The sequence below is a fragment of the Stenotrophomonas sp. X genome, from assembly GCF_055721025.1.
Map to the genome: position 1 here is coordinate 2,062,318 of NZ_CM146756.1, position 108,782 is coordinate 2,171,099.

General features: G+C 65.6%; 117 protein-coding genes (2 of these 117 only partly in view). 46 read left to right on the forward strand and 71 right to left on the reverse strand.

The features are described 5' to 3' along the window. The 5 genes from ACZ75I_RS09465 to ACZ75I_RS09485 all read right to left on the reverse strand — a co-directional run. Positions 1–892: the 5' portion of a methyl-accepting chemotaxis protein gene (locus tag ACZ75I_RS09465; protein ID WP_014647075.1), read on the reverse strand. 299 nt of this gene lie to the left of the window's left edge; only the first 892 of its 1,191 coding nucleotides appear in the window; the start codon lies at positions 890–892; its stop codon lies beyond the left edge, outside the window. Between the two features lie 162 nt (positions 893–1,054). Further along, positions 1,055–1,669, reverse strand: a complete 615-nt coding sequence (hflD, locus tag ACZ75I_RS09470; protein ID WP_005416473.1) for a high frequency lysogenization protein HflD — start codon at positions 1,667–1,669, stop codon at positions 1,055–1,057. A gap of 12 nt (positions 1,670–1,681) precedes the next feature. Beyond that, the gene (mnmA, locus tag ACZ75I_RS09475) at positions 1,682–2,809 is read right to left on the reverse strand and encodes a tRNA 2-thiouridine(34) synthase MnmA (RefSeq protein WP_180875055.1); all 1,128 of its coding nucleotides are present in this window, start codon (positions 2,807–2,809) and stop codon (positions 1,682–1,684) included. After that, a complete protein-coding gene (locus tag ACZ75I_RS09480; RefSeq protein WP_061478690.1) occupies positions 2,806–3,267 on the reverse strand; it encodes an NUDIX hydrolase in 462 nt (153 codons plus the stop codon). Before ACZ75I_RS09480 ends, mnmA begins: the two co-directional genes overlap by 4 nt. Before the next feature lies 1 nt (position 3,268). Beyond that, a complete protein-coding gene (locus ACZ75I_RS09485; protein ID WP_005416476.1) occupies positions 3,269–3,742 on the reverse strand; it encodes a hypothetical protein in 474 nt (157 codons plus the stop codon). Positions 3,743–3,854: 112 nt separating this feature from the next. Between ACZ75I_RS09485 and clpS the strand changes: the two genes are divergently transcribed. Next, positions 3,855–4,181 carry an ATP-dependent Clp protease adapter ClpS gene (gene clpS, locus ACZ75I_RS09490; RefSeq protein ID WP_005416477.1) on the forward strand — a complete coding sequence of 109 codons (327 nt, stop codon included), beginning with the start codon at positions 3,855–3,857 and terminating at the stop codon, positions 4,179–4,181. Between the two features lie 175 nt (positions 4,182–4,356). Here the strand turns inward: clpS and ACZ75I_RS09495 are convergent, their stop codons facing one another. Further along, the gene (locus ACZ75I_RS09495; protein WP_472959012.1) at positions 4,357–5,169 is read right to left on the reverse strand and encodes an APH(6) family putative aminoglycoside O-phosphotransferase; all 813 of its coding nucleotides are present in this window, start codon (positions 5,167–5,169) and stop codon (positions 4,357–4,359) included. A gap of 138 nt (positions 5,170–5,307) precedes the next feature. Here ACZ75I_RS09495 and clpA point away from each other — a divergent pair, with 138 nt between their 5' ends. The 3 genes from clpA (at position 5,308) to ACZ75I_RS09510 (ending at position 8,343) form a co-directional block, all read left to right on the forward strand. Continuing rightward, positions 5,308–7,593: an ATP-dependent Clp protease ATP-binding subunit ClpA gene (gene clpA, locus ACZ75I_RS09500; protein WP_180867982.1), complete on the forward strand. Its 2,286-nt coding sequence runs from the start codon at positions 5,308–5,310 to the stop codon at positions 7,591–7,593. A 175-nt stretch (positions 7,594–7,768) separates the two neighbouring features. Next, on the forward strand, positions 7,769–8,047 hold the full coding sequence (locus ACZ75I_RS09505; RefSeq protein ID WP_049412363.1) for a type II toxin-antitoxin system RelE/ParE family toxin: 279 nt from the start codon (positions 7,769–7,771) through the stop codon (positions 8,045–8,047). Between the two features lie 8 nt (positions 8,048–8,055). Further along, the gene (locus tag ACZ75I_RS09510; RefSeq protein ID WP_049412360.1) at positions 8,056–8,343 is read left to right on the forward strand and encodes a HigA family addiction module antitoxin; all 288 of its coding nucleotides are present in this window, start codon (positions 8,056–8,058) and stop codon (positions 8,341–8,343) included. A 48-nt stretch (positions 8,344–8,391) separates the two neighbouring features. Here the strand turns inward: ACZ75I_RS09510 and ACZ75I_RS09515 are convergent, their stop codons facing one another. From ACZ75I_RS09515 to aat, 3 genes are all read right to left on the reverse strand, one after another. Next, entirely contained in the window at positions 8,392–8,778 is a 387-nt protein-coding gene (locus ACZ75I_RS09515; protein ID WP_180867981.1) for a hypothetical protein, read from the reverse strand. Between the two features lie 202 nt (positions 8,779–8,980). Then, positions 8,981–9,199, reverse strand: coding sequence for a translation initiation factor IF-1 (infA, locus tag ACZ75I_RS09520; RefSeq protein WP_005409596.1), 219 nt, complete (start codon positions 9,197–9,199; stop codon positions 8,981–8,983). A gap of 86 nt (positions 9,200–9,285) precedes the next feature. Beyond that, positions 9,286–10,026, reverse strand: a complete 741-nt coding sequence (aat, locus tag ACZ75I_RS09525) for a leucyl/phenylalanyl-tRNA--protein transferase (RefSeq protein WP_049412355.1) — start codon at positions 10,024–10,026, stop codon at positions 9,286–9,288. A 198-nt stretch (positions 10,027–10,224) separates the two neighbouring features. Between aat and ACZ75I_RS09530 the strand changes: the two genes are divergently transcribed. After that, positions 10,225–11,484, forward strand: a complete 1,260-nt coding sequence (locus ACZ75I_RS09530; protein WP_472959013.1) for a hypothetical protein — start codon at positions 10,225–10,227, stop codon at positions 11,482–11,484. A 21-nt stretch (positions 11,485–11,505) separates the two neighbouring features. Here ACZ75I_RS09530 and ACZ75I_RS09535 read toward each other — a convergent pair whose 3' ends face one another. Then, positions 11,506–12,630 (reverse strand): GNAT family N-acetyltransferase, encoded by a 1,125-nt coding sequence (locus tag ACZ75I_RS09535; protein WP_180867979.1) that lies wholly within the window; start codon positions 12,628–12,630, stop codon positions 11,506–11,508. A gap of 191 nt (positions 12,631–12,821) precedes the next feature. Here ACZ75I_RS09535 and ACZ75I_RS09540 point away from each other — a divergent pair, with 191 nt between their 5' ends. After that, the gene (locus tag ACZ75I_RS09540; RefSeq protein ID WP_154350746.1) at positions 12,822–14,330 is read left to right on the forward strand and encodes an N-acetylmuramoyl-L-alanine amidase family protein; all 1,509 of its coding nucleotides are present in this window, start codon (positions 12,822–12,824) and stop codon (positions 14,328–14,330) included. 100 nt (positions 14,331–14,430) lie between these two features. Here ACZ75I_RS09540 and trxB read toward each other — a convergent pair whose 3' ends face one another. Beyond that, positions 14,431–15,402 carry a thioredoxin-disulfide reductase gene (gene trxB, locus ACZ75I_RS09545; protein WP_005416486.1) on the reverse strand — a complete coding sequence of 324 codons (972 nt, stop codon included), beginning with the start codon at positions 15,400–15,402 and terminating at the stop codon, positions 14,431–14,433. A 233-nt stretch (positions 15,403–15,635) separates the two neighbouring features. Here trxB and ACZ75I_RS09550 point away from each other — a divergent pair, with 233 nt between their 5' ends. From ACZ75I_RS09550 to lolA, 3 genes are all read left to right on the forward strand, one after another. Continuing rightward, entirely contained in the window at positions 15,636–17,996 is a 2,361-nt protein-coding gene (locus ACZ75I_RS09550) for a DNA translocase FtsK (RefSeq protein ID WP_472959014.1), read from the forward strand. A 39-nt stretch (positions 17,997–18,035) separates the two neighbouring features. Then, positions 18,036–19,979, forward strand: a complete 1,944-nt coding sequence (locus ACZ75I_RS09555; RefSeq protein ID WP_472959015.1) for a DUF3857 domain-containing protein — start codon at positions 18,036–18,038, stop codon at positions 19,977–19,979. A 111-nt stretch (positions 19,980–20,090) separates the two neighbouring features. After that, positions 20,091–20,729, forward strand: a complete 639-nt coding sequence (lolA, locus tag ACZ75I_RS09560; RefSeq protein WP_472959016.1) for an outer membrane lipoprotein periplasmic chaperone LolA — start codon at positions 20,091–20,093, stop codon at positions 20,727–20,729. 34 nt (positions 20,730–20,763) lie between these two features. On the opposite strand, the gene ACZ75I_RS09565 is transcribed toward lolA, so the two are convergent. Then, complete coding sequence (locus tag ACZ75I_RS09565; protein ID WP_472959017.1) at positions 20,764–21,924, reverse strand: hypothetical protein; 1,161 nt, start codon at positions 21,922–21,924, stop codon at positions 20,764–20,766. 320 nt (positions 21,925–22,244) lie between these two features. Between ACZ75I_RS09565 and ACZ75I_RS09570 the strand changes: the two genes are divergently transcribed. Together ACZ75I_RS09570 and ACZ75I_RS09575 are read left to right on the forward strand one after the other, a co-directional pair. Further along, positions 22,245–23,522 (forward strand): replication-associated recombination protein A, encoded by a 1,278-nt coding sequence (locus ACZ75I_RS09570; RefSeq protein WP_258009385.1) that lies wholly within the window; start codon positions 22,245–22,247, stop codon positions 23,520–23,522. A gap of 188 nt (positions 23,523–23,710) precedes the next feature. Further along, positions 23,711–24,082, forward strand: a complete 372-nt coding sequence (locus tag ACZ75I_RS09575; RefSeq protein ID WP_026346975.1) for a DUF805 domain-containing protein — start codon at positions 23,711–23,713, stop codon at positions 24,080–24,082. Between the two features lie 73 nt (positions 24,083–24,155). On the opposite strand, the gene ACZ75I_RS09580 is transcribed toward ACZ75I_RS09575, so the two are convergent. Next, a complete protein-coding gene (locus ACZ75I_RS09580) occupies positions 24,156–24,530 on the reverse strand; it encodes a hypothetical protein (RefSeq protein WP_472959052.1) in 375 nt (124 codons plus the stop codon). 321 nt (positions 24,531–24,851) lie between these two features. Between ACZ75I_RS09580 and ACZ75I_RS09585 the strand changes: the two genes are divergently transcribed. The 9 genes from ACZ75I_RS09585 (at position 24,852) to ACZ75I_RS09625 (ending at position 34,932) form a co-directional block, all read left to right on the forward strand. Further along, positions 24,852–25,880, forward strand: coding sequence for an alpha/beta hydrolase (locus ACZ75I_RS09585; RefSeq protein WP_346476170.1), 1,029 nt, complete (start codon positions 24,852–24,854; stop codon positions 25,878–25,880). Between the two features lie 122 nt (positions 25,881–26,002). Beyond that, the gene (locus ACZ75I_RS09590; protein WP_134970209.1) at positions 26,003–27,379 is read left to right on the forward strand and encodes a YncE family protein; all 1,377 of its coding nucleotides are present in this window, start codon (positions 26,003–26,005) and stop codon (positions 27,377–27,379) included. 51 nt (positions 27,380–27,430) lie between these two features. Continuing rightward, a complete protein-coding gene (locus ACZ75I_RS09595) occupies positions 27,431–28,477 on the forward strand; it encodes a heme/hemin ABC transporter substrate-binding protein (protein WP_180867953.1) in 1,047 nt (348 codons plus the stop codon). Continuing rightward, positions 28,474–29,517 (forward strand): FecCD family ABC transporter permease, encoded by a 1,044-nt coding sequence (locus tag ACZ75I_RS09600; protein ID WP_134970210.1) that lies wholly within the window; start codon positions 28,474–28,476, stop codon positions 29,515–29,517. The genes ACZ75I_RS09595 and ACZ75I_RS09600 overlap by 4 nt, the downstream gene beginning before the upstream one ends. Further along, complete coding sequence (locus ACZ75I_RS09605; RefSeq protein WP_061478677.1) at positions 29,514–30,275, forward strand: heme ABC transporter ATP-binding protein; 762 nt, start codon at positions 29,514–29,516, stop codon at positions 30,273–30,275. Before ACZ75I_RS09600 ends, ACZ75I_RS09605 begins: the two co-directional genes overlap by 4 nt. A 64-nt stretch (positions 30,276–30,339) precedes the next feature. Continuing rightward, positions 30,340–31,089 carry a hypothetical protein gene (locus ACZ75I_RS09610; RefSeq protein WP_180867951.1) on the forward strand — a complete coding sequence of 250 codons (750 nt, stop codon included), beginning with the start codon at positions 30,340–30,342 and terminating at the stop codon, positions 31,087–31,089. Between the two features lie 415 nt (positions 31,090–31,504). Next, the gene (fusA, locus tag ACZ75I_RS09615; protein WP_346476169.1) at positions 31,505–33,541 is read left to right on the forward strand and encodes an elongation factor G; all 2,037 of its coding nucleotides are present in this window, start codon (positions 31,505–31,507) and stop codon (positions 33,539–33,541) included. 252 nt (positions 33,542–33,793) lie between these two features. After that, entirely contained in the window at positions 33,794–34,066 is a 273-nt protein-coding gene (locus tag ACZ75I_RS09620) for a hypothetical protein (RefSeq protein ID WP_005409616.1), read from the forward strand. Positions 34,067–34,176: 110 nt separating this feature from the next. Further along, positions 34,177–34,932 (forward strand): SapC family protein, encoded by a 756-nt coding sequence (locus ACZ75I_RS09625; protein WP_053496662.1) that lies wholly within the window; start codon positions 34,177–34,179, stop codon positions 34,930–34,932. Here the strand turns inward: ACZ75I_RS09625 and ACZ75I_RS09630 are convergent. The 11 genes from ACZ75I_RS09630 to ACZ75I_RS09680 form a co-directional block, all read right to left on the reverse strand. Continuing rightward, a complete protein-coding gene (locus tag ACZ75I_RS09630; protein WP_429000303.1) occupies positions 34,889–37,258 on the reverse strand; it encodes an ATP-binding protein in 2,370 nt (789 codons plus the stop codon). The two genes, ACZ75I_RS09625 and ACZ75I_RS09630, sit on opposite strands and share 44 nt — an antisense overlap. Next, positions 37,255–37,881, reverse strand: coding sequence for a response regulator transcription factor (locus tag ACZ75I_RS09635; RefSeq protein WP_154350754.1), 627 nt, complete (start codon positions 37,879–37,881; stop codon positions 37,255–37,257). Before ACZ75I_RS09635 ends, ACZ75I_RS09630 begins: the two co-directional genes overlap by 4 nt. Before the next feature lie 313 nt (positions 37,882–38,194). After that, positions 38,195–38,728 carry a lipocalin family protein gene (locus ACZ75I_RS09640; protein ID WP_180867946.1) on the reverse strand — a complete coding sequence of 178 codons (534 nt, stop codon included), beginning with the start codon at positions 38,726–38,728 and terminating at the stop codon, positions 38,195–38,197. Positions 38,729–38,736: 8 nt separating this feature from the next. Next, a complete protein-coding gene (locus ACZ75I_RS09645; RefSeq protein WP_346476168.1) occupies positions 38,737–39,810 on the reverse strand; it encodes an SAM-dependent methyltransferase in 1,074 nt (357 codons plus the stop codon). Beyond that, on the reverse strand, positions 39,807–40,592 hold the full coding sequence (locus tag ACZ75I_RS09650; protein WP_472959018.1) for a DUF1295 domain-containing protein: 786 nt from the start codon (positions 40,590–40,592) through the stop codon (positions 39,807–39,809). Before ACZ75I_RS09650 ends, ACZ75I_RS09645 begins: the two co-directional genes overlap by 4 nt. Continuing rightward, the gene (locus ACZ75I_RS09655; protein ID WP_180867940.1) at positions 40,589–41,134 is read right to left on the reverse strand and encodes a DUF2878 domain-containing protein; all 546 of its coding nucleotides are present in this window, start codon (positions 41,132–41,134) and stop codon (positions 40,589–40,591) included. Before ACZ75I_RS09655 ends, ACZ75I_RS09650 begins: the two co-directional genes overlap by 4 nt. A 1-nt stretch (position 41,135) precedes the next feature. Continuing rightward, the gene (locus ACZ75I_RS09660) at positions 41,136–42,395 is read right to left on the reverse strand and encodes a class I SAM-dependent methyltransferase (RefSeq protein ID WP_472959019.1); all 1,260 of its coding nucleotides are present in this window, start codon (positions 42,393–42,395) and stop codon (positions 41,136–41,138) included. Next, the gene (locus ACZ75I_RS09665) at positions 42,392–43,159 is read right to left on the reverse strand and encodes a DUF1365 domain-containing protein (protein ID WP_472959020.1); all 768 of its coding nucleotides are present in this window, start codon (positions 43,157–43,159) and stop codon (positions 42,392–42,394) included. Before ACZ75I_RS09665 ends, ACZ75I_RS09660 begins: the two co-directional genes overlap by 4 nt. Next, the gene (locus ACZ75I_RS09670; RefSeq protein ID WP_180867935.1) at positions 43,156–44,433 is read right to left on the reverse strand and encodes an NAD(P)/FAD-dependent oxidoreductase; all 1,278 of its coding nucleotides are present in this window, start codon (positions 44,431–44,433) and stop codon (positions 43,156–43,158) included. The genes ACZ75I_RS09665 and ACZ75I_RS09670 overlap by 4 nt, the downstream gene beginning before the upstream one ends. A 1-nt stretch (position 44,434) precedes the next feature. Beyond that, positions 44,435–45,385: an acyl-CoA desaturase gene (locus ACZ75I_RS09675; RefSeq protein WP_180867933.1), complete on the reverse strand. Its 951-nt coding sequence runs from the start codon at positions 45,383–45,385 to the stop codon at positions 44,435–44,437. Between the two features lie 81 nt (positions 45,386–45,466). Further along, positions 45,467–46,234 carry a hypothetical protein gene (locus ACZ75I_RS09680; RefSeq protein ID WP_031269076.1) on the reverse strand — a complete coding sequence of 256 codons (768 nt, stop codon included), beginning with the start codon at positions 46,232–46,234 and terminating at the stop codon, positions 45,467–45,469. Between the two features lie 131 nt (positions 46,235–46,365). Between ACZ75I_RS09680 and ACZ75I_RS09685 the strand changes: the two genes are divergently transcribed. From ACZ75I_RS09685 to ACZ75I_RS09695, 3 genes are read left to right on the forward strand one after another with little or no spacing between them, the layout of a single operon-like run. Beyond that, positions 46,366–46,989 (forward strand): sigma-70 family RNA polymerase sigma factor, encoded by a 624-nt coding sequence (locus ACZ75I_RS09685; RefSeq protein ID WP_049414756.1) that lies wholly within the window; start codon positions 46,366–46,368, stop codon positions 46,987–46,989. After that, complete coding sequence (locus ACZ75I_RS09690; protein WP_472959021.1) at positions 46,986–47,660, forward strand: ChrR family anti-sigma-E factor; 675 nt, start codon at positions 46,986–46,988, stop codon at positions 47,658–47,660. Before ACZ75I_RS09685 ends, ACZ75I_RS09690 begins: the two co-directional genes overlap by 4 nt. A 13-nt stretch (positions 47,661–47,673) precedes the next feature. Further along, on the forward strand, positions 47,674–48,366 hold the full coding sequence (locus ACZ75I_RS09695; RefSeq protein WP_346476200.1) for an NAD-dependent epimerase/dehydratase family protein: 693 nt from the start codon (positions 47,674–47,676) through the stop codon (positions 48,364–48,366). Positions 48,367–48,368: 2 nt separating this feature from the next. Here ACZ75I_RS09695 and ACZ75I_RS09700 read toward each other — a convergent pair whose 3' ends face one another. From ACZ75I_RS09700 to ACZ75I_RS09715, 4 genes are all read right to left on the reverse strand, one after another. After that, on the reverse strand, positions 48,369–50,768 hold the full coding sequence (locus ACZ75I_RS09700) for a response regulator (RefSeq protein ID WP_472959022.1): 2,400 nt from the start codon (positions 50,766–50,768) through the stop codon (positions 48,369–48,371). After that, a complete protein-coding gene (locus ACZ75I_RS09705) occupies positions 50,761–51,228 on the reverse strand; it encodes a response regulator (RefSeq protein WP_049414761.1) in 468 nt (155 codons plus the stop codon). The genes ACZ75I_RS09700 and ACZ75I_RS09705 overlap by 8 nt, the downstream gene beginning before the upstream one ends. Beyond that, a complete protein-coding gene (locus ACZ75I_RS09710) occupies positions 51,225–53,462 on the reverse strand; it encodes an ATP-binding protein (RefSeq protein ID WP_346476163.1) in 2,238 nt (745 codons plus the stop codon). The genes ACZ75I_RS09705 and ACZ75I_RS09710 overlap by 4 nt, the downstream gene beginning before the upstream one ends. Positions 53,463–53,580: 118 nt before the next feature. Further along, positions 53,581–54,168, reverse strand: a complete 588-nt coding sequence (locus ACZ75I_RS09715; RefSeq protein WP_346476162.1) for a biliverdin-producing heme oxygenase — start codon at positions 54,166–54,168, stop codon at positions 53,581–53,583. Between the two features lie 163 nt (positions 54,169–54,331). On the opposite strand from ACZ75I_RS09715, the gene ACZ75I_RS09720 reads away from it, so the two are divergent. Beyond that, entirely contained in the window at positions 54,332–54,589 is a 258-nt protein-coding gene (locus ACZ75I_RS09720; RefSeq protein WP_194430490.1) for a hypothetical protein, read from the forward strand. 10 nt (positions 54,590–54,599) lie between these two features. Here the strand turns inward: ACZ75I_RS09720 and ACZ75I_RS09725 are convergent, their stop codons facing one another. Then, entirely contained in the window at positions 54,600–55,085 is a 486-nt protein-coding gene (locus tag ACZ75I_RS09725) for a TspO/MBR family protein (protein ID WP_180867919.1), read from the reverse strand. A 73-nt stretch (positions 55,086–55,158) separates the two neighbouring features. Then, positions 55,159–57,354: an AsmA family protein gene (locus ACZ75I_RS09730; RefSeq protein ID WP_472959023.1), complete on the reverse strand. Its 2,196-nt coding sequence runs from the start codon at positions 57,352–57,354 to the stop codon at positions 55,159–55,161. A gap of 133 nt (positions 57,355–57,487) precedes the next feature. On the opposite strand from ACZ75I_RS09730, the gene ACZ75I_RS09735 reads away from it, so the two are divergent. Next, complete coding sequence (locus ACZ75I_RS09735; protein WP_346476161.1) at positions 57,488–57,967, forward strand: GNAT family N-acetyltransferase; 480 nt, start codon at positions 57,488–57,490, stop codon at positions 57,965–57,967. Between the two features lie 1,050 nt (positions 57,968–59,017). Beyond that, positions 59,018–60,004, forward strand: a complete 987-nt coding sequence (locus ACZ75I_RS09740) for a hypothetical protein (RefSeq protein WP_472959024.1) — start codon at positions 59,018–59,020, stop codon at positions 60,002–60,004. A gap of 517 nt (positions 60,005–60,521) precedes the next feature. On the opposite strand, the gene ACZ75I_RS09745 is transcribed toward ACZ75I_RS09740, so the two are convergent. The 3 genes from ACZ75I_RS09745 to ACZ75I_RS09755 all read right to left on the reverse strand — a co-directional run bounded on the left by ACZ75I_RS09745 (position 60,522) and on the right by ACZ75I_RS09755 (position 62,691). Continuing rightward, complete coding sequence (locus tag ACZ75I_RS09745) at positions 60,522–61,010, reverse strand: hypothetical protein (protein ID WP_151354708.1); 489 nt, start codon at positions 61,008–61,010, stop codon at positions 60,522–60,524. A gap of 407 nt (positions 61,011–61,417) precedes the next feature. Continuing rightward, positions 61,418–61,642, reverse strand: coding sequence for a hypothetical protein (locus tag ACZ75I_RS09750; RefSeq protein ID WP_151354707.1), 225 nt, complete (start codon positions 61,640–61,642; stop codon positions 61,418–61,420). Between the two features lie 338 nt (positions 61,643–61,980). Beyond that, a complete protein-coding gene (locus ACZ75I_RS09755) occupies positions 61,981–62,691 on the reverse strand; it encodes a hypothetical protein (protein WP_151354706.1) in 711 nt (236 codons plus the stop codon). A gap of 166 nt (positions 62,692–62,857) precedes the next feature. On the opposite strand from ACZ75I_RS09755, the gene ACZ75I_RS09760 reads away from it, so the two are divergent. Then, the gene (locus ACZ75I_RS09760) at positions 62,858–63,613 is read left to right on the forward strand and encodes a tetratricopeptide repeat protein (protein ID WP_414604419.1); all 756 of its coding nucleotides are present in this window, start codon (positions 62,858–62,860) and stop codon (positions 63,611–63,613) included. A 60-nt stretch (positions 63,614–63,673) separates the two neighbouring features. Here the strand turns inward: ACZ75I_RS09760 and ACZ75I_RS09765 are convergent, their stop codons facing one another. Next, positions 63,674–64,198, reverse strand: a complete 525-nt coding sequence (locus ACZ75I_RS09765; protein ID WP_414604420.1) for a transporter — start codon at positions 64,196–64,198, stop codon at positions 63,674–63,676. Positions 64,199–64,788: 590 nt separating this feature from the next. Here ACZ75I_RS09765 and ACZ75I_RS09770 point away from each other — a divergent pair. Then, positions 64,789–65,145, forward strand: a complete 357-nt coding sequence (locus ACZ75I_RS09770; protein ID WP_414604421.1) for a hypothetical protein — start codon at positions 64,789–64,791, stop codon at positions 65,143–65,145. Next, positions 65,146–65,616, forward strand: coding sequence for a hypothetical protein (locus ACZ75I_RS09775; RefSeq protein ID WP_472959025.1), 471 nt, complete (start codon positions 65,146–65,148; stop codon positions 65,614–65,616). It begins immediately after the preceding gene. A 61-nt stretch (positions 65,617–65,677) separates the two neighbouring features. Here the strand turns inward: ACZ75I_RS09775 and ACZ75I_RS09780 are convergent, their stop codons facing one another. The 10 genes from ACZ75I_RS09780 to ACZ75I_RS09825 form a co-directional block, all read right to left on the reverse strand. After that, on the reverse strand, positions 65,678–66,346 hold the full coding sequence (locus ACZ75I_RS09780; RefSeq protein ID WP_472959026.1) for a nucleotidyltransferase family protein: 669 nt from the start codon (positions 66,344–66,346) through the stop codon (positions 65,678–65,680). Further along, the gene (locus ACZ75I_RS09785; RefSeq protein WP_472959027.1) at positions 66,322–67,383 is read right to left on the reverse strand and encodes an XdhC family protein; all 1,062 of its coding nucleotides are present in this window, start codon (positions 67,381–67,383) and stop codon (positions 66,322–66,324) included. The genes ACZ75I_RS09780 and ACZ75I_RS09785 overlap by 25 nt, the downstream gene beginning before the upstream one ends. 9 nt (positions 67,384–67,392) lie before the next feature. After that, positions 67,393–69,597 (reverse strand): aldehyde oxidoreductase molybdenum-binding subunit PaoC, encoded by a 2,205-nt coding sequence (paoC, locus tag ACZ75I_RS09790; RefSeq protein WP_472959053.1) that lies wholly within the window; start codon positions 69,595–69,597, stop codon positions 67,393–67,395. Then, the gene (locus tag ACZ75I_RS09795) at positions 69,597–70,547 is read right to left on the reverse strand and encodes an FAD binding domain-containing protein (RefSeq protein WP_472959028.1); all 951 of its coding nucleotides are present in this window, start codon (positions 70,545–70,547) and stop codon (positions 69,597–69,599) included. The genes paoC and ACZ75I_RS09795 overlap by 1 nt, the downstream gene beginning before the upstream one ends. Beyond that, positions 70,544–71,191 carry an aldehyde dehydrogenase iron-sulfur subunit PaoA gene (gene paoA, locus ACZ75I_RS09800; RefSeq protein WP_241885109.1) on the reverse strand — a complete coding sequence of 216 codons (648 nt, stop codon included), beginning with the start codon at positions 71,189–71,191 and terminating at the stop codon, positions 70,544–70,546. Before paoA ends, ACZ75I_RS09795 begins: the two co-directional genes overlap by 4 nt. 222 nt (positions 71,192–71,413) lie before the next feature. Further along, positions 71,414–72,016, reverse strand: a complete 603-nt coding sequence (locus ACZ75I_RS09805; RefSeq protein ID WP_472959029.1) for a hypothetical protein — start codon at positions 72,014–72,016, stop codon at positions 71,414–71,416. A 258-nt stretch (positions 72,017–72,274) separates the two neighbouring features. Next, positions 72,275–72,790 (reverse strand): Ohr family peroxiredoxin, encoded by a 516-nt coding sequence (locus ACZ75I_RS09810; RefSeq protein ID WP_069138534.1) that lies wholly within the window; start codon positions 72,788–72,790, stop codon positions 72,275–72,277. A 47-nt stretch (positions 72,791–72,837) separates the two neighbouring features. Then, positions 72,838–73,605, reverse strand: coding sequence for an SDR family oxidoreductase (locus tag ACZ75I_RS09815; RefSeq protein WP_472959030.1), 768 nt, complete (start codon positions 73,603–73,605; stop codon positions 72,838–72,840). A gap of 127 nt (positions 73,606–73,732) precedes the next feature. Then, positions 73,733–74,764: a LysR family transcriptional regulator gene (locus tag ACZ75I_RS09820; protein WP_472959031.1), complete on the reverse strand. Its 1,032-nt coding sequence runs from the start codon at positions 74,762–74,764 to the stop codon at positions 73,733–73,735. Then, positions 74,761–75,069, reverse strand: coding sequence for a sigma factor-like helix-turn-helix DNA-binding protein (locus ACZ75I_RS09825; RefSeq protein WP_065186736.1), 309 nt, complete (start codon positions 75,067–75,069; stop codon positions 74,761–74,763). The genes ACZ75I_RS09820 and ACZ75I_RS09825 overlap by 4 nt, the downstream gene beginning before the upstream one ends. 89 nt (positions 75,070–75,158) lie before the next feature. Here ACZ75I_RS09825 and ACZ75I_RS09830 point away from each other — a divergent pair, with 89 nt between their 5' ends. The 3 genes from ACZ75I_RS09830 (at position 75,159) to ACZ75I_RS09840 (ending at position 77,055) form a co-directional block, all read left to right on the forward strand. Continuing rightward, a complete protein-coding gene (locus ACZ75I_RS09830; protein WP_065196282.1) occupies positions 75,159–75,638 on the forward strand; it encodes a carboxymuconolactone decarboxylase family protein in 480 nt (159 codons plus the stop codon). A 55-nt stretch (positions 75,639–75,693) separates the two neighbouring features. Continuing rightward, entirely contained in the window at positions 75,694–76,098 is a 405-nt protein-coding gene (locus tag ACZ75I_RS09835) for a cupin domain-containing protein (RefSeq protein ID WP_065186737.1), read from the forward strand. Between the two features lie 75 nt (positions 76,099–76,173). Further along, on the forward strand, positions 76,174–77,055 hold the full coding sequence (locus ACZ75I_RS09840; RefSeq protein WP_472959032.1) for an RNA polymerase sigma-70 factor: 882 nt from the start codon (positions 76,174–76,176) through the stop codon (positions 77,053–77,055). Between the two features lie 114 nt (positions 77,056–77,169). Here the strand turns inward: ACZ75I_RS09840 and ACZ75I_RS09845 are convergent, their stop codons facing one another. Next, positions 77,170–78,090 carry an MBL fold metallo-hydrolase gene (locus ACZ75I_RS09845; protein WP_472959033.1) on the reverse strand — a complete coding sequence of 307 codons (921 nt, stop codon included), beginning with the start codon at positions 78,088–78,090 and terminating at the stop codon, positions 77,170–77,172. A gap of 480 nt (positions 78,091–78,570) precedes the next feature. Here ACZ75I_RS09845 and ACZ75I_RS09850 point away from each other — a divergent pair, with 480 nt between their 5' ends. Together ACZ75I_RS09850 and ACZ75I_RS09855 are read left to right on the forward strand one after the other, a co-directional pair. After that, positions 78,571–79,524, forward strand: coding sequence for an alpha/beta fold hydrolase (locus ACZ75I_RS09850; protein ID WP_472959034.1), 954 nt, complete (start codon positions 78,571–78,573; stop codon positions 79,522–79,524). A 237-nt stretch (positions 79,525–79,761) separates the two neighbouring features. Then, positions 79,762–80,073, forward strand: a complete 312-nt coding sequence (locus ACZ75I_RS09855; protein ID WP_005416559.1) for a hypothetical protein — start codon at positions 79,762–79,764, stop codon at positions 80,071–80,073. Positions 80,074–80,116: 43 nt separating this feature from the next. On the opposite strand, the gene ACZ75I_RS09860 is transcribed toward ACZ75I_RS09855, so the two are convergent. From ACZ75I_RS09860 to ACZ75I_RS09870, 3 genes are all read right to left on the reverse strand, one after another. Then, entirely contained in the window at positions 80,117–80,416 is a 300-nt protein-coding gene (locus ACZ75I_RS09860; RefSeq protein ID WP_061478250.1) for a hypothetical protein, read from the reverse strand. Positions 80,417–80,678: 262 nt separating this feature from the next. Beyond that, positions 80,679–80,948 carry a hypothetical protein gene (locus ACZ75I_RS09865; protein ID WP_472959035.1) on the reverse strand — a complete coding sequence of 90 codons (270 nt, stop codon included), beginning with the start codon at positions 80,946–80,948 and terminating at the stop codon, positions 80,679–80,681. Between the two features lie 58 nt (positions 80,949–81,006). Further along, complete coding sequence (locus ACZ75I_RS09870) at positions 81,007–81,222, reverse strand: hypothetical protein (protein ID WP_180867878.1); 216 nt, start codon at positions 81,220–81,222, stop codon at positions 81,007–81,009. A 187-nt stretch (positions 81,223–81,409) separates the two neighbouring features. Between ACZ75I_RS09870 and ACZ75I_RS09875 the strand changes: the two genes are divergently transcribed. Next, complete coding sequence (locus ACZ75I_RS09875) at positions 81,410–81,658, forward strand: hypothetical protein (RefSeq protein ID WP_235646762.1); 249 nt, start codon at positions 81,410–81,412, stop codon at positions 81,656–81,658. Here ACZ75I_RS09875 and ACZ75I_RS09880 read toward each other — a convergent pair. Next, positions 81,655–84,336 carry an excinuclease ABC subunit UvrA gene (locus tag ACZ75I_RS09880; RefSeq protein WP_346476109.1) on the reverse strand — a complete coding sequence of 894 codons (2,682 nt, stop codon included), beginning with the start codon at positions 84,334–84,336 and terminating at the stop codon, positions 81,655–81,657. The two genes, ACZ75I_RS09875 and ACZ75I_RS09880, sit on opposite strands and share 4 nt — an antisense overlap. 177 nt (positions 84,337–84,513) lie before the next feature. Here ACZ75I_RS09880 and ACZ75I_RS09885 point away from each other — a divergent pair, with 177 nt between their 5' ends. The 3 genes from ACZ75I_RS09885 (at position 84,514) to ACZ75I_RS09895 (ending at position 85,589) form a co-directional block, all read left to right on the forward strand. Then, positions 84,514–84,789, forward strand: a complete 276-nt coding sequence (locus ACZ75I_RS09885) for a hypothetical protein (RefSeq protein WP_346476108.1) — start codon at positions 84,514–84,516, stop codon at positions 84,787–84,789. 126 nt (positions 84,790–84,915) lie between these two features. Continuing rightward, entirely contained in the window at positions 84,916–85,170 is a 255-nt protein-coding gene (locus ACZ75I_RS09890) for a hypothetical protein (RefSeq protein WP_180867868.1), read from the forward strand. Next, the gene (locus ACZ75I_RS09895) at positions 85,167–85,589 is read left to right on the forward strand and encodes a low affinity iron permease family protein (protein ID WP_019336571.1); all 423 of its coding nucleotides are present in this window, start codon (positions 85,167–85,169) and stop codon (positions 85,587–85,589) included. The genes ACZ75I_RS09890 and ACZ75I_RS09895 overlap by 4 nt, the downstream gene beginning before the upstream one ends. A gap of 30 nt (positions 85,590–85,619) precedes the next feature. On the opposite strand, the gene ACZ75I_RS09900 is transcribed toward ACZ75I_RS09895, so the two are convergent. After that, positions 85,620–87,110 carry an FAD-dependent oxidoreductase gene (locus ACZ75I_RS09900; protein WP_346476107.1) on the reverse strand — a complete coding sequence of 497 codons (1,491 nt, stop codon included), beginning with the start codon at positions 87,108–87,110 and terminating at the stop codon, positions 85,620–85,622. 223 nt (positions 87,111–87,333) lie between these two features. On the opposite strand from ACZ75I_RS09900, the gene ACZ75I_RS09905 reads away from it, so the two are divergent. After that, positions 87,334–87,564 carry a hypothetical protein gene (locus tag ACZ75I_RS09905; RefSeq protein WP_180867863.1) on the forward strand — a complete coding sequence of 77 codons (231 nt, stop codon included), beginning with the start codon at positions 87,334–87,336 and terminating at the stop codon, positions 87,562–87,564. Between the two features lie 9 nt (positions 87,565–87,573). On the opposite strand, the gene ACZ75I_RS09910 is transcribed toward ACZ75I_RS09905, so the two are convergent. The 3 genes from ACZ75I_RS09910 to ACZ75I_RS09920 form a co-directional block, all read right to left on the reverse strand. Further along, positions 87,574–88,023 carry a BLUF domain-containing protein gene (locus tag ACZ75I_RS09910; protein WP_180867861.1) on the reverse strand — a complete coding sequence of 150 codons (450 nt, stop codon included), beginning with the start codon at positions 88,021–88,023 and terminating at the stop codon, positions 87,574–87,576. A 138-nt stretch (positions 88,024–88,161) separates the two neighbouring features. After that, entirely contained in the window at positions 88,162–90,711 is a 2,550-nt protein-coding gene (ligD, locus tag ACZ75I_RS09915) for a DNA ligase D (protein WP_472957776.1), read from the reverse strand. Between the two features lie 13 nt (positions 90,712–90,724). Further along, positions 90,725–90,901, reverse strand: a complete 177-nt coding sequence (locus tag ACZ75I_RS09920; protein ID WP_065426543.1) for a DUF3606 domain-containing protein — start codon at positions 90,899–90,901, stop codon at positions 90,725–90,727. 248 nt (positions 90,902–91,149) lie between these two features. Between ACZ75I_RS09920 and ACZ75I_RS09925 the strand changes: the two genes are divergently transcribed. Beyond that, the gene (locus tag ACZ75I_RS09925; protein ID WP_069138517.1) at positions 91,150–91,647 is read left to right on the forward strand and encodes a YciE/YciF ferroxidase family protein; all 498 of its coding nucleotides are present in this window, start codon (positions 91,150–91,152) and stop codon (positions 91,645–91,647) included. A 39-nt stretch (positions 91,648–91,686) separates the two neighbouring features. Here ACZ75I_RS09925 and ACZ75I_RS09930 read toward each other — a convergent pair whose 3' ends face one another. Genes ACZ75I_RS09930 through ACZ75I_RS09940 form a run of 3 tightly spaced genes read right to left on the reverse strand, consistent with a single transcriptional unit; the run spans position 91,687 to position 93,645 of the window. Next, a complete protein-coding gene (locus tag ACZ75I_RS09930) occupies positions 91,687–92,421 on the reverse strand; it encodes a DNA-formamidopyrimidine glycosylase family protein (protein ID WP_472959054.1) in 735 nt (244 codons plus the stop codon). Next, complete coding sequence (locus ACZ75I_RS09935; RefSeq protein WP_472957777.1) at positions 92,414–93,181, reverse strand: DUF72 domain-containing protein; 768 nt, start codon at positions 93,179–93,181, stop codon at positions 92,414–92,416. The genes ACZ75I_RS09930 and ACZ75I_RS09935 overlap by 8 nt, the downstream gene beginning before the upstream one ends. Next, on the reverse strand, positions 93,178–93,645 hold the full coding sequence (locus tag ACZ75I_RS09940) for a BLUF domain-containing protein (protein WP_180868009.1): 468 nt from the start codon (positions 93,643–93,645) through the stop codon (positions 93,178–93,180). Before ACZ75I_RS09940 ends, ACZ75I_RS09935 begins: the two co-directional genes overlap by 4 nt. A 303-nt stretch (positions 93,646–93,948) precedes the next feature. Here ACZ75I_RS09940 and ACZ75I_RS09945 point away from each other — a divergent pair, with 303 nt between their 5' ends. Then, positions 93,949–94,272, forward strand: a complete 324-nt coding sequence (locus ACZ75I_RS09945; RefSeq protein WP_180867853.1) for a KGG domain-containing protein — start codon at positions 93,949–93,951, stop codon at positions 94,270–94,272. Between the two features lie 121 nt (positions 94,273–94,393). Here ACZ75I_RS09945 and ACZ75I_RS09950 read toward each other — a convergent pair whose 3' ends face one another. From ACZ75I_RS09950 to ACZ75I_RS09960, 3 genes are all read right to left on the reverse strand, one after another. Continuing rightward, positions 94,394–95,302: a manganese catalase family protein gene (locus ACZ75I_RS09950; protein WP_180867851.1), complete on the reverse strand. Its 909-nt coding sequence runs from the start codon at positions 95,300–95,302 to the stop codon at positions 94,394–94,396. Positions 95,303–95,341: 39 nt separating this feature from the next. Further along, positions 95,342–95,863, reverse strand: a complete 522-nt coding sequence (locus tag ACZ75I_RS09955; protein ID WP_472957778.1) for a ferritin-like domain-containing protein — start codon at positions 95,861–95,863, stop codon at positions 95,342–95,344. Positions 95,864–96,021: 158 nt separating this feature from the next. Next, a complete protein-coding gene (locus ACZ75I_RS09960) occupies positions 96,022–96,435 on the reverse strand; it encodes a hypothetical protein (RefSeq protein ID WP_346476100.1) in 414 nt (137 codons plus the stop codon). A 133-nt stretch (positions 96,436–96,568) separates the two neighbouring features. Between ACZ75I_RS09960 and ACZ75I_RS09965 the strand changes: the two genes are divergently transcribed. Beyond that, complete coding sequence (locus ACZ75I_RS09965; RefSeq protein ID WP_061478260.1) at positions 96,569–96,961, forward strand: response regulator; 393 nt, start codon at positions 96,569–96,571, stop codon at positions 96,959–96,961. Positions 96,962–96,976: 15 nt separating this feature from the next. Here ACZ75I_RS09965 and ACZ75I_RS09970 read toward each other — a convergent pair whose 3' ends face one another. The 8 genes from ACZ75I_RS09970 to ACZ75I_RS10005 all read right to left on the reverse strand — a co-directional run bounded on the left by ACZ75I_RS09970 (position 96,977) and on the right by ACZ75I_RS10005 (position 102,858). Beyond that, a complete protein-coding gene (locus ACZ75I_RS09970) occupies positions 96,977–97,375 on the reverse strand; it encodes a BLUF domain-containing protein (RefSeq protein ID WP_180867847.1) in 399 nt (132 codons plus the stop codon). Between the two features lie 138 nt (positions 97,376–97,513). Continuing rightward, positions 97,514–97,942 carry a BLUF domain-containing protein gene (locus ACZ75I_RS09975; RefSeq protein WP_472957779.1) on the reverse strand — a complete coding sequence of 143 codons (429 nt, stop codon included), beginning with the start codon at positions 97,940–97,942 and terminating at the stop codon, positions 97,514–97,516. Positions 97,943–98,119: 177 nt separating this feature from the next. Next, a complete protein-coding gene (locus ACZ75I_RS09980) occupies positions 98,120–98,809 on the reverse strand; it encodes a glycosyltransferase family 2 protein (protein ID WP_472957781.1) in 690 nt (229 codons plus the stop codon). Then, on the reverse strand, positions 98,806–99,393 hold the full coding sequence (locus ACZ75I_RS09985; RefSeq protein WP_065196295.1) for a class I SAM-dependent DNA methyltransferase: 588 nt from the start codon (positions 99,391–99,393) through the stop codon (positions 98,806–98,808). Before ACZ75I_RS09985 ends, ACZ75I_RS09980 begins: the two co-directional genes overlap by 4 nt. Then, complete coding sequence (locus ACZ75I_RS09990) at positions 99,390–100,148, reverse strand: PIG-L deacetylase family protein (RefSeq protein WP_346476099.1); 759 nt, start codon at positions 100,146–100,148, stop codon at positions 99,390–99,392. The genes ACZ75I_RS09985 and ACZ75I_RS09990 overlap by 4 nt, the downstream gene beginning before the upstream one ends. Beyond that, positions 100,136–101,077 (reverse strand): acyl-CoA dehydrogenase, encoded by a 942-nt coding sequence (locus tag ACZ75I_RS09995; protein ID WP_472957782.1) that lies wholly within the window; start codon positions 101,075–101,077, stop codon positions 100,136–100,138. The genes ACZ75I_RS09990 and ACZ75I_RS09995 overlap by 13 nt, the downstream gene beginning before the upstream one ends. A 109-nt stretch (positions 101,078–101,186) precedes the next feature. Further along, complete coding sequence (locus ACZ75I_RS10000) at positions 101,187–101,684, reverse strand: hypothetical protein (protein ID WP_346476097.1); 498 nt, start codon at positions 101,682–101,684, stop codon at positions 101,187–101,189. 10 nt (positions 101,685–101,694) lie between these two features. Next, the gene (locus ACZ75I_RS10005) at positions 101,695–102,858 is read right to left on the reverse strand and encodes a zinc-dependent alcohol dehydrogenase (RefSeq protein WP_472957784.1); all 1,164 of its coding nucleotides are present in this window, start codon (positions 102,856–102,858) and stop codon (positions 101,695–101,697) included. Between the two features lie 148 nt (positions 102,859–103,006). On the opposite strand from ACZ75I_RS10005, the gene ACZ75I_RS10010 reads away from it, so the two are divergent. The 3 genes from ACZ75I_RS10010 to ACZ75I_RS10020 all read left to right on the forward strand — a co-directional run bounded on the left by ACZ75I_RS10010 (position 103,007) and on the right by ACZ75I_RS10020 (position 104,488). Continuing rightward, positions 103,007–103,195: a hypothetical protein gene (locus tag ACZ75I_RS10010; RefSeq protein WP_180867832.1), complete on the forward strand. Its 189-nt coding sequence runs from the start codon at positions 103,007–103,009 to the stop codon at positions 103,193–103,195. A gap of 99 nt (positions 103,196–103,294) precedes the next feature. Beyond that, on the forward strand, positions 103,295–103,933 hold the full coding sequence (locus tag ACZ75I_RS10015) for a DUF6766 family protein (protein WP_180867830.1): 639 nt from the start codon (positions 103,295–103,297) through the stop codon (positions 103,931–103,933). Positions 103,934–103,936: 3 nt separating this feature from the next. Continuing rightward, positions 103,937–104,488 (forward strand): cysteine hydrolase family protein, encoded by a 552-nt coding sequence (locus ACZ75I_RS10020; RefSeq protein WP_346476095.1) that lies wholly within the window; start codon positions 103,937–103,939, stop codon positions 104,486–104,488. A gap of 15 nt (positions 104,489–104,503) precedes the next feature. Here the strand turns inward: ACZ75I_RS10020 and ACZ75I_RS10025 are convergent, their stop codons facing one another. From ACZ75I_RS10025 to ACZ75I_RS10040, 4 genes are all read right to left on the reverse strand, one after another. Then, on the reverse strand, positions 104,504–104,737 hold the full coding sequence (locus ACZ75I_RS10025; protein WP_005416583.1) for a hypothetical protein: 234 nt from the start codon (positions 104,735–104,737) through the stop codon (positions 104,504–104,506). Between the two features lie 147 nt (positions 104,738–104,884). After that, entirely contained in the window at positions 104,885–105,331 is a 447-nt protein-coding gene (locus ACZ75I_RS10030; protein ID WP_258392209.1) for a Rap1a/Tai family immunity protein, read from the reverse strand. A 45-nt stretch (positions 105,332–105,376) separates the two neighbouring features. Then, positions 105,377–105,997 (reverse strand): hypothetical protein, encoded by a 621-nt coding sequence (locus tag ACZ75I_RS10035; protein WP_346476093.1) that lies wholly within the window; start codon positions 105,995–105,997, stop codon positions 105,377–105,379. Positions 105,998–106,093: 96 nt separating this feature from the next. Continuing rightward, on the reverse strand, positions 106,094–107,077 hold the full coding sequence (locus ACZ75I_RS10040; RefSeq protein WP_346476092.1) for a LacI family DNA-binding transcriptional regulator: 984 nt from the start codon (positions 107,075–107,077) through the stop codon (positions 106,094–106,096). Positions 107,078–107,234: 157 nt separating this feature from the next. On the opposite strand from ACZ75I_RS10040, the gene ptsP reads away from it, so the two are divergent. Next, positions 107,235–108,782, forward strand: the 5' portion of a protein-coding gene (ptsP, locus tag ACZ75I_RS10045; RefSeq protein WP_346476091.1) for a phosphoenolpyruvate--protein phosphotransferase. 966 nt of this gene lie beyond the right edge of the window; the window shows 1,548 of its 2,514 coding nt (coding positions 1–1,548); its start codon is at positions 107,235–107,237; its stop codon lies off the right edge, out of view.

The following is a 108,782-nucleotide window of genomic DNA, read 5'->3' on the forward strand; positions in this document are numbered from 1 at the left end:
CGCACTCGGACACTTCGCGCATGCCGTCGCCGAGCGAGGCATTGATCTGCGCGACGTTGTCGAGCATTGCCGCCGCTTCCTGGCGCGCTTCGCGGGAGCGGTCCATGTCACGCGAGGCCATGTGCGAGACGGTCTCGCGCACCTTGGCGATGGCGTCCTTGGAGCTGTGCGCCAGCTTGCGGATCTGCTCGTTGAAGGTGGTCGAGCGCTCGGACAGGTTGCGAACTTCGTCAGCGACCACGGCGAAGCCACGACCGGCCTCACCGGCACGGGCCGCTTCGATGGCGGCGTTCAGCGCCAGCAGGTTGGTCTGGTCGGCGATCGACTTGACGTCTTCCAGCAGCGCGAAGATGCCATCCAGGTGCTGCGCCATCTGGTCGATGTGCTGCACGGTGGTGCTGCTCTGGCCGCTCACCTGTTCCAGCGCTTCCACCAGCTGTTCCATGCGGTGGCTGGCGTGCTGGGCGAAACGGGCAACGTCGAGGCCGGCATTGCCTTCATCGCCGGCGCGGTCGACGATGCGCGACAGCGCCTGGCTCTGCTGGCGAGACTTGCGGTTCATCGCATCGAAGCTGCCGCCCAGGCTGGAGACCGCTTGGCGGATCAGGTCGCGGGCGCGTTCCACTTCACCACGCGAACCGTCGATTTCGTTGCCGACGAAGTTGCGCAGTTCGGTCAGCAGCTGGTCCTGCTCACGCAGGACACGGGCATGTTCCGGGGAACGATGCGCCTGGGCGCGGGTAGTCCACCACGCGAAGCCGAGCCAGCTCAGCGTCATCGTGGTCAGGATCGCCCATCGCAGGGCGGCCGGCCATTCGAATCCGATGGCAAAGGGGAGCAGCAGGGTCAGAGCCAGGGGGGCGGCCAGACGGATGAAAATGCGTGAGTACATGGACGTTCTCGGGAGGTGCACGGAGGATGTATCGGCCGTACCCCCTTTCTCTTTAACGTCGATGTGCCTGGAAGTGCATTCTGAATGCGCCGGTTTTCCGGCGCCTGTGCGGTCTCGGGGTCGGATCCCTTTCCCATGGAAAAGGGCTCTGACCCCACACCCTCAGGCCAGCTGCCGGTCCACGGCCTCGATCATCGCCTTTCGCCCGAACAGGAAGTCCCAGTAGCTGCCGCCCAGCTGGCGCCACAGCACTGCCGAGCGCACCGCCGCCAACAGCAGGGCACGGATCTCGGCCACCACGCCGGCCTGGCCCAGGTAGTGCGGGTTGCCCTGCACCATCACACGCGGCTTGAGGTGGCTGATGGTGTCCGCGTACAGGCTTCCCAGGCTGGCCAGCACATCCGGGTGGCCGCTGTCGCCCAGTTCGGTGGCCTGGCGCTGGGCACGCTCGATGCCCGAAGCAACCTTGTTCACGGTGGCGCCATCCTGCACGAAGCGGCGCTCCAGCTGCAGCACCGACAGCGCCAGCTTCGGCAGGATCGGATCCTGGCCCTGGTTGCGGAAGTAGTTGTGCAGCAGGCGCAGCCCGGCCTTCAGTGCATGGCGGTCACCGAACACCGCCTGTGGCGAGGACGCATCGACACGGAACACGCTGTCCACGGCGGTGCGCACGGCGGCGGCGTCGGAATGGCCGGTATCGGCGATGCGGCGTACCTGCTGCAGGGCCTGGGCAATGCCGGCCAGGGCCAGGACGCGGTCGTCGACAGTGAAACTCATGCAGCGATTACCTCAAAAGGGGGAGGGGGTGGTGCGCAGGCGCTGTTCCAGCGGCGCATCGGTGGCGGCGATCACCGCGCCACCCAGGCATACATCACCGTCATACAGCACCAGCGATTGACCGGGGGTAACGGCGCGCTGCGGGCGCGCGAAGGTGACCAGCACGCTGCCATCGTCCAGCACGTCGACCGTACACGGCTCATCGGGCTGTCGGTAGCGGGTCTGGGCGGTGCATTCGAATCGCCGCGCGGGTGGCGAGCCCGCGATCCAATGCGCCGCCTCCGATCGCAGGCGCTCGGACAGCATCCATGGGCTGTCGCGGTCCTGGTCGACGTACAGCACGTTGCTGGCCACATCCTTGCCGACCACGTACCACGGGGCGGCCGGGCGGCCGCGCACGCCGCCGATGTTCAGGCCCTCGCGCTGGCCCAGGGTGAAATAGAACACGCCCGGATGTTCGGCGATCACGCTGCCGTCGGCCGGGTCGAGGATCTGGCCGGGCCTGGCCGGCAGGTAGCGGCCGAGGAACTCGCGGAAATCCCGCTCGCCGATGAAGCAGATGCCGGTGGAGTCCTTCTTGGCATGGGTCGGCAGGCCGACGTCGCGCGCAATCCGGCGCAGGTCGGTCTTCTCCAGGTCGCCGATCGGGAACAGTGTGGCCGCCAGCTGCTCCTGGCCCAGCTGGTGCAGGAAGTAGCTCTGGTCCTTGGAGCGGTCGGCGCCGCGCAGCAGCAACCACTGGTGGCCACGCCGGGTCACCCGCGCGTAGTGGCCGGTGGCGATGCGCTCGGCGCCCAGCTCGCGGGCGGCATCCAGGAAATGCTTGAACTTCACCTCGCGGTTGCACAGCACGTCCGGGTTCGGCGTGCGGCCAGCGGCGTATTCGGCCAGGAAGTGCTCGAACACGCCCTGCCAGTACTCGCTGGAAAAGTCCCGGAAGTGGAAAGGGATACCGAGCAGGCCGCATACGGCGACCGCATCGCGGCGGTCATCCTCGGCGCGGCAGTCACCGCTGCCGTCGTCGGCCCAGTTCTGCATGAACAGGCCGGCCACGGCCTCGCCCTGCTGGACCAGGCGCCAGGCGGCGACCGAAGAGTCGACACCACCCGAGACGCCCACCATCACGCGCGGTGTGCTCATGCGACCTCCCGGACCAGCGAAAGCGGATGGCGCTGGCCACCCAGGTAATCCGCCACCACCTCCCAGACCAGCGGGCTGCGCTGGCGCTCGCCGGCGGCCTGCAGCTCGGCCGGGGTCAGCCACAGCGCGCGGTCGATGCCGGTATCCAGCGGTTGGGCCGGGTCGTGCGAGACCGGGCGCGCTGCGTAGCAGAAGCGCAGGAAGGCGGTGCCGTCGCCGGCAGTCCACTGGTAGCAGCCGATGAAATGGGTCAGCTGCACGGTCCAGCCGGTTTCCTCCCGGGTCTCGCGCAGGGCTGCCTCGGCCAGGCTTTCGCCTGGCTCGAGGTGGCCGGCCGGCTGGTTCAGCACCTGGCGGCCTTCAATGGTCTCTTCGACCAGCAGCACGCGGCCGCCGTCAACCACTACCGTGGCGACGGTGGCGTGCGGTGCCCAGCGCGGGTCCGGCGTGGCGTTCAACTCAGAACTCGTCCTTCTTGGTCAGCTCCAGCTCCATCGCGTCGGCGGTGCGGATGGCCGCATCGATGGCGTCGCTGAGCTGGTCCGGGGTGGCATCGGCGTCGATCTTGACCACGAACATGGCGGTGGTGTCCTGCTTCACCCAGCCGCCCATCTTGGCGTCCTGCGAATCTTCCAGCAGGCGGTTGGCCACGGCCACCGGGAACTGCTTGGTCTTGGCGTTGTAGGCCGGCGACCAGATCTCACGGATGTTGTGGCTGCCGAAATCCTCCACCGCCGAGCGCACGTAGACCATCTGGGTGCGGTCACCCTCGACGTCGAAGACCATGCGGTAGTCGCCATCCTCGTCGACTTCGTAGGTATAGCCCAGCTTGTCCAGGTGGCGGGCCACGGACTTGTCGGCGCTGGTTGCGGCAGTGGCAGAGCCGGCAGCGGCCAGCGCGATCAGCAGGGCGGGAAGAAGGGTCCTTTTCATGAAGATCCTGTGAAACAGTGTTGGGAGAGGATGCAATTGTGACGGTGGGCGTGCGTGCCGTCCAATCTGCGGCGAGCCGACGCAGGCCTGCCCGAGCCCCTATAATGGACGGATGCCCCATGAGTCCTCCCCCGATTCCCAGCACGAGCACGGCGTTGCCGTAGAGCCCGCGCGCCCGGAAGTGGCGCCGCCGCCGTTCTACCAGGTGATGCTGCTCAACGACGACTACACCCCGATGGATTTCGTGGTGGATGTGCTGCAGCAGTTCTTCAGCATGGACCTGGACAAGGCCACCCAGGTGATGCTGCACGTCCACACCCGCGGCCGCGGCGTCTGCGGTGTCTTCACCCGTGAAGTGGCGGAGACCAAGGTTGCCCAGGTCAACGAGTACTCGCGGATGAACCAGCATCCGCTGCTGTGCACGATGGAAAAGGCCTGACCGGCTGGCGATTCTCGTCCGGGCACAAGGATCCCGGACCCAGTGTGCCCACCAAGGCGGGCACCTACCGAAGCAGAGGCCTGTAGAGCCGAGCCTGCGCTCGGCTGCTTTTCGTTCAGATGTTCCGCATTCCCGGAAGCACAGCCGAGCATGGGCTCGGCTCTACAGGTCGAGATCACCCCGCCGCCAGCGCCTCCAGCGCCATCCGTGCCACGGCCTCGTCCACGTCGGCCGGGTCGCCATCATCCCTGAACCATACCGCCGACAGCCCCGCACTGGCCGCGATCCAGCGCAGCAGGCGTGTACGTTCCAGGCCGGCCAGTGCAGTGACCTGTTCCAGCCGTGCGGCAAACCGCTCGGGCCGCGTCGCAACGTGGATGCCCGGGCCGCAGAGATCCGGGTTGCTGAACAGCGTCGTGTAATCGAACGCACGGTCGCCCAGCAGCCGCTTCGGGTCGATCGCCAGCCAGCCGCGCCTGCCGAAATCCAGCACGTTGTCGTGGTGCAGGTCACCGTGCAGGGGCCGGACCTCGCGTTCTTCCATCAGTAACGCCTCCGCCAGTGATCTGCACTGTTCCAGCAGTGGCGGCAGCGCGGCCCTTGGCTGCAGCAGATCGGCGAACCATGTACGCAGGCAGACCAGTTCCGCTGGCGGCGCGCTCCGTGGCCGGTGCAGCCGTTGCAGGACCTGGCACAGGATCGTGGTGCAGGCCTCATCGTCGCCCTCGATCGAGCGTTGTCGCAGCGAGTCGCCGCCGGCACGTTCGATCAGGATCGCCGGCCCGGCGTGGGCCAGCAGGCGGGCAGCGCCATCGCCGTTCCACCAGCGCAGCAGGCGATGGCTGTTCTGCTCCTCCGCTTCGCTGCTGATCTTCAGCATCGCCGGCTCGCCGGCAGCGGTCAGTACCGGCCAGAGCCGGGCGTGAGGTGTTTCGATGGCCGGGCCATCACGCCGCAATCGCCAGCGGCTCAGGTAGGGTTCGCTCATGCCGGTTGAGGTCTTCTGGAGTGAACGAAGATCAAGCGTTCTGCAGTGCTAACGCCATCTGAACGCAGCAATCCGCTAGGGTGATGGAAATCGCGTAGTCAGGCCGCATATTGTTCCCATCTGCCGCCGGAGTAATCCATGTTCAGCAAAGACCTCGAACACACCATCGGCCAGTGCTACAAGCGCGCCCGTGAGGCCCGGCATGAGTTCATGACGGTCGAACACCTGCTGTTGGCACTGCTCGACAACCCGTCCGCCCAGGCCGTACTGAAGGCCTGTGGTGCCGACGCCGAACGCCTGCGCCAGGAGCTGGAGCAGGCCATCGAGGCCTCGGTGTCCCGCCTGGCCGAGGATGACGGCCGTGACACCCAGCCGACCCTGGGCTTCCAGCGGGTGCTGCAGCGGGCCGTGTACCACGTGCAGTCCTCGGGCAAGAAGGAGGTCACCGGCGCCAACGTGCTGGTCGCCATCTTCGGCGAAAAGGACTCCCACGCCGTCTACTACCTCAACCAGCAGGACGTGACCCGGCTGGATGTGGTCAATTACCTGTCCCACGGCATCGCCAAGCTGGGCGAGGAAGGCGAGCAGCCGTCCTCCTCCTCCGACGGCGAGGGCCGCATGGAAGGCGGGGAGGGCGAGTCGAAGGGCGATGCCCTGACCGAATTCGCCAGCAACCTCAACGAACAGGCCCGGTCCGGCCGCATCGATCCCCTGGTCGGTCGTGGCGACGAGATCGAGCGCACCATCCAGGTCCTGTGCCGCCGCCGCAAGAACAACCCGCTGTACGTGGGCGAGGCCGGCGTGGGCAAGACCGCCATCGCCGAGGGCCTGGCCCGCCGCATCGTCGAGGGCTCGGTACCCGACGTGCTGGCCGACGCGGTGATCTACTCGCTCGACCTGGGCGCGCTGGTGGCCGGCACCAAGTACCGCGGCGACTTCGAGAAGCGGCTGAAGGGTGTGTTGACCGCGCTGAAGAAGGTGCCCAACGCAGTGCTGTTCATCGACGAGATCCACACCATCATCGGCGCCGGCTCGGCGTCGGGCGGCACCATGGATGCGTCCAACCTGATCAAGCCGGCCTTGGCCTCCGGGGAGCTGCGCTGCATCGGTTCGACCACTTTCCAGGAATACCGCGGCATCTTCGAGAAGGACCGGGCACTGGCCCGCCGCTTCCAGAAGATCGACATCGTGGAGCCGACCGTTGGCGAGACCTACGAGATCCTGCAGGGCCTGAAGTCCAAGTACGAGCTGCACCACAGCGTGACCTATTCGGATGAAGCGCTGCAGGCGGCGGTGGACCTGTCGGTGAAGCACATCGGCGACCGCCTGCTGCCAGACAAGGCCATCGACGTGATCGACGAGGCCGGTGCCCGCCAGCGCCTGCTGCCGGAAGGGCAGCGCAAGGAGCTGATCGACGTCGAGGAAGTGGAAGCGATCGTGGCCAAGATGGCGCGTATCCCGACCAAGCAGGTCAGCGCCACCGACAAGGACGTGCTGCAGCATCTGGAGCGCAACCTGAAGATGGTGATCTTCGGGCAGGATCCGGCGATCGAGACGCTGTCCTCGGCGATCAAGCTGGCCCGCTCGGGCCTGGGCAACCCGGAGAAGCCGATCGGCAACTTCCTGTTCGCCGGCCCGACCGGCGTCGGCAAGACCGAGGTGACCAAGCAGCTGGCGCTGCAGCTGGGCATCGAGCTGGTCCGCTTCGACATGTCCGAGTACATGGAGCCGCATTCGATCAGCCGCCTGATCGGCGCCCCTCCGGGCTATGTCGGCTTCGACCAGGGCGGCCTGCTGACCGAGAAGATCGTCAAGACACCGCACTGCGTGCTGCTGCTGGACGAGATCGAGAAGGCGCACCCGGACATCTTCAACATCCTGCTGCAGGTGATGGACCGCGGCGTGCTGACCGATACCAACGGTCGTGAAGCCAACTTCAAGAACGTGGTGCTGGTGATGACCACCAATGCCGGCGCGGCACAGGCCTCGCGGCGCTCGATCGGCTTCACCAAGCAGGACCATGCCACCGATGCGATGGAGACCATCCGCCGCAGCTTCACCCCGGAGTTCCGCAACCGCCTCGATGCGGTGGTGCAGTTCCAGGCGCTGGGCTTCGAGCACATCCTGCGCGTGGTCGACAAGTTCCTGATCGAGCTGGAGATGCTGCTGCAGGACAAGCACGTCAGCCTGTCGGCCACGCCGACCGCGCGCGACTGGTTGGCCCACCACGGCTTCGACCCGCTGATGGGTGCGCGCCCGATGGCCCGCGTGATCCAGGACAAGATCAAGCGTCCGCTGGCCGACGAGCTGCTGTTCGGCAAGCTGGTCAACGGCGGCAAGGTGAGCATCGATGTGCGCGACGACGAACTGGTGGTCGAGACCCAGGCCGAACCAGAGCGTTTGCTGCCGGTCACGGTGGAATGAGCTGACCTCCGTCCGGTTTCGGCGGACCTGACATGACAAGGGCGGCTTCGGCCGCCCTTGTTGTGCTGGGCCTGTCGCCTGCGGCCTTGCTGGAGGGGTGCGAACGCATCAATGCTGTTTCGTGAGCGCGACGGGATTACTTCATTTGTATCGCGCAACGATACGGGATACAGTGATGATCATCGGCTTTCGCCACAAAGGCCTCGAGCGGCTCTACCGCTCCGGTAGCAGCAGCGGGATCCGACGCAGTCACACCAGCAGGGTATTGATGATCCTGTCGATCCTGGATGTGGCATCGGGTCCCGAGGATCTCGCCATGCCTGGATTGCGCCCACACAAGCTGCGGGGCGACCTGCGGGGGCATTGGTCTGTGTGGGTCAATGGCAACTGGCGGATCACCTTTCGTTTCACCGGTGGCGATGTGCAGCTGCTGGACTACCTGGACTATCACTGAGGTTGCGCATGATTCATCACCACCCACATCCAGGGCAGACGATCAAGGCGATGGTCTTCGATCCGATGGATCTCTCGGTGACCGAAGCGGCCGAGCGCTTGGCTATGTCGCGGGTGGCATTGTCGCGGGTGTTGAACGGCAAGGCGGGCATCAGTCCTGATCTGGCCATCCGCCTGGAAATGGCCGGGGTCAGTACGGCGGCTTTCTGGATGGGGCTGCAATCCAATTACGACCTTTGGCTGGCGCGGCAGCACGAGCAGCCGCGGGTGCTGCCACTGGTTGCGCCTGTGCGGTGACACCCCTCCTGACAAGGGCGGCTTCGGCCGCCCTTGTCGTACGCGACGTCAGCGGCTGCGCTGGCGGGCCTTCTTCTTGAAGGTTGCCTCGTCGACTGGCTCGATCTGCGACACGATGCAGCGACTGGAATCGGTGAGCAGCTGGCTGCGGGCGGCAGCGCACAGCAGGCCCTGCTGGCCGTCCGTGGCGAAGCTCAGTTTCCGCGAGTAGCCTGCCGCCGAGCAGTCGTCCTGGAAATGCACGACGTAATGGTCCTGGCCATTGCGCAGCAGGATGTTGCGCGAGGCACCGGCGCGCACCAGTTGCTGGTCGCCGCCCAGTTGGATGCAGTCAGCGGCGTTCGCCGCAGTGGGGGTATCGGCGGCGCGTGCAGGTAGCGCGCTGGCGGACGCGACGAGGGCGATGAGCAGGGCGGTCAGCGAGGGCATGTTCATGGCGGGGCAGGGGATGGCGATCCGGACTGGATCGGGTCCCACGATGCCGCCACGGACGCAGATGCGAATCTGCCGCAAGCAGGGCTGACCGACGTCACGGTGAGTTCGGTCACGATGACCTCCGGCAGGGCCGGATGGCAGGCATGACAAAAGGCCAGCAACCAGGGCTGGCCTTGTCGACGTGGCGCAGCGCGCCGACCGCTTACTTCATGCGGTAGGTGATACGACCCTTGGTCAGGTCGTACGGGGTCATTTCAACCTTGACCCGGTCACCGGTGAGGATGCGGATGTAGTTCTTGCGCATGCGGCCGGAGATGTGGGCGATGATTTCGTGCCCATTTTCCAGGCGAACGCGGAAAGTGGTGTTCGGCAGCGTCTCGCTGACGGTGCCCTCGAACTCGATGGAATCGTCTTTCGACATGTAGTCCTGTGCGGTTCAGAAAACGGCCACGCTGGGCCTAAGGCGCGGTATTTTACGCGTGACCGGCCCAGCTTGCAAAGTTTGCGTTAACCGCCGGCCAAACGCTGGGCTGGCAAGCGTCCGACGGCCTGTGTCCACGGGCCTTCACGGCTGTCACGGCGCACGGCCTGGCGCACGTGCTGCAGGAATTCCGCGCGCGGCAGGTGTCCGGCGCCCATCCGCAGCAGGTGCGGATTTTCCACCTGGGCGTCGATCAGCTCCCAGCCCCAGCCGTGAAGTGTGGACGCCAGTGCCGCCAGCGCGATCTTGGAACCACCGCTGGCGCCACTGAACATGCTCTCGCCGAAAAATACGGTACCGATCGCCACACCGTAGATGCCGCCGACCAGCGTCTGCCGGTCCCAGACCTCGAACGAGTGGGCAAAGCCGAGGTCGTGCAGCTGGCTGTAGGCCTCGATCATGGCCGGGCTGATCCAGGTGCCGTCCTGGCCGGGCCGAGGTGCCGCCGCGCAGGCGCGCATCACCCGGCTGAAGGCGGTGTCGGCGGTGACCTCCCACGTGCTGCCGCGCAACTGGCGGCGGAAGCGGCTGGACAGGTGCACGCCATCTGTGCGGAACACCATGCGCGGGTCAGGCGACCACCACAGGATCGGCTCGCCCTCGCTGAACCACGGAAAGATGCCGCCCGCATACGCGTTGAGCAGGCGCGCTGGGTGCAGGTCGCCACCCACCGCGAGCAGGCCGTCGGGCTGGCGCAGGGCGGTCTCGGCCGGGGGAAAGGGCGCGTCCGGCGCATCGGCCAGGCGCCAGGGCAGCTGGCGGGTCATGCCGGCATTGTAGTCGTCGTGGTGACGGCTGATGTCTGCCGCCATGACTATTCACTGACGACCGGCCCCGCATGAGCGCGTGGCTCGCCTGTCGGCTTCGCTTCTTTTGGGGATTTGTTGCATTCCCCTGAACGGTAGTGCCAGTCACCCTGTGGGCTCATCTTTCAAGTGCGGACTACCGTGAGAACTACTGACACCGTGCAAGAACTGCTTGAGATGGCCGGAATGTCGACTGGCTCAGATAAAGCCATGGTTGCGATGCTGGATCTCTATGAGCGTGATCCTGCCGCCGTCTCGACACTGCTCATCTTGGCGATGAAGGCTCCTGTGGAGAGGAACGGGATGCTTAGGGCTGCGGCTGAGCTGCTGCCGGATGACAGTGCGGCAGAGGTTTGCCGGTTTGCCTGGACTGAGTTCAAGAACGGTAGCCGCCATTGGCTGGCGGCCAGGATCGCGGCGCAGGCGGCCTATCGTCTCCCCGGATTGCTTCATGATGACTGGGATGCCGTCCTTCGCCTGTCGGCACACGAGCCAATAGAAGGCCCGTTCTGGCGGGAGCTGCCGATTGAGGTCGGTCGGAGATGGATTCAGGAGGCAAGAGGGCCGTCGTCGTCTGATGCTGGCTTGCCCGGATTGCCGCTTGAAATGAGTGGGGTTGCGGAGTTCCAAGACGCCGTGCGTGACCTATCTGGTTCACGGGATGAACCTTGGGCGACAATCGGTAGGGAGGGATTGTCTGGCCTTGAGCTGGGCTCGGGACGCGCATTGCATGGAGAGCGTGGTCTCCACCTGCGTTTCAGTGCGCGACTTCAGCGCTTGCAACTGGCGGAATCCACAAAGGTCGAGCGTCGCCTCCAGCGCTTTCATCCCACCTGGAAGGGTGGGAGTGCGAAGGCAACGGCGCATGTGGGTGGCCGCCTGGAAGGGAGATGCGGAATATGCGGCTCACCGCTGCAGCGTTTGCTGGAACTGGAGCTGGCATTGATCGGCCCGTGCACCCTCTCGAAGGTGACGCTCGGCATATGCCTGGACTGTCCCGACAATGGAGAGTCCGGTTGGTGCCACGGAGATCCCGTGTATTTCCGCCACGATTCGCAGGGCTTTCCCAACGCCCATGAATCGCAGGTATTCGATCCGCGGACATGTCCTGAAACGTCCACCACCCTGATGGAGGCGGAGGTCGATCTGGTCGAGCTTGCGGGTCGGATCTGGCAACCGCCGAGTTATGTGGGTGGCTTGCAGAATTACAGCCGAGTGGGCGGATTGCCATCCTGGATCCAGAGCGGATTTTATCTGTCCTGTCCCGAATGTTGCCGCACGATCTTCTTTGTCATGCAGCTTGATTCCCACATTCCATTGGACGATGGCTCCCTAATGCAGTGGATGAATGGAGGCATGCTCTACACGTTCTGGTGCGACCAGTGCAGGATCAGCGGACACTACAGCCAGTACAGCTGAACCAGTCGAGCCAACTCGGCACTACGGCCCTGCGCGGAACGGCCCATGCTCCTGCAGCGCCTGCTGGTAGCGCCGCACATCCCGTCGCTCCTGCCGGCACCAGTCCTGCAGCGCTTCGGCGAAGTCCGCGTCCGCCACCCAGTGCCGGCTGCGCACCAGCGTTGGCAGGAAGCCCCGGGCCAGCTTGTGCTCGCCCTGCGCGCCGGGCTCGAAGCGTGCCAGGCCTTCGCGCAGGCAGTACTCGATGCCCTGGTAATAGCAGGCCTCGAAGTGCAGGCCGGGCAGGGTGGCCCCGCCCCAGTAGCGGCCGTACAGCGTGTCGCCACCGCGCAGGCACAGCGCGCCGGCAATCGGCTCGCCCTCCTGCTCGGCCAGGAACAGCACCAGCCCGCGTCCCAATGAAATGGCCAGATGGCGCAGGAAGGCCTCGGTCAGCGCCGGGGCATTGCCGTACTCAAGGAAGGTCTGCAGGTAGAAGCGGTACATCGCCTGCAGGTCGGCACGGCTGGCTTCATCGCCGTGTACCACGCGAAAGCTGATGCCCTGGCGGGCGACCTTGGCCCGTTCCTGGCGGATGTTCTTGCGGTGCTTGTGGTTCATCGCGCCAAGGAACTGGTCGAATGTCGCCCAGTCACCCGGGTTCTGCCACTGGAACTGCACGTCCTCGCGCAGCAGCCAGTCATCGCCGAACAGCGCCTCGTCCGCTGCGGTGTGGAAATTGATATGGGCCGATGACACGGCCAGTGCCGGCAGTGCATCGCGCAACGCCGACAGCAGCGTGGTGCGCTCTGAATCGTGACGGGCCAGCAGGCGCGGCCCGGTGACCGGCGAGTACGGCACCGCGCCCAGCCACTTCGGGTAGTAGTCGCGGCCATGGCGGGCATAGGCGTTCGCCCAGGCATGGTCAAACACGAATTCGCCGTGGGAGTTGGTCTTCAGGTAGCCCGGAATTGCGCCGATCAGGCGCTCGCCCTCCCACAGCGTGAAGTGCCGGGGCTGCCAGCCCCAGTCCTCGCGCAGGCAGCCGTGCTGTTCCAGGCCTGAAAGGAAGGCGTGGCTGATAAACGGATTCTGGCCGTCGTGCAGGGCGTCCCAGTCGGTGGCGGGAATGGACTGCAGGGAGTCGAGGAAGCGGGTGGAGGGCATGGTTGGCAAGGATAGGCCAGGTGGATCGCGAACGGTGTTGGCGGGGCTGGGTTGGTTTGTTTCGGTTGGTGGTGAGGAAAATTTGAATTCTCCATCCGTGTGCGCTGTGTTGCGGAATGCCTGAATGCGAAAGGACAGAGTGAGCTGCGCCGCTGGAGCGGTGCATTCACTCTCTGCATGGAGTAGCCAAAATGAACCAGAAGCTTAGCCTTGGATCCCTTTCTGTTCTGCTGTCTCTCTTGGGCGGCGGACTGTTGATCAGCCCCGCGCAGGCTGTTGACGCTCCTCGTGCGGTGGAGCAGGACACTGGGCTCGACATCCTCTTGACCCAGAAGGCGCGCGACATTCTGGAGCGCGTTCGTCTTGTGGATGGCCAAGCTCGCAGTCGCCGGGTTGAGGTATCAGCAGATATCGCCAACGGTGTACTGACCGTGGCGCTGGATCGGGACTTCCTTCCTGCCGATTACGGGCCGTCGTTCGAGGATCAGCGAAGTGAGATCAGCTTTGGACTACTGCATTGGGCCGAGCAGATGGCGCCGTTCAGTCGTGTCGTTTTTCTGTATGACGGGAAAGAGATCGAATACTACTTTCCTAAGATAAAGGCTGCGGACGATGCGGCGCGGGAAGCGGGGGAGGCGCTGCGGCGGATGCGTGGAACGCCTGGGTCCGGGATGGCATTTGTCGCAGCCGGGCATGGGTATTTCTACAGCTACAAGGACAACCGGTGGGTGACCTCAAGGGATGAATGGAATGGCGTCTCCGAGGGGCTGTTGACTCCGTCGTACGCCGCAGACCTGAAGGCGATGATCGAGCAAAGGAGCCAAATGCCTGTCGTCCGTCCGCGCGTTCAGATCACGGGGACGACTCATCCGCCGAGTGGTGAGGAGTGGTGGACCATAGCTGCGCGCTACGCAATTGCGGAGCAGTATCCGGCCGAGACAAAGATATGGAATACGTACGCAGGCAGTACGCTTTGGGATCGGGAGGAGCGCGAAGACATCAATAGTCGGCCGCTTCTTGCAAACCACCACGGCGCTGAGGTGGCGATTCATCTGCACAGCAATGGAGAACCCACGGGGGCCGCGCGCGGTACTCGTGTGATCGTGCAACCTGGTAGGCCGATGGATGCTGCCCTTGCACAGAGCGTCCTGTGCTCTATGAAGGAGCTGATTCACTCGGTTCCGGTGTATGCCGATTTTGCGGTAGCCCCAGCTCCCCACGCTGAAAACAAAGGGGAGAATCGTGAGGCAAAGATGCCGTCAATCATTGTTGAGACGGCCTTTCATACCAATCCGGATGATGCCAAGGCCCTCCAGGATCCCGTCTTCCGCACCGCCTCCATGAAAGGCGTCGAGAAGGGCTATCGCCTGTGGGCACAGGGCAAGGCTTGTGAGCCTTTGATGCTCCACCCTATCCCCGATGTCGAGGTTCCGCTGCAGGCGATGCGCGAGCTGACAGTGGCTTTCGCGGGCAATCCCCAGTACCCCCTGGAGCTTGAAGTGGTCGTGGCAGATTGTGATCGGCCCGGATACTGCACGCCGTGGAAGGGCCGCTTTGAGGATCCGGATGCGCCGGTGAAGTTCGGAGTGAGCTGCTCCTCCACGGAGCCCGGCTCAGTCCGCTGGAATGTCCTGATGCGCGATGCGGACGATGTCGTCGCGGCGCCGGTGGCGTTCACCCAGTCCTGTGTCCGGGCCTGAGTGGTGCCTGGAGCGGGTAGTGGGGTTGCGAAAACGGGCGCTTGCGCGCCCGTTTTCCTTAGTCGAGCATGGCTCGACTCTACAGAAGCAGGTTCGCTTCTCAGCTGGCCTTGCCCTGCGCGTCCAGGTAGCGCTCGGCGTCCAGCGCGGCCATGCAGCCGAAGCCGGCCGAAGTGATCGCCTGGCGGTAGTGCTGGTCGGCCACGTCGCCGGCGGCGAACACGCCTTCCACCGAGGTCTGGGTGGCGTTGCCGCCCAGGCCCGAGCGGATTTCCAGGTAGCCGTTGTTCATCGCCAGCTGGCCGTCGAACAGGGTCGTGTTCGGGTGGTGGCCGATGGCCACGAAGAAACCGTGGGCGTCGATGTCGCGGGTGCTGCCGTCCAGGGTGGACTTCACGCGCACGCCGGTCACGCCGGCGTCGTTGCCCAGCACTTCCTCCACTTGGTGGTGCCAGACGGTCTCGATCTTGCCCTCGGCCACCTTCCTGAACAGCTTGTCCTGCATGATCTTCTCCGCCTTCAGGGTGTCGCGGCGGTGGACCAGGTAGACCTTGCGGGCGATGTTGGACAGGTACAGCGCCTCTTCCACGGCGGTGTTGCCGCCACCGACCACGACCACGTCCTGGTCGCGGTAGAAGAAGCCGTCACAGGTGGCGCAGGCGGAGACGCCGCGGCCCTTGAAGGTCTCTTCGGTCGGGATGCCCAGGTATTTGGCGGTGGCGCCAGTGGCGATGATCAGCGCGTCGCAGGTGTACTCGTGACTGTCGCCGATCAGCTTGAACGGGCGCTGCGACAGGTCGGCGGTGTGGATATGGTCGAAGATGACCTCGGTCTCGAAGCGCTCGGCGTGGGCCTGCATGCGCGCCATCAGGTCCGGGCCCATCAGGCCGTGGGCGTCACCCGGCCAGTTGTCCACCTCGGTGGTGGTCATCAGCTGGCCACCCTGCTGCAGGCCGGTGATGACGACCGGCTTCAGGTTGGCACGGGCGGCGTAGACGGCGGCGGTCCAGCCGGCCGGTCCGGAACCGAGGATGACGAGGCGCTGGTGGCGGGAGGGCAGGCTGGTGCTCATGTAAACTCGCGAAAAGGTAGATGGGGCAAGGCGCTGGCGACGTTTGCGCAGCATCCTCGGCAGGTCATAGAGTGGCGGCTGGGGCAGGGCGATTCAAGCCGATGAACAGAACGCCGTCATCCAGCGGTGGTTCCGGGCCTCGGATTGCCCTGTCGGGCGTCGCATAACTGAAAACTGACGCCGTCTCATTTATTATCAATCACTAACAGCGCATTCCAAAGGTATGGTCTAAGGTGGCGAAGCAGGTCCCCGAACGCTCCAAGTCCGACGACAGCAAGGCGTCACGTCGCACGGCCGCGGCGGCAACGACCGACAATCCACGCCGCCAGCGCCTCTGGCGCGATCTGGGCCTGATCGCCATCGCGCCGGCCCTGCTCTATCTGGCGGCCAGTCTTTTCACCTATTCGGCAACCGATCCGGGCTGGTCGCACACCGGCAGCGTGGTCGCGCCGGTGCACAACCTGGGTGGCCGCGCCGGCGCCTGGATCGCCGACGTGCTGCTGCAGCTGTTTGGCTACATCGCCTTCCTGCTGCCGGTGGTGCTCGGCGCGCTGGCGTGGATCGCCATGTTCGGCCTCAAGCGCGAGAGCAAGGGCGAGAACGACCTGGATCCTGCGCTGCGCCTGGTCGGCCTGGTCGGTTTCCTCATCGCCGGCACCGGCTTCCTGCACGTGCGCCTGTTCAGTGGCGACGTCGCCAGTGCCGGCGGCATCCTCGGCAAGCTGGTGGGCAATTCGCTCACGGTGGGCTTCGGCGCGCTGGGCGCCAACCTGTTCGTGCTGGTGCTGCTGCTTGCATCGATCACCCTGGCCACCGGGCTGTCCTGGTTCACGGTGATGGAGAAGATCGGTCGCGGCGTGATGTCGCTGGCGCCGTTGCTGGAACGCAAGAAGGAAGAAGTCACCGAGTGGAAGCAGACCCGGGTGATGCGCGAGGAACGCCAGGAAGTGCGCAAGGCCGACGCCGAGGTGCGCGCCAAGCGCGAGCCGGTGAAGATCGAGCCGCGCCCGGAGCCGGTGATCGAGAAGAGTGATCGGGCCAAGCGCGATACCCAGATTCCGATGTTCCGTGGCGTCAATGGCGATGGTTCCGACCTGCCGCCGCTGGCGCTGCTGGATGATCCCAAGCCGCAGCCGAAGGGCTACGACGAAGAAACGCTGGAAACGCTGTCGCGGCAGATCGAGTTCAAGCTGAAGGACTTCCGCATCGATGCGCAAGTGGTCGGCGCCAACCCTGGCCCGGTCATCACCCGCTTCGAGATCGAGCCGGCACCGGGCATCAAGGTCAGCCAGATCAGTTCGCTGGACAAGGACATCGCGCGTGGCCTGTCGGTGAAGTCGGTGCGCGTGGTCGACGTCATTCCGGGCAAGTCGGTGATCGGCCTGGAAATTCCCAACGTCTCCCGCGAGATGATCTTCCTGTCCGAGCTGCTGCGCTCGAAGGAATATGACAAGTCGGCCAGCGTGCTGACCCTGGCGCTGGGCAAGGACATCGCCGGCCGCCCGACCGTGGCCGATCTGGCGCGCATGCCGCACCTGCTGGTGGCCGGTACGACCGGTTCGGGCAAGTCGGTGGCGGTCAACGCGATGGTGCTGAGCCTGCTGTTCAAGGCCTCGCCGAAAGACCTGCGGATGCTGATGATCGACCCGAAGATGCTCGAGCTGAGCGTCTATCAGGGCATTCCGCACCTGCTGGCGCCGGTGGTCACCGACATGAAGGAGGCCGCCAACGGCCTGCGCTGGTGCGTGGCCGAGATGGAGCGCCGCTACAAGCTGATGAGCGCGGTGGGCGTGCGCAACCTGGCTGGCTTCAACAAGAAGGTGAAGGAAGCCCAGGACGCCGGCCAGCCGCTGATGGACCCGCTGTTCAAGCCGAACCCGGAGCTGGGCGAGGCGCCGCGTCCGCTGGAAACGCTGCCGTTCATCGTCATCTTCATCGACGAATTCGCCGACATGATGATGATCGTCGGCAAGAAGGTGGAAGAGCTGATCGCGCGCCTGGCGCAGAAGGCGCGTGCGGCCGGCATCCACCTGATCCTGGCCACGCAGCGCCCGTCGGTGGACGTGATCACCGGCCTGATCAAGGCCAACATCCCGACCCGCATCGCCTTCCAGGTCAGCTCCAAGATCGACTCGCGCACCATCCTCGACCAGTCCGGCGCGGAAACCCTTCTCGGCCACGGCGACATGCTGTACCTGCCGCCGGGCACCGCGCTGCCCGAGCGTGTGCACGGTGCGTTCGTGTCCGACGATGAAGTGCATCGCGTGGTCGAGCACCTCAAGGCGATGGGCCCGGCCGACTATGTCGACGGCGTGCTGGACGAAGTGCAGACGATGGGCGATGGCGTGGTCGTCGGCGCCACCGGCCTGCCCGAGAACAGCGCTGCTGGCGACGAGTCCGACCCGTTGTATGACGAAGCGCTGCGGGTGGTCACCGAGACCCGTCGTGCATCGATTTCCGGCGTGCAGCGCCGGCTGAAGATCGGCTACAACCGTGCGGCGCGACTGATCGAGGCCATGGAAGCGGCCGGCGTGGTCAGTCCGCCCGAGCACAACGGCGACCGCACGGTGCTCGCACCGCCACCGCCGAAGTAAGACCCGACGTATCCCCCACGACGTCCAAGGAACCGACGCATGCTTCACCCCGTACCAAGCGCGCTGGCGCTGGCGCTGGCAGCCCTGATGGCTGCCGGCCCGGCACTGGCAGAAACCGCCACCTCCGCGCCCGCCACGGCGCCGCCATCCACCAGCGGCGATACCGAAGCCAGCAATAATTTCAGCATTGTCCGTTACCGCGCCGACTACCAGGTGCGGCCCGATGCGGGCAATGTGCAGACCGAAACCTATGAAGTCCTGCTCAAGACCAAGGCCTCCGTCGAGCAGTTCAGCCAGGTGCGGCTGAGCTACAGCGAGAAGATGGAAACGCTGGAAGTGCTCGGTGCCTACACCATCACTGCCGACGGCCAGCGCCGCGACGTGCCGGCCGACCGTATCTACACGCAAGAGAGCTACTCCAGTGCTTCGGCGGCGATGTATGCCGACCGCAAGGTGCGGGTGATCGTGTTCCCGAACCTGGCCCCGGGCACGCGCCTGTACTACCAGGTGCGCCGCACCCAGGCTACGCCGTACTTCCCGGGCTATTTCGGCCTGTGGGAGACCTTCAACGTCTTCACCGAGTACGAGGACGCCGAGGTCACCCTGAGTGCGCCGGCCAACCTGCCGATGTTCGTCGACAGCCGCGGCGTGCAGGGCAGTGACCGGCCGACAGTGAAGAATGGCCAGGCGCAATGGCGCTGGCGCTACCAGCGCCGCGAGGCGATGCCGGCGCAGAACTGGTCGGCGGCAGGCTGGGAGTTCGGCCCGAACATCATGGCCAGCACGTATCGTGACTGGTCGCAGATGGGGCGCGCCTACCAGCTCAAGGCGGGCCCGGCGGCCAAGTTGACCCCGGCGCTGCAGGCGCTCGCTGATGAGATCACCGCCGGCATCAGCGACCGCCGCGAGCAGGCTGACGCGCTGTATCGCTGGGTGGCGCAGAACATCCGCTATGTGGCGGTGTACCTGGGCAACGGCGGCCTGGAGCCGAACAGCGCGCAGAGCATCCTCGACAACCACTACGGTGACTGCAAGGACCATGTGACGATCCTGGAGGCGCTGCTGGCGGCCAAGGGCATCGCCAGCTCGCCGGTGCTGATCGGTGCGGGGGGCGGCCCGACGCTGCCGAAGATTCCGGTGCTGGGTCGCTTCAACCACGCCATCACCTACATCCCCGAGTTTGATCTTTACCTGGATTCGACCACCGCGTGGGCGCGCTTCGGGCAGTTGCCGGAAGGTGACCTGGGTGCGCCGGTGATGCGTACCCGTGATGCCACGCTGGCGCGTACCCCGGCCAACACGCCGGAGCGCAATGCCACCTCGATGGAGGTGCGATTCACCTTCGACGCTGACGGCAACCTGCGCGGCGAGACGATTCCGAAACTTGGCGAGAACGCCGAGATCGGCATGCGTGCGCAGTTCTCCCAGCTCAACGCGCAGAACCGTGCGCGCGCTGAAGAGCAGATCATGGCCTCGTCTGGTTTCGATGGGCGAGGGCAGCTGCAGATCCAGGGCGTGCCGGTCGACCTGACCCGGCCCTTCGGCTATCGCATGGCGTTCCAGGCCGAGGACTACGCCGATTTCAGCGTGGCCGGCGGCATGGCCGTGCCGGACCCGCCGGGTGGCGAGTCGGTGCGTGGCTTGTACGCCACCGCCTCGGCGCCGGCCAACGAGACGCCGTTCTACTGCAATGCCAGCCTGCGCGAGGAAACCTATCGCCTGCAGTTCCCGGCCAATGCGCCGATCATCGCCATTCCGGCCAGCCAGCGCTTTGCCAATGCCGCTGGCGAATACCGGGTGGACTGGAGCCGCGAGGGCCAGGACGTGATCGTGCACCACCGCTTGCGGCAGAACGCGGTGCGTGGGCCGGAGGCGCTGTGCCAGCCGCAGGACTACCCCGCGTTCCGCGCGCTGTACCGCGAAGTGCGTCGCGGCTTCCGCGGCCAGGTGCTGTACGGCCAGCTGCCGGCATCTGGCGGCTGAATCGCCGATGGACGTTCAGGGCGGCATAATGTCGCCCTGATCGCCCATTCATCTTTCTCCGGGCACACTGGCAACCACCTTTCCTGGCGCCCGCGCCCACAGGATTTCCGCATGAACTTCCGCTTCCGCCGTTTCCTTGCCACCACCACGCTGGCCGTGGCCTGCGCCGCCGCCGGCAGTGCCTGGGCTGGCGCCCGCGATGACCTGAAGACCTTCACCAGTGGCCTGAAGGGCCTGGACGGACAGTTCAGCCAGCAGGTGTTCGACAGCCGCGGCAAGGTGAAGGAATCGACCAGTGGCCGCGTGGCCCTGTCGGCGCCGCGCCTGTTCCGCTGGGAATACGTGCGCCCGCACGAACAGCTGATCGTGGCCGACGGCAAGAAGGTCTGGATGTACGAGCCGGACCTGGAGCAGGCCACCGTGCGCGAGCAGGGCAAGGAAGAGCAGAACAGCCCCTTGACCGCGCTGATTAACCCGGCGCTGCTGGAGCAGCAGTACGACCTCAGCGAGGAGGCGGCACAACGGGATGGCCTGCAGTGGCTGTCGCTGTCGCCGAAGCGCGATACCGAGGCCAGCTTCCAGTACGCTGCACTAGGCTTCAATGCCCAGGGGCTGGCGAGGATGGAGATCACCGACGCGGTCGGCCAGCGCACCGTGATCAATTTCAGCGGCTGGAAGCGCAACCCGACGTTCGCGGCCTCGACCTTCCGCTTCAGCCCGCCGGCCGGCACCGACGTCATCGGCAACTGATGGGTGACGCCGGGCATGGCCCGGCGCTACCAGTTCATCCGTTGTCGGGGTGAACGATGACCTGCCACGCGGTGCCATCAAATCGAATCAGGTCCCAGGGCGTCAGCACCCACAGCACGTTGCCGACGGAACTGATATCAACAATCGTTGCATCTCTCAGTTCTTCGGGGATGCGTTCCAGCAAGGGTTCAATTGCACCGGTTTCGAGGCTGTAGACGTAGAGGCCTCCATATTCAGCGCCGATGTAGATCTGTTGCCCATGTTGGCAGGCCGAGCAGAAATTGACTTCATCGCCTACGTCGTGGAGCAGGCGCTCAAATCCAGTGGATATGTTGCCGGTAACGACGGTGCCTTCCTCGCCAACAAGGACGAGGCGGCCTAGGTCGGTTCTGCAGGCATGAAACAGCTCCGCAGTGGTGACTTGTTCGGGCAGCGTCCAGTTCAAGCCGTTCCAGTGTGCAATCAGGCCATCAGAGCCGATCGCGTAGAGGTCTGTTAAGCCGGTTCCGCAGAGGTCATTCACGCTGGGCGCGTCGAGACTGGCGAGCCACTCCCGATGACCAGGGTCTTTGCGGCCCTCGGCAATCTGGCTGCGCGTTTCGTCGAACTTTCGGCGCAGCTCGGCCTCACGCTTCGCCGGATCAGCGGGCAGTGGGGCAGCGCCGTCACGTTCGAATATGTGGCCGCAATACAAAAGCCACGTTTCAAAGTCGATCGACTTCAGATCGTCCTCAATACTGCTGTGCTCGGCTGCCGGAAAGTGCGTGGGAAGTTGCTTCCATCCGGCCTCGGTGCGGTGATAGATCATTCCGTGCACACCGCAGCAGAACAGATCTTCACCCAACTGCCGAATCCGGGTCAGGCCGCCTGTATCCGCCTTCACGCGCTCAATAGTGGCGCCAACGCGGGCGTGGTATTCCAGCTGCCCCCAATAGTCCAGCGCGAGTAGGCGCTGTGGGCCACCGCTGTCTTCCGGTGGGATGAATAGTGTGGACATGACCTGGAAGTCCAGCAGGTCGTGATGGAACCAACCTTCCTGGGGTATACGGCCAAAGACGAACATCCGGGTGGGCGGGCCGGGATCCGGGTCGTAGTATTCATGGCCTGGGCCGAGGGCTGCAGCCAGATAGTAGACGTCCGCATTGACAGCGCAGCCGGCAACAAACTCAAGGACATTGGATTCGGGATCGCGCACGAGTGGGTTCTGAGTGGTTGAGTTGCGAATTCTCCGTTACTGATGAGGACGCACCGACCCGGGCAAAACATGCTCATGGTGAATCAGTGGCTTACCGATGTAAGGGGGCGCCGGCTCCGGTCCATTCCCGACACATTCTGGGACTGTCGGCCAGAGGCCGGCGCCATCGATCCCTGTGGCCTGATCCGCCGGGCATGGTCCGGCGCTACCGACGGGGGGCGCGGTACAATGAGCGGGTGCCAAGACAACGCTCCACTTCCTTCCCCGGCCCCGATCTGCTGAGTGTCGATCGGGATCATCTGCGCCCGCTCGCCGAGCGCATGCGTCCGCAGACGCTCGATGAAATGGTCGGGCAGAAGCGCCTGCTCGCTCCGGACAGTGCACTGCGCCGGGCGGTCGAGTCCGGTCGCGTGCATTCGATGATCCTGTGGGGCCCGCCGGGCTGTGGCAAGACCACGTTGTCGCTGCTGCTGGCCGAGTATTCCGATGCCGAGTTCCGCGCCATCTCCGCCGTGCTGTCCGGCCTGCCGGAGGTGCGTCAGGTCCTGGCCGAAGCGGCGCAGCGTTTCGCCGAAGGCCGGCGTACCGTGCTGTTCGTCGATGAGGTGCATCGCTTCAACAAGGCGCAGCAGGACGCGTTCCTGCCGCATATCGAGCGCGGCACCATCCTGTTCGTGGGTGCCACGACCGAGAACCCGTCCTTCGAGCTGAACTCGGCGCTGCTGTCACGCTGCCGCGTGCACGTGTTGGAGGCGGTCTCGCCCACCGACATCGTCGAGGCACTGCAGCGGGCGCTGGGGGATCGCGAGCGCGGTCTGGGCCAGGAGTCCATCGAGGTTGCGCCCGAGCTGCTGCTGGAGATCGCCACCGCTGCCGATGGCGACGTGCGCCGCGCGTTGACCCTGCTGGAAATCGCCGCCGAACTGGCAGGGGGCGAGGGCGGGCACATCACCCCGCAGACGCTCACCCAGGTGCTGGCCGACCGTACCCGCCGTTTCGACAAGGGTGGCGAGCAGTTCTACGACCAGATCTCGGCGTTGCACAAGTCGGTGCGCAGTTCCAATCCCGATGCGGCGCTGTACTGGCTGACCCGCATGCTCGACGGCGGCTGTGATCCGTCGTACCTGGCGCGCCGGCTGACCCGCATGGCGATCGAGGACATCGGCCTGGCCGATCCGCGAGCACAGAGCATGGCGCTGGAAGCGTGGGACATCTACGAACGGCTGGGCAGCCCCGAAGGCGAGCTCGCGTTCGCCCAGCTGGTGCTGTACCTGGCCAGCACCGCCAAGTCGAATGCAGGCTACGCGGCGTTCAACCAGGCCAAGGCCGACGTGCGCCAGAGCGGTACCGAAGAGGTGCCCCTGCACCTGCGCAATGCGCCAACCAAGCTGATGAAGGAGCTGGGCTATGGCGCCGAATACCAGTACGACCATGATGCTGAAGGTGGCATCGCGCTGGACCAGACCGGTTTCCCGGATGCGATGGGCGAACGGGTGTACTACAACCCGGTGCCGCGTGGCCTGGAGATCAAGCTGAAGGAAAAGCTTGATCGCCTGCGCGCCGAGCGTGAAGCGGCGAGGGCCGCAAAGGGCCGTTGAGTCGGCTCATGTAGCGTCGAGCCTCGCTCGACTCCGCTCTGGACCGATCCAGCAGCACCTGCGGAAACAGCAGCCGAGCATGGCTCGGCTCTACAGGGGTAATCACAGTCGAGTGTGGTTCGTCACCACATTGTCCTGCGGGCGCTCCTTTGGCACACTGCGCGGCTACTTTTTCAAGGATTGATGCCGTGCAGGAAATGATTCTGCCGTTGAAGCGTTACGCCCAGTTCGAGGGCCGTGCCAACCGTCGCGAATACTGGATGTTCCAGCTGTTCCTGTTGATCGTCTCGGCCGTCCTGATGGTGCCGCTCATCGCCGGGTTGGTGATGCAGTCCGACGTGCTGGGCATCGCGTCGATCATCCTGTTCGTCGTGTTCTGGCTGGCGACGTTCGTGCCGGTCATCGCCGTCACCGTGCGCCGCCTGCACGACTGCAACCAGTCGGGCTGGATGTACCTGCTGGCCTTTGTTCCGTTCGGTGGCCTGGTGATCTTCGTGTTCGCGCTGCTGCCGGGCACACCGCAGGAGAACGTCTACGGCCCGGTGCCTGCGGGGCCGTGAGACTGCGTGAGTCGAGCATGGCTCGACTTCTACAGGACGGGAAAACGAAGCCGGCGTTTCGCCGGCTTCCTTCTTACTTGATGCTGCAGTCGCCGAAGGACAGGTAATCCGTTCCCGAGCTGAACTGCAGCGTGCAGCTTGCGGTGAAAGTCGCGCCTTCTTCCAGTGCGCCCAGCTTGGCCGCCTGCTGTTCGTCGTCGCTGGTCAGCCGGGCCAGGACATTGCCCTGGTCGTCGCCGGCCTCGATCAGCGGCTCGCCCGCTAGGTTGCTGGAGACGCCCAGGGCCACGGCAGTGAATGTCACCGTCTGGTTGAGTTCCTCCATGCCCAGTGACGAATTGCCGGCCTCTTCAAAGGCCTGGTAGAGCGTTGGCAGGTCCTGTGCGGCATGGGCGGCCAGTGGTGCAATCAGGCCGAGGGAAAGGGCGATCAGGGCGGTGCGCTTCAAGGTGTTCTCGCAGTCACGGGATTCATTCCCGTGGATGGTGGTCAGTAGATCCACGCCATGCGTGGATGGGTTTGGCAAAGGACAGGGCGCGGCCGGCGGCTCGATTGCCCATCCATCCGCAGCCCTGCGAGGGAAGGGCGCTCCTGCGCCCCGCTGTCCGGCAAAATAGTGGATCCGGTGTTTCCGGCGCAACCGGGAAAATGAACGCATCGCGCGCGTGATACACAGCGTGACGTTTGATCGATGTGATAATCATTCGCGTTTAAGGTAGACTGCGGTCCCCTGTGAACCGGCGGCCATCGGCCGCTCCTGCCGCCGCTGATGAAGCATTTCGTCCCGCCTTTGCGCCGTGGTCCACTGGCCCGCGGCATGGCCGCCCTGATGATGGGGGTCCTGATGGCCACGCCCTACGCCCATGCGCAGCAGCGCAATCCGCTGCAGAAGATCGGCCACACCGTGCTGGACGAGCCGGCGGCCAGCTATCGCTTTGAACGTTTCGTGGTGGACAGCCCGGACCAGCAGCGCCGTTGGCGGGTGAACCTGGCGATTCCGGCCAGGGCCGGCAAGACCCCGTCCCCGGTGCTGTACGCGCTGGATGGCAATGCCGTGGCCATGGTGCTGGACCAGCCGCTGCTGGCCGAGCTGGCCGCGCGCAAGGCACCGCCGGTACTGGTGCTGATCGGCTACGACAACGACCTGCGCATCGATTCCAAGGCGCGTACCTTCGACTACACCGCGTGGATCGACCGTGCCGACGACGAGAGCGGCACGACCCAGGCGGTCGGCGGTGGTGCTGCGGCCTTCCTGGATGTGATCGAACGCCGCATCAAGCCGGAAGTCGAGCGACGCGCACGCATCGATACGCAGCAGCAGGCGCTGTGGGGCCATTCGCTGGGCGGGCTATTTGTGCTCAATGCGCTGTACACGCGACCTGCCGCGTTCCAGTCCTATCTGGCAGCCAGTCCGTCGCTGTGGTGGAGCCAGGGCGCGGCGCTGGGTGATCCGGAGCAGCAGTTCGTGCAGAACGTGCACGGCCAGCCGGCAAAGCTCTGGCTGATGCTGGGTGGCGCCGAGCGGGTCGGTGATCGCGGCAAGCGCGATATGAGCAACCCGCGCGTGGTTGCGCACCTGCGCCGGATCAGTGGCGCCACCCCGGATGCGGCGATGCAGTTGTCCGAGCGGCTGGGCAAGGTGCCGGGCCTGAGCGTGCAGTACCGCGAGTTCGATGGCCTCGGCCACGGCCCGATGCTGCCGGCATCGTTCCACGCTGCGCTGCATGAACTGTATGGCGTGTCCGACCGCAGCGCCGGCGACGGCGCGCCCAGTGGCGGGGACAGCGCCGGCGAATGACTGCCTTCGCACGCCATGCCGTGCGACCCCACTACCCAGGCGAGGCTGCCGGCGTGCAGCGGCCCAGGCAACCGATGAATCCCGCGCCACGCGGCGCGGCCTACGTGTGCAAGGAGCCTGCCATGTCGTTCCGTCCGTCTTTTCGCCTTACCTCTCTCGCCGCCGGTCTGCTGCTGGCGGTGACCGCCACCGCCCAGCCGGTGTTCGATCAGCCGGCCAACGCCACCTTCAAGGGTGAGGTCGTCTCGCGCGGTGAGAACGTGGTGCCCGGCAGCACTGCCGACGTAGTTGGTCGTGGCTTCGTGCCGGGCCAGAAGGTCAGCCTGCTGCGTGGCGACAGCGTGCTCAACACGCAGCCGCTGGAGGTCGATGCCGATGGCAACTTCAAGACCCAGCTGAGCATTCCGGCCGATGCGGTGCCGGGCACCCACCCGGTGGTGGTGCGCGCCAGCCAGCCGGCTGCGGCCACGGTGCTGAAGCTGCGCGTGTCGCCGCAGCTGCCGCTGTCCGGCCAGGCGCAGTTCGCCACCCAGTCCAACAAGCTGGTGCCGGGCCTGTACCAGTCCGCTTACAGCGCCGCCAGCAATGCGGTGTTCGTGACCTCGGCGGTGGGCCGTCCGCCGGTGACCCAGTCGCAGTTGCTGAAGCTGGACCCGAAGTCGCTGAAGGTGACCAGGGCGATCACCCCGGCGCAGGTGCCGGGCAGCACCAACGGCGCGGTCTATGCGGTCTACGGTGTGGGCGTGGATGACATCAATGGCAATGTCTGGGTGACCAATACCCGCCAGAATTCGATTGCGGTCTATCGCCAGAAGGACCTCTCGCTGGTCCACCAGTTCCCTGTCGACACCGTGCCGCATGCGCGCGACGTGGTGGTCGATGGCACCCACGGCAAGGTGTTCGCTTCGGCCACGGGTGAGGACCACCTGTCGGTGTTCGATGCGAAGACGTTCAAGGAGCTGCCGCCGGTGACGCTGGAGTCCGGCGTGGATGATGGCAAGTTCACGCCGATGAGCCTGGTGCTGGACGAGAAGGGTGGCAAGCTGTTCACCGTCAGCATCGGCACGCCAGAGGCGGCGGTGATCGATGTGGCCAGCGGCAAGGTCGACAAGGTCATCGACCTGGGCAATTCGATCAGCGCCTCGGGCGTGGCCTTCGACGCAGCACGCAACCGCCTGTACGTGGCCTCGCAGGGCACCGACAACCTGCTGATCGTCGATGTGGCTTCCGGCAAGGTGCTGCATGACGTGCCCGTCGGTGCCGGCGCGCTGAACGTCGCCTTCGATGATGCCTCCGGCCTGGCCTATGTCAGCAATCGCGGCGCCGGTACGGTCACCGTGGTGAACGGCGACGGCAAGGTGGTTGCCAACCTCGATGGCGGCACCCTTCCCAACCATGTGCGTGCCGATGGCAAGGGCAACGTGTTTGCGGTGAACAAGTCGCGTGGCGCCGAAGATCCGAAGGGTGACCGCATCACCCGCATCACCCCGAAGCAGTAAGTCACAGGGCAGGGCGGCCTGCACGTCGCCCTGCCAGCAAGGAGAACGAGCATGAACATCGCGTCCCGTCTGCGCCTGTGTGCGCTTCCGTTGGCTGTTTCGCTGGCGCTGTCTGCCTGCAGTGGCTCGTCAACGCCGTCGGATGGCCACAAGGCCGCCGAGCCGCCCGCCGCAACCGCCGCTGCGGACACCGCGTTGCCGGCAGGCTGGCAGCGCGTGGCCGGTGCCGAACTGCCCTCCGTGCACGGCCAGAAGGCCGTGCTGCCGGCCCAGGTGCATTCCGACGATGGCGCAGACGTCGAGGTTGCCGACACCAGCCGCATCATCGCCGGTGGTGACGACGTCATCGCAGTGATCGAGGCACTGGGCCTGGGCAAGCAGGTGTACGCGGCACCGACCAACACCACCACGCAGGCCGGCCTGGCCGCGCAGCACCAGTTCCTGTTCAACCGCACCACCGGCGTGGAGGGCGTGCTGAGCCTGCAGGGCTCGCTGTTCCTCGGCAACAGCCTGCGCCGCCACACCGAGCTGGCGAAAAAGCTGCGCGAGGTGGGCGAGCCGGCGGTGGTCATCGATGACCTGCAGCCGGCGCCGGACAAGGTGCGCAAGGTCGCCGCCGCACTAGGGCTGGCCGAAGCGGGGCAAGCACTGGCCACGCAGGTGCAGCGTCAGCTCGACGAGGCTGCAGCGATTGGCAAGGGCCTGGGCCATGCGCCACGATTGATCCACGTCTCGGCAACCGGCGCTGGCGGCTCGCCCACCGTTGCAGGTGCCGACAGCGCGTCGGCGCAGTTGATCGCCCTGGCGGGCGGCATCAACATCGGTACCGAGGCCGGCGTGAAGAACTACTCGCAGCTGAGCAATGAGGGCGTGGTCGCGGCGGCACCGGAAGTGATCCTGGTGACCGAGCATGACCTGCAGCTGTTCGGCGGTGCCGAAGGCCTGTGGAAGGCGTACCCGACGCTGAAGCAGACCCCGGCCGGGCAGGCCAATCGGGTCTGGGTGATGCCGGATGTGCAGCTGAAGTACACCAGCGTGGGTTCTGGTGCGGGCGCGCTGGCGCTGGCCAACGCCCTGGCGGCGTTGCCGAAGGCATGAGTCCGGCGGATCGGCGCCGCCGTCGCGGGCGGGCGATGTTGATGGTGGCGTTGCTGGCACTGCTGGGGGCAGTGCTGGCGTCGTTCGCCGTGGGTCCGTTGCGGTTGCCACCGCTGGAGGTGATGCAGGCACTGGCGGTGAAGCTGGGCCTGCTTGACCCACAGGCGGTCAGCAGCCGCGATCTGGCGGTGGTCTGGCAGCTGCGCATACCGCGTGCCCTGTTGGGCGCGATGGTCGGTGCGTCGTTGGCGATGGCCGGTGCCAGCCTGCAGGGCCTGTTCGGCAATCCGTTGGCCGACCCCGGCATCGTCGGTGTCAGCCAGGGTGCTGCGCTGGGTGCAGTGGCTGCCATTGTTCTCGGCGCTGCGGGTGCCGCCGGTTGGCTGGTGCCGGTTGCCGCCTTCGTCGGTGGCGCCCTGGCCATCGGCCTGACCTATGCGCTGGCGCGGCCGGGCAAGGGCAGTGGCAATGCGACGCTGCTGCTGGTCGGTATCGCGATGGCGGCCTTCTGTTCGGCGCTGATCGGTTTTCTCACCTATATCGCAAGCGAAAGTGAGCTGCAGTCGCTGGTGTTCTGGCAGATGGGCTCGCTGGCACGTGCCAACTGGGCCGACGTGGCCGCCGTGGTACCGCTGTTTGCCATCGGTGTGCTGGCGCTGCAACGGTTGGCAACGCCGCTGGATATGCTGGCGCTGGGCGAGCGCCAGGCCCAGCATCTGGGGCTGGATGTGACCCGCACGCGGCGTCGACTGGTGGCGTTCAGCGCGCTGCTGGTCGGGGCGGCGGTGGCGTTTGCGGGCTCGATCAGCTTCGTCGGCCTGGTGGTGCCGCACGTGGCGCGCCTGCTGGTGGGTCCCGGCCATCGCTGGTTGCTGCCGTTGTCCGGCCTGCTGGGTGCACTGCTGATCGTGGTGGCGGACACGGCCGCGCGCACGCTGGATCCGCCCGCGGAGATTCCGCTGGGCCTGTTCTCGGCCGCGCTGGGTGCGCCGTTCTTCCTCTGGCTGGTGCTGCAGCAGCGCCGCAAGGCGGTGCCATGAGTGTGCTGCTGAAGCTGCACGATGTGGTGGTGCGCCGCCAGCAACGCGAGATCCTGCACGGCATTTCGCTGGCGTTCGAACCAGGTACGGTGACCGCACTGGTGGGCCCGAACGGTGCGGGCAAGTCCACGCTGTTGGCGGTCGCGGCCGGCGACCTGCGCGCCGATGCGGGCGAGGTGAGCCTGCTGGGCAGGCCGCTGGCCAGCTACAAGGCGGGGCCGCTGGCGCGCGAGCGCGCGGTAATGCCGCAGGAGCACGGCGTGCGTTTCGCCTTCAGCGTAGAGGAGGTGGTGGCGATGGGCCGGTTGCCACACCCGCCGGACCCGATCACGGACGATGCCCGGGTGGAAGCGGCCATCGATGCCGCCGAACTGCAGGCGCTGCGCCTGCGCGAGGTGCAGCAGCTCTCCGGTGGCGAGTCCGCCCGGACCACGTTCGCGCGCGTGCTGGCACAGGACACCCCATTGCTGCTGCTGGATGAGCCCACTGCTGCGCTGGACCTGCGCCATCAGGAGCGCACGCTGCGCAGCGTGCGTGCCTGTGCCGAGGCCGGTGCGTGCGTGATCGTGGTGCTGCACGACCTCAATCTGGCCGCAGGCTATGCCGACCGCATCGTGTTGCTGGAACAGGGTAGGGTCGCGGCCGATGGCACGCCGTTGCAGGTGCTGACCGAAGACAACCTGCGGCGCGTCTACCAGCAGGACGTGGTGGTGCTGGAGCATCCGCGGCGCGGGGTGCCGCTGGTGGTGGTGGCCTGAGCGAAAGTCCGCCCGGTTGCTCCGGATATCATGGCGGCTTCGTTTTCTTCAATGGACTGATGCCATGTTCCGCACCGTTACCCGCAGCGTGCTGCTTGCCGCGATGATTGCTTCCGTTTACGCAGCCCATGCAGCGTCGACCTCCCAGGTTTCGCTGACCAACGCGGCCGAGAATGCCTCGCTGATCGAAACCCGGCATTCCAGTGGCGACGGTGCCGCAGTGACGTCGATGAAGACGCAGTACTTTGCCAACGAGGAAATGTCGGTGAGCTGGGACGACCAGCAGGTGCTGGTGCTGTGCAGTGAAGCGGCGTACCTGCAGATTCCTGCCGCCAAGCTCAGGGCCGGAGCGCTGACTACCGAGCAGCGGCAGATGATCGTCTATCAGGCACTGATGTCCGGCTTGGGGGCTGTCGCGGGCGTTGTCGGGCCGGCAGGCGAGGTGGTGACCGTGGCGGATGACGGTAGCGAGACCCGCAGTGTTGGCGAGAACAGCTGGGCATACGGTATCGAGCTCTACGACGTGATCAGTCAGCGGCTGCCGGATGGTGCTCTTCGGGTCCGAACCCGTAAGACGGAAACCGTGAATACCACGCCGCCGGCGGGCCCGGACGACACATTCAGCACCGAGGATGATCAGGCGGCACGCCTGTCCGAGCTGGCGCCGGTGGGGAGCTGGATCGAGGTCGTGATTCATGGTGGCCCACGGCTGCCGCACGTGGACCCGGCGATTTCGTTGAAGGGCTGGATGTCGATGGGGGATGACCAGCCTGCAACAGTGGCCGAGGCGCGCAAGCTGCACGGCTGCAAGTGAGGGCTGCCAGGGGTCAGATCCCTTTGCCAGGGGCAAAGGGATCTGACCCCTATCGTTGTCGGCCTCATCGTTCCATTTATGTGCGCAATATTCACTTGCGCGCCAGATTGGCAGGTCTAGAATGCGCCCCATGAACCGGATGCCGCTCCTGAAGTTTTTCACCCTGACCCGCGCAAGTGCGGAACGGGCGTGTCTGCCTGGAGCTCCACAGGGCCGCTGAAGCGGCTATCGCTGGATCATCCACAGAGCGCCCTTCGGGGCGCTCTTTTCGTTTCTGCAGTTTCATTTCCCTAACCCGACGCACCGCAAGGAGAACGTGCCATGCACCAGATCGCCGAGACCGAACGCTAGCCGCGCACCCTGTCGCCAACCGGGGTGCGCGGCCCCCGTAGTTGGCTTTGCAGGAACCTATCTTATGAACACCCAAGTCCTTTCCCGCCGTCGCAACCTTGGCATCATTGCCCACATCGACGCCGGCAAGACCACGCTGACCGAACGCCTGCTGTGGAAAAGCGGCGAGATCCATCGCGTCGGCGAAGTGCACGACGGCAATGCGACCACCGACTTCTCGGCGATCGAGCGCGAACGTGGCATCACCATTGGCGCGGCCGCCGTGCAGGCGCAGTGGGCACCGCGTGATCTGCCGCCGCATCGGCTGACCCTGATCGACACCCCCGGCCACATCGACTTCGCCATCGAAGTCGAGCGATCCCTGCGGGTACTCGACGGCGCCGTGGCGGTGTTCTCGGCCGTGGATGGCGTGCAGCCGCAGTCCGAGACGGTGTGGCGCCAGGCGCGTCGCCATCACGTGCCGCTGATCGCTTTCGTCAACAAGATGGACCGCGTAGGCGCTTCGTTTGAACGCGTGCTGGAGCAGCTGCAGGACAAGCTTCGCGCGCGGCCGTGGGCGCTGGGCGTGCCGTTGGGCAGCGAAAGCGGCTTCAATGGCTGGGTCGATCTGGTCGATGAGCGCGTGCTGCAGTGGCAGGAGGACGGCGCAACCACGGTGACCCCGTGGGACGAAGCGGCGCGGGCCCAATGGCAGGCCCAGCGCGATGCGCTGGTCGAAGCTGTGGCCGATCATGACGAAGAACTGGCCGATGCCTGGCTGGAAGGTCGCGTGATCGATGCCGGGGCGCTGCGCGCGGCAATCCGCCGGGCGACGCTGGCAGGTGCAGGCGTGCCTGTGCTGGCCGGTGCTGCGTTCAAGGACAAGGGCATCGAGACGCTGCTGGATGCCGTGGTCGATTACCTGCCGTCGCCGCTGGATCGCCCTGCTGTCAGCGCCGAAAGCGATGAGGGCGAGGTGATGCTGCCGCCGGATCCGGACGGTCCACTGGCAGGCCTGCTGTTCAAGATCACCCACCAGCAGCACGGCGCGTTGAGCTTCGTGCGGCTGTACTCGGGCACCTTGAAGGTGGGCGACGCGGTGGCCAGTTCGCAGCATCCGCAAGGGCGGCGTGTCAGTCGCCTGGTGCGGGTGCAGGCCGACCAGACCCATGACATCGAGCAGGCCGTGGCCGGTGACATCGTCGCGGTACTGGGCTGGAAGGATGCGGTCAGTGGCGAGACGCTGAGCAGCCGTGCGCAGCCGCTGCGCCTGGAGAACATCCAGGCTCAGGCGCCGGTGCTGGCCTGGCGGTTGGAGCCGGCGCGTGCGGCGGACCTGATCCGGATGGCGCAGGGGCTGGCCAGCCTGGCCCAGGAAGACCCCTCGTTCCGTGTGGAAACGGACCGGGAAACGGGTGAAACCCTGGTCTGGGGCATGGGCGAGCTGCACTTGGAAGTGATGGTCGAGCGCCTGCGCAGCGAATGGAAGGTCGAGGTGGCCGTAGGTGCGCCACGCGTGGCCTACCAGGAGACGCCGATGCGCCCGATGACCGGTGTCGTCGGGCGGCTGGTCAAGCAGACCGGTGGCCAGGGCCAGTTTGCGCATGTGGTGCTGGATGTGGCGCCGCGCGACGACGACCTTGTCGTGTTCAACGACCGCATCGTCGGTGGCGTGGTGCCGCGCAGCTTCATCGCAGCGGTGGAAAAGGGCGTGCGTGCCGCGCTGTCGGAAGGTCCGCAGGGTCATCCGGTGGTCGGCATCGAGGTCAGTCTTGTCGATGGCCAGACCCATGCCAAGGACTCTTCGGAGATGGCGTTCCATCGCGCAGGCGCCGAGGCGATCAAGGCGGCGCTGGCCGAGGGTGGAACGCAGCTGCTGGAGCCGGTGATGGCGGTGACGGTGCATTCGCCGTCGGCGTCGGTGGGTGATGTGGTCGGCGACCTCAACCGGCGCCATGGCCGCATCGCCCGCATCGAGGACCAGGACGGTCGTGCCGAGGTCAGTGGTTTCGCGCCACTGGCGCAGCTGGTGGGGTACACCACCTCGCTGCGTTCGCTCAGCCAAGGGCGGGCCAGCAGTGAGGCGCACCTGCACGGCTATGAGCCAGTACGCGCGGCATGAAGAAGGCAAGGGAGCCCGTTCGCGGGCTCCCATTTTTTTTGTCCGGGTTTCCGTATCCGCGCATGGCGTGGATCTACCGGGTGACCGGGTCGCGAGCTCTGCAGTAGATCCACGCCATGCGTGGATGGATCCGCACCGACACGGCAACATTGGCGCTGCATCGCACCAAATCTGTAGAAAAAGCTGGATTAAAGTGATGCCTCACGATAAATTGCGCACCCCCCGTTGCTCGCCGCCGCCCGCACCCCTCTCATGCGTGATGACAAAGACCCCGGAACCCTGGAGCTGACCCTGCCGCGCAAGCGCGGTCGTCCGCCCAAGTTCGGGTACGCGATGAGCGATGCGCAGCGGGCGGCGCGCTATCGTGCGCGCAGGGCAGGGCAGGCCAACCATGCCGACGTGCGTTCCTGCAGCGACATGGTGCTGCTGGACAAGATCCGTGCGGCGGTCAGTGCCCGCGACACCGAGCTGGCCGGTTTCCTGGTCCACGTACTCTGGCAGCGCTACCCCCTGCAGCTGAAATAGTTCGCCGGTGGGGTGGCCGTTGTCATCGAGCTTGTTGATAATGCGGGATTCAGGTTGTTCCCGCTGGCGTGCCCGGGATGGCAGGCGCGCATGATCGAACGGTTCCCAACATGACCACCACCAGCGACACCACCACCGAAGCGGCGCCGAGCGGCGCCCCCCTGTTCTATACCCGCCCGGTGCCGCTGCAGGCCGATGTGCATGCCGATCTGCGCATCCTGCCGGGCAAGCTCGAGTTCGCCGCCGGCAACAATGCCATTCCGCTGGTGCTGGGCGAGTTCTCGCTGGCCCTGCACCACTTCCCGATCCTGTTTGCCGGCCCGAGCGCGGTTCCGATGGCTGCCGTGGGCGTGTCCGACCAGAACCTGTTCATCAAGGATGGCCTGTGGGAAGACGAGGCCTATATTCCCGCCTACCTGCGCCGCCACCCCTTCATCTTCATCGACACCGGTGCGGAGAATGATTTCCTGCTGGGCATCGACGAAGAGAGCCCACGCGTGGTCAAGGGTGGCGAAGAAGGCCAGCCGCTGTTCGTTGATGGCAAGGCCACCGAGATGGTGCAGCAGGCCCTGGAATTCTGCGGCCAGTACACCCGCGAACACGAACAGACCCAGGCCTTCTCCAAGGCCCTGGTCGACAACGGCCTGCTGGTGGAGCGCAACGCCACCGTGCGTATCCCGGATGGCCGGGAGTTCAACCTCAACGGTTTCCTGGTCGTGGACGTCGAGAAGTTCGTCGCGCTGCCGGAAGCAACCGTGGTCGAGTGGCACCGCAGTGGCTGGCTGGCACTGATCCACCAGCACCTGATGTCGCTGGGTCGCTTCAATGACCTGACCCGTCGCCAGGTCGAGCGTCTGGCCGCGTGATCAAGGGGGTGGGCAGGGTTCCCGCGACGCGGGCGCCCTGTCCGGCCTGCAGTACGCCCAGCAGGCGACGTGCGTCGGTCCAGTCCGGCGTGGCGTCCTGCGCCAGATCGACCAGCTCGGCCGCGATGGCGGCGTGCTCGCATTGACCCAGCATCTGTAGCGCGCCCTGCAATCGGTGCGCGTGATGACCGAGCGCCGATGCGTCTGCATGATCGACAATCCGCTCGATCCTGCCGAGTTCATCGCAGATGTCGGCGCTGTAGGCCGCGTCCATTTCAGTCACCTGCTCAAGTGCGTCCACGCTCTCCGGCGCCGGAATGCCCAGCGCAGCGAGCAGTTCGGCGGCGCGCAGCGGCTTGGCCAGCATCGCGTCGAAACCCGAGCGGCGGCAGCGTGCGTGGTGACGTCGCCCGCTGCGGGCAGACAAGGCGATCAGGCGGACCGGATGCCCGCTGCGGGCGCGCAGTTCGCGTGCCAATGCGTAGCCATCGATGCCACGCAGCCCAATGTCGATCAGCGCGGCAGGGCGGGGGTGGCGTATCTGTTCGGCCAGCGCGCTGGCCGCGTCTTCCAGGGCACATACCTCGGCGCCCCAGCGCCGCAACTGTTCGGCAATGACGTGGCGATTGAGTGCGTGGTCCTCCACCAGCAGCAGTTGCAGCCCGGCCAGTGGCGTGCCCTCCACGGGCATGTCCCGGACACTCTCGGCAGAGTCAGCAGCGCATACCGGCAGGCGCAGGATGAAGCGGCTGCCGCGACCGAGGACGCTGTGCACGGTCAGATCGCCCCCCATCGCACGTGCCAGCTCGCGTGCAATGGAAAGCCCGAGGCCACTACCGCCACGCTGATGCCCACCGCTGCCTTGATGGAAAGGCTGGAACAGTTCGGCTACCTGTGCGGGCGCGATCCCGATCCCGCTGTCGATCACCTCCAGCAGCAGCTCTTGCGGCCGCGCCGCTGGAAGCAACCGCAGGCGCAGCTCGATGCCGCCGATATCACTGAACTTCACCGCATTGGCCAGCAGATTGCTGGCAATCTGGCGTAGCGCATCAATGTCCACCCGAATGATCGGCGAAGGTTCGGTCGGGGCATCAAGATGCAGTTGCAGGCCTTTCTGTTGCGCCTGTGGCCGAATGGCCTCCAGTGCCTGCCGGCAAAGCCGGGTCGCATCACAGGCTTGTGCATGCGGCCTGAAAGCGCCGCTGGCGAGGCGCGAAAAGTCCAGTGCGCGATTCAACAGGCCGCGCAGGGATTGGCTGGCGCTGCTGGCAGCGGCGAGCAGATCGCGCTCGCCTTTCGGCAGTGTCGATTGTCCAAGCAGCTCGATCGAGGCCAGTACGGCCTGTGCCGAATTGCGCATCTCGTGACTGATCATCCCGATGGCCTGCGCGCTGCGGCGGTCGCCGCGTACCCGCAGGTGACGGGTCATGGGCCACAGCAACAGGGCGACCAGCAGAGGGGGCAGCAGCAGCCAGCCGCGCGGGGGCGAGGCCTGCATCCAGTCCAGTGCGTTTCCCGCCGCCGCTGGCAGGGTCTGGCCTGCCCACAGGTGGAGCAGGCTCGCATGCTCCTCCAGCGTGATCTCCCGCAACGCCTGCCCGATGCGTTCAAGCAGCTGCTGGTCTTCCTGGCGGACGAGCAGGTAGAGGTCGGTGGAGAAGTCGCTGTCGAATGGCTGCAGGCGCAGGCTGCCGTTGAAATGGCGTCGAACCAGCGGGCGCAGCGTGGATTCCAGGCCAATCGCCACGTCGGCCAGGCCGGATTGAACTGCCGTCAATGCTGCGTACCGATCAGGCAAGTGCTGCAGCCGGATCTGAGGATGATGCGCGCGCAGCCAGCCGGCGTAGGGCCCGCCTTCAACGACGGCCACCACCCGGCCGTCGAGCTCGCGTATCTCCCGTGGCAGCCATTCGCCGGCGCGCCCTGCCAGCAGGGTGGCGCCACCCCGGAAGCGGCTGGACGCGGCGAGGTCGGGGCAGGGCAGCTTCTGGTGTCTCGCGCCGCCAAACACCATGACCAGGTCGGCCTCGTGATGACATACAGCGAGGATTGATGCGGCGGTCGTCGGATAGGGGTGTTCCAGGAAGCTGAGTTGGGCGTGACGCGCCACCAGGTTGGCGTAGCCATGGGCGAGCGTCGGCGGTGATGACGGATCGGCCATCGCCGCGGGCACGGGGCGTAGGGACGGAGCGGTGGAGACCCGCACGCTGCTGCCCGGCAACCAGCGTGGTGACCGGATATCTTCCGCCGACGCGGCGGGAAGGAGAAGCAGTACCAGCAACCCCCGGATCAGCAGGCACGGACGCAATGGCGCATGGCGCCTCACGGCGACTCCAGCCGTTCACGCAGCGCATAGATCTCCACATCGCTGCGCAATCCCAGCTTGCGCAGCACCGCGACCTTCTGTGTGCTGACGGTCTTGATGCTGCGGTGCCGGCGCAGCGCGATCTCCGATACGGTCAGGCCTTCCAGCAGCAGCTCCAGTACCTCCCGCTCGTTGCGGCTGAGCTCGCCACGATCGCCGGCCAGCCTGACGTCCGGCGGAATCCGGATCAGGCCCTGGAAGACGCGCACGATGGCGTCGGACAATGCCGCAAGGGGTTCGGCCTTGCTGACGAACCCACTGAGTCCGGCATCGATCAGGCTGTTGAGATTCGTGGTGGGGCAGAGCGTGGCGAAGGCCAGCATCGACGTGCGCGGGAATTCGCGGCACAGCAACGTAACCAGCTCGATGCCGCCCAGGTCGCCACGGGCGAGTGTGAGATCGATGATGGCCACATCCACGGGCATGCGGTGCAGACTGTTGATCAGCGCGTCGCTGCAACCATGGCTGGCGACGATGTCGAACCGGAGATCGCCTGACAGGTGCAGGGCGGTGCCGCGACGGACGACTTCATGGTCGTCCAGGAGCGCCAGGCGAAGCCGGCGCGGTGCAGGAAATCCATTCATGCGCGGGAGGTGATCAGCGCCCATGGGCGTGGCCACCATTCTGGCGCCGCTGTCGCGTCGAACATCGAATTTGTTGCGTTTTTACGACTATTCCTAAAGATCGATGGATGAGCTCCATCGATAAGTGCTGATCCATGGGCGGGACATGTCGTCGGGTTGAAAGCCGCGGGGACCCAGTGTCCTGGCGCGCTCTCGCTGGATGCAGCTGGCCTGGGTTGCAGGGCTGCCGGCACCCTTCGACAGGGCATTAATGTGACGCGTCACGCCGGGGTGCCTGGTCACCCGCGAGCCGAGTAGTGGGCGGTAGCGCAATCTATCGCACCGACTGCGGCACGCGCCTGAGCCTGCCGGTGTCGTAGCCCATGGCCGCGATGCGCTGCACGGCGTGCTGGTAGTCGCTGTCCGATACGTGCGGGGTACGTGCCATGTACCAGACATAGTCGCGCTTGCTGCGTGCGACGATGGTCTGGCCATAGTCGTCGTCCAGCCAGGCAATCACATACTCGGCCTGGATCGGCCAGATGAACTGCATGCCCCAGATCGCGCCATTGCCGTTCTTCTCGACCCGTCCAACCGGGTGCATGGACTTCTGCGGGGCGTCGAAACTGCCCTTGCGATAGGTGAAGGTCGTCTGTATGCGCCCGTCCGGCCGCAGCGCATAGCTCTCCACCGCGTCGAAGGCCTCGCGCTCCGGCCATGAGGGTATGTGGGCGATCACATACCAGTCGCCCATGAAGCGCGGCACGTCCACCGAGGGCGGGCTGGGCAGGGGACGGGTATCGCTGGAGCTGCAGCCGGAACCGAACAGGCTCAAGGCCAGCAGGGGAAGCAGGGAGCGCATGCGCATGTCACACCTCAACGGGGACGGAACAGATAGTGGGCAACCAGCCACTGCTGGCCATCGTCGTAGCCGAACAGCTCGGCGCAGGCCATCCAGAACATGCGCCAGCGCTGCCACCAGATCTTCGCCGCCGCCTGGCCGTAGGTTGCGACCAGTACCGGCATCACCGCCTCGCGGGCCGCATCCTGGTTGGCCAGCCAATGGTCGGCGGTGCGCTGGTAGTGGGTGCCGTCCAGCAGCCAGCGCTGATCGAGTCGCAGGTCGCGCTGGAAATGCAGCAGCGTGTCGGCGGCCGGCATCAGTCCACCGGTGAAGAAATGACGGCCCATCCAGTTGTCGCCGCCCTCGGTCTCGAACGGGTACATCAGCGTGCGATGGGCGAAGATGTGCACGAACAGCGCGCCGTCGGGCTTCAGCCACTGCGCGATGTGCGCCAGCAGTCGCTGGTAATTGCGCACATGTTCGAACATTTCCACCGAGACACAGCGATCGAAGCGTGCCGTGGGCAGCTCAAGCTGGTTGACGTCGCAGGTCAGCACCTCGACGTTGTGCAGGCCTCTGGCCTGGCACTGCGCCAGGATGTGCTGGCGTTGGCTGTGCGAGTTGGACACCGCAGTGATGTTGGCCTGCCGATAGCGTTCGGCCATCCACAGGGTCAGCGAACCCCAGCCACAGCCCAGTTCGAGAATCTGCTGGCCATCGGCAAGTCCGGCGCGCTGGCCATACAGTTCCAGCATCGCTTCCTCAGCCTGGTCCAGCGTTTCGCGCCCGGTGGGGTAGTAGCAGCTGCTGTACTTCAGCCGCTTGCCCAGGCAGGCCTGGAAGAATGCCGCGGGAACTTCGTAGTGCTGGCGGTTGGCCGCGTCGGTATGCAATGCGAGCGGACTGTCGGTCAGTTCTGCGATGCGACGGCTGAAGCGTGCGGACTGTGCCTCGATACCTCCCGCCGATTCCTCGTGCAGGCGTTGCGCGCACAGGCGCCGGATGCCGGCACGCAGCGCCGCATCGGGAACCAGCCCGCGTTCGGCCCAGGCGATCAGCCCGGTTTCCGCGTCTTCAGCCGGATTCAGTGACGGGATCGCGCTCATGCGGAATGCTCCTTGGAAGAACGGGGGAACCAGGGAAAGAACATCGGCGTGCTGCGCTGGTAGGCACGGTAGTCGTCGCCGCGGCTGCGCAACGCCTGCTTTTCGGTGAAGGGGACGCCGCTGAGATAGCGCAGGAACAGATACATCAGCAGCGGCCCGGCCCACGCCAGCCACCACAGGGGGGAACCGACGGCGAGCAGCACATAGGTGAACCAGTGCAGCCACTCGAAGAAGTAGTTGGGGTGGCGTGAATAACGCCAGAGCCCCTCGCGGCAAGTGCGGCCCTTGTTCGCCGGGTCGGCGCGGAAACGTGCGAGCTGGCGGTCGGCCAGGCTCTCGCCGCCGACGCTCAACAGCCAGGCCAGTGCTGCGGCGACTGTCCACGGTGTCAGGCCGGCATGGGAATTGGCTGCCACCGCAACGAAGGGCAGGGCGAACAGCACGACCAGCAGCGCCTGCGCCATGAAGAAGCCAAAGATCTTGCCCTGGTGGCTCTGCCAGTGTTCGCGCAGATAACGGTAGCGCCCGTCTTCGGGTTCACTACGGACCCGGCGCCACAGGTGCAGCGCCAACCGGCTGCCCCACAGGCCGCCGAGCAGGCCCAACGCAACCCGAGGCAACATCGCGCCATCGCCGAGCAGCGCCAGCAGCAGGGCCGAGGCGCCCACGCCCTTGGCCCAGAGCACGTCGACAACGCCGATGTTCTGGTGGCGGCGCTGCCAGGCCCAGCCCCAGCTCATCACCAGCACGGCATACAGCAGTACCCACAGCAGATTGATCATGACGATGCTCCGGCCAGGGAGGGCGGAGTGGTGCGAGAGCCGCGACGAGCGGTGACGCACAGCAGCGAAAGCGCGATGCTCCAGCCCGCACCCAACACCAGCAGGCCCTGCCACGTGGGTGTGGCGAAACGGACCGCATCGAAACCGCGCGCTGCGGAGAGATAGGCCAGCGGTGCCAACAGCAGGCCGAACAGAGCCGGCAAGGCCGGGTGGCGCAGCAGGAAGCGCATCGAGGTGGTCAGCGTCATCGCGAACGCGGCCCACAGCGCCATGATCCAGGGGGGCGGCACCCAGCCCAGCGGGGCGGCGGCGTAGCGCACGGTGCCGCTGGCGGCGGCGCTGGCATCGACCAGCCATGCGCAGGCCAGTGCCAACACCATCAACCGAAGGTCCAGCCGTGGTTGCGGCGACGTCAGCAGCTGGCTGCCGATGTAGAGAGAGGCTGCCAGCAACGCCGGCCACTGCCAGCCGCGCCCGGCGCCGGCTACGGCGCACAGCCAGACCAGCTGGTTGCCAAGCAGATTGGGCCAGAACCTGCGCATCTCAGCTGCCTTGGCCCGATGAGGCGCCCGGGCGATGCCCCGGGCGCGCCATCAGCAGATGGGAGACCCCGATCGAGCGCTCCAGGAAGCCGCCCTCGCAGTAGGCCAGGTAGAACTCCCACAGGCGGCAGAAGCGCGTATCGAAGCCCTGCGCCTGCACGTCGGGCAACCGGGCGAGGAAGCGCTGGCGCCAAGTGCGCAGGGTCAGCGCGTAGGAGTGACCGAAGTCCTGCTGGGCGATCAGCTGCAGGTCGCTGGAGCGCGTTTTGGCGGCCATGATCGCGTTGATCGACGGAATGAAGCTACCGGGGAACACATAGCGCTTGATGTAGTCTACGCTGCGCCGGGCCTGCTCGTAGCGATGGTCCTCGATGGTGATGGCCTGCAGCAGGGCAACGCCATCAGGCTTGAGCAGGCGCTGCAGCGTGGCCATGTAGGTGTCCAGGTATTCTGCGCCGATGGCTTCGATCATCTCGATCGACACCAGCTTGTCGAACTGGCCCTGCAGGTCGCGGTAGTCCTGCATCAGCAGCGTGACCTGGTCCTGCAGGCCGGCCGCCTGCACGCGCTGGGCAGCCAGCGCGTGCTGCTCGGCGGAGATGGTGGTGGTGGTGACGTGGCAGCCGTAGTGCTGCGCCGCGTGCAGCGCAAAACCACCCCAGCCGGTGCCGATCTCCACCACGCGATCGCCCGGCTTGAGCTGGAGCTGCTGGCAGATGCGGTCCAGCTTGCGCCGGGAGGCGGATTCCAGCGACTCATCTTCTGTGTCGAACAGGGCTGAGGAGTACATCAGGTCCGGCGACAGGAACAGGGCAAAGAAGTCGTTGCCGAGGTCGTAGTGCGCGGCAATGTTGCGGCGGCTGCCTTCACGGCTGTTGCGGCGCAGGCGGTTCCAGCCGCGCAGCAGCCAGCCACCCACGCGGGCCGGGCCGCGCTCCATGCCGTCGAGCAGGTCGCGATTGCGCACCAGCAGCCGGATCAGGGCCACCAGGTCATCGCAGTGCCATTCGCCCTGGATGTAGCTTTCACCTGCGCCCACGCTGCCCTGCGCTGCAACCTTGCGGTAGAACGCCGGGTCATCGATGGTGACGGTCACCTGCAGCTCGCCATGGGCATCGCCCAGCCAGACTTCGCCGAGTGCATCACGCACGCACAGGCGGCCGTCGCGCATGGGGGCAAGCTGTTGCAGCAGGCGGCGGCGCAGGAAGGCATCCAAGGCGCCGGGTCGCGGAAGGGCGACCAGGGGAGTCATCGAGTTCATCGCGGTTTCTCGGCAAGGGCAGGGTGGTCATGCACGGGGTTGCGTTTCAGCCACAGCCGCAGCGCGTGCCAGTGGATGGCGGCCATCACCTGCAGGGTCATCAAGGGATAGCAGGCCAGGACCCGGGCCAGCCCGCGGCCGTCCAGGGCGTGTCGCTGCATGGCCTGGGTGGCATCAAACTGGCGAACACCTTGGTGCCAGACCTGCATGTGCACGCGCAGATCATCATCTGGGCGGTTGAACCGCCAGTCGTAGTGGCAATCCATCGGCATGAACGGTGAGACATGGAAGCGCTTGTCGAACCGCCAGCGCAGCGAGGTGCCTTCGTGGGTGGCCGTGGCGACTGGCAGCACATAGGCGTGCCGTTCCTTCCAGGGCGTATTGGTGATCTCGGCGACGATGCAGTCCAGGGTGCTGCCATCGGACTGGTAGCAGTAGTAGAAGCTGACCGGGTTGAATACGTACCCGCCGAAGCGAAGATGGGTGAGCAGGCGTACCGGGCCGGCAGGCCGATAGCCCAGGGTAGCCGCAGCATGGTCGCGCACCGCATCGGCCAGCGGTTGTGCGGGATTGCCGAAATAGTCGCTGCGGCGGAACTCGGCCAGGTTGCGGCGATTGACCGACCACAGCCAGCGCCCGGCGAACACGGTCTCCAGCTCGTCCAGATCGAGCAGCAGCTGCGCGATCGGATAGCGGAACGAGTGGGGCTGCGGATGATGCCGTCGGTGCATCACCTGCCCGAAGTAGAGTGCGCTGGCACTCACGCTGCCACCTCGCCGGGCGCAACGCTGTCAAGGTGCGCGGTGCACTCGCGCATCGCGTCCACCACGCGGCGGGCGCTGCGGATGCCGTCTTCGTGGAAGCCCCAGCCCCAGTATGCGCCGGCGAACCAGGTGTGGCGGCGGCCCTGCAGCTCTGCCCAGCGCTGCTGAGCGCGGATAGCGGCATGATCGTGCACCGGGTGGGCATAGTGCAGCCTGCGTAGCACCTTGGCCGGATCGATCGCCTCGCTGCGGTTGAGGGTCACGACCAGCGGGGTGTCACCGGGCAGGCCCTGCAGGAGGTTCATGCAATAGCTGACCGTACAGGGCGCGCCTGGATCCCTGGGAACGTGTGCATTCCATGCAGCCCATGCTTTGCGGTTGCGCGGCAGCAACGATGCATCGGTATGCAGTACTGCTTCGTTGGGCTGGTAGCGGATGGCGCCGAGTACTTCGCGTTCGACCTGATCGGCGTCACGCAGCAGGGCAAGCGCTTGGTCGCTGTGGCACGCCAGGATGACCTCGTCGAACCCCTCCACGCCGGCCGCGCTGTGCACGCGCGCGCCCCACGGCATGCGTTCGACCGAGTGAACCGGGCATTCCAGCCGCTCACGCACCCGCCAGCGGGCGCGAAGGGCATCGACATAGCGTGCCGAGCCACCGCTGACCACCCGCCAGGGTGCGCGCCCGGTCATCTGCAGCATCTGGTGGTTGGCCATGAACTGGGCCAGGTAGCGGGCCGGGAACTGCATGACCGTGGCGGTCGGTGACGACCACAGTGCCGAAGCCATCGGCAGCAGGTGCTCGTCGATGAAAGCGGTGCCGTAGCGCTGGCCGCGCAGGTACTGGCCCAGTGTCGGGCCTTCGTCTTCCGCCAGCAGCAGCGGCGCATCCCGGTAGAACCGGCGCAGGTCGGCCAGCATTCCCCAGAAACGTGGCGAAACCAGATTGCGACGTTGGCAGAACAGGCCATCCAGCGAAGTGGCGTTGTACTCGACGCCACTTCGCTCGCTGTGCATGGAGAAGCTCATGGTGGTCGGCTGCGAGGCCACACCCAGTTCTTCGAACAGTGCCGTCAGCAGTGGGTAGTGCAGGGGATTGAAGACGATGAAACCGGTATCCACCGCCATGCGCGTGCCGTCCACCTGCACGTCATGGGTGTGGGTATGTCCGCCCAGGTAATCGTTGGCCTCGAACAGCGTCACTTCGTGTTCGCCGTCCAGCCACCAGGCACTGGCCAGGCCGGCAATGCCGGAGCCGATGATCGCGATGCGCATGTCAGTACCTCGCCTTGGCCAGTACCCACTCGGGGATGGGTTTGAGCCCCCTCACCAGGCCCATGGCCGCCATTGCGCGCAGCCCGTACCAGGTCAGGTCGATCTCCCACCAGCGGAACCCTTGGCGGACGGTCCCAGGGAAGAAATGGTGGTTGTTGTGCCAGCCTTCACCGAAGGTAAGCAGCGCCAGCCAGAGGTTGTTGCGGCTGTCGTCACGGGTCTCGAAGCGCCGCCGGCCAAAACGATGGGCCAGCGAGTTGATGGTGACGGTGGCGTGGAACAGCACCACGGTGGAAATGAAGAAGCCCCACACCAGCAACTGCGGGCCAGAGGTGTGCAGTCCGGGCGCCCAGCGCTCCAGGCCGGCGCCGAGTGCGTACAGCGCGGCAGCCAGCAGTACCGGCACCGCCGTATCAAAGCGGTCCAGCCAGCGCAGCTCGGGGAAGCGCGCCAGGTCAGGCACGCGCGATAGATCCGTGGCGAATGCCTCGCGGGTGAGGAACCAGCCCATGTGGCTGCGCCAGAAGCCGCCTTCGCGCGGCGAGTGCGGGTCCAGCGGTTGGTCGGCATGCCGATGGTGATGGCGATGGTGGGCCGCCCACCACAGCGGCCCACGTTGCACGCTGGACGCGCCGATCACCGCGAACACGAATTGCACCGTTCGCGATGCCTGGAACGTCCGGTGCGAGAAGTAGCGGTGGTAAAAGGCGGTGATCGCAAACATGCGCACTGCGTAGAGGGCTGCGGCGACGATCACTGCCGTCCACGAGATGCCTACCCAGATCACCGCGATGCAGGCCAGGTGCATCAACGCGAATGGTACGGCGCGCAGCCAGTCGATGCGTCCGGGCTCGCCAGTGGCGTGGTCTGCAGCGCTGCCGGTGTCGACCCAGCGCTTCAGGGTGCGCAGCAGGCGCCAGCGTCGGCGGGGGAGGGGCGCTACAGAGGCCATGGCGGATCTCGGCGGGTGTCGTGTCTTCCTCTACGCAGCAGTGCGCGCAATGGATGCGGCCGACTGTGGAAAATTCCGGCTTCACTTGGGCATCACGCTGCAGCGTTCGACCAGCGGTTGCGCCCAGGCCTGCTGCCATTCGCTGGCGGGCCGCTCGGCCACCGGCGAACTGAAGCGCACCGTGACCTGTGGGTAGGTGCCGCGGGTATCGCGCAGGTTGCTGGTTCCGCGGAATTCCAGCAGGCGGCGGTCGGCGCTGGCATAGACCAGCGACAGGCGCGGCGCGATGCCGCCGTACCACGTGTCCAGACTGACCTCGATGGCCTGGGCGTCGATGCCCTGCCAGCGAACAGGGCCGGTACGCCGCACCTGCACCGGGAAGAAGCGCTGCCGCCCCGGCACCAGGAAGGGCAGGCTGATGCGTTCACCTCGCAGCAGCGCTGGCCAATGCTGGCGCACCGCGGCGTCGAAGCCCGTGTCGATCACCGCATCCGGTGCCAGCTCAAGCCGACGCTGACGCAGCTCGCTGGCGGCATCTTCTTTCCAGGCGATCGACACCGACTCGCCACTCGCGTCGACTTCAGCGGTTTGCCCGCTACGGCTGTCCTGCAGCGAATAACCCCGGGCCTGCGGGCGGGCGCTGGCCGGTAGATGCTTGCGGGCGAAGGGGCGGCCATCCGGGCACTGATAGAGCACCCAGCGCTCGGCACCCTCCGATGGGCCGCGCCGCCAGTGCACTTCACGATAGAGAAGGTCGCCCTGCGCCGAGGTGGCCACGCCCTCGTTGCGCAGCCAGGGCGCCGCCAGCGCGGCATGGGGCAGGCACAGCAGCAGCCAGGCAGTGCGCATGGTGTTCATCCGGTAGGGAGGCTCAGGTCATACGGCGGGCGCGGCTGCTTGGATGCACAGTGCCTGCTGCATCCAATGGCCGCCCCTGCGCGTAGAGAGGACAGACCTTCACCTGCCCGCCGCTCACGCAGATGTACCCTGACGCTGCCAGCACCCTCCTCAACTTCGATACCGCACGCACCGTGTCCAGTTCCCAGCAGCCTAGCAGCGAGCCGACGAACTGGGCCGATGACATGGACAGTGTGGCGCGGCTGCGCGACCGCGACTGTTTCATGCGGATCTATGACTACTTCATGCCGCGGCTGTGCGTGTATCTGCGTGGCCTGGGGGCACCCGACGCCGTGGCCGAGGAAATGGCGCAGGAGTGCCTGCTGCGCCTGTGGTTGCGGGCGGCCGAGTATGATGCGGCCCAAGGCGCGCTGAGTACCTGGCTGTACCGGATCGCGCGCAACCTGCATATCGACCGCATCCGTCGAGAGCGCAGCTGGATGCAGGTGCAGGCAGCGGTGGAAGACGCCGCGGCCGTGGACATGATCGAGCGCAGCAGCGCCGAGCAGTTCGCCGACCAGGCGCGCCTTCGCCAGCGCATCAACGAGCTGCCCGCCGTGCAGGCGAGGCTGGTGCGGATGTCCTATTTCGAGGCGAAGAGCCACAGCGAGATTGCCCAGGCGCTGGGCATGCCGCTTGGAACGGTAAAGTCACACCTGCGACGTGCGTTCCTGCAACTGCAGGCCAAAGTGGGAGGTGCGCTGTGAATCCGCATCACCACCTGCACGAATCCACGCTGATGAGCTATGCCGCCGGCGCGCTGCCGGCGCCGTTGGGCATCGTGGCCGGTGCCCACCTTGAGCAGTGCCCCCACTGCCGCCAGCGCCTGCGCGATGCCGAGGCGATTGGCTCGGTTCTGCTGGAGCAGACCCAACCGCCCGCGGCCGATACGCGTCGCGAGCAGTTGCGCGAGGCCATGCTGATGCAGCTGGCCTCGGACGCGCCGAGCGCCATCACCGGAACCAGGCGCCCGGTGCCGAGGGAGCGGCCCGAGGCCGATCCGGACCATCTGCCCGCCTCGTTGCATCCTTACTTCGGCGCTTCGCTCAGTGCCCTGCGCTGGCGCTGGATGGCGCCCGGCGTGCACTGCATCAGGGCTGAGCAGATGCCCTCGCTGATCATGCTGAAGATTGCCCCGGGCAAGTGCCTGCCGATGCACAGCCATGGCCGCAGCGAACTGACCCAGATCCTTCGAGGCTCGTACAACGACGCGCTGGGGCTGTTCGCGCCGGGCGACGTGGCGGACCTGGACGAGGAGGTGGAGCATCAACCGGTAACTGCACCCGGTGTTCCCTGCATCTGCGTGTCAGCGCTGGACGCGCCGTTGGTGTTCAGTGGCTGGTTGGCGCGGAAGATCCAGCGTTTCGTGAAACTCTAGCGTGGGTGCGACCATGACCGGGAAAGGTGCGTTGAGGATTCTGTTGACCGGTGCTGCGGGCCTGGTGGGGCAGGGTGTTGCGCTGGCCTGCCAGCGCTCGCCGCAGGTGGCCCACCTGACTGCCCTGGTCCGCAGGCCGGGCAGCCTGAACGGGCCCGGCAGCGAACTGATCGTCCCCGATTTTCTGCAAATGCAAGGCCGGCATGAGCAACTGGCCGGCTTCGACGCATGCTTCTACTGTGCCGGTGCGCCACCGGTCGGCACGGCAGAGGTCGAGTATCGACGCGTGACCCTGGACATCACGCTGGCGGTCGCACGCGCCTGGGCGGCGGCGAATCCCGAGGGGCGCTTTCTGTATATATCCGGTGCGGGTGCGGATCCGCAGAGCCGGGTGATGCCGCTGAGGGTCAAGGGCGAGACCGAAGTGGCATTGCAGGCCCTGCTGGTGCGCACGGTGATGCTGCGCCCAGGAGGCGTTCGTCCGGTCCCGGGTACCGGCACCCGTCATGCACTGCTGAAGCCGCTGTACTGGGGCGGTGCGCCATTGATGAAACTGGCCGGCGCGGTTGCGCCTTCGCTGGTGACGAGCAATCTGGCGCTGGGCCAGGCGATGATTGCCTTGGCCGCCAGGGAGCATCCGCCGGGCACGGTGGAATGCGCGGACATCAACCGGATCGCTGCTGGCGCGCGCGATCCGGTGTCCTGATCTCAGTGTGGCATCGCCTCCAGCGCGGTGCGCACCGCAGTCGCCAGGTCACTGCGGGTAAACGGCTTCGGCAGCAGCGCAACGGCCCGGCCCTGGCTGCCCACCTGGTCGTGGTCGCGCGGATAGCCCGACGTGAACAGGACGGCGACTTCCGGCCAGCGCTCACGGACTTCACGCACCAGCTCCCAACCCGACATGCCGGGCATCACCACGTCAGAGAACAGCAGGTCCACCTTGGTATCAGGGCGTTCCAGCAGCCGCAGCGCGGAGGGGCCGTCGTGGGCTTCCAATACCCGGTAGCCCAGCAGCCGCAGTGCATCCACCGTGTGGGCGCGGACATCGTCGTTGTCCTCGGTCACCAGGATGGTTTCCTCGCGCGGCGAGTAGCCCGCCAGGCCGGTCTGCGGGGTGCGCGCTTCGGAGGGCAGGGCCAGCGGTGAGCGCGGGAACATCATGGTGATGCTGGTGCCGCCGCCTTCCACCGAATCGATCAGCACGTGGCCCCCGGACTGCTTGACGAAGCCATGCACCATCGACAGGCCCAGGCCGGTGCCACGGCCAACCTGCTTGGTAGTGAAGAAGGGTTCGAAGACCCGGGCAAGCGTCGCCGCGTCCATGCCGTGGCCGTTGTCACGCACCCGCAGCATCACGTACTCGCCCGGCGTCGCATCCGGGAACAGTGCGGCGTAGTCGTGGTCGAGGTGGCTGTTGTCGACCTCGATCACCAGCCTGCCGCCGTGCGGCATCGCATCGCGGGCATTCACCGCCAGGTTCAGTACGGAGGCCTCCAGCTGGCTGACGTCGATCTCGACGCACCAGATGTCCTCGGCGCTGCGGATCTCCAACTGCACCAGCTCACCCAGCGCACGCTGCAGCATGTCGTGCATGTCCAGCAGGCGCTCGTTGAGGTTGGCGGCCTGGCTGCGCAGCGGCTGGCGCCGGGCAAACGCCAGCAGGCGCTGGGTCAGGCTGGCGGCACGGCCGACACCCTTCAGTGCATTGTCCAGCGCACGGCTCACCATCGCTCCGGGTTCGCCCGCGCGCTCGCTGAGCAGCATGGCGTGCTCGACGTTGCCTGAGATGATCGTCAGGATGTTGTTGAAATCATGTGCGATGCCGCCGGTGAGCTGGCCGACCGCCTCGATTTTCTGCGACTGGCGCAGGGCATGCTCAGCGTGCACGCGCGCGGTGGTTTCCACGGCCTCGGAGACCACAGCGGTGACCACGCCCTCCGTATCGAGCAGTGGACGGAACGAGAAATCAAAGCTGCGCCGCCCGGTCGGGAGTTCCAGCTCCAGCGCATGCAGTGAACTGCGGCCCTGTACGGCTGCGGCCACGGCCCGATCGATCAGCGCGCCGATGCCCTCGGTGGTGCCGAACCAGACCGATTCGGCGAAGCGTTGGCCAACGACCTCCTTCTTGTCTGCCAGCACCGCGGCCAGTGACGCGTCATTGGCATCGACCACGCGTCCGGACAGATCCAGCAGCACCTGGTGCTGGAAGCTGGATTCGAAGATCGCCTGCAGGCGCCGCTTGCTGGCGCGCAACTCGGCCGTGCGTGCCTGTACCTGCTGCTCGAGCAGCTGGTTGTCTTCGCGCAGGGCCAGCTCGGCCTGTTTCAGCAGCGAGACGTCGCTGCCCAGGCAGATATACCCGGCCACGCTGCCATCGGCGGCATGCTCAGGCACGCAGTCCATCTGCACGAATCGTGATTCGCCGCTGCGATGGATCAGTTCGACCTGGAAGCGGGTGCGCTCGCCCTGCAGTACCCGTTCCAAGCTGGGCAGGGCGTGCTCGAAGGCGGAAATGCCGCTGACATCCCGAGCCGGCCGACCCAGCAGTTCTGCAAGGCTGAATCCATGCCAGTCCAGGAACGCCTTGTTGGCAAACCGGTAGCGATGGTCCTTGTCCAACTGGGCGATCAGCGCCGGGACGGCATCGGTCACCTTCTGCAGCTGGGCCTGGCTTTCGTTCAGCGCGGCCTGCGCATTGGCCAGCTGGGTACGCTCCTGCGCCTCCTGGCGGGCGCGGCGGATCGCATCGGGCAAGCGTTGCAGGCGTTGCTTCACCACATAGTCGCGGGCACCGCGCGTGAGGGCCTGTACCGCCAGTTCCTCGGTCAGGGTGCCGGAAACAAAGATGAAAGGCGTCTGCGGCACGCGCTCGCGCGCCAGGGCAAGTGCTGCGTCACCATCGAAGCCTGGCAGGACATGATCGGCGAGGATCACGTCGAACGGGCGGTTTTCGATGGCCTCGATGAACGCGTTGCGGGTCCACAGGCGCTCGGCCTCGAAATCGAGGCCGGCACGCTGCAGCTGGGCGCTGATCAGCTCCGCATCAAGCGCGCTGTCCTCCAGCATGAGGATGCGCAGGCGCTTGCTGCGGCGCGATCCATCACGCATTGCGCTGCCCCGAGCCGTTGGGCCGATGCGGTGGCGGCTGGTTGGTGATGCCCCAGAACATTCCCAGGCCCTGGATTGCGTCGAAGAATTCCTTGAAGTCGACCGGCTTGACCACGAATGCGTTGACGCCCAGTTCGTAACTGCGCACCAGGTCCTGCTCTTCGCGCGAGGAGGTCAGCATCACCACCGGCGTGCTGCTCAGATTCGCATCGCCACGTACCTGTTCCAGTACTTCAAGGCCATTGACCTTGGGCAGCTTGAGGTCCAGCAGCACCACCACCGGACCGCCGTGCATGGCGCCGGCAAACTTGCCTTCGCAGCGCAGGTAGTCCAGCGCTTCGGCGCCGTCGCGTACATGGATGACATCGTTGAGCAGCTGGCAGCGCGCAAGCGCGGCCATCGTCAGCTCTGCATCCTTGGGGCTGTCCTCCACCAGGAGGATCGGCCGCAGGTCCCTCATGGGTGTTCTCCTGTGGAGCGGGGTAGGGTGAAGTGAATGGTGGCGCCCTTGCCGGGCTCGCCCTCGGCCCAGGTACGGCCGCCATGGCGGCCGATGATGCGGCGTACGTTGGCCAGACCGATGCCGGTGCCTTCGAACTCTTCGACGTGATGCAGGCGCTGGAACACGCCGAACAGCTTGTCGACGTAACGCATGTCGAAGCCGCAGCCGTTGTCGCGCACGAAGAAGTGATCTTCGTCGTCGCTGCGGTCGTGCCCAATCTCGATCATCGCGTGCTCGCGCTCGCGGGTGAACTTGATCGCGTTGCCCAGCAGGTTCTGCCAGACCAGGCGAAGCATCGTCGGGTCGGCTTCCACCTCCGGCAGCGGCGCGAGCGTCCACTGCACGTCGCGGCCGGCGTAATCCAGCGCCAGGCTCCGGCGCACGTCCTCGGCCAGCGCAGCCATGTCCAGCCGCACCCGCCCCAGCGTGGAGCGTCCCATCTGCGAGAAGCTGAGCAGGTCGTCCACCAGTGTGCCGGCGGACTTTGCCGAATCGACGATCGTATCCAGGAAGCGGCGCTCGGTCTCGTTGAGGCGTTCGCCCGCCGAGCTGCCAAGCAGCTCCGAGTAGCCCACGATGTGGCGGAAGGGGGCGCGCAGGTCGTGGCTGACCGAATAGGAAAAGGCCTCCAGTTCCTTGTTGCTGCGCAGGAGCTGCTCGTTCAGCTCCGCCATCTCCTCGGCCTTGCGCAGCACGATATCGACGATGGCCGTGCGCATCTCGTGCGCCGCATCGCAATCAGCATCATTCCACGGCAGGCTGCGCTGCCGCACGGTCTCTTTCCAGGCATCGAAGGAGCTCCGCGGCGACAGTGCCACGCCGGGCGCTGCGGTCTTGCGGGGGTCTCCCCCCCAGCGCACGGTTCGCACCACCTCCGGCCGGAACCACATCAGGTAGCTGTCATGCAGCTGCGAAATGGACACTGCCAGCAGGCCGCTGGCTACATCGGCCAGGTGTGCGGCAGGCGACCAGTGGGCGGCAAGGTGGTCGGTGCAGTAGGTTTCCTGCCCGGCCTGCCGGGTAGCCAGCCAATCGGCCAGGGCCAGCACGTCGCTGGCCGGTGGGCACTCACCCACGCGCATGCAGTCGCCCTTGTGCACGATGGCCGCACCGGTCGCGCCGGTCAGCGACAGCAGGCTGGCCTCGTCGTGGCGCAGTGCAGCCATGAAGTCCTCATCACCGGCCATGCGTGCCAAGAGCTTGACCAGCACCGAACGCCGGGCCACGCGCTCTTCGATTGCACGGGCGCGCTCCTTCAGCGCGATCTGCAGCGACAGGATCTGGCCCATGAACTCGCAGGCGGTACGCACGTGGTAGGGCAGGCGGCGTGGCTGCACGGTATGGCAGGACATCAGGCCCCACAACCGCCCCTCATGTACAAGTGACACCGACATCGACGCCCCGGTCCCCATGTTGCGCATGTACTGAAGATGCACGGGGGACACGCTGCGCAGCACAGCCAGGCTCAGGTCGGTCGGTGGCGCCTCGCGGTGGTCTTCGGCCCGCATCAGCGGGGCAGGGGTGTAGTTGTTGTCCGCGATCAGGCGCACCCGGTTCCGGCGGTAGAGTTCGCGGGCCTGTGCGGGAATGTCCGACTCCGGGAAGCGCAGGTCGAGGTAGGATGGCAACAGGCCATTGCCATCTTCGGCCACCACGATGCCATTCCAGCCGGCATCGAACTGATAGACCAGGGTGCGGTCAAAGCCGGTGAGCCGCCGCATGTGCGCGGCCGCAAGCCTGCACAGGTCTTCCACCGTCGCTGCCGATTCAATGCCGGTCATCAGCTCGCGGATGGCTGGATACAGTTCTTCCAGCGAGCCGGGCTGGCCGGGAACCGGTGCCTCCAGCTCGACCAGAAGGTCCGTGGCGGAGCGGTGCACCAGCAGCTGATGGCGGCCGTGCCCATCCAGGTGCACGGCACCGACATGCGCGCTGCTGCCCACCGTCGCCTGTTGCAACGCGCCTTGGAACGGTGCCAGCACGCCGCCCAGCACCTCACTGACGTGCTTCATCAACGGTTCGCCGAACTGTTTCAGCAGCCCGGGGTGGCTGATGGCGCGCTCGCGTACCTGCAGGGACTGCGGTTCAACGACCAGAAGCACACCGTAGGGCTGGATCGCGCCGGGGGTGTGGATCGGTTCGCGCGCGCAACGGGACAGGGCAGTGACGTGCGCGGATTCGGCAGGAGGCATCAAGGGCGGGGCTCATGATTCGTGGATGGCTGGAAAGGCCCAGCACTGCATCCGGTGTGCATGGATGGTGAAGCAAAAGCGTGCCGCCGCATACCACCACGTGAATGTGAAGGGGCTTTCATTCAAACCTGAATTCTTCATCTACGCAGCGACGGATGAACTGGAAGGCGTCTGTCGCGCCCCTGCATGCCTGTGCGCGCTCCTGGCCACTTAAAACGAGCGCATCCAGCTCCTCCCGCTCGCGTCTCCAGTACTCGGCCACACCGAGGTTGGAAGGGCGCAGGTGGCGCGCTCCGTACCCGGCATGAAGCTGCAACGCAGCGGCCATCTTCAACAGCACGGACGCTCCCAGCGTCGAGCCCTCTGCCACGTAGCGCCAGCCCAGAACGGTCGCTTTCGAGAATGCTTGAGGCTGCGGTTGCCAGGCATGGGGTACCGGCATGGAAGCGCCGAGGTCGCGAAGATCCTCCTCGATCAGCGGCAAGCGGGTCGCGCCCGGATCCTGCATCCGGTACAGCGGCGCAACGGCGCTATGGAAGTGCCATTGCACGCGCAGGAAGCAGAGGTAACGCTGGCGCGACGCGAAGATGTGTTGCTGCAACAGGTGCTGGTCGAGGCGATCGTGGGCCGTTCGGGTGTGCGCTTTCAGGGCAGCGCTGAGGGCAATGGGGTGATCGGGCTGTGCTGGCAATGTGGATGTAGGCATCGGCGCGCACCCTAGCAGATTTCGATGCGGGGGCCGGTGCAGGTTTCGCGGCCAGCACATCTGCGCTGCACGCCGGCTAGACAGCGACTGCCCTACGGTGACTGCACTTCCAACAGATGCCACGCCCGTGAACCTGCAGACCGCATCCGCGCCCGAGTACCGCATGCTCCCTGACAGCTGCCAATTTGAACTGCTGGATGTGGATGCACTACAGGACCCTGCCAGCGGCCGGCTGCTGCACCTGTACTCGCTGGTAGCGCGTTGCCTTTCCTGCGAGACGATCTTCAAGGCAGAAGAAGGGCAGGGCCTGGTCAGCCATACCGCGGCGCGGGTGGTGAGGTGCCCCACCGGTTGCGGGCAGCAGGCGTTCAAGCCGGCCCTGCTGCGAACCTGGCGCCCGCAGGCCGTGGCCCAGGCGTGAGCAGCAGAGATCACAGCAGCCCGGGATTGGCCCGCCAGACGGCGAAGTTGAGCGCCGAGGCGAACGAAATCCAGGCAAGGTAAGGAAGCAGCAGCACCGCCGCAAGCCGGCGGATGCGCGCGAACATGACGATCGTCGCGCACACCAACACGATCAATACAAGAATGTCGGCGAAGGCAAGCGCGCCCAGCTTCCAGCCGAAGAACAGCCAGCTCCATAGCGCGTTGACGGCCAGCTGCACCAGATAGAGCAGCAGCGCGGGCCGTGCGCCGCGCCAACCGCGTTCGCGCCAGACCAGCCACGCGGCAACCGCCATCATGGCGTAGAGCAGTGTCCACACCGGGCCAAAGACGCTGGCCGGTGGTGCCCATGCGGGGAGGGCAAGGCTGGCGTAGAAGCTTGCCGCGGACGTGGACGCCCACGCCCCCAGGGTTGCCGCAACGAAGGTGATCGCCACCCATCCCAGAAGTCCGGAAACCTGTGAACTCCGCTTCATACCGTGCAGCTCCTTGATACGTATGCGGCCTGTCTACGCACAGGGGCCGCGAATGGATGCAGGCTGTCGGCCTTCAATCTGAAGAGCCGACGGCACCGGCTCCCTGGCTCGCTGGCAACAGGGAAGGTCGCTGGTCAAACCACTCGCGTGCCCTGGCCAGGTGCCATTGGCGCTGGTCACCGTCCAGCTCGATGCCCGCACCCAGCAGCCCCCAGCGCAGGTAGAGATCACCGCGCTTGCGCTGGTCGAGCAGATCCAGCCGCGCGCGTACCGAAAGCCGATCGTTCTCGGCCTGCAATCCATCGATGATCAGATGGCCCGGGCGCCAGCGCAGCGTCGCCCGTGCCTGCACCTGGCCGGAATCCAACAGCGACAGGGTCCAGCGCGGGTAGTCGGTACGCTCTGCGAACAGTGCAAGCAACGGGCGGGCATCGCTGAGATCCAGATCCGTGGTGGCATCGACCTGGAAGGGCGACTGCGCGTCGATGCGGCCACGCTTGAAGGCCACGCGGCCTTTCCATGCGCTTGTTTGCTCTGTATCCGCCACCTGCACATTGCTCAGCTCGATGGTGGTGCCGGACAGATCGAAATGACGCTGATTGAAGTCACCGCGGCGCAGCGTTGCCTTCACGTCGACGTCGCCGCCCATGTCCAACCCTGCCACCTTGGCGCTGGCATTGCGCCCCAGCAGCCGGGCAGTGCCGTGGCCGACGCGTCCATCGGTGTCGAGCGTGGCATCGCCGCTCAGGCTGCCGGTGCCACGGAGCATTCGCACCTGCGGCGAGCCCAGGTAGCGGTTGTAGGCGGCCAGGTCGGGAATCGTTGCTTGGCTGAAGCGCAGGTGCGCGCGGACACCCTTGCGCAGCTCCTGCAGGCGACCATCGCCGGTCAGGTCCAGTGCCAGATCACGGCCGTCGAACAGGCGCACATCCTTGGCATCGGTTGGCCGCGCAGTGAATCGTGGCAGCCGGACAGCCAGCTGTGCCTGGCTGGGGCTGCCGGCCTTCAGTTCGCCATGGGCGCTGGCCGTGCCCGCCAGTCGTACGCCGGCGACTTCGGCCACGGCTTCGGCGGCCGGAATGTCCACGGTGCTGCCTTCGATCAGTTCGCCGTTGCGCACGCGCAGGTCCGCCTTCAGCGTGCCGCCGCCGTCCAGCTGCAGCCACGGCTTGCGAACGAACAGGGCAGGGATCCAGTTGAGCGAAGTGAACGTCCATTCGCCGCGCACTGTGCCGGAGCTGCGTTCCAGCAGCTGGGCGGGCTGCTGGAAGGGAATGTTCCGGCCACTGATGTGCAGATCGGCATCCACTTCGCTGCCTGAGCCGGGCTTTGGCGGCAGGCGGGCCTGCAGGCGCAGGTCGTTGGACACATTGAGCTGCAGGGCCAGCACGCCGCGATCGGGGGCGCCGTCACCCAGGTAGAGTGGCACCTGCCAGATTGCGCGGTCCGCGGGCTGCAGCTGGCCGTCAATCAGGTGCAGCGCCAGCTGCAGGCGTCCGGGCACGGGCGCGCTGGATATCTTCGGCGTTGTGGCATCCGTGTCCATGCGCAGGCCCTGGCTGCGGGCGTCGACCTCGAGCTGGGCATGCAGCAACTTCAACTTGGCCAGACCGGGCGCCTGGTCCCGATAGTGGCGCGGATAGCTGAAGCGCGCGGTGAGATCCATGTCGCCCAACAGCTGCACGCCGTCAAAACTGGTGTCCGCATCGCTGAACGCCACCTCGGATTCGAAGAGCTCCGACGGCCCGCCGCGCAGCTGCTTGAGGAAGCCCACCGTACCCCGGCCGTTGCCAATGATCAGCAACTTGCCAAAGCGTGCGCTGCGGATGCTGTCGCTGTGGATGGCATCGAAACGGAGCGTCCAGCCGCGGTCGCTGCGCGGCGGTGGCGGGATGGCTTCTTCGACGCGGCTGATCTCGGCGGAAACCCCCGTCGCCTGCAAGCGCGGAACCCGTACCTCGCGCTGGAACAGGGGCAGCACCGCCAACCGGGCGCTGGCGCGCTCGGCATGCAGCACGTAGACCGTGTGGTTCACGTGGCCGCGCATGTGCACGTTCCAGGCGATGACATGGCCGGGCAGCAGCGTGATGGCCGGGCCGGTGGTCATCACGAACTTGTGCGGCTTGCGGTTGGTGACCTGATCGAACAGCGGGGTATTGAGGAAGATGTTGCCGGCCAGCAGGTACAGCAGGTAGATGCCCAGCAGGACGTAGGCGGGAACGCGCCACCGTCGAAGCCGGTGCGGGATGTGCACGGAAACAGGAGACATCTACTGCTCTGAGGGCCGGAATTTCCACAACTATTGCGGAGGTGATGGCGGTGGCGCGTGAAGCAGCCATGGGGCAGGGGCTGGATTCTGGTAGTGTCCGGTCTGGTCATCACCACAGATCTGCAGGAGACGCATGGAGATCCGGCCCGCCCGTGCAGGCGATTTCGACGCGATGTGGGGTATGTTCAAGACGGCCATTGCGGCGCAGGATGCGCTGCCTTTTGCCTCCTCTTTTGAGGTCGAAACCTTTCGCGCGCACTGGTTCCTGTCGCAGACACCTTATGTGGCCGTTCTGCAGGGCCGAGTGGTGGGCATGTACAAGATGGGCCCGAACTTCCCTGATCTGGGGGCGCATGTGGCCAGCGCCACGTATGTGGTGGATGCGCCGACACAAGGGCAAGGCGTGGGCCGGGCGCTGGTGGAACACAGTCTGGAACGGGCGAGGGCGGAAGGATTCCTGGCCATGCAGTTCAATTACGTGGTCAGTACCAATGGCCCGGCGGTGGCGCTGTACCGGAAGCTGGGGTTCGAGGTGGTGCGAACGCTACCAAAGGCGTTCCGGCATGGGACGCTGGGCTTGGTGGATGTCTTTGTGATGCACACGTTCCTGTGATGCGATGCGTTGGTCGCACGTGGCCGGCGATATCCAGCCGAGGCTGGCTGCACAGTTCCTGAGGATGTCCCTCATCCTCAGCGCATCGACGCGGGCCCGCGCCTAGATGGCATGGAGCTCGCCGGCATGGAACGAGCCGAATAGCGTGACGCGTCACGACCAGTGAGTGGCTACGGCTGGGGTGCCAGAACGCGCTCCTGAGGCCTCGGTCGTTGGTGCCGAATCGGCGAAAGCGCTCTTGCCAGGCTGGCGTGCAGCCACGGCAAGATCAGCGGCAAAACTACGCCCGCAAAGCCGTCTTTACCGGCCACTGTCAGATCCGCAAGATCCTTTGCCATTCCTGCAGAGGTTGAGGGAAGCCCAAAGGGCGGTTGGCAGTGATCGAATCACTGACAATCAGGCCGGCGCCTGGAGTGAATCAGGGGCGTGACTGGTGAAGCCTGGATCGGGCAATGGCGTAATGAACATAATATACATTATGCGAAATGCCGTATCGGTCTGTGGCCGCGTTCGTGTCTTCGGCGTGGCAATGGCTGGGCCTCTGGCTCGGCTCTTGCCTGCCTGCTCGCTCCCCCGACAACGTATCGACTTGGATGGACGTAATCGCGATGCCGGCAGTCGCCATCATCCTGCCACTGTCGTTAATCTGCGGGACGTTGTGAGCCAGCGCAAACAGCGTTCGGCGGTGGCGATGACTGGCCCTGACGCCGACCTATCGATAGGCGTCCTGACGGTACCGGGGCGTAAACCTCGCCAGCGCGTGTGAGGCGCTTTCGTAGGGGCGCTGCCCCCACACCCCGCTAAACTGGGATCCTCATCAGGAATGAAACCCTCGGAGGATCCGTAATGCTACCCAAGCGACAGGTCGTGCCCCTAGACCAGATACCGGCAGCTCTAGAAAAGACGGGCTTCATTCTTGAGCATGTCGTTGCAGACGCCTTCAAGAAGTCCCGATGGACAACCATAGGAAGCCGCTACTACGCAGACGATGTGGACGGGCGTGCCCGAGAGCTAGATCTAATCGCTTACAGGACTGTTGCAAGTAGAGACTTGGATGTGGTGTCGGCAGTTCTCGCAAGCTGCAAGAAGGATGAAGCGCGTACATGGGCCTTCCTTACTGAAGAGAAGCCCCGCCAAGACCCGAATTATGATTGGAATCCTGTGCACTTCTGGACGGACGTTGAACCTTTGCGTACGTACATGAATACGGAAGATTGGCGAAAAGATCTCTACGGCGCTCTGGGCGGTAGCTACGAGGACCTATTCACTGCAACAAGATCCGTCTTTGCTTTTCAGCAGCTTGGAGTGACTCAGCAGAATCAAGCAAAGAATAGAGGTGCTGCGAAGCGTGACGCTGCAGTGCCGCAGCCTGTTGTGACGGCGCCAGTTACCTCGCAGAACGATGATCAGATTTTTGGCTCGATCGTTAGTGTGATGAAGGCGCTGGACCATGAGATGGAGTCTTTGCCAAACAGGGCAAAGAACAAGAAGCGGCTCTACCACTTCACCTTGCTTTCCATCGTGGATGCCCCCTTGGTAGATGTCTTCTACAAAGGAAATGCACCGACTGTGACCGAAATTGATGGAATTACCCATCTATCTCGCTACATGGTTAATCGAAGAGAGCTGTCCGCCTTGGTGCACTTTGTTCAGGCGAGCGCCCTACCCCAATATTTGAAGTGTCTTACAGAGTCTACGGCACCTTCGTCGGAGTTCTTCGCCGAGTTGGTGGGACGGTCCTATGAGGCAATCAAGTCCAATGTGCATGTCCGTTCCTATTTCTCAAAAGCCATGAAGGGCATGCTGACCTGGAGGATCAATGAGGCGTTGCGCCGATTGACTGGGGTTTACGGTGAAGTGTCTTCCATCGAGCTAGGGGTTAAGGATGATTTCCTGGAGATCGAACTGAATGAAGATCAGTTCACTATCGACCTGCTGAATCAAGAAGCCGAACTATCCGATTCAGTGGCGGCGCTCCTAAAGAAGAGGGCCAGGTATCAAGGCAAGTTCCGGTTTGCGGTCGACATACCCTTCTAGGGTTCTTATTCATGGCTCCCGGCAGCGGAGCCATTCGCCCTTAGCATTTCGCAACTGCTCCCAGCCATTACTAAGACGCCGCATTGCAGTGCCGCCGGGTCTTGCACGACTACAGCTAAGTGGCCGCTCTCGGCCACAAGCGGACATCCACCCTACCCTTGATAAATCTTCCTAATCCCTACTCCGCGACTGTCCGCTTCCGGCCAGAAGCGGGCATCGACCAACGTCTGAAATACGCAGACCCGCAAAGCGAGTTCGGCCTGAATAAACTGTTAGCGCCCACTATCGCTTCTTGGCCGACCGCTGAGTAAGGGCCGAGCCGGCCGCAGTCTTGGAACTCTTGCTGGTTGACGAGTCTCTCAGCGTTCTCGAAGCGGCTGAGGCTGCGCTTGCGGAAGTGACATTGCTTGATTTGAACTGTGACAGTGCAGATCCCGCAGCTGATTTAGATTTCTTGCTACTGGAACTGTCACTCAAGACTTTCGACGCAGCCGATGCCGCGCGCTTTGACGTCTTTTCAGTTGCCATTTGTTGCCTCCTGGGCCTGTTTGACCATTGCGACTGGCGATGGATCACGAAGAACAATCAATGCTAGCAGTACTAGGAGCAGTGAGAAGAGAAGCGTGCTTACGATCCCTGCGGCAACGTTAGCGCCAAACTGCGGCCAAAATTTGGTGCTAGAGCGGATCTCCGAAACAATCACATCATTAAGAATGTCTTTCTTATAGTCCTCCTCTATCGTCGCGGCGATCTCCTCTGCATATACCTTCAATGCGTTTTCAGCGGTGCCACGAACTCGAAGAAGGACTGAGTCCGGTTGTTGCTGATACCAGTCTCGAATCTGTTGAGAGCTAGGTAGCGAGCCACTTCTTGATTCTATGTGGCGCATCCACTCTATTCGCTGTTCTTCAAGAACGGCGAAGGCCACAAGACCATACAACCAATTATCCTGAGACTGCTCGACAAGGAGTTTGTATGTGTCTTCGGGTCCCGATAGCGTGCTCATGGACTCTCCTGTGTAGGCGCTAACATCAGAGTTAAGCCGATCCGCAGGACGGGTTCGGCTTGAATAAATTGTTAGACGGCATCTACGCCGAAGATATTCTTGTCCCAGAACTCGATCCGCTGATCTAGCCTGAGGCCGTTATGCTCAATTGCATGACTTGGCTCAAACCCATAGATGGTTCCAGCGTAGTGATCGAGACCGATGATTGCTATGTCCCGTACGAGCACGTTCTGATCTCCAGAGCGGAGGCTTAACCGATCACCCTCGGCGATGGCGTGTCGTACCAATGAGCCGCCAGTGTAGAAGATTGTTTCGTTCGGGACTCTCTCAGTAAGCATGTTTCCTCCTGTGTCGCCCAACGCCTGAACTAGTCCGCGCCGCGAAGCGGCGTCGGCTTGGATGAACTATTAGACAGCTGGCTCATACATGAAGTTGCCGTCAGCGCCAAGTTTTAACTCAAGTGAGTTGTCGCTAAGAGCATCAGTGAGAAGTACTTTGGTGCCCGACTGGATCGCGGTACGCAGCATTTCTGGAATTTCCGCGTTAGCGATTGGGTTGTTCGTTCGCTCCGCCAGTAAATCCTGCAGTGCTTCAAACTCGATAGTGATCGTCGCTACTTTAGTGAAGTCCATTTTTTCTTTGAGTTGTAGAAGTGGGGATGCAGGGGTCTAACTACCTAGTAACCGGATTCTTGGGTCCGGCTATACAATTCATCCACAGCGCACCGTATGGCGAACAATGCCATTGGCATGGCCGATCTTAGGGCGACGGGGTCCGGTTAACAAGCCGATGCATCGCCGGGGCCACCGAGCTGAGCAGGACGCATTTCAGGAGCCGTGGAGAAGCACTGATGGATGTCCGCTTTGGGTCCGTAGCTTCCGTGCCCCTACCCCCGATAAACATCCCTTATCGCTATCCCCGTACTGAAGTGCACTGCCACTCTCAGCTTGGCGCTTGCCGAGATCCAGCCCTATTGGACTGCCGGAGCAGGAATCACACCCTTTCGCAGAATCTCCAACCTCCCAACATCGCCAACAGGCACAAGCACTGTAGCCTTCCGCACCGGGTCCCACAGTGCATAGCTGTCACCAAGACGACCAATCAGGCTTAGGTCGCCCTGCACCTTTCCATCAACAGTCACAGCCGTCACGTGCTTGCCGCCGCCAGAGGAAATCTTCTCGGCACGCTGGGAGCCAAGCATGCTTGACGCTATCGAGACGTAGACCAACATCACCAAGGCGTAGATCAGCCAAGGGGAATCTTTCACTGCGGTGGGCACCACCGGCGAAAGATGCACGATCAACGCACAGATGATCGTCAGAAGTACCCCTATCAGAAGAGGCCACGTGTTCGACCACCAAAGCAGCAGCCCCAGGACAGCGAAGAAAAGCACTGGAAACAGCCATGCGAACAGCTTGCTTTTGGAGCTGCCGCTCGTGACCTTCATCTCCACCCAGCCGCCAAGCAGCGAGGCCAGCAGCATGAGAAATAACACCATGCCGATCCCAGCAAGCCCTGCCAGTGCAAGCTCACTCACCGCAACAAACTGAAAGGGATCCAGGCCGAAGTGCCCCCAATACTCCTTTAGGTACAAAGCCCCTTGAATCAATCCAAAGGTGACGAGCGCCGAACCCCATCCAGCAACATCAGCCATCGTTAGCGTCTTCTGCGTACGTTCCATGTATCCCCTTCCATCGATGCAGCCCCGCCACATAGTGGCATGCTGCGCTCCGCTCTGCAGAATCACTCTATTAACGTGACGCGTCACGCCCGTTCACCCCCCGCCTCATTGGCGCCCCCCCCTCCCCTACTATAGTTCCCCCCCTAACAAGGACGAGGCACCCCACATGCCCTATATCGGAATCGGACTCCACGTACTGGCCGCCATCTACTTCGCGGTGCACGCCATCCGCTCGGGCCAGAGCCTCTACTGGCTCATCCTGCTGTTCTCGTTCCCGCTGCTCGGCAGTGTCGTCTACTTCCTGGCGATCTATTTCCCGGAAGTCCGTCACTCGCGCGGCGCCCGACAGGTCGTCCGTTCCGCCAAGCAGCTCATGGACCCGGGCCAGGACCTGCGCAACGCCCGTGCCGAACTGGCCCGCACGCCCACCGTGCAGAACCGGGTTCGCCTGGGCATGACGCTGCTGGATGCCGGCCAAGCCGAGGAAGCCAGAACCCTGCTTGAGCAGGCAGCCAACTCGCCGCTGGGCGACGATCCCTACATTCTGACCGGCCTGGCGCGTGCCCGCCTCGATTCCGGGCAGCCCGCGCTTGCGGCGGAGACGCTGGACGGCTTGTTCGCCCGCCATCCGGATGTGCGCCGCAAGCCGGAACAGACCCTGCTTTACGCGCAGGCACTGGCAGCTACCCAGGCGCCCGGCACCCGCGCCGCGTTCGAGCGCGCCGTCGAATGCGGAAACGATGCGGCCGCTCGCTGCCTCTACGCCGAATGGCTGATGGCGCAGCCGCAACCCGACGATCGCGAGCAAGCCCGCAGCCTGTTCGCCAGCATCATCGACGATGCCCAGCACTGGTCGCGCCACGCGCGGAGCCACAATGCCGCATGGCTGGAGCGAACCAAGGCGGCGTTGAAGGGCTACTGACGACCCGGCAGCAGGTGTGGGCTCGAACACCTGCACTTCCAGGAAACTATCGCAGCCGGCCTAGCGGGAGCCCGGCTTGGGGAAGAGCAGCCTGGGGGTTCCGATAAACAGCAGCCATGCACCCAGGGCCGCTCCGTAGGCGAGCACCGTTCCCACAAGGAATGTGCCGAAGAGACTGCCGGTGAACAGCTGATACAGCCCTTTGCCGCGACCTGCAGCGCTGCCTCCAACAGTCAGCACGATGACCGGCAGCATGATCATTCCGCTGCAGAGGATCAGGGAGAAGGTACCCAGCAACCATCGCTTCAATGGCGGGTTCCATGGCATGGGATAGCCTGCGAGCAGTCGCCTCATCCAAAGAAACAGTACTGGAAAGGCGATCAGGTACATCAATGCCACATACAACCAGGTTCGAGCATCAGCGCTGCCCGCCTCGAAGATGGCTCGCGGGTATACCCCTGTGCGATAGAGCGTTTCTGCGCTTGCCGCCAGCGTCGCGCTAATGATCATCGCAGGCTTGAACAGGCGCGACACCTTGCCCCATTGCGCGTTGCGTAGTTGCTGCCCGTCAGTCATGCCAGACATGAAAACCTTCTTGGGCGGATGCGTCCATGAGGTACCAAGGGGCATTGTGCAGATGATTCGCCCCGCCACATGGTGACACGCAGCGCTTTGCTTCGCAGATTTCACCTATTAACGTGACGCGTCACGCGCAATTGGTAGCGCATTGCTGGACACGCCTGTCGCATTTGCCTTGCACACAGCCCCGCCGGGCGGATGCCGACAGCGCGCAGAGCTGCACCACCGACATGGTCGATAGCGTTGCAGCGCAAGGCTCCAGCTTGGTTTCGTCGTATGCAACGATTCTGAAAATGTTGAAAGTGGTGACGTCATCAGCCCTACTGCATTGGCATCACGCATAGGTCCGCGTATTCCTTGCCCTGCCACCGTGCATCGGTGGTCGGGATTCGAAACCCCGGTTGTGTGGATGTTGCTCGCACTTGCCAGCCGGCACTGCTTCGCGCGGTGCCGGCTGGCAATCCGTCAGTCGGCTATGGCGGGCGGTGCGTGGAGGCCTTGCGCCTGCCCGGTCATCCACACACGGGGTTTCGAACCACGCATCGTCCGCCACCTTTATCGGTGGCGGCTTCTGCATGCACGCAAGGAGCCCCGCCATGACCCAGCCCCCCTCCCCTGCCCCGCACCCCATCCACGACGCGCCTGCCAACGGTCCTGCCTTGGACCCGAACACCCTCATCGCCCTGCTGCACAGCATCAGCTCCGGCGCCGCCTCCGATGGTCAGCCCTGGCCGGAACGGCATCAGATGCCGGGCCGACGCATCGCCTTGGCGGATACCGACTGCTCGCTGGCGGGTCTTCGCGTGGTGCTGGAGATCCTGCTGGCCGCACAGCGTGCCCGCGAGAACGGCGAGCTGGAGCAGTACGTTGGCCCGCGCGTGATGGAGGGCCTGATCATGGCCGGAATCGGCCTTACCGCACACGCCAGTACCCGACTGCATCCGGAGGGCTGAGTGGCGTGGTGCCGCTGGGCGGCCAACGCGCTCTGTCTTGTGGTGGTGGTTGCTGCACAGGCGCTGTGGCCAGCGCCACCGGTGCCCTCGCCTGTCGCGTTCCAAAGCATCAACGACGATCGATTCTCACAGTTGCGCAGCCAGGCGATGCAGTTCGTGGACTCTCGGCCACGACAGGGCTTCCAGTTCGTTGAGCGGCATCGAGATGCCGAGTTCCAGGTTCATTGCCGAGGCATACCCGTGCTGTGGCTGGAGAGGCGCTCGCAACATCTGCTGTTGCAGGTCTCACTGGACGCGAAGCAGCGGGCGCCTGCCGTTATGCGGTTGCGGGCGTTCCTCGAATGGCAGTTGGAGCCATTGGATTACCTGGAGCAGGTACTGGCTGGCGTGCCGGAACCTGTTCTGTTGGATCGGGTGCTGCAGATTCTTGCCAGTGATGTGCCTGATGGGGCGCGATGTGGCGTGCCGTAGTCGAGCATGGCTCGACTCTACAGGGCTGCGGGCAGCGAGGGTTCGGGCTCCGGCTCTACCGCTAGTCACCTGCGCGACGGGCGTTGGCACCGTGATCGTGCGACTCGACCTCGGCATCGATCCAGCCCGCATCGCGCGCGCGCGCAAGATCTTCTGGCGTATCGATATCCAGGCCCAGTTCCGGTGCCTGTAGGACATGCACCGTATCGACAGGAAGTTGCCGCAGGCGCGCTCCAAAGCCGCGGTCACCGCTTGCACCCGCAGAGTTGAACCATGCACGCGGCACAACTGCAGGAATGCCAAGCGCGTTTCCATGACGGGTACCCGCGCACCCTGACGCCGAGACGCGGGCCCCCGAAAGCAGCGCCTGCAGATGGGAGCGCTCGATTGCGGGCTGGTCGCATGCCACGACCATCACCGCGGTCACCGTGGGCAGCAGCTGTACGCCGGCAACCTGCAGACTGCTCGCCAGGCCGCGTTCCCAGTGGTGGTTGGTTACCGTAGTGGCGCCCAGCCCGGTAATGCTGGATGTCACGGCCTGTGCGTTCGCGCCCACCACGACCAGTACCTGCGCTGGCGCGAGCTCGCGCGCCAACCGCACCACGCGATGTACCAGGGTCTCGCCCTGCCGGGTCAGAAGCTGCTTGGGCTGGCCAAGTCGGGTGCTCCCGCCGGCAGCAAGCACGACGACCGCATGCGCGTTAGTCACCTGCAGTGCGCGCTTCGCCATTGCTGCAGCTGCGCGGCGATGCTGAGCGAAATTGCCTCGGGCCCTCGGCCGCCGATGTCCAGGCCGACCGGTGATCGAAGTCTCGGGGAAAGGCGGTGGCGCTGATCCGGTGTCAGCAGCTTGAACAGGTCCTCGCGCCTTCGCCGCGGACCCAGCAGTCCAATGAACGCAACTTTGGTATCAGCCAGGGCCACCAGCGCCTCCCGATCCAGCTCGAAATCGTGATGCATCACCAGTGCCGCGTCGCACGGGTCGCCATGAAGGGCTTCGGCAGGGTTGGTCTGAAGATGCGCATCCGCGCACTGCCCGGCTGAGGCCCAGCGCGCTCGCCGTTCGGCCACGCTGACCCGCCACCCCAGGCCGCGCAGCAGCGGAACCAGGAAGGGCGTTTCGGGACCGCCCCCCAACACCAGGGCCCGCGGAAGCCGGGGCAACGACAGACGCCAAGCACCCTCACCAAAGGGCTGCGTACCCTCCATCGGATGCAGCTGCCACGCCTGCTCGTGATTGCCGGCACGGAAAACGACCTGCCCCGACGTGCGCAGGTCGCGCTGGAGTGACACACCCTCGCGCAACCAAGCCTCGATGACGTCGTCGATGCCGGCCATGGCACGCAATGGCAGGAGCGCCATCCGCAGCCGGCCGCGGCAGCCGAGCGCGGACCCACTCAACAGGTCGTCGTCACTGCGGGTGTCGATCTCGATCCAGTCGACCCGCCCTGCCGCGCTCACCTGCTCCGCGCGTCGCGCGAGCTCGGGCTCCAGGCATCCGCCGCTCAGCCAGCCGACCTGGCTGCCGTTGCAGAACAGCGCCATGTCGCCGGCACCGGCGTAGGTGGAGCCATCGGTTTCCAGCACCAGCGCGAGCACGGCGTGCTCGCCCGCGCGCACGCGCGTCAAGGCCGTCTCGAGCACGCCGCGCGGGCTGCCTTCGGCGAGGAAGCCCAGCGCTGCGGACAGGTGCTCGGCAAGATCGCAGGGCTCCCCTCCGCCTGCGGCGGAGGCCTCCAGAGTGGGCGAGGCTGCGGGTCGGTCCATGCGCAAGGATCAGCCCACGTCGGGCAAGCCGGGCAACAGCTTGTCCAGGGTAATGGGATAGTCGCGCACGCGCACGCCGGTTGCGTTGTAGACCGCATTGGCGATCGCGGCGCCAACCCCGCAGATGCCCAGTTCACCCACGCCCTTGGCCTTCATCGGCGAGATCACCGGATCCAGCGTGTCGAGGAAGACCACCTCCTGATACGGGATGTCGGCGTGCACGGGAACCTCGTAGCCGGCCAGGTCATGGTTGATGAACAAGCCCAGCCGTTTGTCGACCACCAGCTCCTCCATCAGGGTCGCGCCCGCCCCCATCACCATCCCGCCGATGACCTGGCTGCGTGCGGAGAGCGGATTGAGGATCCGGCCGCCATCGCATACGGCAAGCATGCGGCGGATGCGTGTCTCTCCCGTGTAGGCATGCACAGCAACCTCGCAGAAATGCCCTGCATAGGTGCCGACGTCGTAGCCTTGCTTGAAGTCGCCGAAGGCAATGCCGTCCTCCGCCGACAGTGTGCCCGCCTCCGCCAGCTTGATGGTCCGCCCACCCACCTGGATGCGGCCATTGGCGAAGTCTGCGGTGTCGCCGTCGAAGCCCAGTTTCTCGCCCACCTTGCGGCGCAGGCTGACGCACGCCGCGTACACGCCCGCGGTGGAGCTTGCCGCGCCCCACTGGCCGCCGGAACCGGCGGAGGCGGGATGACGGGAGTCACCGAGGGTCACCTGGACCCGGTCCAGTGGCACGCCCATGGTCTCGGCTGCCGTCTGCGCGATGATTGTGTAGGAGCCGGTGCCGATGTCGGTCATGTCGGTCTCGACAATCACCCCGCCCTGGCCGTCAAGCCGGACCCGCGCCGCCGACTTCATTGTCGGTGCGCCGCGATAGCCCGCAGACACGCCCATGCCGATCAGCCAGTCCCCTTCCCTGACCTGCGCCGGCCTGGGGTTGCGCTTGCTCCAGTTGAAGCGCTCCGCGCCTTCGCGCAGGCAGCGCACCAGGTTGCGGTCGGAGAACTTCTTGGACGGATCGCCGGGCACGACCTCGGGCTCGTTGAGGATGCGGAACGCGATCGGGTCGAGGCCCAGCTTCTCGGCCATTTCGTCCATCGCTACTTCCAGCGCCATGTGGCCCGGTGCTTCGCCCGGTGCGCGCATCGCATTGCCTTCGGGCATGTCGAGCGTGGCGATGTAATTGGCCACCAGGCGATTGGCGCCTGCATAGAGCTTGGGCGTCTGCAGGGTGCCGTTTTCGCCATCCTCGCCGTTGATATTGCCCGACCAGTTCTCATGGGCGATGGCGGAGATCCGGCCATCCTTTCCGCAGCCGATCCGCACGCGCTGGAGGGTGGCGTGCCGGTGCGTGGTGTTGTTGGGCATCAACGGGCGTTGCAGCGCGATCTTCACCGGCCGCCCGACCTGCTTGGCCGCCAGCGCGGCCAGCACCGCGTCGGCACGGATGAACAGCTTGCCGCCGAAGCCGCCGCCGATATAGGGCGAGTCCACACGCACCTTGGCAGGATCGATGCCGAGGATCGCCGCCATGCCCTGCCTGGCCCAGTCGATCATCTGGTTCGCCGTCCACAGCGTAAGCGTGTCACCCTCCCAGGCGGCGATGGTGGCGTGCGGCTCCATCATCGAATGACTTTCGTCGGAGGTGTGGTAAGTCTCGTCGAGCTTGACCGCGGCGCTCGCGTAGGCAGTGTCGAAATCGCCCAGCGCCTGCCGGTCGGGCTTGCCGTCACGCCCCTTTGCCAGCGGCGCGGACGGTGCCAGAGCCCGGAAATTGAAGCGGCCCTTGCTGCGCTCGTAGCGGGTGCGGATCAGCGCCGCGGCGGCGCGGGCCTGCTCGAAGGTCTCTGCCACCACGCAGGCGATGGCCTGGTGGTAGTGGGCCACCTCGGCTCCGCCGAACAACGGTGCATTGTTCCAGTTCGATGTGCCGACCGGCTTGGTTTCCGGTGCGGTGATGACCGCCAGTACGCCGGGCGCGGCACGTGCGCGGGAGGCATCCATCGAAATGATGCGCCCCTTGCCGATGCCCGCACCGACGATGTAGCCGTAGGTCTGGTTCGGCGCCACGTCATGGCGCTCGTAGGCATAGGGGGCGGTACCGGTGGTCTTGCGTGGACCGTCGATGCGCGGCGTCGACTTGCCGACGACCTTGGCCTTGTCGAACAGGTTGTCGCCGGCGGGGGCGTTGAATTCAAGGGGCATCAGCGCTCTCCTTCCACCAGCACGGCTGCGAGAGTGCGCTCGGCGAGCGCGATCTTGAACGCGTTCTCCCGCGTCGGGCGGGCACCGGCGAACACCTGCCGGGTCGCGGCCTTTACGCCATCGCGCAGCAGCGGTTCGGCTGCCTCGACGCGCCACGGCTTCGGCGCGACCCCACCGAAGGTGAACCGCGCCGAGCCGTCACGCTGCACGACCGCGGCGACCGACACCAGTGCGAACGCATAGGACGCGCGGTCACGTACCTTGTGGTACACGTGCCGACCGCCCAGGGGCTTCGGCAGCGTGACGTGGGTGATCAGCTCACCGCGCTGCAGCACGTTGTCCTGCTGCGGCCTGTCGCCGGGGGAACGATGGAAATCGGCAATCGGGATGCTGCGCGTACTGCCGTCACCCCTGACGGTCTGGATCGAGGCGTCCAGCACCCGCAGGGCCACCGCCATGTCGCCCGGATAGGTCGCGATGCAGCTGTCCGAGGTGCCGATCACGCCCATCTGCCGGGAGAACCCCTGGAGTGCGCCGCAGCCGGATCCGGGCAGGCGCTTGTTGCAAGGCAGATTGGGGTCGTAGAAATACGGGCAGCGCGTGCGCTGCAGCAGGTTGCCGCCGGTGGTGGCTTTGTTGCGCAGCTGCCCGGAGGCGCCTGCCACGATCGCGCGGGTCAGCACCGCGTAGTCGCGCCGCACGCGCTCATGCGAGGCCAGCGCGGTATTGGTGACCAGCGTGCCGATGCGCAGGCCGCCCTCGTCGGTGGGTTCAATCCTGTCCAGGCCGATGTCCTGCACATCGACCAGATGCGCTGGCGTCTCGACCTCCAGCTTCATCAGGTCGAGCAGGTTGGTCCCTCCGGCCAGGAACTTCGCGCCCTCGGTACCCGCGACGGCCCTGGCGGCCTCGGCCGGGGATTTCGCGCGTTCGTAACTGAAGGCCCTCATGCGCGCCTCCCTGCAGAGGTGACGCCAGCGACCTCTGCCATCGCCTCGGCAATATTGGAATAGGCGCCGCAGCGGCAGAGGTTGCCGCTCATGCGTTCGCGCATTTCCATGTTGGTGGCCCGGGGCCGTGCGCTGACATCCGCCTGCACATGGCTGGGGACACCCCGCTTGATTTCGTCCAGTACCGCCACCGCCGAACAGATCTGCCCCGGCGTGCAATACCCGCACTGGTAGCCATCATGCTTGATGAAAGCGGCCTGCATCGGATGCAGGTCATCGGGAGTTCCGAGGCCTTCGATGGTGGTAATGGCATCGCCCTGGTGCTGCACTGCCAGGCTGAGGCAGGCATTGATGCGCTCACCGTTGACCAGCACGGTACAGGCACCGCATTGACCGTGGTCGCAGCCCTTTTTCGTTCCAGTCAGCTTCAGATGTTCGCGCAGGGCATCGAGCAGCGTGGTCCGGGTGTCCAGTTCAAGTTCCCGCCGCTCGCCGTTGACGGTCAAGGCCACCGTGCTGATGACCGGCGGCCTGGGCGGCGGGGGCGCCGCCAGTTCGGCGGCGAGCGATGATGCCCCCGGTGCGGCGGACATCGCCACGGTCGTGACGCCGCCGGCGATCACCTGGCGACGCGTCAACTTCATTCCTTCATCACAACTTGGCACAGTGACCTCCTGGCGTTCGGGAAACCCCGTGGCTGGATGGACGCGCTCACACTACCGAAGGGCCACTATGCCCATCTGCGGGGTACAGATCTGTGAAGTCGGCGAAATGTACGACCCTACCAACTTGGCCCATGCGTATGCCTCACTGGATGGCTCACAATCCTGTTTGTCCCTCAACATGAAGAACACGATAGGCCGACGCTACAAGAGCGTTGGCTGTGAGGGTTCGGGCTCGTGGATGGAGCCCTCCAACAAGGCAACGTAGGTATCGAGCCTGGTGCGAAGGCCGATCAGCATCCAGCCCAGCAGGTACAGCAGCACCATGGCGAAGATGAGCAGTGCGCCTAGCAGGCCAACATCGAAAGCGCCCGCCCAGTCACCCCATTTCCGTCCACGGAACTGCAGATAGAGGGCAATCAACAGCGGGAATGGTCCCAGCCGCTGCAGGCCGCCATACATCATGCCCATGCGCTCAATCATGTTTGTGCGCAAGGTGCTGACGAACTTGAGTCGCCGCTCGCGCTGGACGCGCGGGAATCCGCGAAGCTCGGTCACCACCGCTTGCCAGTGAGCGAAGTCTTCATCCATCTCCCGGGCGTGCGAGAGCCGCGGCTGGCTGAACTGGCGAATGCCCCTGCGGGCGGCCAGGACGCCACCGACAATGAACCCTCCGATTTCGATTGCCAGGCAGGCAACCACCACCTGGAGCACTGCGCCAACAGGCAGCCATCGATCCGGAAGCTGACCAATGAGAATGCCGATGATCGCCGCACCCATGCCGATGCGGAACGCCCACGTCTCCACCCTGCCCGCCTTGGGCTAGATGCTGTGCTCAACCAGCCCCTGCACCCGCTGGTAGAGCCAGTGGAACGTGAGTTCCTGCGAATCGGTCTTCGCGGGCGGAACGAATCCGCCCCGTGCCTGCATGTCCATTGCGCCCCCTGCCCAGCCGGCGCGGATGCCGGCCCCGGCCATCGTAGCCGAGGTTGGCAGGGGCGGCATACGGCCTTGCCGTGTAATCGTCAGGGCCAGGGTCTTCCCATGGTCGAGCATGGCTCGACTCTACAGAGGCGAAGCCTGCGGGCCGACCCGCACATGCACCGCATGGCTGATGCCACGATGGAACATCTTGGCGTATGGGCAGACGCGTTCGGTGTTGCGAACGAGTTCGCAGGCCAGGTTCTCATCCATGCCGGGAAGATGTACCACGATCTCGGCCGACAGCAGGTACAGCCCATCTGCCGGATCACGGGCGAAGGTGACCGCCACTTCGATGCTGGGGTTGTGCAGCAGCAGGCCGGCGCGCGCGGCCACCAGCACCATGGCACCGTGGAAGCAGCCGGCATAGCCCGCAGCCAGCAGCTGCTCAGGATTGGCGCCGCCGCCAGGCCCGCCGAGCTCCGGCGGCAGGCGCAGGTCCACCGCCAGTGCACCGTCGTCCGATCGCACGACGCCGGACGCCCGCCCATGCTGGGCCTGGCCTCCGCTCACCCGCACGCGGCCGGTGTACAGCGGCTTCACGTCGTCGCCCTGGTAGCGGTCCAGCATGGCAGGCGAAGGCGGCTTCAGCTCGGTCATTGCACGGCTCCATCAAACGCAGCTGCGGCAGGCGATCGATTCGCCGCTCAGGCAGGCTGCGGCTGCAACAGACCGGACTGATGCAGCCAGGCTTCGAAATCGACCTGCCCCAGCCACGCGTGGCCGGCCGGCACCAGCGTCTCGATCTGCAGCGGCGCGCCGAAGTACAGTGCATCGGCGTCCGCCACCACCTGCCGGGAATCACCCGTCAGTTGCAGATAGCGCCTGGCCAGATCCGCCATCGCGCTGCGCTGCGGCCCGGCGATCTCCAGCACGCCACTGGCTGGCGCCTGCTGCGCGATGCGTGCCACCGCTTCGGCAACGTCCTCGGCGGCAATCGGCTGCACGTCGGCGGCCGGCAGCCGCACGACCCTACCGTCGCCGGCGGTCTGGATGATGCCCGGCAGGAACTCGAAGAACTGCGTGGAATGGATGATGGTGTATGGCAGGCCCGAGTCGCGGATCAGCCGCTCCTGGGCCATCTTGCCGCGGAAATAGCCACTGGCCGCCAGCTTGTCGGTGCCCACAACAGAAAGCGCGACATGGTGGCGCACGCCGGCACGGGCGGCGGCGGTAAGGATGTTGTGGCCGGCGGTCACGAAGAACGAAAGCACTGCTGCGTCTTCGAACGAGGGCGAGTTGGCCAGGTCCACCACCACGTCGACGCCGTCCATGGCGGCATCCAGGCCCTCACCGGTCAGCACATCCACCCCGGTGGAGGGCGCTGCCACCACGATCTCATGCCCGGCGACACGCAGGCGCTCCACCACCTTGCTGCCGATGCGGCCGGTACCGCCGATGACGAGGAACTTCATTGCGTGTCTCCTGGAATATAGAGGGGCTACCGGCGTGTGGCCGGGCGCAGGCATCGTAGGTGGCGCGGGCGCGAGGCAGTAGGTCCGTGACCGGCCGCGCACTGTTGCCCGGCACGCACCAGTACGCTCAGGCCAAGGCAGGCTGTGCGCCTGGCTTCAGAGGGGTGGCCTGCTGGCGTGCTTCCCAGTGCGAGATCACATCCAGTTCGAGCGCGCGCACCCGCTGCGTGCTGAAGTCGATGAAGGCACGCACGCGCTTGGGCAGCTGGCGGCGGCTGAGGTAGCACAGGTAGTGGCCGCGATCGAGCGGCGCATGCCGATCCAGGCAGGTCACCACCCTGCCCGCCCACAGCGCTTCACGCACCTGATAGCTGGGCAGCTGGGCGATGCCCAGCCCGTCGATGACGGCCTGCAGGGCCAGGTCGGCATCGTTGAACACCAGTGCAGCAGGCGGCTGAAGGTGTACTTCGGCACCGTCGACACGGAATTCCCAGGGCTGCATGCGTCCGCCCGGCAGGCGCCGCCCGATGCAGGCATGCGTGGGCAGCGCGTCCACCGACGCGGGTAGGCCGTGCACCTGCGCGTACGCCGGTGATGCACATACGACCAGCTGCATCGGCACCAGCTGCTTGGCGATCACTTGGCTGTCTTCCAGTAGGCCGTCGCGAAACGCCACGTCGATGCGATCACCGGCCAGGTCGGGGGCCTGCTCGTCCAGCAGCAGCTCCACGGATACCTGCGGGTACTCGGCACGGAAGGCTGCCAGCAGGGGGGCAATCACCCGCCGGCCGAAGCCGTGGCTGGCACTGATGCGCAGGTGCCCGCGCGGCGGGCCCTCGCGCAGGTCGCGCATTTCCTCCAGCGCCTGCAGGATGCAGGTCACGCCCGGGTTGCAGCCCTCCAGGAACAGCTCGCCTTCGCGGGTGAGCGTGGTCGAGCGCGTGGTGCGCAGGAACAACCGCACGCCCAGCTGGCTTTCCAGCTTCTGCACGCTGCGGCTGACGGCCGAGCGGCCGATGCCGAGGCGGTCGGCCGCGCGCGCGAAGCTGCCCTCGGACGCCACTGCAATGAAGGCCAGCACGCCGGCGTAGCTGGTGGAGAAGGACGCATTGAGCGCATCGTGGCCGTCGCTGGCCAGGCGGGGCGTTGCGGCGTTCATGGGTGGCCTGGCTCCGGGCGGGCACGTTGTGCGTGCAGGTGGCTCCGCGCCAGCTTCAACCGTTGCCTGCACGCGGCAAGATCGAGCCCCAGCAGGGGCACGATGTCCTCGAATCCGGCACCCAGCACGTCGTGCAGCAACAGTACCGCACGTGCATCGGGCGGCAGTTCGCGCAATGCGGTGAGGAAGGCCTGCCAGACCTGTTCGCTGGCAGGGCGCGATGCGGTGCGCAGGTGCGATGAGGTGTCCATGCCCGGCAGACGGCCGAGCATCGGCCGCTGTGACAGGACATTGGTGCTTTTCATGCAACAGCGTGCGGCCCGGCCCCCGCCTACCGGCATTGCGAATGCAGGCCTAGCCTCGCTGTGCCCTTCACACGCTACAGGAACACACCATGACCGCACGCCTGGATTACGCCGCGCAATCCCCCGAACTGTTCAAGAAGCTCGGCCTGTACTCGCATGCCGCCCACACCGCCTCGATCGAAGCGGCCATCATCGATCTGGTCAACATCCGTGCATCGCAGCTCAACGGCTGTGGCTTCTGCCTGGACATGCACGTGAAGGAAGCCACCCTGCGCGGCGAGCGTCCGCTGCGCCTGCATCACCTGGCGGCATGGCGTGAATCAACGCTGTTCAGCCCGCGCGAGCGCGCCTGCCTGGCCTGGACCGAAGTACTGACCCAGCTGCCGGCGCAGGGCGTGCCCGACGAGCTGTACGCACGCGTGCGCGGCCAGCTGTCCGATCAGGAAATTGTCGACCTCACCCACGCGGTGATGGCGATCAACGCCTGGAACCGCGCCAACGTTGCCTTCCGTACCACGCCCGGCACCCTGGACGCAGTCTTTGGCCTGGAGAAGGCCGGCCTGGCCTGATCCTTCCGCCGCTGCCCCATGCTGCGGCCCTGCTCTACCGCTTTGGAGACCTGCCATGCGTCGTTCTGTTCTGGCCCTGTTTGCGCTGCTGCCACTGTGCGGCGCTGCCGCCACCCCGCCCTCTGCTGCGCCCGAGCCCCTGGTGCGCGAGGTGATGACCCGCGCCCTGCCGGAGCAGCCCGGCAAGGAAGCGCTGATCCTTACCGTGGAGTATCCGCCGGGTGGCGCCGATCCTGTCCACCGCCACGATGCCCATGGCTTCGTCTATGTCCTGGAAGGGCGGATCGTGATGGGTGTGGCCGGCGGCAAGGAAGTCACCCTTGGCCCGGGCGAGGCCTTCCATGAAGGCCCGGCCGATCTGCACACCGTAGGCCGCAACGCCAGCGCCACCGAGCCGGCGAAGTTCGTGGTGTTCCTGATCAAGGACATCGGCAAGCCGGCGGTGCTGCCGCCGCACTGATCGCACGTCCGGCGCTGGCACCAACGACAGGTTCCCGGGTGTCACAATCCGGGGACCTGTCCCGTCTACGCTGGCATGGACGAATCCACTGCGCTGTTCTCACGCCTCCGCCCACGCCTGTTCGGCGTGGCCTACCGCATGCTTGGGTCTTCGCACGAAGCCGAAGACGTGGTGCAGGATGTCTGGCTGCGCTGGCATGGCACCGACCAGTCACAGATCGAGAATCCGGAAGCCTGGCTGGTGGCGACCACCACCCGTCGCGCCATTGATGGCCTGCGCCTGGCCCGGCACGCGCGCGAACACTATGTGGGCATGTGGTTGCCCGAGCCGCTGCTGACCGATGACACCGCCACGCCCGAGTGCGTGCTGGAAACCGCCAGCGATCTGTCGGTCGCCTTCCTCAGTGTGCTGGAACGGTTGGCCCCGGATGCGCGTGCGGCTTTCCTGCTGCACGACGTGTTCGATCAGGATTACGCCGTGGTCGCGCGCACCCTGGACAAGACGCAAGCCGCCTGCCGGCAGATCGTGCATCGTGCGCGCCAGCAGCTCCGGCAGGAACGCCCGCGCTACAACGTCCCGCAGGACGTGCACCAGAAACTGCTGCGCCGCTTCGCCGAGGCCGCGTCCAGCGGGGATTTCCGCACGATGAAGGCCTTGATGGCCGAATCGGCCGAGCTGGTGGGTGACGGCGGCGGTATCGTCACCAGCTTCCCCGGGCCGATGGTCGGGGGTGCACGCATTGCCCAGCTGCTGTATGCCCCGCACCTGCGGCGCAGCGCGCAGTTGCGGATGGTGCCGGCCATGCTCAACGGACGGTTGGGACTGCTGCGCTATTTCGATGGCGAGCTGGAGGCGGCGATGGCCTTCGAGACCGATGGCGAGCGGATCACGCAGATCCTGGTGCAGCGCAATCCGCACAAGCTGCAACGTTTGGCCCACCCCACCGCCATCCAGTAGATCCACGCCAGGCGTGGATGGCGTCCGTTGTTGGCCTCGTCCTTGCGGGATTCGAGCGGGGCGCCGATGCGCCCCGTCGAAAACCCCTGCTTGCGCTGTATCCGCAGGATCCGATCAGAAGTCCCAGAACACCGGCACCCAGCGGAACGTCTCGCCCTCCAGCGACACCCGGCCCACTGACGGGAACGGAAGATGGGTGGCCACCAGCAGTTCGCCGGTGCCGGCCAGGTCCTTCAGCAGAGCGACGCGAACGCGTGCGGATTCCTCCGGATCGTGCTCAAAACCGTTGTGCCAGTTCGGCTGGTCGAAGCCGACCGCGAACACCGCGTCACCGGCAAAGGTCAGGGCCTGCCCCGCGGACGCTACGCGCACCACGCAGTGGCCCGGGGTATGCCCACCGGTACGGCGGGCCGTCACGCCCGGCGCGATCTGCTGTTCGTCCTGGAAGGTGTGCACATAGCTGCTGTACTCGGCCCAGAAGTGCTTGGCCGTGGCGCGCAGTGCATCGGGGAAGCCCTGCGGCATGTTGGTACCGCTGAAGTCCGGCGACTTCCAGAACTCCACTTCCGCGGCTGCGACGTGGATTTTCAGGTCCGGGCGCAGCCGTTCCTTTACGCCTTCAACCAGCAGGCCGCCGACGTGGTCCATGTGCATGTGGGTAATCACCACGTCGGTGATTTCGCCCAGGTTGATGCCGGCGGCACCGAGGCGGCGGATCAGCTGGCCGGCGCGCGGCAGCTGCAGGTCCGGGTCCATGCCCAGGCCGGCATCGATGAGGATGGTGCGATCACCGCTGTGCACCACCATCACGTTCAATGCCCAGTCGAAGGCATCCTGCGGCAGGTACATCTCTTCGAACCATTCGGCACGGTCGGCGGCCGGCACGTTGTGGCCGAGCATCTGGGTGGGCAACGGCAGGACGCCATCGCTGATCACCAGCACTTCGACGTCGCCCACTTTCAGGGCGTAGCGCGAGGGCACCAGTTCATCGAGTGCGGGAGCAATGGGCGCGGCGGTGTTTTCCATACTGAACATGAGGGATCTCCACGAAGAGCCATTTGGCGGGCAGCAATGCAAGGCTGGCGCGAACGAATCCGGGCGCTTGCCCATGGCGCAGGCAGTGACATTGCCAGGGCACGGTTGCCTGGCGGCCAGCGCTGCGGAGTTCATGGGAAGACGGGCCACTGCGCGGGCAATGGGCCCGGAACACGGCAGGTGCCGTGTGGGATCAGCCTAGGCAGCACGCCGCAGGTGCGGTAGCTCCGTGAAGGGGTACGTCATGTTGCGTTCCGGGAAGCAATGCAGAACCGGCTGCAATGTCACCATCGCAAGCGCCTCTGGCTCGTTCGGTAGTGCGCAGGTCCAGGTCGGGCAGCTTCGGATGATCATCCAGTCGACCCCACTGTGGGTCCGCGCAATCAGGACGATCTATCAAGAAATTCGGACTTGTCATATCCCAGATGCCTGATTGCTGGCGCAAAGTACGTCTCACCACCCACCCATGAGAGTTCCCGCATGAACACCTTCGCCCGTACCCTGGCCGTTGCCACCCTCGCCCTCTCGGTCCAGGCCGGCCTGTCCGCGCAGGCCGCCGAACCGGCCAGGCCGGCGGCAGTCACCAGCATCGCGCGCACCGCCAGCTACATCACCACCGCCGATGGCGTGCAGCTGTACTACAAGGACTGGGGCCCGAAGAACGGCCCGGTCGTGACCTTCAGCCACGGCTGGCCGTTGAACTCGGACAGCTGGGAATCGCAGATGATCTTCCTGGCCAACCACGGCTACCGCGTCATTGCCCATGACCGTCGCGGCCACGGCCGTTCCAGCCAGCCGTGGGATGGCAACGACATGGATCACTACGCTGATGACCTGGCCACGGTGATCAATACGCTGGACCTGCACGATGTGACCCTGGTGGGCTTCTCCACCGGTGGCGGCGAAGTGGCGCGCTACATCGGCCGGCATGGCACCGGACGGGTGAAAAAGGCCGTGCTGATCAGCTCGGTACCGCCGTTCATGCTGAAGACCGCCGACAACCCGAACGGCCTGCCGATCGAAGTGTTCGACGGCATCCGCAAGGCACAGATGGAGAACCGCGCGCAGCTGTACAAGGACATTCCGTCGGGCCCGTTCTATGGCTTCAACCGCCCGGGCGCGAAGGTGTCGCAGGGGCTGATCGATGCGTGGTGGGCGCAGGGCATGCAGGGCGGCCACAAGAACACCTACGATTCGATCGCCGCGTTCTCGGCCACCGATTTCCGCGCCGACCTGAAGAAGTTCGATGTTCCTACCCTGGTGATCCACGGTGACGACGATCAGATCGTGCCGATCGATATCTCGGGCCGCCAGTCGGCAAAGCTCATCAAGGGCGCAAAGCTGATTGTCTACCCGGGTGCGCCGCACGGCCTGACCGACACGCACAAGGACAAGGTCAACCAGGACCTGCTGACGTTCCTGCAGGAAAAGTGAGTGTACGGGGCTCCGTCGTGATGGCGGAGCCCTTCCTGCCCAGAGGCAGGGCCGGCGCCGGACGAGCGCCGGCGTCCACGTCAGTGCACGATTGCGGCCGTGGGATTTCAGGCCAATCATGGCGCGCGGTGTGCACCTTGATGAAGGGTTAACCTCCAACAAAGCACACTGCGCTCTCACGGCTCTTCTCCGGCGCAGAATCCTTTGCTCCCGTGTCCAGCCCCAGACGACACGGCCATGCATCCTCCCAATGCCTTCCGGATCCACGCGATCCAGCCCCTTCTTGCGCGCAATGGCGCCATCGTTCGCCTCGATCAGTTGCGATCGACCTGCAAGAGCTGCGGCTTGCGCTCCTCAATGACCCAGGACGCCGGCATCAAGACGAGTCCATTGGGCACGACGCTCACGTGCCCCGCGTGCGGTGCCACGGGGCTGATGGACGAGGTGGAGATATGGCACCACTGGCTCGAACAGTGCCGGCGGGAACGGATGCTGGCGCTCTTCGATCCCGCACCTGACGAACCTCTGGAGCCTGATGGCCCCGAATGAGAGCGACACATGGACTGTCCGGCCGGCGCCTCAGCGCCGCGCCTCAACCGTCGCCGGGGTGACGCCCTGCCAGGCTACCCATCGTGAAGGCGTAGCCCGCCTCCTCCAGCAGCGCTCTCATGCGCAGCTCCACACGCCGGGGGGAAAGCAGGCTGTTGGGCGCGTACAGGGCATAGACGTAGCCTGCGCCGTCGATGATCTCGCGGCGCACGGCGCACTCATTGGATTCGGCAGCCTCGGACCAGACGGACATCAACCTGGCGGGACTGATGGATTGGCCGTTGCGAAGACGGAAGAACAGCCAGCGCACTCCCAGGGAACGCACCGGATTCAACCTAGCCACTGCGAACCCCCGATGCGCCGGAAAAGGTCCCTCAGGACCTCTGGATCCAAGCGTGGATGCTCGTCTTTCGAAGACCGCGGAAGATCGATACGTGCGGCGCCGTTCACCAGCGCGGGCAGATCAGACTGGAGGTCGATCCACCACCCCGTGGGCAGCCGGAGCCCCGTGCCCGTTCTATCGTAGATGCAGATCGGAAAAGTCATGGCGTGCTCCTGGATGACCCGAGCATACGCCTGCGCGATGTCAGGTCTGGATGCGACGCCTAGGAAGATGCCGCATCGGCGCGCTTTGCGCATTCGAATACGTGTGCTTCGTCCTGCTGGACCCTGCGGAACGACTCCAGCCAGCCGAACGCTGCGCCACGATTGTGAATCGTTTCGCCAAGCCTTCCGGTCAGGCACCGTGCGCACTCCATCCCGCCAGGACTGGGCGCATCGCAGCAACGGCATTGCGCCATCGTCGTCATTCTCTCCGGGCGGCACTGGTACATGATCTTGGTCATCAGGCTGATCGCCTGGCTTTGCGAGGACATGCGCGCTCCCTGTCTGCTGCGCGGAAGCAGCCGCGCGGCGCGCGGCTCCTCCTGTTCTTCAGCGACGCGTATCACCGCCGGGACCGCCTTTCTTTTGGTCCGTTGGATTCGAGTCGCTACGATCCTTCTTGTCCTGCTGCTGTTGTTCACCTTGCCGGCCAGGCTCCTCTGCGCCGGGCTCGCCCCCCTCGACCTGCCCCTGCTGCACGGGCTGCGCTGCTTCAGCGGAAGCGTTGGAGCGGTCATTCCTGTTCTGTTCGGGGACGCTGTTCATTTCGATTCTCCGTCGCAGCAAGTGTGCTGCCGATTGACTGTGGGCCTGTTGCCGTTACGGGAACGTGCCGGCAAGCGCGTTGTATGAACGGTTGTGATGAACAGGCTCCCGGCAGCAAGCGTGTACAGTGAGGTTTCGAACAGGGGTAGGCGCCGTGAGCCACGGAAGAAGCAAGGATGTTGTCGATGTGGAGCGCGAGCTGGCCCACTGGGAAACCGCGTTCAATCTGGGTGCGCTGCCCGCGATGAGTTTCCGGCACGAAGTGGCGCCGGTCATCCGGCTTGCCTGCGATATCTATGTGAGAGATCCGCACGGTACCCGGTCAGCCTGGATGGACGATCTGCAGTGCCGCCTTGCGAAACGATCAAGCCTGCGCGGCCACCCTGGCGCGGCAGAGATTGCCGATCGTTGCTGGACGCTGCTGTCCTGCGGCTAGGCGCCTCCTGCCGGATGATTCCGCTCGCGCACACCCTGCCCCAGCTCGGATGCCAGGAACGGTGCCGTCCTGCTGCCCTTGGCGTGGGCCACCTGATGCGGCGTCCCAGCCGCCACGATGGTGCCGCCCGCGCCGCCAGCGCCCGGGCCGACGTCGATCACCCAGTCGGCCTGCGCGACAGAACGCATGTCGTGCTCGATCATCACTACCGTGTTGCCTGCGTCCACCAGCCGCTGAAGCTGCATCAGCAGCCTGTCCGCGTCTGCTGCATGCAGGCCGGTGGTGGGTTCGTCCAGCACGTACAGCGTGCGCCCGCGCTGGCTGCGCTGCAACTCTGTGGCCAGCTTGATGCGTTGCGCCTCGCCACCTGAAAGTTCGGTGGCTGGCTGGCCCAGCCGCAGGTAGCCCAGGCCGATCTCCTGCAGCAGCTGCAGCGGGCGGGCGATGGCCTCTTCTTCGGCGAAGAACGCATGGGCCTGGTCCACCGTCATCTGCAGGACCTCGGCAATGTTGCGGCCGTTCCACTGCACCCTCAGCGTGGCTTCGTTGTAGCGGGCGCCGTGGCAGGTGGGGCATGGTGCATAGACGCTGGGCATGAACAGCAGTTCGACGCTGACGAAGCCCTCGCCTTCGCAGGTTTCGCATCGGCCCTTGGCCACGTTGAACGAAAAGCGACCCGCGTCGAATCGGCGGCGGCGCGCGTCGGGTGTCGCGGCGAACAGCTTGCGCACGTGGTCGAACAGGCCCGTGTAGGTAGCCAGGTTGGAGCGTGGCGTACGCCCGATGGGCTTCTGGTCTACCTGTACCACGCGTTGAATGGCGTCTACGTCGCCGGCCAGCTGGCCCCGAGTGGCTTCGATCACGGTGGGTCCATCCGTGGGCGCGCTGTCGGCGCCGTCGTCTGCTGTCTCATGCCCGAGGTGCAGCAGCATCAGCTCAGGCAGCGCCTGCGCCATCAGGCTGGACTTGCCCGATCCGGAAATGCCGGTCACTGCAGTCAGCAACCCCAACGGCACCTGCGCATCCACGCCGTGCAGGTTGTGGCGATGGATGCCTTGCAGCGCCAGCCAGCTGTTGGCACTGCGCTGCCGGCTGACCGGCGCGGGCACCCGGTCGAACAGGTACTGCGCCGTGCGCGAATCCTGAACGTTGCGCAGGCCATCAGGCTCGCCACTGTAGAGAACGCGTCCGCCATGCTCTCCTGCCTGCGGGCCGACATCCACCAGCCACTGCGCGCGGCGCATCAGCTCCAGATCGTGTTCAACAACGAACACCGAGTTGCCGCCGTCGCGCAGCCGTTCCAGCGCACGGTAAAGCGCCTGGCTGTCGGCCGGATGCAGGCCGGCCGAGGGTTCGTCGAGCACGTACAGCACGCCGAACAGCAACGAGCTGAGCTGCGTGGCCAGGCGCAGGCGCTGCAGTTCGCCGGCCGACAGTGTGGGCGTGGCGCGGTCCAGTGAGAGATAGCCCAGGCCGAGCTCGCGAAGTTGTCGCACCCGCGCCATGACCCCACCCGCCAGCCGTTGTGCCGCCAGGCGCTTTTCCTCTGACAGGGCTGAGGTCAGGCGCACGTCGGGGGCGCCTTCGTGGGTCGCGCGGCCACTTGCTGTTCGCTTGGCGCGATCGCGGGGCGTTGCACGCCTTCTGGTACGCGCGCCGTGGCTGTGTGCACTGAAATCGCCCTGCGCGATGGGCTCGAGCAAGGCCGCCAGCTGGTCCAGCGGCAGCCGCATGAACTCGCCGATGTCCACGCCCGCGAAGGTGACCGACAGTGCTTCCGGCTTCAGGCGCTTTCCGTGGCAGGCGGGGCACAGCCGGCCCTCCATGTAGCGGGAAACACGCTTGCGCATCAGCGCGCTCTGGGTGTTGGCAAAGGTGTGCAGCACGTAGCGGCGTGCGCCGGTGTACGTGCCCATGTAGCTGGGCTCGAGCTTGCGCTTGAGCGCGGCGCGGGTCTCGGCGGGCGTGAACCCGGCATAGACCGGCACGGTCGGGGTTTCCTCGGTGAACAGGATCCAGTCCCGGTCCTTCTTCGGCAGCTTCTTCCACGGCACATCGATGTCGTAGCCCAGCGTGACCAGGATGTCGCGCAGGTTCTGGCCATGCCAGGCCGGTGGCCAGGAGGCGATGGCGCGCTTGCGGATGCTCAGCGATGGGTCCGGCACCATCAGCGCTTCGGTCACCTCATAGACGTGCCCCAGGCCGTGGCAGGTGCTGCAGGCACCCTGTGGGGTGTTGGGCGAGAAGTCTTCGGCGTACAGCATGGGCTGGTGGGCCGGGTAGGCCCCCGCCCGCGAGTACATCATGCGCACCAGGCTGGACAGCGTGGTCACGCTGCCCACCGACGAGCGCGCATTGCTCGCGCCGCGCTGCTGCTGCAAGGCCACCGCCGGCGGCAGGCCGTCGATGGCATCCACGTCGGGCACGCCGGCCTGGTCGATCAGGCGACGCGCGTACGGCGCGACGGATTCGAAGTAGCGCCGCTGCGCCTCGGCGAAGACCGTGCCGAAGGCCAACGAGGACTTGCCGGACCCCGACACGCCGGAGAACACCACCAGTGCATTGCGTGGAATGGAGACATCGACATTCTTCAGGTTGTGCTCGCGCGCACCGCGCACCTCGATGCAGCCGCTGGCTGCGGCAGCACATGACGATTCGCCAAAGGGGGTGTTGGACATCTCAGCATTCCTGCATTCGGTGGGCGGATCGCGCATGGTGCGCCCGAGGGGCCATTCTCGCCGCTGCGGAGTGAATGGCGTGAGGGCGCCGGATGCGGGATGTTGTCTTCACCTCCCGTTCGTACGGCCTTGCCCAGCCAAGGGCTAGCGTTGGGTGCCCACACACCGGAGGCCGTCATGCACCCCGACGTACTTGGCTGGGCCGCCACGGCGGTACTGATGGCAACCTTGATCCGGCAGATGGTGAAGCAGTGGCAGTCGTCCAACCCGGAAGCCGTGTCCAGGTGGCTGTTCGCAGGCCAGATGACCGCATCTGCGCTGTTCACGGTGTACAGCGCGATGCTGGGCAGCGTGGTCTTCGTGGTGACCAATGCGATGCTGCTGTTGACGGCGGTGGTGGGCCAGGTGATGGCCTGGCGCCGCCGTGGCCGACGCCGGGCTCCCCCACCCTGATGATTGTTAACGCGCGTTGCCTGAAGGATTGACGCCACGTTGCCCCGCCCTTGATGGGGGCGCCCACAACGCATTCCTATGCTGGGCCCGCCACCTGCGAGGTGGTGATCAACCTGGAGATGCACCATGCAACGCGACCAGAAAGACCTTCCCCATCCGGACACGGAGGCGCAGCGCCCCGATCCTGTCAGTCCGCTGCAGGCTAAGCTGCACAACCACCGCAATCATGACGAAGCGCTGCAGGAAACCTTCCCCGCCAGCGACCCGATCTCTCCCTTCGTTGCTGCACCCACGCCGGACGAGCAGGCCAAGCGCCTTGGGGAGCGGGCCAGGCTGCCAGACCGTCGCACGGATGAGGAGGCCGCGGGAGGTGACCAGTGATCCGGCGCGGTTTCGCCCGTGTCGCGGCCGCGACGGCGCGATTGTCCGGCAGCCTCGGGGCATTCGTCGCAGCGCTGGGGGTGATCATCACCTGGGCTGCCAGCGGGCCGGCCTTCCACTTCAATGACACGTGGCAGCTGGTGGTGAATACGGGAACGACCATCGTGACCTTCCTGATGGTGTTCCTGATCCAGCATACGCAGAACGCCGACACCGCAGCGCTGCACATCAAACTGGATGAACTGATCCGTGTCAGCAAGGACGCCAACCAGGAGCTGTTGAACCTGGAGTCGATGGAGCCGGCCCACCTTGAAGAGATACGCCAGCGCTACGAGGCACTGGCGAAGACCGCTGCAGACATCAAGTCCAAGAAGGAGCGCTGCATGCCCTGCGATGCGGACGCGGCCGCCGAAGCCTGAGGTCGCTGCTCCGGCGGCTACCTGCACCTATCACTGTTCTGGTGTGAGGCCCTGCCTGGCAGGGCCTTCCAGCAGCGCTCCGGTAGCGGAAAAGCGGCTGCCGTGGCAAGGGCAATCCCATGTGCGCTCATGACCATTCCATTGAACAACGCACTTCAGGTGCGGGCAGAGCGCCGACATCGTGTGCAGGCGCCCGCCCTCGTCGCGGTAGACCGCAGTGCGCTTTCCATCCACGTCCAGCAGTGCGCCGCAACCACGGGCCAGCTCACTGGGCGAGTGCGACGGCACAGCAGCAAGGCGATCTCCCACCATGTGCCGCGCAACGGTGCCATTGGTACGGGCCCAGCCGGCCGCCGAGCGCACCGGTGTGAAGCGCATGGGGCTGAGCAGCTGCTCGATCTCGCTGGTCGTGCCGAGGATTCCCTCGGTGATCGCACGCGCGGCCACGCCCGCCCAGGTCAAGCCGTCCGGCCCATAGCCGGTAGCCAGCCACACATTGTCGTGCGCGCTGCTGCCGATGTAGGGCAGCTGGTCGGCTGCGCGGAACTGCTGCGCGGACCAGCACAGCGGCTCTCCCTGCACGGTGAAATTGCGATGCGCGTCGGCGACCAGATGCTGGGCTGGATCCATCGGCGGCGTTTCGCCGGTGCGGTGGGTCTCGCCGACCAGCACCAACCAGTCACGGCCATCAGTACCGCGCACCCCGCGCAGCGATCGGTGCCGATCGGCAATCCAATGAATGCCTGCCGCGGGCGGCGTGGCAACCGGTACCGCCACGCCGTATTCGCGGTAGACCTCCATCTCGGCCTGCACCAGGTTGAAACCTGCTGGCGAATGGGTGGCCAGCACGAAGTGCCTGGCGTGGATGCGGGCGCCGTCGGCCGTCGCAACGCCGGCGGATGCCTCGATGCTGTTGATCCGGGTCCAGTCGTGGATGCGCACCCGGCCCGCCAGATGTCGCGCCAGCTCAATGCAGAACGCCGCCGGATCCAATTGCGCCTGATCTGCAACGCGGAAGGCGTGGCCCAAGGTGAACGGCAGCCCGGACTGGTGGTGTTCGCATTGCAGGCCGACGCGCTGATAGGCCTGCAGCTCACGCTCGAATCGCGCAGTGACCTCGCGGGTGCGCTCCTGCATGCCGTACTGCATGGCCACGCGTTCGAAGCCACAGCGCAGATCGTAGCGGTGAACCAGTGTTTCGATGGACCGCAGCGCCTGCTGCCGCCACTGCACGATACGACTGGCCGTGTCACCGCCCCAACGCGCGATCAGGTCTGCCAGCCGGGAAACGGGCGCGTAAAGATTGCCCGTGGACATCACCGTATTGCGCCCGCCGATGGGCCCCGCATCGACCACCAGCACATCCAGGCCGCTATCGGCCAGGCGGGCCGCTGTCAGCAGGCCGGTCATGCCAGCACCAACCACCAGCACGTCCGCATGCGTGGTTCCGGCAAGTGGGCGGAAGCTGTTCGATTCGGCATCACGGGACCAGAGGCTGGCGCGCGGTAACGGGTCGGCCATGAATACACCCTTGCAGAGTCAGCTGGAAGCCTTCCCTGATACTCCGCTGGGGGTGAAACAGCAGTGGTGCGGCCGTGCAGGAAATGCTCACACGCGTGGCAGCAGCGATGCCGATCAAGGGCGGGGTGAACATCACGTGGGCGACACGCCTGCGCCCGCTGTGCGGACGACGACGCCTCCCTTGCAGTGCGGTCGCTAGCGTGCCTGGAAGGAGGAACCCGCTGTGAGCACGCAACTGGAGATCGACCTGATGATCGCGCAGCTGGAGGAGATGCTGCCGGAATGGGCGGCGTTCTACCCCGAGCCGCAGTTCATCCGAATGCTCGCCGAGGCGCTGGACTTCATTGCTGCCAGTGCCGACTCCGATGCCCGGATGTATTGCGTGATGCGCACCGGACACCTCAACGTGTGCAGCGGAGAGATCCCGTGGGCGGCGCGCTATGGAGGTGGTTAAGCCAGTACGTCAGGCCGCGATCGCATAGGGTTCGACCAACCTGGCCAGGATATCCATCGCCGTCTCAGCCTCGGCCTGGCCGTCGCTGTGCTGCACAAACCCCAGCCAGTCTGCGCAGGCCAGGCGTCTCAACGCCGCCGGCGGCGTCGGGAGCCAGCGCATCGGCCAGAACGGGAGACGCCGGTTGCCTACCCTGCCGCGCTGCAACTCGATCAGTCCGGTGTGGCTGGTAGCACTGCGCACCCGTGAGTACGCCACGCTCAAACCGTCCTCGGGCCCCTCCATGTACTGCAGGAAGCGGGCGCCGTCGAACAGCAGAACACCGGTGACGCCGGCATTTCGGTTGAAGCGGGCGGCGTCGTCCACCAGTTCGTCCAGCTTCACGCTGCCCAGACCCAGCGGGTCACCCGCAAAGGCTGGGGCCGCTTCACTTACGTATGCGACTGCCCTGATCGGCATTGGCTGCTCCTGTAGCGAATCCCCCCAGATTCCGTGTCGAAAGCACAGGCCAACCGCGCCGCCGGTATGTTCCGACGCTGTGTATTTTGTGGATCAGCTGGGTTCAGACAGACAGACGGTACGCAGAGTGCGCCTGGGCTACCCGTCTGCCTGCGCCCATCGCGCAAGATTCTGTTTCACTTTGTCGATGCCGGCCCACGGGTCCCTGCGGCGCCGTTTGAGCTTTGCCGGCACATCCCTGATCGTGAACGCGTCGGCGCGCTTGAGTTTGGACAGATCCCCCCATGCAATCGGCAACGCCACCGGTGCCCCCGGCCTGGCCCGCAACGAGTACGACGCGACCGCCGTTGCTCCGCGCCCGTTTCGCAGATAGTCAACGAAGATCCGCTTGTTGCGCAGGCTTTTGGTGGCTGTTGCCAGGAACCGCTGGGGCTCGGACTGCGCCAGTGCTTCGGCGAAACCCTTCGCAAAGCGCTTGGTCAGGTCCCAATCGCATCCCGGGTTGAGCGGCACGACCACATGCAGGCCCTTGCCGCCGGATACACGCAGGAATGACTCCAGTTCCAGCTGCGCCAGCAGTTTGCGGATGTCGGTGGCCGCATTCTTGACCTCCGCAAAGGGCACGTCCGGTCCTGGATCGAGATCGAACACCACCCGGTCGGCCTGCTCGGGCGCTTCGGCGTGGCTGCCCCACGGATGGAATTCCAATGCGTTGAACTGCACCAGTTCGAGCAGGCTGGCCGGATCGCGCACAACCAGGTAATGGGCATTGACGCCGCTTTCTTCCTTCAGCCTTACCGCGTCGACCAATTCCAGTCCGGCCGTATGGTGTTTCTGGAAGAAACAGGGTTTTGCGGTGCCACTGGGGCATCGGATGATCGACAACGGGCGATCAATCACCTCGGGCAGGAGATGCTCCATCACTGCCGTGTAGTAATCCCACACGTCCTGCTTGGTGTAACCGTCGCCGGGAAACAGGATCTTGCCCGGAGACGACAGCGACGGCGGCGCGCGATCCGCCACCGGTGCCTTCCTGGTCTTGCGCGCAGGTCGCGAGGCTGCCGGTGTGCGCGCCGCCGCCGGGGACGTTCCAGCACGATCGGAATCGGCAAGGTCGGCGATATCCTTGTCGGCCCGCACCGCCTTCAGCGACGCCTGGCGCAACAGCTGCTGCCCGCCGATCCCGCGGTAGAAGACCTCGACCACGAAACGTGGCTCGAACCAGGTCGCAGCGCGCAGGTCGGTGTCTTGTGTGGGCACGTAGGCAGTCGGCTTGCGACCGCCACCGCCCTTGATGCGCTTGCTGATGTCACCGATCAGTTCGTCCGAGAACCCGGACCCGACGCGGCCGGCGTAGAGCCAGCCATGCTTCGCATGCGGCCGGGCCAGCAGCAGTGAGCCGAAGCCGGTGCGGCTGCCTTTGGGGGCGGTATATCCGACCACCGCGAATTCGTCGCTGGCCAGTTGCTTGGTCTTGCGCCAATCCTCGCTGCGGCCGCTGTGGTAGCTGCGGTCGGCGCGCTTGGAGATGATGCCCTCGAAATGCTGCTCGCCGGCCACGCGATAGGCTTCATCGCCATCACCTCGCACATGCGAACTGAACGCCAACGGGCGGCCCTGTCCTTCCAGCACGGACTGCAACAAGGCCTTGCGCTCCAGCAAGGGCGCATCAGCGACATCCACACCATCAAGATGCAGCAGATCGAACAGTGCATACGTCAGCACGCCCTGGCGCTCGCCGGAGAGCGTGGCCTGCAGCAGGTTGAAGTCCTCCTTGGTGCCGGAGCCGGCGATGAGCTCGCCGTCCAGTGCGGCTGAAGTGAGGCCCAGCGCCGCCACCGCGTCACGTATCTCGGGGATCTTGCCGGTCCACTCCAGTGCATTCCGGGACCAAAGCTGCACATTGCCCTCGGCGACCGTGGCAAGGATGCGGTACCCGTCCCATTTGATCTCATGGATCCACTGCCCACCCTGGGGCGGCGCGTCTCCCAGCTTGGCCAACTGCGGTTCGAATGGACCGGACGGCGCTGCGGCCTTTCTTGCCCTGCTGAGCGCCAGGGCCTTCTTCGCCCAGTTCTTTGGCCGGGTGCGCCTGACGGGTACTGTGGCGAGCCTCTTCTTTGCAGTCTTGCCGGCACCCGACCGCTTCAGATCCTCCGCAGGGGGTTCAGCGACATCGGCCAGCAGATCGTCCGCCTCGATATCGCCGGCAAATTCGTCGTCGTCCTTGAACAGCAGCCACTGCGGCTGGCGCGCCGGCTTCCCGGAGCGGACCAGATGCCATCCGCCCTTCAGTTTGGCGCCGAACAGCTCGAAGCGCAGATGACCCTTGGCAAGCTGGGCTTCCGGGTCGCCCTGCGTGGCCCATACACCGTGGTCGAACTGGGCGACATGGCCACCGCCGTACTGGCCCTTGGGGATCTCGCCGGCGAAGCTCGCGTAGTCGACAGGATGATCCTCCACCTCCACCGCCATGCGCTTGACCTTCGGGTCGTAACTGGGACCTTTGGGCACGGCCCAGCTCTTCAGCGCGTCCCCGACCTGCAGGCGGAAGTCGTAGTGCCTGCGGCTGGCATGGTGCAACTGCACCACGAAGATGGCGCGTTGGCCTTTCGGTAGCGCCTTGCCTGGCTCGGGCTCCTGGGTCTGGTCAAAACGACGCTTGCGGCGGTACTCGACCAGCGACATGGGCAACTCCGCGCTATTTTCCCAGATGCTTGCGGACCGCAACGGCGGTGGGGCCGACCGCCGCGACAGCGGCACGAAGTTCTGCGGCGGACACGCCCAGCGTCGCGGTCCAGTACTGCAGCTCGTAATCTTCGTTGACGTTGATACGATCCCGGTCCGGGCTGCCGGTGTTCTTCTTGTCATCGCTCATGGGAGTCTCCACGCGTGATCGGGCGTGAAGTGACCGTACCGGCCGGTGCATGGGCACGAAGCGATGCCATTGTGAAGCCATGGCGAAGACCTGGATGCATCGGCGGCAACGGACGCCGACAGATCCTGCATCGTGAAGACAGCGCGCAGAGTTCGCGTGGTCGTTCCCATGCCGCCTTCACCTGGCCCCTGCCCGATCGCAACCGGTCAGGACCTACGCTGTGCACTCCACTCACTGCGGAGCCCAGTATGGCTATCAAGACGGCGGAAGACCTGTTCATCCACGAACTCTCGGACATCTACAGCGCCGAGAAGCAGCTGACCAAGGCCCTCCCACGCCTGGCCCGTGCGGCCGAGAACCCGGACCTGGCCATGGCGTTTGAGACGCATCTGGAAGAAACGCAGGGCCAGATCGAGCGCATCGACCAGGTGGTGGAGGTGCTTGGCATTCGCCTGAAGCGCATCAAATGTGCGGCGATGGAGGGCCTGGTGGAAGAAGGCAAGGAAGTGATCGACAGCATCGACAAGGGACCGGTGCGGGATGCGGCCCTGATCGGCGGCGCGCAGAAGGTCGAGCACTACGAGATTGCGTCCTACGGCACCATCGCCGCGCTGGCCAAGCAGCTCGGCTACAAGGATGCCCTTCCGCTGCTGCTGGAGACGCTGGAAGAAGAGAAGGCCACCGACGAAAAGCTGACCCTGCTGGCCAAGGGCGGCGGCAACGCCAAGGCCGCGCAGGCCGCCTGATCGGCGCGCCGCGGAACCGTGCTGCCACGGACGGCAGCCTCAGGCCCCGTACAGTACCTGATCATGGGGACAGAAGAACGTGCGTCGCCGCGTGGTCCCCAGATAGAGCTTGCTGATCGGGCCAGCACACAGGGGACAGACCTTTTTCGTGTGCACCTGCCAATGCTTCTTCAGCTCGAAGCGGCGCTTCCACTCCAGGAAATCAAAGCTGTAGGCGCGGGCCTGCTCGATCATGGCGGCAAGCCTGCGTGGTGGCAGGTCGCCCAGCCGGGTGGCGGGGTGCACGCCTATCCGGAACAGCACCTCGTTCTTGATGATGTTGCCCACGCCGGCGAAGACGGTCTGGTCCAGAAGCGCATCGCAGGCAAGGACGTCCGGCATGGTTTTCAGCTTGCGCCTGGCCAGCTTCGGATCCCAGGCATCGTTCATCACGTCCGCCCGCCAATCGTAGATGTCGTCCAGAGGCTGGTCGATCAGGCGCACGGAACACGCATAGAAGTTCAGCTCACCGTTGTCGAACACCAGCGATACCCGCGCCGGGGCTGGCTTCCGCTCGTCGATGCGCCAGCTGCCGAACATCATCAGATGGATGCGCAGCGTGTGATGGCTGAATTCCAGCAGGAAGTGCTTGCCCCAACTGCGGACCGCCTTGACCCTTCGGCCCTGCAGCGGCGACAGGTCGATGCGGCTGTTCCCGGAGACGGTGCGGACCACGTGCCCCTTGAAATGGCTCGCTGCTTCGCGCAGCAGGACGATCGAAGGGCCTTCAGGCATGTTCGTTCTCCTGCAGCAGCGCCTGCAGGTGCAGGGCATTGCCGGTGGCGTGACCCAGCGCGGTATTGTCCAGTACGAACCAGGCGGGTCGTTGCGCGTCGGCCTCGGCCAGCAGCTGCCGCGCAAGGTGGGCAAGGGTCGGCTCGTCGTAGGCACTGCGATAGATCTGCGGCTGGCCGTGCCAGCGCCAATAGCTCCACGTGCGGTCACCGCCGGGAATCGCCGCCGCCGGCACCCGTGCCGGATCCGCGGCAACCCGTGCAACGTCATGCGCACTCAACAGCGCATCGACCTCCGGCGTGAACCAACTCGGGTGGCGCGGCTCGCACGCCAGATCGGCCCGCGTGCGGGCGCGCAGGCCCCGCAGGAAGGTTTCGGCCGTGATCGTGTCGTACACCAGGCTGGGCGGCAACTGCAGCAGTAGCGGCCCCAGCTTTCCACCCAGCTCCAGCACGCCATCCAGGAACTGTTCGAACGGCTGCATCGCATCGCGCAGCCGACGCTCATGGCTGATCTCCCGCGGCAGTTTCACCGCGAACCGGAAGCCCTCCGGCACGCTAGCGGCCCATCGCGCGTAAGTCCTGGGCTGGTGCGGTCGATAGAAGGACGAGTTGATCTCCACCATCGGCAGGCGTGTGGCATAACGCTGCAGCAGGCTGTCGCCCGCGCCGAACGCTTCCTGATCCGCCCGCGGCAGCGACCAACCCGCACAGCCGACGCGTGGTGGGTCGGACGCAACCGGGGCGGCTGTGGCCTTCATCGTGCCAGCTGCCCGTCAAGTTCCGTGATGCTGCCCGCACCTGCCTCCGTGTGCGACTGCGAAACTGACAGCAGTCGGTCCAGGGCACTGGTGCCCGACTGCAGCGCCGACGCGCTGCGCACGAAGCCGGTCCAGTCGGAGATGGCGATCTTTCCCAGCGCCAGTTCGTCCACCCGCACGCTGCGCATCCGCCAGTGCGGAAACTGTCGACGCCCCACCCTGCCCCGGTTCAGCTCGACGATCCCACTGTGGCTGCTGGCTCCCAGAATGCGCATGTAAGCGGCCTTGATTCCTGCCTCCGGGCCTTCCAGGTACTGCAGGAAGCGCGAGCCATCGAACAGCAGTGTGCCGGTCACATCGACGGATTCGTTGAACTGCACCGCCTCCGAAACAAGCTGCTGCAGCCGCTGTTCCGTCAGGTTGCGGGAGGCTTCACTTACGTAGGCAATTGCTCGAAAAGGCATGGCACCACCGGTTGTTGCAGACCGCTCTACCTTAGCCACGCGGATCGTACGCGCGGTGAGATCGGTGTGGAGGCTGCGTCGAACTGTGGCGTTGCCCTTCCGCATCGCGTTGACGCGCGGTTGGGTTGCGGAAGACGTGTCTGCCTGTGCGCACACGCGTGCGCCATGGTTCGTGGAGGCAGGATGAGGAATCGCGGGCTTCCGGATGACGCCACGTTGGCAGCCATGCCACCGCCGTCTAGCGCCGGAACTGGAAGATGGTCGCTGCCGCCAATCGGGCGGCTGAACCCAAGGAAACTTTCCATGGCCAACCAGAACCAGAACCAGGGCAACAGCAACCGCGGTTTCGCTTCGATGGACGAGGACAAGCAGCGCGAGATCGCCGCCAAGGGGGGACGTGCCGCGCACGAGTCAGGTAACGCCCATGAATTCAGCTCGGAAGAAGCACGCGAAGCCGGCCGCAAGGGCGGCGAAGCAGTGAGCCAGGACCGCCAGCACATGGCTGACATCGGCCGCGAAGGCGGCCAGAACAGTCGCGGTGGTGGCAACCAAGGCGGCAGCCAGGGAGGCGGGCAGCAACAGCAGGAACGTGGCGGCGGCAACAACCGCGGTGGCCAGCAGCGCTGATCGGCATTGAAACCCGATGTACCCCTTCGTGGGCGGACGTGATGTCCGCCCACTTTCGTGCGCCCCCGCGTCACTCACGGGCGTTTCAACCGGGGCGCCGCAGGCGGGCGCCCCGGGTTTTTCACGGCTCGCGTGGCGGCAGGTCCAGTGCGCCCGCGCCCGGGCCGGCCCCCAGCTCGGCCCCGGTGGTCGGCCGCGCTTCCGGGTCGGACAGCGTGCGCAGGGTCATGGCCTGCACTGCCGCTTGTTCGCGCGGATCCAGGTCCACCGTGCCGCTGCCGTCGCCACCGTCCACAGCGGCCTGCGCCTCGCGGTCGCTGACCCGCTCCCAGAGCTCGCCGCTGTTCCAACTGCCCTGCAGGTTGTCGGCGCCGTCGCCCTGCGACATGTCCATGTACAGATCGGTGAACGCGGGATCCCCCGGCAGCTTGCCCGGTGGGAAGTTGGGCTGGATGCTGTGCAGCGCCTTCTCGAACGACTTCATGTGGGCGATCTCGCGGGTCATCAGGAAGCGCAGCGCATCCTTGATGCCCGGGTCGTCGGTGACGTTGATCAGGCGCTCATACACCAGCTTGGCGCGCGCTTCGGCCGCAATGTTCGAGCGCAGGTCGGCGCTGGGATCACCAATCGAGTCGATGTAGGCGGCTGTCCACGGCACCCCGCTGGAATTGACCAGCGCCGGGCCGCCGCCGTACAGGATCTGTTCGGTGTGGCTGGTGCTGTTCTGGCCCAGCAGCCGCATGTCCTCGGCCTCGGCAAGCCCTTCGGACTGGATCGCCTTGGGCCCGCGGTTGAGCATGGCGATGATGGTGCCGATGATCTCCAGGTGGCTGATCTCCTCGGTGGCGATGTCCATCAACAGGTCCTTGCGCCCGGGATCGCATTCGCCAAGTCCCTGGGTGAAGTAGCGCATCGCAGCGGCCAACTCGCCCTGCGGGCCGCCGAACTGCTCAAGCATGAGGCTGGCGAGCTGCGGATTGGATTCGCGAACACGCACGGTGTACATGAGTTTCTTGTGATGAAAGAACATGAGGATTTCTCCAGTGGCTGGCGTGGGCTGGCTTCGCGGTCAACGCTTGGCCTGGGCGCCAGGCATTTCGTCACGGTTGAGGAACGCGCCGACCAGGCCGTCCTGGTGGTCCTCCAGCCAGCGCGCCATGGCAACCTCTTCCTGCAGGATCTGGCCACACACCGACGCGATGTCGGGCGCGCCGGCGCGCTCGGCAGCGATCACCAGCGCCCGGTACGTGGCGATCTCGGTGTTCTCGAAGCCGAACGAAAGGCCCACGCTCTTGACCACCTCGTCTTCCATCAGGGTGTTGCCAGCGGCGTGGATGGCGGCGGTCATGCTGGCGAACAATCCCTTTGCGGTGGGCACGCTTCCTCCCAGCGCCTCGATGCACTGCCGCAGGGAAGCGGCCTGCCCCTGTGTCTCCTGGACGTGCTGGCCGATCCGGGCAGCAAGCTGGGGGTAGTTCTCGATCCGCGAAGCCATGGCCTTCATCATGGTCTCCGCTTCCTGTTCCATGGCGTAGGCATCCTGCAGCCGTTTCAGCAGGCGCTCGCGTCGGGTGTCGTTGTGGTCTGCCATCTCGATCTCCGGTCTGGGGCGACATGCCCCCGGAGCACATGGTGGAACGCTGGCAATCACCGCCTTGTCGGGCGCTGTGAACCGCTGGAGGTGGCCGCTGCACGCGGCCCTGATGCAGCGATAACACGCACGGACCGCGGGCTGGCTCCGTTACGCGATCAGGGCACCGGGCTGGACAGTGCCGCGCCGCCGGCTCGACCTTGCAGGCTGCCACCCGGCGCGCGCGGAGCGTCCGTTGCCACCAGCGCCTGTACCACACGATGTTGCATACGATGAGCGCCGCCCTCCACGCCTACGACATAGACGAAGCGCTCATCGAACTTGGCGTGCGCGCCCTCCAGGAGATCGTCGGCCTGCAGCGCCCGCTTGAGCGACTTCATCCACGTGCGTTCAGGCATGCGGTCCAGTTCCACTACGATCGCAGTGCCACCGCAGTCCAGCGGCATGCACTCGACACGCAGCACGCGTGGAGAAGCAGAATCGGTTCCGGATAGCGGCATGAGAGAAGCTCCGATGCGGGGGACGGCGGCAGTATCCATGGCAACTGCCAAGGCGCCGTCAACGAACGCCATCCGGCCCTGCACGCTGCCTCGACGGTGCCGGAAGCGCGCTGCACGGGCTTCGCGCCGGGCTGACAAGCCGCACGCGCCGTATTGATGCTGCACAGCACAGACTGGCACTCCCGAAGCAATACAGGCTGCACACATGCAATCCGGAATGAGCCAGCGCAGATGCAACCTGCTGCTGGTGGAAGATCAGCTCGACCTGGCAGTACTGATGGAACATGCACTTGAGGAGGCAGGCGACCAGGTGACACACGCCTACAGTGTGTTCGACGCGCTGGGGCTGCTGGACACCCAGCGGTTCGACGGCGCCGTGCTGGACGTCGAGCTTCGTGACGGCGTGGTGTTTCCAGTCGCCGATCGCCTGGCGGAACTTGGCATCCCTTTTCTGTTCGTCTCTGCGGTCTATGACCAGCTGGTGCCGCAGCGCCACCGCCGCGCCGCCTTCGTGGCCAAGCCGTTCCACGTCGATCAGTTGCAGGAGACGGTGCGGCGCGTGGTGGGCGACGCCTGCGCACCCCCTTCCGCACACTGACCCCAACCGCAGCGGTCAACCGAGGTGCGGGGCCACCACCAGGCTCAGCTGGCGCAGCGCACCACCACGGGAGAGCCCGTCCCAGTTGCCACGCGCCACGCTGCGGATCTCGGAGGCCTCAACCCACAGCAACCGCATCGACCAATCAGGAAAGAAACGGCCTGAAACCCTGCCACGGCCCAGTTCGATCAGCTCGCGATGGCTGCGGGCACTGAGAATGCGGCTGTACACCACGTTGATGCTGTCTTCCCGTCCCTCGATGTACTGGAGGAAGCGGAGCCCATCGTAAAGAAGCACACCGGTAACGCCGGATTCGAAGTTGAAGCCGGCGGCGGCCCAGGCGAGGTCGTCCACATGGTCCATGGAAAGCCCCGGTATCGCCTCACTTGCGTAGGCGATCGCGCGGAGGGGCACATTCGTTCCTTCTGGCGCAGGAGGTTTCCTGCACGGCAATGATCGCTGCCCCGTTGTAGGCGGCGATGAGGGCCTTCAGGCGCTGAGGCACCGCCCCGTCCCCTCGGCTGCACACTACGCTAACGCCCGTCGTGGACTTCACGCGGCGTTCGCGTAGGGCTCAACGATTGCAAGCAGCTTCTGCATCGCTTCGTCTTCGTCCTGGCTGGTTACCGCCCGCTGGATGAAACGGCTCCAGTCGGCAAGGGCGATCATCTGCAGCTCGCCCGCGCTGACCGACAGGCAGCGCATTGGCCAGAACGGCAACCGCCGCTGCCCGACACGGCCACGCCCGAGTTCGGTCAGTTCGGTGTGGCTGCGGGCGCCGCTTACGCGGGAGAACGCAACATCCAACCCGTCGGCGGGGCCTTCCATGTATTGCAGGAAGCGCTGCCCGTCAAACAACAGGACCCCGGTCACGCCCGCTGATCGATTGAAGCGGGCCGCATCTTCCATCAGTGCAGCCAGGCGTTCCGGCGTGAACCCGGGGACAGCCCGGCTGGCGTAGACAATCGCGCTGTTCGGCATCGGCTGCTCCTACTCTCCCAGCCGATCAATCTAAGGGCGACAGCGTTCACACGCCGTAAACGCGTACAGGGAGCGCGTCACGCATGGGCCCTTGTGCGCGGGTTTCATGGATTCGGGCTGGATCGGAGACGCCTGACGGCGCGAGCGCATGCTGCGGTGCGGCGAAACGGCCGGTGTTTACGCAATGGCCGGCCCGGTCAGCACGGCAGGGGCACCCGCCGCACCCATCTCCGCCAGATAAGCCGAAAATCCCCCTGCGGCGCGCCCTTCCAGACGGGCGCTGGTCAGGACGACGGGAGCTCCGGCCCAGCGTACATCCGCGCCGCGGGCCTGCAGCGCCCTCACCATCTGAACATCTTCCCCGCAGCGCAAGGCAGGAAAACCGCCAACCGCACGATAGGAATGGGCAGAGACACCCAGGTTGGCACCATGGATGCGCCCGTGGCCCTCGCCCCACTGCTGCCGCCCCTGGAATACCCTGCGCAGGCGCTGTTCGGACGGGCAGGTCGCCGCAATGTCCACCAGTCCGCAGAAGGCGTCACACGGCTGCGCCAGTTGTCCAACCAACCAATCGCCAGGGACCTCGCTATCGGCGTCCGTGCTGGCCAGCCACCTGGCGCCACGACTCAGCAGCTCGGCGGCGGCCACGCCGCGGGCAACCCCTACGCAGCGTGCATCCAGCCGCACAATGCCGACGCGCTGCTGGTGGCAGATGGACGCCGTCGCATCCGAGCAAGCGTCCAGTGCAACCACCACGTCCACTGCTTCGCCGCCCAGGCCCGGGTGCAGGGTAGCTCTTCGGATCGATTGCAGGCAGCGCGCCATGCTGGCTGCCTCGTTGTGCGCGGGGACAAGAACGCCTATCACCGCAGGCCCTCGTTGCGGGCCAGTGACAGCGTGCCGCGCGTCCAGCCCTGCAGCACGAAGTCCGCATCCCGATAGTGGAAGGCTTCGTGCAGGCCGTGGCCCAGGCACCGATGCACGACTTCGGTCCGGCTCACCCGCCCGGGGAACGAGGGCAACCAATGGCACGCGACCAGCAATCCGTCGTCACGAAGTGCTTGATCGATTCCGGCACGCAGCTCGCGAAGGGCGCTCGTCCCCAGGTAGTAGCCCATCTCACCGCAGACGATCAGGTCGAAGCGCCCCGGCGGCCATTGCTCGGGGTGGCTGGCGCAGTGGACCTGCACGTGCGGCAGGTGGGCCAGGTTGCGGCGGGCCCGGAACGCTGCGCGCGGGCTGATGTCGGTGGCCAGCAGGCGCTCACAGCGGGCCGCCAGGGCCTCGGTCAGCACGCCGTTGGAGCATCCCAGCTCCCAGCCACGATTGAACTGGCGCTGGCTCAGGCTGGCCAGCAGCAACGCACGCTTGCGTTCTTCATACCACCGGCTGCGGTAGCCAAAAGGGTCTTCCTGCTCATGCAGTTCATCGAAGTACGGTTGCGCGCTCATGCCAGAAATACCTCGTAATCGCGGAAAAATCGGGCCAGTACATGGGAAGGCAGCACCGGCGGGCTGTTCAGGCCCGGCACGTTGCCCGTCTGCGTCCGGAACCGGGCGATCGCACTTCGTTTCACCGACGCCACTGCGGAAATGTCGACAAGCTGCGGGAACTCCCACGCCATATGCGCGCAGGCCGGATCCAGCCAGTGCCAGCCCCATACCGGGTACTCCAGGCGACGGCAAGCCACTGCGCGCGCGGCGCGGCAGGCTGCACGCCCTGCCGCTTCGTGATCGGGGTGCCCATCGAAGCGCCAGGGCGCCAGTACCAGATCACCCGGCTGCAGGTGCTGCTGCAGCCAGTCCTGCAGGCCCTGTTCGTGCTTGCTGACCGCGCCATCGCCGATGCCGAGATGAAACGTGGCGTCAGCCGGAATCCCAAGCTCCGCCAGCGCCGCGGCAAGCTCTGCCCGACGCGCCGACCGCAGGCGGTCCGGTGTCCAACAAGGTTCACCCGGATAACACGCTTCACCATCCGTCACGGCAATGACGCCAATCTCCATGCCCTGTGCCGCGGCTTGATGGAGCAGCCCGCCACAGCCAAGGATCTCGTCGTCGGGATGCGGCGCAACGACCACAAGGCGGTCATGGTCGGCGCACAGCGAGCGGGCGGGCGTGGACGGTTGCTGCCAGAGCCAATCGCAGCGCAGCCAGGCCTGTTCTTGCGTTCCCTGTCCTTGCAGGGGTGTGCTGGCTACAGCGCCCATGCGGTCTCCTCTGCTGCCCGCTGCTCACCCAGCCACTGCCAATCCCGATCGGCGTGGCACTGCCTGAGGAACACCGTCAGGTCCGCCCAGCGGCGGGCGTGACCGTCTTCCAGGCACATCGGCGCCGGTCCGAGCGCCCGACCTGCAAGGTCCAGGACCCGCGTCGCCGCCCGCTCGACGACGCAGCGCAGCCGCACTACGTCTTCCCGATGCGCCGACTGGGGCGCGTCGTCGATGCGCGCGGCCACTTCACGAAGCAGCGCCGCAGCCGGCCCCAGGGCAAGGTCCACTGCACCCAGCAGCCGTGCGCGGTTGCCGTCGCTGCAGGCCGGCCGCATGCGTTCAGCCAGTGCCACCGCTGCGCCAAACCAGACCGCCGCGATGCCCGCCCCGCCGTGCCAGAAGCCCGGGCGTTGCAGGTAGGCGTCGCGCGCTCCCAGAATCGTCATCGGTGCGCCGTCGAAGCGCACCGTCGTGGACGGAATGCCAGCCATGCCAGTGGCCGGCCAGGGCTCACCCGAAAGCGTGCACCAATGCTCCGCCGCCACATGGCACAGCCGCATGCCCTGTGTGTTCCGCACGGTTACCAGTGCCGCATCCACCCACGCGCTGCCTGAACACCAGGGCTTGTCACCATACAGCCCACCCCCGGCGTCGATGCGCAGGGTGTTGGCTGGGCCTTCTGCGGCCCACACCGCCAGCAGCTGCCCTTCAGCAACCACAGGCGCGTCCAGCTCGGCAATGATCGCCTGGGCGTCGTAATGCGCTTCCAGCACCTTGGCCAGGCAGAGATCCTCTGCCCCCCACGCCGCCAGCGCCCGCCAGCGCTGCAGCGTGTGGCCACTACCGGGCAAAGGCAGTGTGGGCTGCTGGGCGAGAACCTGGCGTGCACGGTTGAACAGCGAAGAAGGAAACGTCACATCCTGCATGGCCGATCTGCAATGAAGACAGGTCATGAACGTAGGCGCCCTGCGGTCACATCACTGTCTTGGCGATGTGGCGGCCACATGAATACACGGCGCAGTGTTCCTCACGCGCTCACCGCTGGCGCTGTTCGCTGGCACGCACGCACTGGCGCAGCTCCCACAGCCAGGGCAACACCACCAGGCCAAGCGCCGGCAGCAGTACGAACCACCACAGCGCCGGTGATGCCGGTGCAACATTGACTGCCCATCGAGGTTCGGCCTGCCACGCCACCCCGCCCAGCAGGACCCAAGGAGCGGCGTCGAGCACACTGTGCACGTGCTGCTCGGCCGGGCTGATGCGTCGCCGCCCGTCCGCGCTGACAGTGTCGAAGTAGCCGGCGATTGCGTGCGCGATGACCAGGACTGCCAGCAGCGTGAGGAGCAACCACGTGCTTTCCAGCACGAGCCACGCCAGCACGCCGCTGCCGATAAGCAGCAGCTGCAGCCCATGCAGCAGGCTCTCGCGCATCGCGGACGTGTGCGGCAGGTCGGTACGCCGGTGAAAGTGGAAGTCCAGCGCACCGGCGGCCAGCCAGACTGCGTAGACACATGCCATGACAATCCCACTCATGACGGCCTGCTCAGGGAGTCAATACGATCTTGCGGCAGTCGTCGTCCTTGGCGTCGAACATCGCATAACCTTGCGCTGCGTCGGCCAGGCGCATCCGGTGCGAGATGATGTCCCCCGGATCCAGCTTTCCTTCCAGGATTGCGTCCAGCAGTTCCGGCATCAGTCCCTGCACGTGAGTCTGCCCCATCTTGAATGTCAGGCCCTTGTCGAACGCATCGCCCAGCAGGAACCCGTGGATGAAACCGGCATAGACACCGGGAATGCTGACCACGCCGCCGCGGCGGGCGGCTGCGATGCACTGACGGATGGCCACGCCGCTGCTGCCTTCCAGCTTCACGGCGGTCAGCGCTGACTCCAGCGCACTGCCCTCGGCCTCGAAACCGACGGCCTCGATGCAGGCATCCACGCCGCGTCCACTGGTCTGGGTCAGGATGTAATCGGCCGGGTCCTCGATCTCCTTGAAGTCGATCGGCGTCACACCATATGCACGGCGCGCGTAGTCCAGGCGGTAGCGAAGATGGTCGACCATGAAGATGGTCTCCGCTCCCAGCAGCCGGCAGCAGGCCGCGCTCATCAGTCCCACCGGACCGGCACCGAAGATCGCCACTGTCGAGCCCGGCTTGACCCCTGCGTTCAGCGCGGCCTGATAGCCGGTGGGCAGAATGTCCGACAGGAACAGAACCTGTTCGTCGGCCATGCCTTCCGGGATGCGCAGTGGGCCCACATTCGCCTTGGGCACGCGCACGAATTCGGCCTGTCCGCCTGCCACGCCGCCATACAGATGGCTGTATCCGAACAAGGCCGCTGGAGGCAGAAGGCCCTTCTGGTTCAGCGCGGCGCCCTTGCCCGGGTTGGTGGTCCCGCAGGCGGCATACTCGGCCAGCCGGCAGTGGAAGCACTCGCCACAAGCGATCACGAAAGGGATCACCACGCGATCGCCCGGCCTCACCTGGGTTACGCCGCTGCCGACCTCTTCCACCACGCCCATGAATTCGTGCCCCAGCACATCGCCGTCGTGCAGATCGGGAATCTTGCCCCTGTACAGGTGCAGGTCCGAGCCACAGATGGCGGTGGCGGTAACCCTCAGGATCAGGTCGTCCTCAGCTGCCAGCACCGGGTCCGGCACGGTCTCGACGCGCACATCCTTGCGGCCGTGATAGGTCAATGCCTGCATCGTGCTTCTCCAGAAGATCGGAACGACAGCATTGCAGGGACGTCCTCCTGCCCTGGTGACATCCGGGTGTGCGCAGCGTTCATTCCGCGGCGTCGTGGCGTTAACCCGGCCCGGGGCACGCTGCGAATACCCGCCACAGGAGCCCACCATGAACGACAAGCTGCCTTTCAATCCAACAGCAGACGTGGACGATCAATCGAAAGCACACACGCCGGACAAGCGGCGCAATGATCGAGCGAAGTGGAAGGAGCACGACATGCCGGACGACGGCGAAGGCCCCAAGGCCGTGCCCGAGGACTACGAGCGTCCCGACCCCGATCCGACGGGCAAGCGTTGAGGCCGCCTCACATCCTGGATGCGCCGGGTTCACGAGTCATGGTGCGCTGCCGGCGCAAGCTGCATGCACGGTTTCCGGTCAGGCTGAAAGAGGTGTTGCATGTGGAAACGCAACGGTCTCTCGCTGGTACTGCTTGCACTCACTGTCGTCTTCATTGTCGGGCAGGCAGTTGCGGGACATGACGTGCACAATCAGGAGTTGACGCAGCACGGACGCGCGCCGATCGACCTCTGGCACTACCTGGCGACGGGGCATTTCGTGAGCGCTACATTCGAGAACTGGGAGAGCGAGTTCCTGCAGATGGGGATGTACGTTCTTCTGACCGTCACCCTGCGCCAACGTGGCTCGGCCGAATCCCGGCCCCTGGACCCGGCGCAGGAGCAGAACCGCGTCGAGCCGGGGCCTGCGCCGTGGCCGGTTCGTCGCGGCGGCGCATGGAAGGTGCTCTACGGTCACTCGCTTGCGATCGCCTTCGGGCTGTTGTTCCTGCTCAGTTTTACATTGCATGCATTGGGTAGCTGGCGCGCCGATCAGGTCGAGCAGCAGCTGCAGGGGTTGCCGATGACGGGTTTCCTGGAGCATCTGGCCAGCAGCACGTTCTGGTTCGAATCGATGCAGAACTGGCAGAGTGAGTTTCTTGCGGTGCTGTCCCTGGTTGTGCTTACGATCTTCCTGCGGCAGAAGGACTCACCGCAATCCAAGCCGGTCGAAGCTCCGCACGCGCAGACAGGGGATTGAACCATGGGAAATGCTCCGTCAACCGCCTTGCTGATCATCGATATGTTCAGTCGCTTCGACTTCCCAGGCGCGCAGGCGCTGGCGCCAGCAGCGGAGCGGGCGGCCGGACAGATCCGACGCTTGAGAGACCACTTTGATGGCCACGGATGGCCGGTCATCTACGCCAATGACAACTTCTCGGACTGGAAGCGTGACTTCCGCCAACAGGTAGCACAGTGCCAGCGGGACGGAGGACCGGCCGGGCGGATTGCCGACCTCCTCTCTCCCCTGCCCGGCCACTACTTCGTGCTCAAGCCCAAGCATTCGGCGTTCCTGGCCAGCCCGTTGCCGATTCTGCTGGCCAAGCTTGGCGTGCGCAGCCTTTGGCTCAGCGGGATGACGGCCGATTCATGTGTCCTGGCTACCGCGCTGGACGCCAACGCCAGGGAATTCGACGTAGTGGTGGCACGGGAGGCCGTGGCGGGGACGCCGGCCCGGAAACAGCGTGCGATGGCGCTGCTCGCCGATTCGGGTGCAGCCCGGGTCGCACGGCTCGCCTCGCTGGTCCCGGCATGACCGGCCGGAGCGGGCTCAGGCCCGGTCTGCGATTCCCTTTACACCGGCGTGACCGGCGCAATGTGCGCAGCAGAAGATCTGACCGCTTCCTTCAACGCCATGCCCGATGATCGCGCAGTCGCAATGTGCGCAGCGCGGTGCGAACGCATGGATGGCGCACTCGAACGAATCGAAGGTGCCGCTGCGTCCACCCTGCTGGAGGGTGAAGCTCTTGTCGTAGTCATTGCCGCAGACATCACAGGTAGCCATGGGGCACCTCATGCGGAGAAAGGAGCATGCAGTGTCGCGGGCGCGGGAGTCGGCGGTCGTGAATGCATCGTATCGCCAGCGTGCAGAACACCGATGTGTTCATTACGCAGGCTGCAGCCCGCGTTGCCAACGCCCAGCCCACGCGTCTCAGCGTGCCTTGCCGGGCTCGGCACTGCCACCAGGCGATGTGCCGCGACCACAGGGAAACGCCGCGCGCAGCCCTTCGACAACCAGGGGAGACGCATCCTGTTGCAATCGCACGCGGGGCAGCTGCCGGAGATGGGAAGACACCTGATCGACCAGTTCATGCGGAAGGATCCGGCCCTGCCCACACCACTGACCGCGGCTGGCATCGGCGACGCCCAGGATATAGCTGCTGGCCCGGGCGCTGGACAGCCCCCGGCAGTGTTCGCCATCGCAGAACCCGTCAGCGCCTTTGCCCTGCAGCAGCGTGATGAGCTCCGCCCCACTGACAAGCCAGGTGCGTTCCGGTTGCGTTGTGCCTGCCACGGCGGGTCCCACCAGGGCGCCGAGGCCCAGTGTCAGGAGCCAACGCATGCGGCGGTGCGCGCGGCGGGCGTGATGTCCTTTCATATCAGGGTCCTGGCTGTCGTTTTTCCGGATTCCACGCGGCGCCGGTCAGAGTTGATCAAGCTGGTTGCGTGGTTGAAACGCCGGGTCGTCCTCAGCGTCCAGCATGGCATCCACCAAGGCGTCGAAGGGCGCGGCAGCGGTATCCAGGTCCGTGGAAGAAAGGAATCCGGATTGCCCCTGGCCGGCCATGGCAATCGCGGCAACGGTCTCGCGCTCACCTTCCTCTGCCCAGAGATAGTCGTGGACCAGAGCCACCCCGTGGTCGCCCGCCTTCAGGAAATCGGCCGCGCCCCGTGCCACAGTCAGAAACGCGATGAGATCGTAGAGGCTTTCCGAATACGTCAGCGATCCCGCAACAAAGTGCGTACCAGTGCGGTCATAGGCGGCAACCTGGATGTTCTCGGCCTGCGCGGATGCAAGGAAGGCCTTCAATGCGGCGCGATTGTCGGGGTAGCGGGCCAGCAGGGCCTGGCAGTCTACGAGCAGTTCATCCAACGCCTCGTCGCTTGAAGACGCCAGGCATTCACCGTTGCGCAAGCGCCACGACCCGGCGATGCATCGCCAGTCGGACCATCGGGATGGCGAAGGTAGGGGCGCCGCCAGCCATCTGGAGAGATCTTCGTGGCGCAACTGCAGGCGCAACAGCGCTGAATAAGGCTCTGACAAGGCGATGATCCATCGGGTCTGCGTGTCCAGATGGCTTTTAGCAGACAACGCGCGACCCGCCAACACCCCAGTGCCAGCCTCATGGACTGCGCCAGACTATCGCGCAGCCGTTGACCCTCTGACCACGCACCTTCCCGTCATCACCAGTCTGCGTACCGGCAGCTCCGGCATGCGCAGGCGCTCCAGCAGCAGCGACATCGCGGCCCGCCCCATCTCTTCAACCGGCTGCTCGACCACGGTAATACCCGGTTCGACCAGCTCGGTCCATCGCTCGTTGTCGAAGCCTGCCAGCGCCAGCGCGTCTGGAATCGCCAAACCTGCGCTGCGTGCGGCCTTCAGCGCCCCCATCATCAGCAGGCTGTTGCTGGTCACCAGCGCATCGGGCCGCGATGGCATGGCCAGCCACTGCCCAGCTGTCGCGATGGCGGCCTCGGCCGTGGGCTCTACCTCGCGGTAGTCCGGTTCCAGCCCGTGCCTGCGCATTGCAGCGATATAGCCGTCGCGGCGTTCGGCCGCCGTGGTACTGGTGCTGCCGAACAGGCCACCGATGCGGCAATAGCCGCGCTCGGCCAAGTGTTCGACCAGGCCCGCCATCGCCGCTGCGTTGTCGAGGACCACGCTGTCGATCGAGCCACCGGGTGCGGCACGATCGACCAGGACCGTAGGGTAATCCAGCGTGAGCCGGTCCAGCCGCCCCACCGTGGTCCGGGTGGGCGCAAAAATCAGCCCACTGATGCGTTCCTCATGCATCAACTGCAGATACAGCGCCTCGCGCTCGGGGTCCTCATCGGTGTTGCAGAGGGTGACGCGAAGGCCTTCCCGGTACGCGACTTCCTCCACGGCGCGGATCAGCGCGGTAAAGAACGGGTTGCGGATATCGGCCACGATCAGGCCGATGATGCCGGTATGCCGGGCGCGCAGTCGTCTTGCCTGCAGGTTGGGGTGATATCCGGTCTGGCGGATCGCCGACTCCACCCGGCCGCGCACGGCCTCGCTGACCGGGCCGCCGCCGAGCACCCGCGACACCGTGGACTTGGATACCCCCGCCACGCGTGCGACGTCATTGATGCTGATGCTCACTGGTAACGTTCCCGGAATCGAGCGCTTTTCTGGGCCGGACGGCCGTCCAGCACCATGTTAACGCCAAAGGACTATTGGATTTTTGTGCAGTGCACATTGAAATGGTGAGTGGGAACGTTCCCAATATGTCTCAGCCACCCCTTCCGCGGAGCCCCCCTTGTCGCCCCAGACCTCCCCCTCCCCGGCCAGCCGGGAACTGATCCGCCTGGACGCGCGGGCGCAGGACAAGACCGATGCCATTGCCCAGGTCGCGCAGATGCTGGTCGCGGCCGGCTGCGTGGCGCCGGGGTACGAAGCCAGCATGGGGCGGCGCGAAACGCTGGCGAACACCTTCCTTGGACACGGCGTAGCAATCCCGCACGGGCTTGGCGAGGACCGCCATCTGGTGCACCGCGATGGCATCGCCGTGCTGCAGTTGCCGCAAGGCGTGGAATGGAACCCGGGACAGGTCACCCGTCTGGTGGTCGGCATCGCTGCCCAGTCGGATACCCACATCACGGTGCTGCGCCGCTTGACCCGGCTGATCCAGGACGAGTCCACGCTGCAGCGGCTGTTCACCACCACCGAGGCGGGCGAGATCGTGAACGCGCTGGCCGGCGATGTTGCGATTGCCGCCACCCACGCGCCAGCGGTGGATCTGGCCGAGCGCTTCGAATGGACCATCGCCTACCCCAACGGACTGCACGCCCGTCCTGCGACGCGCTGGGCCGAGACGGCGCGCGGCTTCGCAGCCCGCGCGCAGGTCCGCGTGGGCGATCAGGCGGCCGATGCCAAGAGTCTGGTAGCGCTGCTTCAGCTCGGGTTGCGTGAGGGCGATGCCGTGCGTGTTTCTGCCGAGGGCGCCGATGCCCCCGCGCTGCTGGCTGCGCTGCGCAAGGTCATGGATGGATTGGTCGCACAGGAAAGGGCTGATGCCGAGCGTGCAGCCCAGCGCAAGGCAGCAGCCCCTGTCGCCGGGTGGAAACCGCCCGAAGCGCAGGCGACGATCATTGGCATCGGCGCCAGCCCCGGATTGGCGATCGGCCCGGTGCATGTGCTGGCCAGCACGCAGGCGGAAGTCACCGACCGTCCTGCCCCGCTTGGCGAGGGCGGCGCACGCCTGCAGGATGCACTCGGCCGCACCCGCCAGCAGCTGGCCGCCCTGCAGGACGACACCCAGCGCCGCCTTGGCGCTTCGGATGCGGCGATCTTCAAGGCGCAGGCCGCGCTGCTCGACGACACCGACCTGATCACCCGCACCTGCCAGCTGATGGTTGAAGGCCATGGTGTGGCGTGGTCATGGCACCAGGCCATCGAGCAGATCGCCTCCGGGCTGGCGGCGCTGGGCAATCCGGTGCTGGCCGGGCGCGCGGCGGACCTGCGTGATGTCGGCCGGCGCGTGCTGGCGCAGCTTGACCCTTCTGCTGAAGGTGGTGGCCTGGCGGATCTGCCGTCGCAACCGTGCATCCTGATCGCCACAGATCTGTCGCCTTCGGATACCGCCAATCTCGACACCGGTCGCGTGCTCGGCCTGGCCACCGCGCAGGGCGGGCCGACCTCGCACACCGCCATCCTCTCGCGCACGCTGGGCCTGCCGGCGCTGGTGGCCGGCGGCGCCGGGCTGTTGGCGATCCAGCCAGGCCGCGAAGCGATCCTGGACGGCAGCAGCGGACGGCTCTACCTGTCCCCGTCCGAAGCCGATCTCGCCTCGGCACGCGAATGGATC

What these genes read in the sequence shown, in the direction of transcription:
- infA (WP_005409596.1), bottom strand. Translation starts at nt 9,199, where the DNA reads ATGTCGAAAGACGATTCCATCGAGTTCGAGGGCACCGTCAGCGAGACG.
- ACZ75I_RS09485 (WP_005416476.1), bottom strand. Translation starts at nt 3,742, where the DNA reads ATGAAAAGGACCCTTCTTCCCGCCCTGCTGATCGCGCTGGCCGCTGCC.
- paoA (WP_241885109.1), bottom strand. Translation starts at nt 71,191, where the DNA reads ATGAAGTTGACGCGTCGCCAGGTGATCGCCGGCGGCGTCACGACCGTG.
- ACZ75I_RS09585 (WP_346476170.1), top strand. Translation starts at nt 24,852, where the DNA reads ATGAAGCATTTCGTCCCGCCTTTGCGCCGTGGTCCACTGGCCCGCGGC.
- ACZ75I_RS09700 (WP_472959022.1), bottom strand. Translation starts at nt 50,768, where the DNA reads ATGCGTGATGGATCGCGCCGCAGCAAGCGCCTGCGCATCCTCATGCTG.
- ACZ75I_RS09535 (WP_180867979.1), bottom strand. Translation starts at nt 12,630, where the DNA reads ATGCCCTCCACCCGCTTCCTCGACTCCCTGCAGTCCATTCCCGCCACC.
- ACZ75I_RS09600 (WP_134970210.1), top strand. Translation starts at nt 28,474, where the DNA reads ATGAGTCCGGCGGATCGGCGCCGCCGTCGCGGGCGGGCGATGTTGATG.
- ACZ75I_RS09620 (WP_005409616.1), top strand. Translation starts at nt 33,794, where the DNA reads ATGCGTGATGACAAAGACCCCGGAACCCTGGAGCTGACCCTGCCGCGC.
- ACZ75I_RS09935 (WP_472957777.1), bottom strand. Translation starts at nt 93,181, where the DNA reads ATGAAGGCCACAGCCGCCCCGGTTGCGTCCGACCCACCACGCGTCGGC.
- ACZ75I_RS09730 (WP_472959023.1), bottom strand. Translation starts at nt 57,354, where the DNA reads ATGTCTCCTGTTTCCGTGCACATCCCGCACCGGCTTCGACGGTGGCGC.
- ACZ75I_RS09610 (WP_180867951.1), top strand. Translation starts at nt 30,340, where the DNA reads ATGTTCCGCACCGTTACCCGCAGCGTGCTGCTTGCCGCGATGATTGCT.
- ACZ75I_RS09555 (WP_472959015.1), top strand. Translation starts at nt 18,036, where the DNA reads ATGCTTCACCCCGTACCAAGCGCGCTGGCGCTGGCGCTGGCAGCCCTG.
- ACZ75I_RS09900 (WP_346476107.1), bottom strand. Translation starts at nt 87,110, where the DNA reads ATGGCCGACCCGTTACCGCGCGCCAGCCTCTGGTCCCGTGATGCCGAA.
- fusA (WP_346476169.1), top strand. Translation starts at nt 31,505, where the DNA reads ATGAACACCCAAGTCCTTTCCCGCCGTCGCAACCTTGGCATCATTGCC.
- ACZ75I_RS09655 (WP_180867940.1), bottom strand. Translation starts at nt 41,134, where the DNA reads ATGCGCAGGTTCTGGCCCAATCTGCTTGGCAACCAGCTGGTCTGGCTG.
- trxB (WP_005416486.1), bottom strand. Translation starts at nt 15,402, where the DNA reads ATGAGCACCAGCCTGCCCTCCCGCCACCAGCGCCTCGTCATCCTCGGT.
- ACZ75I_RS09820 (WP_472959031.1), bottom strand. Translation starts at nt 74,764, where the DNA reads ATGAACGCCGCAACGCCCCGCCTGGCCAGCGACGGCCACGATGCGCTC.
- ACZ75I_RS09950 (WP_180867851.1), bottom strand. Translation starts at nt 95,302, where the DNA reads ATGTTCTTTCATCACAAGAAACTCATGTACACCGTGCGTGTTCGCGAA.
- ACZ75I_RS09835 (WP_065186737.1), top strand. Translation starts at nt 75,694, where the DNA reads ATGCGTCGTTCTGTTCTGGCCCTGTTTGCGCTGCTGCCACTGTGCGGC.
- ACZ75I_RS09735 (WP_346476161.1), top strand. Translation starts at nt 57,488, where the DNA reads ATGGAGATCCGGCCCGCCCGTGCAGGCGATTTCGACGCGATGTGGGGT.
- ACZ75I_RS09540 (WP_154350746.1), top strand. Translation starts at nt 12,822, where the DNA reads ATGAACCAGAAGCTTAGCCTTGGATCCCTTTCTGTTCTGCTGTCTCTC.
- ACZ75I_RS09745 (WP_151354708.1), bottom strand. Translation starts at nt 61,010, where the DNA reads ATGAGCACGCTATCGGGACCCGAAGACACATACAAACTCCTTGTCGAG.
- ACZ75I_RS09725 (WP_180867919.1), bottom strand. Translation starts at nt 55,085, where the DNA reads ATGAAGCGGAGTTCACAGGTTTCCGGACTTCTGGGATGGGTGGCGATC.
- ACZ75I_RS10020 (WP_346476095.1), top strand. Translation starts at nt 103,937, where the DNA reads ATGGGAAATGCTCCGTCAACCGCCTTGCTGATCATCGATATGTTCAGT.
- ACZ75I_RS09660 (WP_472959019.1), bottom strand. Translation starts at nt 42,395, where the DNA reads ATGAACTCGATGACTCCCCTGGTCGCCCTTCCGCGACCCGGCGCCTTG.
- ACZ75I_RS09930 (WP_472959054.1), bottom strand. Translation starts at nt 92,421, where the DNA reads ATGCCTGAAGGCCCTTCGATCGTCCTGCTGCGCGAAGCAGCGAGCCAT.
- mnmA (WP_180875055.1), bottom strand. Translation starts at nt 2,809, where the DNA reads ATGAGCACACCGCGCGTGATGGTGGGCGTCTCGGGTGGTGTCGACTCT.
- ACZ75I_RS09710 (WP_346476163.1), bottom strand. Translation starts at nt 53,462, where the DNA reads ATGCCTCCTGCCGAATCCGCGCACGTCACTGCCCTGTCCCGTTGCGCG.
- ACZ75I_RS09830 (WP_065196282.1), top strand. Translation starts at nt 75,159, where the DNA reads ATGACCGCACGCCTGGATTACGCCGCGCAATCCCCCGAACTGTTCAAG.
- ACZ75I_RS09825 (WP_065186736.1), bottom strand. Translation starts at nt 75,069, where the DNA reads ATGAAAAGCACCAATGTCCTGTCACAGCGGCCGATGCTCGGCCGTCTG.
- ACZ75I_RS10010 (WP_180867832.1), top strand. Translation starts at nt 103,007, where the DNA reads ATGAACGACAAGCTGCCTTTCAATCCAACAGCAGACGTGGACGATCAA.
- ACZ75I_RS09750 (WP_151354707.1), bottom strand. Translation starts at nt 61,642, where the DNA reads ATGGACTTCACTAAAGTAGCGACGATCACTATCGAGTTTGAAGCACTG.
- ACZ75I_RS09810 (WP_069138534.1), bottom strand. Translation starts at nt 72,790, where the DNA reads ATGACCGAGCTGAAGCCGCCTTCGCCTGCCATGCTGGACCGCTACCAG.
- ACZ75I_RS09505 (WP_049412363.1), top strand. Translation starts at nt 7,769, where the DNA reads ATGATCATCGGCTTTCGCCACAAAGGCCTCGAGCGGCTCTACCGCTCC.
- ACZ75I_RS09685 (WP_049414756.1), top strand. Translation starts at nt 46,366, where the DNA reads ATGTACCCTGACGCTGCCAGCACCCTCCTCAACTTCGATACCGCACGC.
- ACZ75I_RS09760 (WP_414604419.1), top strand. Translation starts at nt 62,858, where the DNA reads ATGCCCTATATCGGAATCGGACTCCACGTACTGGCCGCCATCTACTTC.
- ACZ75I_RS09705 (WP_049414761.1), bottom strand. Translation starts at nt 51,228, where the DNA reads ATGAGGGACCTGCGGCCGATCCTCCTGGTGGAGGACAGCCCCAAGGAT.
- ACZ75I_RS09675 (WP_180867933.1), bottom strand. Translation starts at nt 45,385, where the DNA reads ATGGCCTCTGTAGCGCCCCTCCCCCGCCGACGCTGGCGCCTGCTGCGC.
- ACZ75I_RS09605 (WP_061478677.1), top strand. Translation starts at nt 29,514, where the DNA reads ATGAGTGTGCTGCTGAAGCTGCACGATGTGGTGGTGCGCCGCCAGCAA.
- ACZ75I_RS09840 (WP_472959032.1), top strand. Translation starts at nt 76,174, where the DNA reads ATGGACGAATCCACTGCGCTGTTCTCACGCCTCCGCCCACGCCTGTTC.
- ACZ75I_RS09965 (WP_061478260.1), top strand. Translation starts at nt 96,569, where the DNA reads ATGCAATCCGGAATGAGCCAGCGCAGATGCAACCTGCTGCTGGTGGAA.
- ACZ75I_RS09910 (WP_180867861.1), bottom strand. Translation starts at nt 88,023, where the DNA reads ATGCCGATCAGGGCAGTCGCATACGTAAGTGAAGCGGCCCCAGCCTTT.
- ACZ75I_RS09495 (WP_472959012.1), bottom strand. Translation starts at nt 5,169, where the DNA reads ATGAGCGAACCCTACCTGAGCCGCTGGCGATTGCGGCGTGATGGCCCG.
- ACZ75I_RS09720 (WP_194430490.1), top strand. Translation starts at nt 54,332, where the DNA reads ATGCTCCCTGACAGCTGCCAATTTGAACTGCTGGATGTGGATGCACTA.
- ACZ75I_RS09765 (WP_414604420.1), bottom strand. Translation starts at nt 64,198, where the DNA reads ATGTCTGGCATGACTGACGGGCAGCAACTACGCAACGCGCAATGGGGC.
- aat (WP_049412355.1), bottom strand. Translation starts at nt 10,026, where the DNA reads ATGACCCGCCAGCTGCCCTGGCGCCTGGCCGATGCGCCGGACGCGCCC.
- ACZ75I_RS09925 (WP_069138517.1), top strand. Translation starts at nt 91,150, where the DNA reads ATGGCTATCAAGACGGCGGAAGACCTGTTCATCCACGAACTCTCGGAC.
- ACZ75I_RS09680 (WP_031269076.1), bottom strand. Translation starts at nt 46,234, where the DNA reads ATGCGCACTGCCTGGCTGCTGCTGTGCCTGCCCCATGCCGCGCTGGCG.
- ACZ75I_RS10000 (WP_346476097.1), bottom strand. Translation starts at nt 101,684, where the DNA reads ATGAGTGGGATTGTCATGGCATGTGTCTACGCAGTCTGGCTGGCCGCC.
- ACZ75I_RS09990 (WP_346476099.1), bottom strand. Translation starts at nt 100,148, where the DNA reads ATGGGCGCTGTAGCCAGCACACCCCTGCAAGGACAGGGAACGCAAGAA.
- ACZ75I_RS09640 (WP_180867946.1), bottom strand. Translation starts at nt 38,728, where the DNA reads ATGCGCATGCGCTCCCTGCTTCCCCTGCTGGCCTTGAGCCTGTTCGGT.
- ACZ75I_RS09770 (WP_414604421.1), top strand. Translation starts at nt 64,789, where the DNA reads ATGACCCAGCCCCCCTCCCCTGCCCCGCACCCCATCCACGACGCGCCT.
- ACZ75I_RS09510 (WP_049412360.1), top strand. Translation starts at nt 8,056, where the DNA reads ATGATTCATCACCACCCACATCCAGGGCAGACGATCAAGGCGATGGTC.
- ACZ75I_RS10025 (WP_005416583.1), bottom strand. Translation starts at nt 104,737, where the DNA reads ATGGCTACCTGTGATGTCTGCGGCAATGACTACGACAAGAGCTTCACC.
- ACZ75I_RS09940 (WP_180868009.1), bottom strand. Translation starts at nt 93,645, where the DNA reads ATGCCTTTTCGAGCAATTGCCTACGTAAGTGAAGCCTCCCGCAACCTG.
- ACZ75I_RS10005 (WP_472957784.1), bottom strand. Translation starts at nt 102,858, where the DNA reads ATGCAGGCATTGACCTATCACGGCCGCAAGGATGTGCGCGTCGAGACC.
- ACZ75I_RS09695 (WP_346476200.1), top strand. Translation starts at nt 47,674, where the DNA reads ATGACCGGGAAAGGTGCGTTGAGGATTCTGTTGACCGGTGCTGCGGGC.
- ACZ75I_RS09975 (WP_472957779.1), bottom strand. Translation starts at nt 97,942, where the DNA reads ATGCCGAACAGCGCGATTGTCTACGCCAGCCGGGCTGTCCCCGGGTTC.
- ACZ75I_RS09920 (WP_065426543.1), bottom strand. Translation starts at nt 90,901, where the DNA reads ATGAGCGATGACAAGAAGAACACCGGCAGCCCGGACCGGGATCGTATC.
- lolA (WP_472959016.1), top strand. Translation starts at nt 20,091, where the DNA reads ATGAACTTCCGCTTCCGCCGTTTCCTTGCCACCACCACGCTGGCCGTG.
- ACZ75I_RS09590 (WP_134970209.1), top strand. Translation starts at nt 26,003, where the DNA reads ATGTCGTTCCGTCCGTCTTTTCGCCTTACCTCTCTCGCCGCCGGTCTG.
- ACZ75I_RS09755 (WP_151354706.1), bottom strand. Translation starts at nt 62,691, where the DNA reads ATGGAACGTACGCAGAAGACGCTAACGATGGCTGATGTTGCTGGATGG.
- ACZ75I_RS09955 (WP_472957778.1), bottom strand. Translation starts at nt 95,863, where the DNA reads ATGGCAGACCACAACGACACCCGACGCGAGCGCCTGCTGAAACGGCTG.
- ACZ75I_RS09855 (WP_005416559.1), top strand. Translation starts at nt 79,762, where the DNA reads ATGCATCCTCCCAATGCCTTCCGGATCCACGCGATCCAGCCCCTTCTT.
- ACZ75I_RS09625 (WP_053496662.1), top strand. Translation starts at nt 34,177, where the DNA reads ATGACCACCACCAGCGACACCACCACCGAAGCGGCGCCGAGCGGCGCC.
- ACZ75I_RS09780 (WP_472959026.1), bottom strand. Translation starts at nt 66,346, where the DNA reads ATGGCGAAGCGCGCACTGCAGGTGACTAACGCGCATGCGGTCGTCGTG.
- ACZ75I_RS09945 (WP_180867853.1), top strand. Translation starts at nt 93,949, where the DNA reads ATGGCCAACCAGAACCAGAACCAGGGCAACAGCAACCGCGGTTTCGCT.
- hflD (WP_005416473.1), bottom strand. Translation starts at nt 1,669, where the DNA reads ATGAGTTTCACTGTCGACGACCGCGTCCTGGCCCTGGCCGGCATTGCC.
- ACZ75I_RS10015 (WP_180867830.1), top strand. Translation starts at nt 103,295, where the DNA reads ATGTGGAAACGCAACGGTCTCTCGCTGGTACTGCTTGCACTCACTGTC.
- ACZ75I_RS09880 (WP_346476109.1), bottom strand. Translation starts at nt 84,336, where the DNA reads ATGTCCAACACCCCCTTTGGCGAATCGTCATGTGCTGCCGCAGCCAGC.
- ACZ75I_RS09715 (WP_346476162.1), bottom strand. Translation starts at nt 54,168, where the DNA reads ATGCCTACATCCACATTGCCAGCACAGCCCGATCACCCCATTGCCCTC.
- paoC (WP_472959053.1), bottom strand. Translation starts at nt 69,597, where the DNA reads ATGCCCCTTGAATTCAACGCCCCCGCCGGCGACAACCTGTTCGACAAG.
- ACZ75I_RS09650 (WP_472959018.1), bottom strand. Translation starts at nt 40,592, where the DNA reads ATGATCAATCTGCTGTGGGTACTGCTGTATGCCGTGCTGGTGATGAGC.
- ACZ75I_RS09515 (WP_180867981.1), bottom strand. Translation starts at nt 8,778, where the DNA reads ATGAACATGCCCTCGCTGACCGCCCTGCTCATCGCCCTCGTCGCGTCC.
- ACZ75I_RS09870 (WP_180867878.1), bottom strand. Translation starts at nt 81,222, where the DNA reads ATGAACAGCGTCCCCGAACAGAACAGGAATGACCGCTCCAACGCTTCC.
- ACZ75I_RS09995 (WP_472957782.1), bottom strand. Translation starts at nt 101,077, where the DNA reads ATGCAGGATGTGACGTTTCCTTCTTCGCTGTTCAACCGTGCACGCCAG.
- ACZ75I_RS09985 (WP_065196295.1), bottom strand. Translation starts at nt 99,393, where the DNA reads ATGAGCGCGCAACCGTACTTCGATGAACTGCATGAGCAGGAAGACCCT.
- ACZ75I_RS09865 (WP_472959035.1), bottom strand. Translation starts at nt 80,948, where the DNA reads ATGTCCTCGCAAAGCCAGGCGATCAGCCTGATGACCAAGATCATGTAC.
- ACZ75I_RS09645 (WP_346476168.1), bottom strand. Translation starts at nt 39,810, where the DNA reads ATGAGCGCGATCCCGTCACTGAATCCGGCTGAAGACGCGGAAACCGGG.
- ACZ75I_RS10030 (WP_258392209.1), bottom strand. Translation starts at nt 105,331, where the DNA reads ATGAAAGGACATCACGCCCGCCGCGCGCACCGCCGCATGCGTTGGCTC.
- ACZ75I_RS09890 (WP_180867868.1), top strand. Translation starts at nt 84,916, where the DNA reads ATGCAACGCGACCAGAAAGACCTTCCCCATCCGGACACGGAGGCGCAG.
- ACZ75I_RS09670 (WP_180867935.1), bottom strand. Translation starts at nt 44,433, where the DNA reads ATGCGCATCGCGATCATCGGCTCCGGCATTGCCGGCCTGGCCAGTGCC.
- clpS (WP_005416477.1), top strand. Translation starts at nt 3,855, where the DNA reads ATGCCCCATGAGTCCTCCCCCGATTCCCAGCACGAGCACGGCGTTGCC.
- ACZ75I_RS09635 (WP_154350754.1), bottom strand. Translation starts at nt 37,881, where the DNA reads ATGAATGGATTTCCTGCACCGCGCCGGCTTCGCCTGGCGCTCCTGGAC.
- ACZ75I_RS09785 (WP_472959027.1), bottom strand. Translation starts at nt 67,383, where the DNA reads ATGGACCGACCCGCAGCCTCGCCCACTCTGGAGGCCTCCGCCGCAGGC.
- ACZ75I_RS09570 (WP_258009385.1), top strand. Translation starts at nt 22,245, where the DNA reads ATGCGTCCGCAGACGCTCGATGAAATGGTCGGGCAGAAGCGCCTGCTC.
- ACZ75I_RS09815 (WP_472959030.1), bottom strand. Translation starts at nt 73,605, where the DNA reads ATGAAGTTCCTCGTCATCGGCGGTACCGGCCGCATCGGCAGCAAGGTG.
- ACZ75I_RS09795 (WP_472959028.1), bottom strand. Translation starts at nt 70,547, where the DNA reads ATGAGGGCCTTCAGTTACGAACGCGCGAAATCCCCGGCCGAGGCCGCC.
- clpA (WP_180867982.1), top strand. Translation starts at nt 5,308, where the DNA reads ATGTTCAGCAAAGACCTCGAACACACCATCGGCCAGTGCTACAAGCGC.
- ACZ75I_RS09960 (WP_346476100.1), bottom strand. Translation starts at nt 96,435, where the DNA reads ATGGCGTTCGTTGACGGCGCCTTGGCAGTTGCCATGGATACTGCCGCC.
- ACZ75I_RS09595 (WP_180867953.1), top strand. Translation starts at nt 27,431, where the DNA reads ATGAACATCGCGTCCCGTCTGCGCCTGTGTGCGCTTCCGTTGGCTGTT.
- ACZ75I_RS09850 (WP_472959034.1), top strand. Translation starts at nt 78,571, where the DNA reads ATGAACACCTTCGCCCGTACCCTGGCCGTTGCCACCCTCGCCCTCTCG.
- ACZ75I_RS09845 (WP_472959033.1), bottom strand. Translation starts at nt 78,090, where the DNA reads ATGTTCAGTATGGAAAACACCGCCGCGCCCATTGCTCCCGCACTCGAT.
- ACZ75I_RS09885 (WP_346476108.1), top strand. Translation starts at nt 84,514, where the DNA reads ATGCACCCCGACGTACTTGGCTGGGCCGCCACGGCGGTACTGATGGCA.
- ligD (WP_472957776.1), bottom strand. Translation starts at nt 90,711, where the DNA reads ATGTCGCTGGTCGAGTACCGCCGCAAGCGTCGTTTTGACCAGACCCAG.